The sequence below is a fragment of the Cellulomonas sp. P1_G12_2 genome, assembly GCF_056405535.1.
This window is the reverse complement of record NZ_JBFUBX010000003.1, coordinates 1-112474: the sequence shown is the minus strand read 5'-3', so window position 1 is coordinate 112474 and position 112474 is coordinate 1. Positions and strand designations below refer to the sequence as shown.

Annotated in this window: 107 protein-coding genes, 3 tRNA genes, 1 other RNA gene and 1 riboswitch (1 of these 112 cut by a window edge); of the genes, 55 read left to right on the top strand and 56 right to left on the bottom strand. The window is 72.4% G+C overall.

Translation table 11 applies throughout. The features are described from left to right. Positions 1 to 536: the 5' portion of a membrane protein YczE gene (gene yczE / locus AC1DXT_RS13000; RefSeq protein ID WP_477061735.1), read on the bottom strand. 136 nt of this gene lie to the left of the window's left edge; only the first 536 of its 672 coding nucleotides appear in the window; the start codon lies at positions 534 to 536; its stop codon lies beyond the left edge, outside the window. After that, positions 533 to 667, bottom strand: a complete 135-nt coding sequence (locus AC1DXT_RS12995; RefSeq protein ID WP_477061734.1) for a hypothetical protein — start codon at positions 665 to 667, stop codon at positions 533 to 535. Before AC1DXT_RS12995 ends, yczE begins: the two co-directional genes overlap by 4 nt. 63 nt (positions 668 to 730) lie before the next feature. Between AC1DXT_RS12995 and yczR the strand changes: the two genes are divergently transcribed. Beyond that, entirely contained in the window at positions 731 to 2191 is a 1461-nt protein-coding gene (gene yczR, locus AC1DXT_RS12990; RefSeq protein ID WP_477061733.1) for a MocR-like transcription factor YczR, read from the top strand. Between the two features lie 6 nt (positions 2192 to 2197). On the opposite strand, the gene AC1DXT_RS12985 is transcribed toward yczR, so the two are convergent. The 4 genes from AC1DXT_RS12985 to AC1DXT_RS12970 are packed head-to-tail and all read right to left on the bottom strand — an operon-like array spanning position 2198 to position 4270. Next, entirely contained in the window at positions 2198 to 2410 is a 213-nt protein-coding gene (locus AC1DXT_RS12985; RefSeq protein WP_477061732.1) for a hypothetical protein, read from the bottom strand. Further along, a complete protein-coding gene (locus AC1DXT_RS12980; RefSeq protein ID WP_477061731.1) occupies positions 2410 to 3474 on the bottom strand; it encodes a quinone-dependent dihydroorotate dehydrogenase in 1065 nt (354 codons plus the stop codon). The genes AC1DXT_RS12985 and AC1DXT_RS12980 overlap by 1 nt, the downstream gene beginning before the upstream one ends. A gap of 5 nt (positions 3475 to 3479) precedes the next feature. Next, a complete protein-coding gene (locus AC1DXT_RS12975) occupies positions 3480 to 3914 on the bottom strand; it encodes a hypothetical protein (RefSeq protein WP_056090553.1) in 435 nt (144 codons plus the stop codon). After that, positions 3911 to 4270 carry a hypothetical protein gene (locus AC1DXT_RS12970; RefSeq protein WP_477061730.1) on the bottom strand — a complete coding sequence of 120 codons (360 nt, stop codon included), beginning with the start codon at positions 4268 to 4270 and terminating at the stop codon, positions 3911 to 3913. Before AC1DXT_RS12970 ends, AC1DXT_RS12975 begins: the two co-directional genes overlap by 4 nt. 58 nt (positions 4271 to 4328) lie before the next feature. On the opposite strand from AC1DXT_RS12970, the gene AC1DXT_RS12965 reads away from it, so the two are divergent. After that, positions 4329 to 5813 (top strand): leucyl aminopeptidase, encoded by a 1485-nt coding sequence (locus tag AC1DXT_RS12965; protein ID WP_477061729.1) that lies wholly within the window; start codon positions 4329 to 4331, stop codon positions 5811 to 5813. Here AC1DXT_RS12965 and AC1DXT_RS12960 read toward each other — a convergent pair. Continuing rightward, positions 5810 to 6148, bottom strand: a complete 339-nt coding sequence (locus tag AC1DXT_RS12960; protein WP_477061728.1) for an oxidoreductase — start codon at positions 6146 to 6148, stop codon at positions 5810 to 5812. The two genes, AC1DXT_RS12965 and AC1DXT_RS12960, sit on opposite strands and share 4 nt — an antisense overlap. Positions 6149 to 6337: 189 nt before the next feature. On the opposite strand from AC1DXT_RS12960, the gene lpdA reads away from it, so the two are divergent. From lpdA to AC1DXT_RS12945, 3 genes are all read left to right on the top strand, one after another. Continuing rightward, on the top strand, positions 6338 to 7723 hold the full coding sequence (lpdA, locus tag AC1DXT_RS12955; protein ID WP_477061727.1) for a dihydrolipoyl dehydrogenase: 1386 nt from the start codon (positions 6338 to 6340) through the stop codon (positions 7721 to 7723). Positions 7724 to 7752: 29 nt separating this feature from the next. Beyond that, complete coding sequence (gene sucB / locus AC1DXT_RS12950; RefSeq protein WP_477061726.1) at positions 7753 to 9549, top strand: 2-oxoglutarate dehydrogenase, E2 component, dihydrolipoamide succinyltransferase; 1797 nt, start codon at positions 7753 to 7755, stop codon at positions 9547 to 9549. Between the two features lie 111 nt (positions 9550 to 9660). Further along, the gene (locus AC1DXT_RS12945) at positions 9661 to 10554 is read left to right on the top strand and encodes a TIGR01777 family oxidoreductase (protein ID WP_477061725.1); all 894 of its coding nucleotides are present in this window, start codon (positions 9661 to 9663) and stop codon (positions 10552 to 10554) included. A 13-nt stretch (positions 10555 to 10567) separates the two neighbouring features. Here AC1DXT_RS12945 and arr read toward each other — a convergent pair whose 3' ends face one another. From arr to AC1DXT_RS12925, 4 genes are read right to left on the bottom strand one after another with little or no spacing between them, the layout of a single operon-like run. Then, positions 10568 to 10990, bottom strand: a complete 423-nt coding sequence (gene arr / locus AC1DXT_RS12940; RefSeq protein ID WP_477061724.1) for an NAD(+)--rifampin ADP-ribosyltransferase — start codon at positions 10988 to 10990, stop codon at positions 10568 to 10570. A gap of 36 nt (positions 10991 to 11026) precedes the next feature. Continuing rightward, positions 11027 to 12316: a protein kinase family protein gene (locus AC1DXT_RS12935; RefSeq protein ID WP_477061723.1), complete on the bottom strand. Its 1290-nt coding sequence runs from the start codon at positions 12314 to 12316 to the stop codon at positions 11027 to 11029. A gap of 51 nt (positions 12317 to 12367) precedes the next feature. Next, complete coding sequence (locus tag AC1DXT_RS12930; protein ID WP_477061722.1) at positions 12368 to 13393, bottom strand: Gfo/Idh/MocA family protein; 1026 nt, start codon at positions 13391 to 13393, stop codon at positions 12368 to 12370. 5 nt (positions 13394 to 13398) lie between these two features. Beyond that, positions 13399 to 15657, bottom strand: a complete 2259-nt coding sequence (locus tag AC1DXT_RS12925; protein ID WP_477061721.1) for an MMPL family transporter — start codon at positions 15655 to 15657, stop codon at positions 13399 to 13401. Positions 15658 to 15707: 50 nt separating this feature from the next. On the opposite strand from AC1DXT_RS12925, the gene AC1DXT_RS12920 reads away from it, so the two are divergent. The 4 genes from AC1DXT_RS12920 to AC1DXT_RS12905 are packed head-to-tail and all read left to right on the top strand — an operon-like array spanning position 15708 to position 18672. Continuing rightward, positions 15708 to 16184, top strand: a complete 477-nt coding sequence (locus tag AC1DXT_RS12920) for a MarR family winged helix-turn-helix transcriptional regulator (protein WP_477061720.1) — start codon at positions 15708 to 15710, stop codon at positions 16182 to 16184. Positions 16185 to 16193: 9 nt separating this feature from the next. Further along, positions 16194 to 16859: a lipoyl(octanoyl) transferase LipB gene (gene lipB, locus AC1DXT_RS12915; protein WP_477061719.1), complete on the top strand. Its 666-nt coding sequence runs from the start codon at positions 16194 to 16196 to the stop codon at positions 16857 to 16859. Between the two features lie 51 nt (positions 16860 to 16910). After that, on the top strand, positions 16911 to 17912 hold the full coding sequence (lipA, locus tag AC1DXT_RS12910; RefSeq protein ID WP_056090519.1) for a lipoyl synthase: 1002 nt from the start codon (positions 16911 to 16913) through the stop codon (positions 17910 to 17912). Between the two features lie 43 nt (positions 17913 to 17955). Next, positions 17956 to 18672: a DUF4191 domain-containing protein gene (locus tag AC1DXT_RS12905; protein WP_477061718.1), complete on the top strand. Its 717-nt coding sequence runs from the start codon at positions 17956 to 17958 to the stop codon at positions 18670 to 18672. Between the two features lie 12 nt (positions 18673 to 18684). Here the strand turns inward: AC1DXT_RS12905 and AC1DXT_RS12900 are convergent, their stop codons facing one another. Next, a complete protein-coding gene (locus tag AC1DXT_RS12900) occupies positions 18685 to 19203 on the bottom strand; it encodes an RDD family protein (RefSeq protein WP_477061717.1) in 519 nt (172 codons plus the stop codon). A gap of 257 nt (positions 19204 to 19460) precedes the next feature. Here AC1DXT_RS12900 and glnA (AC1DXT_RS12895) point away from each other — a divergent pair, with 257 nt between their 5' ends. After that, positions 19461 to 20885 (top strand): type I glutamate--ammonia ligase, encoded by a 1425-nt coding sequence (glnA, locus tag AC1DXT_RS12895; protein ID WP_477061716.1) that lies wholly within the window; start codon positions 19461 to 19463, stop codon positions 20883 to 20885. A gap of 168 nt (positions 20886 to 21053) precedes the next feature. On the opposite strand, the gene AC1DXT_RS12890 is transcribed toward glnA (AC1DXT_RS12895), so the two are convergent. Further along, positions 21054 to 21959, bottom strand: coding sequence for a hypothetical protein (locus tag AC1DXT_RS12890; protein ID WP_477061715.1), 906 nt, complete (start codon positions 21957 to 21959; stop codon positions 21054 to 21056). Between the two features lie 232 nt (positions 21960 to 22191). Then, positions 22192 to 22521 (bottom strand): hypothetical protein, encoded by a 330-nt coding sequence (locus AC1DXT_RS12885; RefSeq protein ID WP_477061714.1) that lies wholly within the window; start codon positions 22519 to 22521, stop codon positions 22192 to 22194. A 595-nt stretch (positions 22522 to 23116) separates the two neighbouring features. Here AC1DXT_RS12885 and AC1DXT_RS12880 point away from each other — a divergent pair. From AC1DXT_RS12880 to AC1DXT_RS12865, 4 genes are all read left to right on the top strand, one after another. After that, positions 23117 to 23845, top strand: coding sequence for an alpha/beta fold hydrolase (locus AC1DXT_RS12880; RefSeq protein ID WP_477061713.1), 729 nt, complete (start codon positions 23117 to 23119; stop codon positions 23843 to 23845). 386 nt (positions 23846 to 24231) lie between these two features. After that, positions 24232 to 28428: an nSTAND1 domain-containing NTPase gene (locus AC1DXT_RS12875; RefSeq protein WP_477061712.1), complete on the top strand. Its 4197-nt coding sequence runs from the start codon at positions 24232 to 24234 to the stop codon at positions 28426 to 28428. Positions 28429 to 28531: 103 nt separating this feature from the next. Beyond that, a complete protein-coding gene (locus tag AC1DXT_RS12870) occupies positions 28532 to 30388 on the top strand; it encodes a carboxypeptidase-like regulatory domain-containing protein (protein WP_477061711.1) in 1857 nt (618 codons plus the stop codon). 147 nt (positions 30389 to 30535) lie between these two features. After that, positions 30536 to 30757 carry a chemotaxis protein CheW gene (locus AC1DXT_RS12865; RefSeq protein ID WP_477061710.1) on the top strand — a complete coding sequence of 74 codons (222 nt, stop codon included), beginning with the start codon at positions 30536 to 30538 and terminating at the stop codon, positions 30755 to 30757. 12 nt (positions 30758 to 30769) lie between these two features. On the opposite strand, the gene AC1DXT_RS12860 is transcribed toward AC1DXT_RS12865, so the two are convergent. Then, positions 30770 to 31312: an NUDIX domain-containing protein gene (locus AC1DXT_RS12860; protein WP_477061709.1), complete on the bottom strand. Its 543-nt coding sequence runs from the start codon at positions 31310 to 31312 to the stop codon at positions 30770 to 30772. Positions 31313 to 31417: 105 nt separating this feature from the next. Between AC1DXT_RS12860 and AC1DXT_RS12855 the strand changes: the two genes are divergently transcribed. Both AC1DXT_RS12855 and AC1DXT_RS12850 read left to right on the top strand, forming a co-directional pair. Beyond that, the gene (locus AC1DXT_RS12855) at positions 31418 to 33400 is read left to right on the top strand and encodes a pectate lyase family protein (RefSeq protein WP_477061708.1); all 1983 of its coding nucleotides are present in this window, start codon (positions 31418 to 31420) and stop codon (positions 33398 to 33400) included. 112 nt (positions 33401 to 33512) lie between these two features. Further along, complete coding sequence (locus tag AC1DXT_RS12850; protein ID WP_477061707.1) at positions 33513 to 35033, top strand: DUF4153 domain-containing protein; 1521 nt, start codon at positions 33513 to 33515, stop codon at positions 35031 to 35033. A gap of 6 nt (positions 35034 to 35039) precedes the next feature. Here the strand turns inward: AC1DXT_RS12850 and AC1DXT_RS12845 are convergent, their stop codons facing one another. Next, positions 35040 to 36608 carry a hypothetical protein gene (locus tag AC1DXT_RS12845; protein WP_477061706.1) on the bottom strand — a complete coding sequence of 523 codons (1569 nt, stop codon included), beginning with the start codon at positions 36606 to 36608 and terminating at the stop codon, positions 35040 to 35042. A gap of 196 nt (positions 36609 to 36804) precedes the next feature. Between AC1DXT_RS12845 and AC1DXT_RS12840 the strand changes: the two genes are divergently transcribed. Beyond that, the gene (locus tag AC1DXT_RS12840; RefSeq protein ID WP_477061705.1) at positions 36805 to 37989 is read left to right on the top strand and encodes an AI-2E family transporter; all 1185 of its coding nucleotides are present in this window, start codon (positions 36805 to 36807) and stop codon (positions 37987 to 37989) included. On the opposite strand, the gene AC1DXT_RS12835 is transcribed toward AC1DXT_RS12840, so the two are convergent. Together AC1DXT_RS12835 and glnA (AC1DXT_RS12830) are read right to left on the bottom strand one after the other, a co-directional pair. Then, positions 37980 to 41018, bottom strand: coding sequence for a bifunctional [glutamine synthetase] adenylyltransferase/[glutamine synthetase]-adenylyl-L-tyrosine phosphorylase (locus tag AC1DXT_RS12835; RefSeq protein ID WP_477061704.1), 3039 nt, complete (start codon positions 41016 to 41018; stop codon positions 37980 to 37982). The genes AC1DXT_RS12840 and AC1DXT_RS12835 overlap by 10 nt on opposite strands. Next, positions 41015 to 42352, bottom strand: a complete 1338-nt coding sequence (glnA, locus tag AC1DXT_RS12830) for a type I glutamate--ammonia ligase (protein ID WP_477061703.1) — start codon at positions 42350 to 42352, stop codon at positions 41015 to 41017. Before glnA (AC1DXT_RS12830) ends, AC1DXT_RS12835 begins: the two co-directional genes overlap by 4 nt. Positions 42353 to 42433: 81 nt before the next feature. On the opposite strand from glnA (AC1DXT_RS12830), the gene AC1DXT_RS12825 reads away from it, so the two are divergent. Genes AC1DXT_RS12825 through AC1DXT_RS12815 form a run of 3 tightly spaced genes read left to right on the top strand, consistent with a single transcriptional unit; the run spans position 42434 to position 45920 of the window. Beyond that, positions 42434 to 44119, top strand: a complete 1686-nt coding sequence (locus tag AC1DXT_RS12825) for an NAD+ synthase (RefSeq protein WP_477061702.1) — start codon at positions 42434 to 42436, stop codon at positions 44117 to 44119. Between the two features lie 23 nt (positions 44120 to 44142). Further along, on the top strand, positions 44143 to 44952 hold the full coding sequence (gene panB, locus AC1DXT_RS12820) for a 3-methyl-2-oxobutanoate hydroxymethyltransferase (protein ID WP_477061701.1): 810 nt from the start codon (positions 44143 to 44145) through the stop codon (positions 44950 to 44952). After that, the gene (locus tag AC1DXT_RS12815) at positions 44949 to 45920 is read left to right on the top strand and encodes an endonuclease/exonuclease/phosphatase family protein (RefSeq protein ID WP_477061700.1); all 972 of its coding nucleotides are present in this window, start codon (positions 44949 to 44951) and stop codon (positions 45918 to 45920) included. Before panB ends, AC1DXT_RS12815 begins: the two co-directional genes overlap by 4 nt. A gap of 3 nt (positions 45921 to 45923) precedes the next feature. On the opposite strand, the gene AC1DXT_RS12810 is transcribed toward AC1DXT_RS12815, so the two are convergent. Continuing rightward, entirely contained in the window at positions 45924 to 46100 is a 177-nt protein-coding gene (locus tag AC1DXT_RS12810; protein WP_477061699.1) for an SPOR domain-containing protein, read from the bottom strand. A 75-nt stretch (positions 46101 to 46175) separates the two neighbouring features. On the opposite strand from AC1DXT_RS12810, the gene map reads away from it, so the two are divergent. From map to AC1DXT_RS12780, 6 genes are all read left to right on the top strand, one after another. Then, a complete protein-coding gene (map, locus tag AC1DXT_RS12805) occupies positions 46176 to 47048 on the top strand; it encodes a type I methionyl aminopeptidase (RefSeq protein WP_477061698.1) in 873 nt (290 codons plus the stop codon). Then, entirely contained in the window at positions 47045 to 47821 is a 777-nt protein-coding gene (gene ppgK / locus AC1DXT_RS12800) for a polyphosphate--glucose phosphotransferase (protein ID WP_477061697.1), read from the top strand. Before map ends, ppgK begins: the two co-directional genes overlap by 4 nt. Before the next feature lie 4 nt (positions 47822 to 47825). Then, on the top strand, positions 47826 to 48599 hold the full coding sequence (locus AC1DXT_RS12795; protein ID WP_477061696.1) for an MBL fold metallo-hydrolase: 774 nt from the start codon (positions 47826 to 47828) through the stop codon (positions 48597 to 48599). Between the two features lie 4 nt (positions 48600 to 48603). Next, the gene (locus tag AC1DXT_RS12790; protein WP_477061695.1) at positions 48604 to 48903 is read left to right on the top strand and encodes a DUF6191 domain-containing protein; all 300 of its coding nucleotides are present in this window, start codon (positions 48604 to 48606) and stop codon (positions 48901 to 48903) included. A gap of 39 nt (positions 48904 to 48942) precedes the next feature. Next, positions 48943 to 49353 (top strand): VOC family protein, encoded by a 411-nt coding sequence (locus tag AC1DXT_RS12785; protein ID WP_477061694.1) that lies wholly within the window; start codon positions 48943 to 48945, stop codon positions 49351 to 49353. A 71-nt stretch (positions 49354 to 49424) separates the two neighbouring features. After that, entirely contained in the window at positions 49425 to 50309 is an 885-nt protein-coding gene (locus AC1DXT_RS12780) for a hypothetical protein (RefSeq protein WP_477061693.1), read from the top strand. Here the strand turns inward: AC1DXT_RS12780 and AC1DXT_RS12775 are convergent. Continuing rightward, complete coding sequence (locus AC1DXT_RS12775) at positions 50302 to 50751, bottom strand: GatB/YqeY domain-containing protein (RefSeq protein WP_477061692.1); 450 nt, start codon at positions 50749 to 50751, stop codon at positions 50302 to 50304. The two genes, AC1DXT_RS12780 and AC1DXT_RS12775, sit on opposite strands and share 8 nt — an antisense overlap. 72 nt (positions 50752 to 50823) lie before the next feature. Here AC1DXT_RS12775 and AC1DXT_RS12770 point away from each other — a divergent pair, with 72 nt between their 5' ends. After that, the gene (locus AC1DXT_RS12770) at positions 50824 to 51051 is read left to right on the top strand and encodes a hypothetical protein (RefSeq protein ID WP_477061691.1); all 228 of its coding nucleotides are present in this window, start codon (positions 50824 to 50826) and stop codon (positions 51049 to 51051) included. Positions 51052 to 51092: 41 nt separating this feature from the next. On the opposite strand, the gene AC1DXT_RS12765 is transcribed toward AC1DXT_RS12770, so the two are convergent. Beyond that, positions 51093 to 51260 carry a hypothetical protein gene (locus AC1DXT_RS12765; RefSeq protein WP_477061690.1) on the bottom strand — a complete coding sequence of 56 codons (168 nt, stop codon included), beginning with the start codon at positions 51258 to 51260 and terminating at the stop codon, positions 51093 to 51095. Between the two features lie 246 nt (positions 51261 to 51506). Continuing rightward, positions 51507 to 51888, bottom strand: an RNA gene (gene rnpB, locus AC1DXT_RS12760) — RNase P RNA component class A. A 68-nt stretch (positions 51889 to 51956) separates the two neighbouring features. Between rnpB and AC1DXT_RS12755 the strand changes: the two genes are divergently transcribed. Continuing rightward, the gene (locus AC1DXT_RS12755; protein WP_477061689.1) at positions 51957 to 52229 is read left to right on the top strand and encodes a LuxR C-terminal-related transcriptional regulator; all 273 of its coding nucleotides are present in this window, start codon (positions 51957 to 51959) and stop codon (positions 52227 to 52229) included. On the opposite strand, the gene AC1DXT_RS12750 is transcribed toward AC1DXT_RS12755, so the two are convergent. Continuing rightward, a complete protein-coding gene (locus tag AC1DXT_RS12750) occupies positions 52211 to 52594 on the bottom strand; it encodes a tautomerase family protein (protein ID WP_477061688.1) in 384 nt (127 codons plus the stop codon). The genes AC1DXT_RS12755 and AC1DXT_RS12750 overlap by 19 nt on opposite strands. A 49-nt stretch (positions 52595 to 52643) precedes the next feature. Here AC1DXT_RS12750 and AC1DXT_RS12745 point away from each other — a divergent pair, with 49 nt between their 5' ends. Then, a complete protein-coding gene (locus tag AC1DXT_RS12745) occupies positions 52644 to 53423 on the top strand; it encodes a YaaA family protein (RefSeq protein ID WP_477061687.1) in 780 nt (259 codons plus the stop codon). Next, the gene (locus AC1DXT_RS12740; RefSeq protein WP_477061686.1) at positions 53424 to 54593 is read left to right on the top strand and encodes an SLC13 family permease; all 1170 of its coding nucleotides are present in this window, start codon (positions 53424 to 53426) and stop codon (positions 54591 to 54593) included. It begins immediately after the preceding gene. 4 nt (positions 54594 to 54597) lie between these two features. Here AC1DXT_RS12740 and AC1DXT_RS12735 read toward each other — a convergent pair whose 3' ends face one another. The 4 genes from AC1DXT_RS12735 to AC1DXT_RS12720 are packed head-to-tail and all read right to left on the bottom strand — an operon-like array spanning position 54598 to position 58219. Next, positions 54598 to 55329: a histidine phosphatase family protein gene (locus tag AC1DXT_RS12735; protein WP_477061685.1), complete on the bottom strand. Its 732-nt coding sequence runs from the start codon at positions 55327 to 55329 to the stop codon at positions 54598 to 54600. Between the two features lie 43 nt (positions 55330 to 55372). After that, the gene (locus tag AC1DXT_RS12730) at positions 55373 to 56119 is read right to left on the bottom strand and encodes a zinc ribbon domain-containing protein (RefSeq protein ID WP_056090418.1); all 747 of its coding nucleotides are present in this window, start codon (positions 56117 to 56119) and stop codon (positions 55373 to 55375) included. Next, positions 56116 to 57336 (bottom strand): Nif3-like dinuclear metal center hexameric protein, encoded by a 1221-nt coding sequence (locus AC1DXT_RS12725; RefSeq protein WP_477061684.1) that lies wholly within the window; start codon positions 57334 to 57336, stop codon positions 56116 to 56118. Before AC1DXT_RS12725 ends, AC1DXT_RS12730 begins: the two co-directional genes overlap by 4 nt. A gap of 10 nt (positions 57337 to 57346) precedes the next feature. Further along, positions 57347 to 58219: an MOSC domain-containing protein gene (locus tag AC1DXT_RS12720; RefSeq protein WP_477061683.1), complete on the bottom strand. Its 873-nt coding sequence runs from the start codon at positions 58217 to 58219 to the stop codon at positions 57347 to 57349. Between the two features lie 78 nt (positions 58220 to 58297). Between AC1DXT_RS12720 and AC1DXT_RS12715 the strand changes: the two genes are divergently transcribed. The 6 genes from AC1DXT_RS12715 (at position 58298) to narI (ending at position 67369) form a co-directional block, all read left to right on the top strand. Next, positions 58298 to 59029, top strand: a complete 732-nt coding sequence (locus tag AC1DXT_RS12715) for a helix-turn-helix transcriptional regulator (RefSeq protein WP_477061682.1) — start codon at positions 58298 to 58300, stop codon at positions 59027 to 59029. Between the two features lie 110 nt (positions 59030 to 59139). Beyond that, complete coding sequence (locus tag AC1DXT_RS12710) at positions 59140 to 60447, top strand: MFS transporter (RefSeq protein WP_477061681.1); 1308 nt, start codon at positions 59140 to 59142, stop codon at positions 60445 to 60447. 11 nt (positions 60448 to 60458) lie between these two features. After that, the gene (locus tag AC1DXT_RS12705; protein WP_477061680.1) at positions 60459 to 64229 is read left to right on the top strand and encodes a nitrate reductase subunit alpha; all 3771 of its coding nucleotides are present in this window, start codon (positions 60459 to 60461) and stop codon (positions 64227 to 64229) included. A gap of 13 nt (positions 64230 to 64242) precedes the next feature. Continuing rightward, positions 64243 to 65934 carry a nitrate reductase subunit beta gene (gene narH / locus AC1DXT_RS12700; protein ID WP_477061679.1) on the top strand — a complete coding sequence of 564 codons (1692 nt, stop codon included), beginning with the start codon at positions 64243 to 64245 and terminating at the stop codon, positions 65932 to 65934. Next, positions 65931 to 66623 carry a nitrate reductase molybdenum cofactor assembly chaperone gene (gene narJ / locus AC1DXT_RS12695; protein ID WP_477061678.1) on the top strand — a complete coding sequence of 231 codons (693 nt, stop codon included), beginning with the start codon at positions 65931 to 65933 and terminating at the stop codon, positions 66621 to 66623. The genes narH and narJ overlap by 4 nt, the downstream gene beginning before the upstream one ends. After that, entirely contained in the window at positions 66620 to 67369 is a 750-nt protein-coding gene (gene narI / locus AC1DXT_RS12690) for a respiratory nitrate reductase subunit gamma (protein ID WP_477061677.1), read from the top strand. The genes narJ and narI overlap by 4 nt, the downstream gene beginning before the upstream one ends. Positions 67370 to 67397: 28 nt before the next feature. Here the strand turns inward: narI and AC1DXT_RS12685 are convergent. The 3 genes from AC1DXT_RS12685 to AC1DXT_RS12675 all read right to left on the bottom strand — a co-directional run bounded on the left by AC1DXT_RS12685 (position 67398) and on the right by AC1DXT_RS12675 (position 68479). Then, a tRNA-Val gene (locus AC1DXT_RS12685) sits at positions 67398 to 67471 on the bottom strand. A gap of 50 nt (positions 67472 to 67521) precedes the next feature. Continuing rightward, positions 67522 to 68001, bottom strand: a complete 480-nt coding sequence (locus tag AC1DXT_RS12680; protein ID WP_477061676.1) for a peroxiredoxin — start codon at positions 67999 to 68001, stop codon at positions 67522 to 67524. A gap of 55 nt (positions 68002 to 68056) precedes the next feature. Further along, a complete protein-coding gene (locus AC1DXT_RS12675; protein ID WP_056092048.1) occupies positions 68057 to 68479 on the bottom strand; it encodes a DUF3052 domain-containing protein in 423 nt (140 codons plus the stop codon). Between the two features lie 344 nt (positions 68480 to 68823). Between AC1DXT_RS12675 and aceE the strand changes: the two genes are divergently transcribed. Next, positions 68824 to 71568: a pyruvate dehydrogenase (acetyl-transferring), homodimeric type gene (aceE, locus tag AC1DXT_RS12670; RefSeq protein ID WP_477061675.1), complete on the top strand. Its 2745-nt coding sequence runs from the start codon at positions 68824 to 68826 to the stop codon at positions 71566 to 71568. A 58-nt stretch (positions 71569 to 71626) separates the two neighbouring features. Here the strand turns inward: aceE and AC1DXT_RS12665 are convergent, their stop codons facing one another. After that, complete coding sequence (locus AC1DXT_RS12665; protein ID WP_056090409.1) at positions 71627 to 72313, bottom strand: hypothetical protein; 687 nt, start codon at positions 72311 to 72313, stop codon at positions 71627 to 71629. 123 nt (positions 72314 to 72436) lie between these two features. Between AC1DXT_RS12665 and AC1DXT_RS12660 the strand changes: the two genes are divergently transcribed. The 5 genes from AC1DXT_RS12660 to AC1DXT_RS12640 all read left to right on the top strand — a co-directional run bounded on the left by AC1DXT_RS12660 (position 72437) and on the right by AC1DXT_RS12640 (position 77466). Further along, on the top strand, positions 72437 to 73741 hold the full coding sequence (locus tag AC1DXT_RS12660) for a PucR family transcriptional regulator (RefSeq protein ID WP_477061674.1): 1305 nt from the start codon (positions 72437 to 72439) through the stop codon (positions 73739 to 73741). An 89-nt stretch (positions 73742 to 73830) separates the two neighbouring features. Next, entirely contained in the window at positions 73831 to 74805 is a 975-nt protein-coding gene (locus tag AC1DXT_RS12655; RefSeq protein WP_477061673.1) for an ACP S-malonyltransferase, read from the top strand. Then, positions 74802 to 75806: a beta-ketoacyl-ACP synthase III gene (locus tag AC1DXT_RS12650; protein WP_477061672.1), complete on the top strand. Its 1005-nt coding sequence runs from the start codon at positions 74802 to 74804 to the stop codon at positions 75804 to 75806. The genes AC1DXT_RS12655 and AC1DXT_RS12650 overlap by 4 nt, the downstream gene beginning before the upstream one ends. 90 nt (positions 75807 to 75896) lie before the next feature. Next, entirely contained in the window at positions 75897 to 76145 is a 249-nt protein-coding gene (locus AC1DXT_RS12645) for an acyl carrier protein (protein ID WP_055913595.1), read from the top strand. Positions 76146 to 76221: 76 nt separating this feature from the next. Further along, positions 76222 to 77466 carry a beta-ketoacyl-[acyl-carrier-protein] synthase family protein gene (locus tag AC1DXT_RS12640; protein ID WP_477061671.1) on the top strand — a complete coding sequence of 415 codons (1245 nt, stop codon included), beginning with the start codon at positions 76222 to 76224 and terminating at the stop codon, positions 77464 to 77466. Between the two features lie 126 nt (positions 77467 to 77592). On the opposite strand, the gene AC1DXT_RS12635 is transcribed toward AC1DXT_RS12640, so the two are convergent. Both AC1DXT_RS12635 and def read right to left on the bottom strand, forming a co-directional pair. Further along, positions 77593 to 78093, bottom strand: coding sequence for a DUF3145 domain-containing protein (locus AC1DXT_RS12635; protein WP_175346079.1), 501 nt, complete (start codon positions 78091 to 78093; stop codon positions 77593 to 77595). A 136-nt stretch (positions 78094 to 78229) separates the two neighbouring features. Beyond that, the gene (gene def / locus AC1DXT_RS12630) at positions 78230 to 78718 is read right to left on the bottom strand and encodes a peptide deformylase (RefSeq protein ID WP_477061670.1); all 489 of its coding nucleotides are present in this window, start codon (positions 78716 to 78718) and stop codon (positions 78230 to 78232) included. Positions 78719 to 78879: 161 nt separating this feature from the next. Here def and AC1DXT_RS12625 point away from each other — a divergent pair, with 161 nt between their 5' ends. From AC1DXT_RS12625 to AC1DXT_RS12610, 4 genes are read left to right on the top strand one after another with little or no spacing between them, the layout of a single operon-like run. Next, positions 78880 to 79584: an ATP-binding cassette domain-containing protein gene (locus AC1DXT_RS12625; protein ID WP_477061669.1), complete on the top strand. Its 705-nt coding sequence runs from the start codon at positions 78880 to 78882 to the stop codon at positions 79582 to 79584. A gap of 9 nt (positions 79585 to 79593) precedes the next feature. Then, positions 79594 to 81594 (top strand): YhgE/Pip family protein, encoded by a 2001-nt coding sequence (locus AC1DXT_RS12620; RefSeq protein WP_477061668.1) that lies wholly within the window; start codon positions 79594 to 79596, stop codon positions 81592 to 81594. Between the two features lie 13 nt (positions 81595 to 81607). After that, the gene (locus AC1DXT_RS12615) at positions 81608 to 82150 is read left to right on the top strand and encodes a TetR/AcrR family transcriptional regulator (RefSeq protein WP_477061667.1); all 543 of its coding nucleotides are present in this window, start codon (positions 81608 to 81610) and stop codon (positions 82148 to 82150) included. Between the two features lie 37 nt (positions 82151 to 82187). Further along, positions 82188 to 83438 (top strand): arginine deiminase, encoded by a 1251-nt coding sequence (locus tag AC1DXT_RS12610; RefSeq protein ID WP_477061666.1) that lies wholly within the window; start codon positions 82188 to 82190, stop codon positions 83436 to 83438. Between the two features lie 54 nt (positions 83439 to 83492). On the opposite strand, the gene AC1DXT_RS12605 is transcribed toward AC1DXT_RS12610, so the two are convergent. The 5 genes from AC1DXT_RS12605 to AC1DXT_RS12585 all read right to left on the bottom strand — a co-directional run bounded on the left by AC1DXT_RS12605 (position 83493) and on the right by AC1DXT_RS12585 (position 86794). Then, a complete protein-coding gene (locus tag AC1DXT_RS12605; protein WP_056090365.1) occupies positions 83493 to 83708 on the bottom strand; it encodes a BldC family transcriptional regulator in 216 nt (71 codons plus the stop codon). 16 nt (positions 83709 to 83724) lie between these two features. Continuing rightward, a riboswitch (cyclic di-GMP riboswitch) is annotated at positions 83725 to 83799 on the bottom strand. Between the two features lie 75 nt (positions 83800 to 83874). Beyond that, positions 83875 to 84678: a DUF1206 domain-containing protein gene (locus AC1DXT_RS12600; RefSeq protein WP_477061665.1), complete on the bottom strand. Its 804-nt coding sequence runs from the start codon at positions 84676 to 84678 to the stop codon at positions 83875 to 83877. 86 nt (positions 84679 to 84764) lie between these two features. Then, positions 84765 to 84838, bottom strand: a tRNA-Ile gene (locus tag AC1DXT_RS12595). 26 nt (positions 84839 to 84864) lie between these two features. Further along, positions 84865 to 86349 carry a multicopper oxidase family protein gene (locus AC1DXT_RS12590; protein WP_477061664.1) on the bottom strand — a complete coding sequence of 495 codons (1485 nt, stop codon included), beginning with the start codon at positions 86347 to 86349 and terminating at the stop codon, positions 84865 to 84867. Between the two features lie 4 nt (positions 86350 to 86353). Beyond that, positions 86354 to 86794 (bottom strand): hypothetical protein, encoded by a 441-nt coding sequence (locus tag AC1DXT_RS12585; protein WP_477061663.1) that lies wholly within the window; start codon positions 86792 to 86794, stop codon positions 86354 to 86356. A gap of 154 nt (positions 86795 to 86948) precedes the next feature. On the opposite strand from AC1DXT_RS12585, the gene AC1DXT_RS12580 reads away from it, so the two are divergent. The 4 genes from AC1DXT_RS12580 to AC1DXT_RS12565 all read left to right on the top strand — a co-directional run bounded on the left by AC1DXT_RS12580 (position 86949) and on the right by AC1DXT_RS12565 (position 91497). Beyond that, on the top strand, positions 86949 to 87461 hold the full coding sequence (locus tag AC1DXT_RS12580) for a hypothetical protein (RefSeq protein ID WP_477061662.1): 513 nt from the start codon (positions 86949 to 86951) through the stop codon (positions 87459 to 87461). A gap of 48 nt (positions 87462 to 87509) precedes the next feature. Then, positions 87510 to 87585, top strand: a tRNA-Asn gene (locus AC1DXT_RS12575). A gap of 336 nt (positions 87586 to 87921) precedes the next feature. Next, positions 87922 to 88755 carry a CPBP family intramembrane glutamic endopeptidase gene (locus tag AC1DXT_RS12570; protein WP_477061661.1) on the top strand — a complete coding sequence of 278 codons (834 nt, stop codon included), beginning with the start codon at positions 87922 to 87924 and terminating at the stop codon, positions 88753 to 88755. Positions 88756 to 88890: 135 nt separating this feature from the next. Continuing rightward, positions 88891 to 91497: a helix-turn-helix transcriptional regulator gene (locus AC1DXT_RS12565; protein WP_477061660.1), complete on the top strand. Its 2607-nt coding sequence runs from the start codon at positions 88891 to 88893 to the stop codon at positions 91495 to 91497. A 21-nt stretch (positions 91498 to 91518) separates the two neighbouring features. On the opposite strand, the gene AC1DXT_RS12560 is transcribed toward AC1DXT_RS12565, so the two are convergent. From AC1DXT_RS12560 to AC1DXT_RS12510, 11 genes are read right to left on the bottom strand one after another with little or no spacing between them, the layout of a single operon-like run. After that, entirely contained in the window at positions 91519 to 91791 is a 273-nt protein-coding gene (locus AC1DXT_RS12560) for a ferredoxin family protein (RefSeq protein WP_200938523.1), read from the bottom strand. An 11-nt stretch (positions 91792 to 91802) separates the two neighbouring features. Then, on the bottom strand, positions 91803 to 93101 hold the full coding sequence (locus AC1DXT_RS12555; protein WP_477061659.1) for an FAD-dependent oxidoreductase: 1299 nt from the start codon (positions 93099 to 93101) through the stop codon (positions 91803 to 91805). Continuing rightward, entirely contained in the window at positions 93098 to 94000 is a 903-nt protein-coding gene (locus tag AC1DXT_RS12550; protein WP_477061658.1) for an electron transfer flavoprotein subunit alpha/FixB family protein, read from the bottom strand. The genes AC1DXT_RS12555 and AC1DXT_RS12550 overlap by 4 nt, the downstream gene beginning before the upstream one ends. Before the next feature lie 38 nt (positions 94001 to 94038). After that, on the bottom strand, positions 94039 to 94803 hold the full coding sequence (locus tag AC1DXT_RS12545) for an electron transfer flavoprotein subunit beta/FixA family protein (RefSeq protein ID WP_477061657.1): 765 nt from the start codon (positions 94801 to 94803) through the stop codon (positions 94039 to 94041). After that, positions 94800 to 96212 carry an MFS transporter gene (locus AC1DXT_RS12540; RefSeq protein WP_477061656.1) on the bottom strand — a complete coding sequence of 471 codons (1413 nt, stop codon included), beginning with the start codon at positions 96210 to 96212 and terminating at the stop codon, positions 94800 to 94802. The genes AC1DXT_RS12545 and AC1DXT_RS12540 overlap by 4 nt, the downstream gene beginning before the upstream one ends. Next, complete coding sequence (locus AC1DXT_RS12535; protein ID WP_477061655.1) at positions 96209 to 97063, bottom strand: MaoC/PaaZ C-terminal domain-containing protein; 855 nt, start codon at positions 97061 to 97063, stop codon at positions 96209 to 96211. The genes AC1DXT_RS12540 and AC1DXT_RS12535 overlap by 4 nt, the downstream gene beginning before the upstream one ends. A 44-nt stretch (positions 97064 to 97107) precedes the next feature. Then, on the bottom strand, positions 97108 to 98628 hold the full coding sequence (locus AC1DXT_RS12530) for an AMP-binding protein (protein ID WP_477061654.1): 1521 nt from the start codon (positions 98626 to 98628) through the stop codon (positions 97108 to 97110). Beyond that, positions 98625 to 99833, bottom strand: coding sequence for an L-carnitine CoA-transferase (gene caiB / locus AC1DXT_RS12525; RefSeq protein WP_477061653.1), 1209 nt, complete (start codon positions 99831 to 99833; stop codon positions 98625 to 98627). The genes AC1DXT_RS12530 and caiB overlap by 4 nt, the downstream gene beginning before the upstream one ends. After that, on the bottom strand, positions 99833 to 100966 hold the full coding sequence (caiA, locus tag AC1DXT_RS12520) for a crotonobetainyl-CoA dehydrogenase (protein WP_477061652.1): 1134 nt from the start codon (positions 100964 to 100966) through the stop codon (positions 99833 to 99835). Before caiA ends, caiB begins: the two co-directional genes overlap by 1 nt. A 30-nt stretch (positions 100967 to 100996) precedes the next feature. Next, a complete protein-coding gene (locus AC1DXT_RS12515; RefSeq protein ID WP_477061651.1) occupies positions 100997 to 101971 on the bottom strand; it encodes an alpha/beta hydrolase fold domain-containing protein in 975 nt (324 codons plus the stop codon). Beyond that, positions 101968 to 103356, bottom strand: coding sequence for an MFS transporter (locus tag AC1DXT_RS12510; RefSeq protein ID WP_477061650.1), 1389 nt, complete (start codon positions 103354 to 103356; stop codon positions 101968 to 101970). The genes AC1DXT_RS12515 and AC1DXT_RS12510 overlap by 4 nt, the downstream gene beginning before the upstream one ends. Before the next feature lie 486 nt (positions 103357 to 103842). On the opposite strand from AC1DXT_RS12510, the gene AC1DXT_RS12505 reads away from it, so the two are divergent. Further along, the gene (locus AC1DXT_RS12505) at positions 103843 to 104049 is read left to right on the top strand and encodes a hypothetical protein (RefSeq protein ID WP_477061649.1); all 207 of its coding nucleotides are present in this window, start codon (positions 103843 to 103845) and stop codon (positions 104047 to 104049) included. A gap of 13 nt (positions 104050 to 104062) precedes the next feature. On the opposite strand, the gene AC1DXT_RS12500 is transcribed toward AC1DXT_RS12505, so the two are convergent. Then, positions 104063 to 104260, bottom strand: a complete 198-nt coding sequence (locus AC1DXT_RS12500; RefSeq protein WP_477061648.1) for a hypothetical protein — start codon at positions 104258 to 104260, stop codon at positions 104063 to 104065. 242 nt (positions 104261 to 104502) lie between these two features. Here AC1DXT_RS12500 and AC1DXT_RS12495 point away from each other — a divergent pair, with 242 nt between their 5' ends. Continuing rightward, positions 104503 to 105024 (top strand): pyridoxamine 5'-phosphate oxidase family protein, encoded by a 522-nt coding sequence (locus AC1DXT_RS12495; RefSeq protein ID WP_477061647.1) that lies wholly within the window; start codon positions 104503 to 104505, stop codon positions 105022 to 105024. A 6-nt stretch (positions 105025 to 105030) separates the two neighbouring features. Here the strand turns inward: AC1DXT_RS12495 and AC1DXT_RS12490 are convergent, their stop codons facing one another. Continuing rightward, positions 105031 to 105474, bottom strand: a complete 444-nt coding sequence (locus AC1DXT_RS12490) for a hypothetical protein (protein ID WP_477061646.1) — start codon at positions 105472 to 105474, stop codon at positions 105031 to 105033. A gap of 99 nt (positions 105475 to 105573) precedes the next feature. Here AC1DXT_RS12490 and AC1DXT_RS12485 point away from each other — a divergent pair, with 99 nt between their 5' ends. Beyond that, positions 105574 to 105756: a DUF1918 domain-containing protein gene (locus AC1DXT_RS12485; RefSeq protein ID WP_477061645.1), complete on the top strand. Its 183-nt coding sequence runs from the start codon at positions 105574 to 105576 to the stop codon at positions 105754 to 105756. Between the two features lie 9 nt (positions 105757 to 105765). Here the strand turns inward: AC1DXT_RS12485 and AC1DXT_RS12480 are convergent, their stop codons facing one another. Beyond that, positions 105766 to 106527, bottom strand: a complete 762-nt coding sequence (locus tag AC1DXT_RS12480; RefSeq protein WP_200938601.1) for a deoxyribonuclease IV — start codon at positions 106525 to 106527, stop codon at positions 105766 to 105768. Positions 106528 to 106573: 46 nt separating this feature from the next. Beyond that, positions 106574 to 106990, bottom strand: a complete 417-nt coding sequence (locus AC1DXT_RS12475) for a transferase (RefSeq protein WP_477061644.1) — start codon at positions 106988 to 106990, stop codon at positions 106574 to 106576. Between the two features lie 251 nt (positions 106991 to 107241). On the opposite strand from AC1DXT_RS12475, the gene AC1DXT_RS12470 reads away from it, so the two are divergent. Further along, the gene (locus AC1DXT_RS12470; RefSeq protein WP_477061643.1) at positions 107242 to 108039 is read left to right on the top strand and encodes a transglutaminase-like domain-containing protein; all 798 of its coding nucleotides are present in this window, start codon (positions 107242 to 107244) and stop codon (positions 108037 to 108039) included. A 4-nt stretch (positions 108040 to 108043) separates the two neighbouring features. On the opposite strand, the gene AC1DXT_RS12465 is transcribed toward AC1DXT_RS12470, so the two are convergent. From AC1DXT_RS12465 to AC1DXT_RS12455, 3 genes are all read right to left on the bottom strand, one after another. Beyond that, a complete protein-coding gene (locus AC1DXT_RS12465; protein WP_477061642.1) occupies positions 108044 to 108616 on the bottom strand; it encodes a VIT1/CCC1 transporter family protein in 573 nt (190 codons plus the stop codon). An 86-nt stretch (positions 108617 to 108702) separates the two neighbouring features. After that, positions 108703 to 110634 carry a DNA primase gene (dnaG, locus tag AC1DXT_RS12460; protein ID WP_477061641.1) on the bottom strand — a complete coding sequence of 644 codons (1932 nt, stop codon included), beginning with the start codon at positions 110632 to 110634 and terminating at the stop codon, positions 108703 to 108705. Between the two features lie 41 nt (positions 110635 to 110675). After that, positions 110676 to 111974, bottom strand: coding sequence for a deoxyguanosinetriphosphate triphosphohydrolase (locus AC1DXT_RS12455; protein ID WP_477061904.1), 1299 nt, complete (start codon positions 111972 to 111974; stop codon positions 110676 to 110678). A gap of 161 nt (positions 111975 to 112135) precedes the next feature. Here AC1DXT_RS12455 and AC1DXT_RS12450 point away from each other — a divergent pair. Beyond that, positions 112136 to 112474, top strand: a 339-nt coding sequence (locus AC1DXT_RS12450) for a LacI family DNA-binding transcriptional regulator (RefSeq protein WP_477061640.1), incomplete at its 3' end; no start/stop codon positions are given.

Below are 112474 nucleotides of genomic sequence, written 5' to 3'. Positions count from 1 at the left end.
GCGACGACGGCGACCTCGATGCTCGTCCGGACCAGCCGCACGGACCGCCCGGTCCGGCGCACGAGCCCGGTCATCAGGCCGTCGCGCGGTCCGGGACCGAGGCGGGCACCGACGTACAGGCCGGTCGCCAGCCCGTTGAGCACGATGCCGCCGACCGCGAGCGCGATGCGGACGCCCATCGCGTCGTGCAGGCCCCCGAGCAGGGTCAGGAACGGGTCCACGAGCACGCTGATGACCACCACGTTCGCGACCGTGCCGATCCCGGGGCGCTGCCGCAGCGGGATCCAGCACGCGAGGACGACCAGGCCGACCAGCAGCGTCACCGTGCCGAACGACAGGTCGGTGTGGCGGACGATCCCCTGGGTGAGGACGTCCCACGGCATGCTGCCCAGGCCGGCGTCGACGAGCATCGCGATCGACAGGGCATAGAGGACGAGACCGGCGAGCAGCTGCACGCCTCGACGCACGGGACGCGCGTCGGGAGCGGTCCACGTCGGCACCGCGCGAGCATACGTGCGCTCGTCGCGGGCGCTCACGGGCGCTGCTCGAACCAGTGGGCGTGCGACGCCGGCGGTGGCCGGTGCCCCAAGCCGTCCTGTCGGACGACGTGGGCGAGTGCGACGACGAGGCTCGCGAGGATCAGCAGGACGGGTATCCACATGCTCATGGTCGGCAATGCTGGGCCACTCTTGGCTATTCTTTCCATAGCCACTTCTGCCATAGTGGCCTCGTGACAATCTCCGACTTGCCCGCCGACCGGCGGATCAGTGGCCACCGCCTCGGCGCCGTGCTCGGTGCGTGGCAGCGTCCCGGGCCGGCGTACCTGGCGCTGGCGGACGCCGTGCGCGCCGCGATCCTGTCCGGCACGGTGCCGCTGAGCACCCGGCTACCCAGCGAACGCGAGCTCGCCGACGCCGCGGGTGTGTCCCGCACGACGACCACCGCCACCTACGGCCTGCTCCGCGACGAGGGCTACCTGGTGAGCCGCCGAGGCTCGGGCACGGTCACCACCCTGCCGTCCGGCCCGGGCGCTCGCGTCTCCATGGCGGAGTCCGTCAGGGACGAGCCGGGGATCGTCGACCTCGCGATGGCGGCACCGTCGGCCCCGTCGTCGCTGCACGGCGCGTACCTGGCCGCTCTCGACGCGCTCCCCCGCCACATGGCCGGCACCGGCTACTCGCCCCAGGGGCTGCTTGTCCTGCGGGAGGCGATCGCGCGCTGGTACACGCAGCGCGGCACGCCGACGACGCCCGACCAGCTGCTGGTGACCACCGGCGCCCAGCAGGCCATCCATCTCCTGGTCAACGCGCACGCCGGTCCCGGGGACCGGGTGGTCGTCGAGCACCCCACCTACCCCCACGCGATCGACGTGGTGCGGGCCGCGGGCGCCCGACCGGTGCCGGTGCCCTCCGGCGAGACCGGCCTCGACATCGACCTGCTCGAGTCGACCCTGCGTCAGGTGGCGCCGCGGCTGGTCTACCTGATCCCCACCCACCGCAACCCCACAGGCACGAGCCTGAGCGACGAGGACCGTGCCCGGGTGCGCGCGCTCGCGCGCCGGTACCGCACGGCGATCATCGGCGACGAGGTGCTGGCGGAGCTGACGATGGACGGCCCGACGCCCGGGTCGTTCGCGGGCGACGGGACCGCCGCCGCCTACGTGGTCTCGGTCGGCTCGGCCTCGAAGAGCTTCTGGGGCGGCCTCCGCGTCGGCTGGGTCCGGGCGCACCCCGACCTGGTCGCCCGCCTCGCGGCGTCCCGGGCGCACGTCGACATCGGGACACCTGCGCTCGAGCAGCTGGTGGTCACCGAGCTCCTCGCGCACTCGGACGACCTGCTCGCCCGACGACGGGACGCCCTGCGGGAGCGCCGAGACCTGCTCGTCGGCCTGCTGCTGGACCAGCTGCCGTCGTGGCAGTTCGAGATCCCCGCGGGTGGCCTGTCGCTCTGGGCCGACCTCGGTGCACCGGTGTCGAGCGCGCTCGCCGCGATCTCCACCCGGCACGGGGTGCGGGTGGTGCCCGGAACCGCGTTCGGGGTGGACGGCAGCTTCGAGCGGAACCTGCGGCTGCCGTTCAGCGCGTCGGCCGACGACCTGCGGCGCGCGGTGGCCGGGCTCGCCGACGCGTGGGCGGGGCTGGGCGTGACCGAGCCGGTCGCGGGACCCGCTCGGGTCCACGCGATGGTGTGAACGAGGTCAGATCAGCGGGAGCGTGATCGTCGGGGTCGCCTGGCTGCCCTCGTGCAGCAGGTGCACGGCCTGGACACCCTGGGCGGCCAGCGTGCGCCAGTGCTCGCCGATCCACTGCTCGGCGTCGTACTGGGTGGTGAACACCGGGCTCACGGGCCGGTCGAGCACCGAGCCGTCAGCGCCGTCGAAGCGCCACTCCCACTGCGGCCGCAGGACCATCAGGCGACCGCCTTCCGACGCGCAGGAACGCGGAGCGCCTCGTCCGCCGCGAGCGCGCGGGCGATCCGGGTCGCGTACGCCGGCCCCTCGTAGATGAGGCCCGTGTAGCCCTGCACGAGGGTCGCGCCGACCGCCAGGTACTCGCGCGCGTCGGCGGGGGTCGTGATGCCGCCGACGCCGATGATCACGGCGTCGGGACCGAGGCGGCTGCGCAGGCGGGCGACCACGTCGAGCCCACGGGCCAGCACCGGAGGACCGGACAGGCCACCGGGTCCGAGCTCGTGACCGATGGTCGTGTTGACCGCGACGATCCCGTCCAGGCCCAGCTCGGCGGCGAGCTCGGCCACCGCGTCGACGTCGTCGTCGGACAGGTCGGGGGCGATCTTCACCAGCAGCGGCACGGGCGCGAGCCCCCCGGCGGCCGTCGCCTCGTCGGCGGCCACGCGGGTGGCCTCGAGGATGGGGCGCAGCGCCTCCACCGACTGCAGGTCCCGCAGTCCTGGGGTGTTCGGCGAGGACACGTTGACCACCAGGTAGTCCGCGTACAGGGCGAGCCGTCCGGCGCTGGTCGCGTAGTCCGCGGCCGCGTGCTCGGCGGGCGTGGTCTTGGTCTTGCCGATGTTCACGCCGACCACCAGCCGCCGGCCCGCCGGGGTCGCCCGCAGGCGACGGAGCCGGGCCGCCACGGCCGCGGACCCCTCGTTGTTGAAACCCATCCGGTTGCGCAGAGCCCGCTGGTCGAGCACGCGCCAGAGCCGCGGCGGCTCGTTGCCGGGCTGCGCCTGCGCGGTGACGGTGCCCACCTCGACGAACCCGAAGCCGAGCATGACCAGCCCGGCCACGCCGACCGCGTTCTTGTCGAAGCCGGCGGCCAGCCCGAACCGGGAGGGGAACCGGCGGCCCCACACCTCCACGGACCCGCGGTCGGAGGCCCGGAACGCGCGACGCACGACGTCACGCAGCAGCGGGACCTGTGCCACCACGCGGATCAGCCGGAACGCGACCTCGTGGGCGCGCTCGGGGTCCATGCGCCGGAAGACGAGGTCGAACAGCAGGCGGTACACGTTTCTCACCCTAGGTCGTCAGACGCAGCCGGCACGTCGGCCGTCCGCCCGGTGCGCCACAGCCAGAGGAGCCCGAGGAACGGCAGGAGCAGGGGAACGTAGCCGTAGCCCTGACCGAACGCCGACCAGACGGTCTCGTCGGGGAAGTCGCCGACGTCCACGAGCGAGAGCACGCCGACCGTCAGGACGCCGACCATCTCGATCGAGACCGCCCACCACGCGAGCGTGCGCCGGTCGGTGGCCAGCGCGATCGTCGCGACGACGTACACCAGCCCGGCGCCGAGCGACAGGAGGTACGCGACCGGCGCCTCGTCGAGCTTGGTGGCCACCTGGTAGATGCCGCGGGCCGTCGCGGCGAGCGCGAGGATCCCGTACACCGCGACGAGCAGCCGGCCGGGGCCGCTGCCCGTCCGGCGCGAGCGAGCCGTTCGGTCGGTCACACGGTCCCCCAGATCTGGAGCAGTCGGTACTCGAGGAAGGCCACGGTCAGCGCCGCGACGAGAAGGACGACCGAGCTCCACCGCGTGCGCTCGGCGAACGCCCAGGCGGCCGCGATCGGCAGGACGAGCAGCTGGGTGAGCACGTAGCCCCACAGCAGGACACCGTCCACGTCCGGCGACCCGGTGGCGGCGAGGACGCCCGCGATCGCGGCCTGGAGCACGAGCACGCCCTCGACGACAGCGGCGCCCCACAGCTGACGCAGGACGACTGCCCGGTCCCGGACGACGAACCAGAGGGCCCAACCGCCGAGCGCCAGGCACAGGGCGACGACGAGCAGTGCGAGGGGGACGATCACGGTGCCCCACCGTACCGGCGCCGCACGAGAGGTCCGTGCACCGACCTATCATCGAGCCGTGACCGTCTCGCTGACCTCCCAGGACCCTGCCCGCCTCGCCGTCGACGCCCTGGTCGTCGCGGTCGCCCAGCAGGACGGCGCTGCCGCCGTCCTGGGCGCCGAGCGCCTCCCCAAGGAGCTGCGCGCCCAGCTGGCCGACGCCGCCGCCCTCGGGATCACCGGTGTGGCCGACGAGGTCCGCCGCCTGCCCGGCACCGGCCTGGCCGCCACGGTCCTCGTCCTCACCGGTGTCGGCCCCGCCGACAAGGTCACCCCCGAGGTGCTCCGCCGCGCGGCCGGTGCCGCGACGCGCGAGCTCGCCGGCACCGCCCGCGTGGCGCTCGCCCTCCCCGCCGACGACGTCGCGTCCGTCGCGGCCGTCGCCGAGGGCGCCCTGCTGGGCGCCTACTCCTTCACCCGCTACCGCGCGTCGGAGGCGGCCAAGCAGGCGCCCGTCGCCGCGATCCAGATCGTCACCGCGCACCCCCGTGACCGCGCGGCCGTCGCCGCCGTCGCCCGCGCCGAGGTGATCGCGGCCGCCGTCCACGGCACCCGCGACCTGGTGAACGCCGCCCCGAACGACCTGTACCCGGCCGCGTTCGCCGAGGCTGCGAAGACGTCTGCCAAGGACTCGGGCGCCAAGGGCCTGAAGATCACCGTGCTCGACGACAAGGCGCTCGCCGCCGGGGGCTACGGCGGCCTCATCGGGGTCGGTCAGGGCTCGGTCCGCGGTCCCCGCCTGGTCAAGGTGGCCTACTCGCCGTCGCGTCCGAAGGTGAAGGTCGCTCTCGTCGGCAAGGGCATCACGTTCGACTCCGGCGGCATCTCGATCAAGCCCGCCGCCGGCATGGAGGCCATGAAGTCCGACATGGCCGGCGCGGCCGCGGTGCTGCACACGGTCATCGCAGCCGCCCGCCTCGAGCTGCCCGTCGCGGTCACGGGCTGGCTGTGCCTCGCGGAGAACATGCCGTCCGGCACCGCCCAGCGCCCGTCCGACGTGCTGACCATCCGCGGAGGCAAGACCGTCGAGGTGCTCAACACCGACGCCGAGGGACGCCTCGTGATGGCCGACGGTCTCGTGGCCGCCGTCGAGGAGAAGCCCGACGTCGTCATCGACATCGCGACCCTGACCGGTGCGCAGCTGATCGCCCTCGGCCACCGCGTGTCCGCCGTGATGGGCACCGACGACGTCCGCGGCGAGGTCGTCGCGGCGGCGCAGGCCAGCGGCGAGCAGTTCTGGCCGATGCCGCTGCCCGCCGACCTGCGCGCCGGCCTGAAGTCGAAGGTCGCGGACATCGCGAACATCAGCGACCGCTTCGGCGGCATGCTCACGGCCGGGATCTTCCTGCAGGAGTTCGTCGGGACGACGCCGTGGGCGCACCTCGACATCGCGGGACCGGCGTACAACGAGCGGTCGGCGCACGGGTACACCCCCGTGGGCGGCACCGGCGTCGGCGTCCGGACGCTGCTGGCCCTGCTGGAGGGACGCGCCCCGGCGGTCTAGGCGTGCTTGCGCTTGTGCGCGAGCCGCTGCCGCGAATTCCAGTCCCGGAACCGCTGCGGGTAGCCGGTCCGCTGGACGTCGTAGACGGGGATGCCCAGGTCGCGCGCCAGCTGCCACGCCGTCTTCGGGTCCGGCACCCGGCGCCGCGTCCACTCGCCGTCGGTCGCGACGAGCATCATCGTCGTCGGGGTGTCGTGGGTCTGCGGCTCCACGTAGGCCTCGACGCCGACGCGCGTGGCGACGAAGTCGCGCAGGTGCGCCACGGTCGCGGCGCGCGCGTCCCGATCCGTCGGCGCGTCGGTGGCGGCCGGCTTGCGGCGCGAGAACAGGCCCATGGCGCACGAGGGTAGCCTGCGAGCCTGTCGAACCGGGGGGTGTTCGCGCCGGACGGAACATCAGTCATGGGACGACTGTTCGGAGTGTCACATGGTCGTGCGCGTCGTCCAGGTCGTTCCCTGCGTGCAGGGATGACAGGATGGTCGGCAAGCTCGAGACCACCAAGTCTGCGTATGAGGAGTCTGCACGTGGCCGACACGAACGGCACCGCTTTCGACATCGTCGTCCTGGGCGGAGGCAGTGGCGGCTACGCCGCTGCGCTGCGCGCCGCACAGCTGGGGAAGTCTGTCGCCCTGGTCGAGGCCGACAAGGTGGGCGGCACCTGCCTCCACTACGGCTGCATCCCGACCAAGGCGCTGCTGCACGCAGCCGAGCTGGCGGACAACGCCCGCGACGGTGCGCACTTCGGGGTGCACACCACGCTCGACCGGATCGACATGGCCGGGGTGAACGAGTACAAGTCCACCGTCATCGGCCGGCTCTACAAGGGCCTGCAGGGGCTCATCAAGTCCCGCAAGATCACCGTGTTCGAGGGCTTCGGCAAGCTGGTCGGCCCCGACACGGTCGAGGTCAACGGCGAGCGCATCACCGGCGGGCACGTCATCATCGCCACCGGCTCCTACGCCCGCTCGCTGCCCGGTCTGGAGATCGGCGGCCGCGTCATCACCTCCGACCAGGCCCTGCAGCTGGACTGGGTGCCGAAGTCGGCGATCATCCTCGGCGGCGGCGTCATCGGCTCGGAGTTCGCCAGCGTCTGGAAGTCCTTCGGCGCGGACGTCACGATCATCGAGGCGCTCCCCCACCTGGTCCCCAACGAGGACGAGGCGCTGTCCAAGGCGTTCGAGCGCGCGTTCCGCAAGCGCGGGATCAACTTCAACGTGGGCGTCCGGTTCTCCGGCGTGACGCAGGACGACAACGGCGTGCACGTCTCGCTCGAGGACGGCAAGACGTTCGACGCCGACCTCCTGCTGGTCGCCGTCGGCCGCGGACCGCGCACCTCCGGCGTCGGCTTCGAGGAGCAGGGCATCACCCTCGACCGCGGCTTCGTCATCACCGACGAGCGCCTGCACACCGGCGTCGGAAACGTCTACGCGGTCGGCGACATCGTCCCCGGCCTGCAGCTCGCGCACCGCGGGTTCGCGCAGGGCATCTTCGTCGCCGAGGAGATCGCGGGCCTCAAGCCCGCCGCCATCGTCGAGTCGGGCATCCCGCGCGTGACGTACTCCGATCCCGAGGTCGCCTCGGTGGGCCTCACGGAGGCGCGCGCCAAGGAGGTCCACGGTGCGGACGCGGTGGAGACGCTCGAGTACAACCTGGGCGGCAACGGCAAGAGCCAGATCCTCGGCACGCAGGGCTTCATCAAGCTCGTCCGCCAGAAGGACGGTCCCGTCGTCGGCGTGCACATGATCGGCGCTCGCGTCGGCGAGCTCATCGGCGAGGGCCAGCTCATCGTGAACTGGGAGGCCTATCCCGAGGACGTCGCCTCCCTCGTGCACGCCCACCCCACGCAGAACGAGGCCCTCGGGGAGGCGCACCTCGCGCTCGCCGGCAAGCCGCTGCACGCCCACAACTGACCTACGGATCGAAGGAGACACGAGCGGTCATGTCCGACAACGTGCAGCTGCCCGCACTCGGTGAGTCCGTCACCGAGGGGACCGTCACCCGCTGGCTGAAGAACGTGGGCGACACGGTGGAGGTCGACGAGCCGCTGCTCGAGATCTCCACCGACAAGGTCGACACCGAGATCCCGTCGCCGTTCGCCGGCGTGCTGGAGCAGATCCTGGTCCAGGAGGACGAGACCGTCGAGGTCGGCGCCACGCTGGCCGTCATCGGCTCCGGCGAGGGTGCCTCGACGCAGGAGTCCGCCCCGGCCGAGCAGCCCGCCGCCGAGGAGCCCGCCGCCGAGCAGGCACCGGCGGAGGAGCCCGCCGCCGAGGCCGCTCCTGCGGAGCAGCCGGTGGAGGAGCACGAGGAGCCGGCCGCCGCGCCTGCAGCCGCCTCCGCCGAGGGCGCTGCCGGCGAGAACGTCACCCTGCCCGCACTGGGCGAGTCCGTCACCGAGGGCACCGTCACACGCTGGCTCAAGGCCGTCGGCGACGAGGTCGCGGTCGACGAGCCGCTGCTCGAGATCTCCACCGACAAGGTCGACACCGAGATCCCGTCGCCCTTCGCCGGCACGCTCCAGCAGATCCTGGTCCAGGAGGACGAGACCGTCGAGGTCGGCGCCGTGCTCGCCGTCATCGGCTCCGGCGCTGCTGCCTCGACGCCCGCGCCCGCCGAGAAGGCACCCGAGCCCGAGAAGGCTCCAGAGCCGCAGGCCGCTCCGGAGCCCGCAGCCGAGCAGGAGGCCGCCCCCGCGGCGGCCCCCGCCCCGGTCCCGGCGACCCCCACCCCAGCCCCGGTCCCCGCCACCCCTGCCGCTGCGCCCGCGGCCGCGGCGGTGTCCGGCACCTACCTGACCCCGCTCGTCCGCAAGCTCGCGGCCGACAAGGGCGTGGACGTCGCGTCTCTCGTCGGCACCGGCGTCGGCGGTCGCATCCGCAAGGAGGACGTGCTCGACGCCGCCGCCAAGGCAGAGGCCGAGAAGGCCGCCGCCGAGGCCGCGAAGGCTCAGCCCGCTGCCGCCGCACCGGCGGCCGCGGCTCCGGCCCCGAAGGCCGCGTCGGTCCCGGCCGTGTCCCCGCTGCGGGGCACCACCGAGAAGGCCAGCCGGCTGCGCCAGATCATCGCCGAGCGGATGGTCGACGCCCTGCACTCGCAGGCGCAGCTGACCACCGTGGTCGAGGTGGACGTGACCCGGGTCGCCAGGCTGCGCGCCAAGGCGAAGGAGGACTTCAAGGCACGCGAGGGCGTCAACCTCACGTTCCTGCCGTTCTTCGTCCTGGCCGCGATCGAGGGCCTCAAGGCCTTCCCGAAGATCAACGGCGTGCTCGAGGGCAACCAGATCACTTACCACGCCCAGGAGAACGTCGGCATCGCGGTCGACACCGAGAAGGGCTTGCTCGTCCCGGTGATCCGCGACGCGGGAGACCTCAACCTCGCGGGGATCTCGCGCAAGATCGTGGACCTGGCCGGACGCACGCGCCAGAACAAGGTCACGCCCGACGAGCTCAGCGGCGCCACGTTCACCGTGACGAACACGGGCTCCGGCGGCGCGATCATCGACACGCCGATCGTTCCCGGCGGCACGTCGGCGATCCTCGGTACGGGCGCGATCGTCAAGCGCCCCGTGGTGATCCAGGACGCGGACGGCGCCGAGGTCATCGCGATCCGGTCGATGTGCTACCTGTCGCTGTCGTACGACCACCGCCTGGTCGACGGCGCCGACGCGTCGCGCTACCTCACCGCGGTGAAGAACCGCATCGAGGAGGGCGCATTCGAGTCCGAGGTCGGACTCTGACGCGCTAGCACCTGACGCACCACGACGGCCCGGGCCCCGCACAGGGGACCGGGCCGTCGTGCGTGCGCTCCCGCCGGGCCGGGAAGACCGGGCGACCTTAGGGTGAGCGCCATGCAGGTCGTCATCGCCGGGTCGCACGGCTTCATCGGAAGCGCCCTCGTCCCCCACCTCCGCAGCGGTGGCCACACCGTCCGCACGCTCGTGCGAGGCGCGGCCGCGCGCCCGTCGGAGATCGCGTGGGACCCCGACGCCGGTCGACTCGACCCCACGTCGCTCGCGGACGCCGACGCGGTCATCAACCTCGCCGGCGTCAACCCGGGCAGGTGGCCGCTGACCACGTCGCGCAAGAGGGCCGTGCTGTCCTCACGGCTGCGGACCACGGGGCTCCTCGCCCGGACGCTCGCCGGGCTCGACGGCGGCGGCCCGCAGGTCATGCTCCAGGCCTCGGGGATCGGCGCGTACGGCTCGCGCGGCGAGGACCTGCTCGACGAGGACGAGCCGCTCGGAAGCACGTTCTTCGCGAACGTGGTGCGGCAGTGGGAGTCCGCGACCGCACCGGCCCAGGACGCCGACGTCCGGGTGGCGCACCTGCGGACCGGCATCGTGCTCGGGCAGGGCGGCGGCGCCCTCGGACCGCTGCTGCCGCTGATCAAGGCGGGGCTCGGGGGCCGACTCGGCTCGGGGAAGCAGTTCTGGCCCTGGATCACGCTGCTCGACCAGGTCCGCGCCATCGAGCACCTGCTGACCGCCCCCGTGCACGGCCCCGTCAACCTGGTGACCAAGCCTGCGCGCAACGCCGACGTCGTCTCCGCGCTGGCCTCGGCGATGCACCGGCCGGCCATCATCCCCGTGCCGGCGTTCGCCCTGCGCCTGCTGCTCGGCGACTTCTCGTCCGAGGTGCTGGGCTCCATCCGCGCGATCCCGGCCGTCCTCGACGCCACCGGCTTCCAGCCCACGCACTCCGACCTCCGGGCTGCCGCCGACTGGGTTGCGCAGCGCGACTGACGCCGTCACCGCCTCAGTCGTTGATGGCCTCGATGCCCTGCTGCTCGAGCCGGGCGAGGTGGTCCCGCATCTCCTGGAGGACCTCAGGTCGGTGCCCCTCCCAGTCCGCGATCTCCCCGACGACCCGCAGCGGGTGCCGCGTGCGGTACGACCTCGTCGGGTTGCCCGGAAATCGCTTGTCCGTGAGGTTCGGGTCGTTCTCGAGAGCACCGGTCGGCTCCACCACGTAGATCCGGCCCCAGCCCTCGCCCACCGCCAGCTCCGCGCCCCAGGTCGCCGCGTCCAGCGTGGCGGTCAGGTAGACGAAGCTCGCCGTGACCCGCGCGCCGTAGTTGGAGCCGCGACCGGCTTCGAGCAGGTCCCCCACCTGCAGGTCCGCCTTCGTCCCGTGGTAGAACGGCCCGGCGTCCTGGACCTCCGACGTCTCGTCCTCCATGCGGACCCCCTCACGCGTCGTCCCAGTGAACACCGCTCACGGTTGCCGGACGTCCCAGACGCGCCAGCCGTGCGGGGTCCACCGCAGTCCCAGGACGACGGTCCGGGCCGTCGACGCGGCCACCTGCGTGGCGGCGCCACCGTCGGCCGGGACCCGGTCGTACGCGGACGTCGAGGCAGTCACGGCCACGTCCGTCGTCCCCCGGCTGCCGTCGTCCGCGACCAGCCACGCGTCCTGCACGTCGACCGTGAGACCGTCCAGCCGCGCGCCGTGAAGACCCGGAAGCAGCAGCGAGTCGGCTCGGAACGCGGGACCGTCGACCACCTCGACGGCATCCAGCTCCGCAGGGTCCCCGGCCGCGACGATCTCCGCCCGCAGCCGACTGAGCGCGACGGCGGCCCCCACCGGATCGTTCGTCTCGTGAGGCGCCGCAGCCGCCGCAGGGGCGTCCGCGGCGACCACGCGCCAGCCGACGACTCCCGCGCCCACCACGATCGCGGCGGCCACGGTCACCGCGGCCAGGCGCAGCGCCCGCGGCCGGCGTCGCGTCCGTCCGTCGCGACGCGTGCCGGCGTGGCGTCGGGCATGGTCACCCTCGCGCGCGCCGGCCGACAGTGCCGACGACGCGAGCTGCCCGGCGTCGGGGAGCCGGACCGGTGTCGGCTCGGTGGCGCGGTAGCACCCGACCACCACCTGGTCGGCGGAGAGACCCGGGAGGGTCAGCACGTCGGTGAACACGTCCCGCATCGTCAGCTCGCCTGCGACGCCGGTGACCAGATCCACGTCCGCGCCGGGCATCTGCGCGAGCACCGTGGTCACCAGTCCGCGCAGGTCCGCCTCGGTGTCGTCGGCTCCGGCGAGAGCACCCCGGAGGTCCGTGAGCACCGGTCGGCCGTCGGGTCGCACCACCACCGTCGACTCGCTCACCGACCCGTGCGCGAGCCCGGCGACCCGCAGCGCCTCGATGGCACCGGCCAGCGGGATCGTGACCGTCGCGGCCTCGCCGTCGGTCAGCGGCGCGCGTGCGGCGCGTATCTGCGCGAGCGAGAGTCCCGGGACGTGCTCGACCACCAGCCCCAGCCGCCCCGGGGACAGGTCGAGCACCTCCAGCACCTGCGGGAGGTGCTCGTGCCGTACCTCGCGCAGGCGCGCCGCGCGCTCCGCGAGAGGCGCGTCCACGAACCCGGGAACGACGTGGAGCTCGATCAGTCGGTCCGCGTCGTCCAGCGCCGCGGCCACGCACCCCTCTCCGGTGACCTCGACGGCCCGGAAGCCGGCGTGAGCGAGGGCGCTCTCCACGTCGCTCGGCACGAGCAGGCTGTCCATGCGCGCCATCCAAGACCTGTCGGCACCGGTGCGTCGTCGGTCATCCACAGCTCAGGGCAGTCGGACGACCCTGTGCTCGGCGGCCGAGACCATCGCGGCGTCCAGCACGCGCGCCGTCCGTGCCGCGTCGGCCGGATCGACGGGAGGCGGCCCACCGCCGACCACCCACCGCACGACCTCGCGGTAGAGGTCGACGTGGCCACCGGCCGCGCGCGGCACGGGCCGCCGCTCGGCGCCGCGCACGAACCAGCCCTCGTGCACCGGCTCGCCGGGCCGGCGGGTCTCCTCGTACGCGTCGTCGAGCGCCCCGAACGGCGTCGGCTCGCCCTCGAAGCTGGTCACCAGGTACGCCCCGGCGTCGCCCAGCACCCGCGTACGGGGACCGGGTGCGCCCACCACGGCACCAGCCTGCAGGTGGCTCACGACGCCGTTCTGCGCGTGCACGAGAGCGAGGAACACGTCGTCCACCGCCGGGGTCGTACGCGCGTGCAGCTCGGCGTAGACCTGCTCGACCGGCCCGAACAGCTGCACCGCGGAGTCGACCAGGTGCGCACCGAGGTCGAGCAGCAGACCGCCCGACTCGGGGTCGTTCTCCTTCCAGCGGTCCTGCGGCACGGGCCGGAACCTCTCCCAGCGCCGCTCGAACCGGTGCACGGTGCCCAGCTCCCCGCGCTCGAGCAGGCCGAGCAGGGTGAGCTGCTCGGTGTCCCACCGGCGGTTCTGGAAGACGGTGAGCCGGCCGTCGGCGAGCCCGGCCAGCAGCTCGGCGTCGGCCGCCGACGTGGCCAGCGGCTTGTCGACGAGCACGTGCAGCCCCGCGTCGAGCGCGGCCCGGACGTGCGCGACGTGCTCGCCCGTGGGGCTCGCGATCACCACGAGATCGAGGTCGTCGGCGTGCGCCAGCAGGGCGTCGACGTCGGGGACCACGGTCGCACCGGGCCAGTCCTGCGCCACCTGCTCCGCTCGGCTGCGCGTGACGACGACCGTCACGCGCTGGCCCGCCTCCCGCAGCAGCCGGGCGTGGATCCCCCGGCCCGCTCCCCCGTACCCGACCAGCCCGACCCGCAGCGCCCGCATGCGACTCACTCTAGGTCGGTGCCGCCCTGCGCCGGGCGCCGCGACAGCGCACTGGGCCACCACGTCCGGCGGTCGAGGTCGTGCACGAGCGCGGGCACCAGCAGGCTGCGCACGACGAGCGTGTCCAGCAGGACGCCGAACGCGACGATGAACGCGATCTGCGCCAGGAACAGCAGCGGGATGACGCCGAGCGCGGCGAACGTGGTGGCCAGCACCACACCGGCCGACGTGATCACGCCACCGGTCACGGCCAGGCCGCGGACCACGCCCGCCCGCGTTCCCACCTTCACGGACTCCTCGCGCACCCGGGTCATGAGGAAGATCGAGTAGTCGACCCCCAGCGCCACCAGGAACACGAACGCGAACAGCGGGACCACCGGGTCGGCGCCGGCGAAGCCGAACACGTGGTTGAAGACGATCGCCGACACCCCGAGCGCCGCGGCGAACGAGAGCACGTTGGCCACCAGGAGCAGAGCGGCCGCGACCACCGACCGCAGCAGGAACATGAGGATCAGCCCGATCACGAGCAGGACGACCGGGACGATCACCCGCAGGTCGCGCTCGCTGGCCAGCTGGGTGTCGAGCGCCTCGGCGGCGGCGCCACCGACCAGGACGTCGGGGCTGGCCTCGTGCACGGCGGTCCGCAGCTCCTCGACCGTCGCCACCGCCGCTTGCGTGTCGGCGGACGCCGTCGTAGTGACGTCCAGGCGGACGCGCCCGTCGACGACGATCGGCGGCGCACCCGTGGTCGGGGCACCCGCTCCGGCCGGGGCTCCCGTGTACGGCACCACGGACTCGACGCCGTCGACGCCCTCCGCCGCGGTCGTGACCGCCTCGACGTCGCCCTCGTCGACGAGGACGATCGCGGGCTGGACCGCGCCGGCCGGGAAGTGCTCCCCCAGCACGGCCTCGCCGGAGACCGCGTCGACGTCGGTGAGGAAGATGTCGACCTGGCTGGTCCCGGACGCCTTGAGGGTGGGCAGGAACGCCGCACCGACGCACAGGGCGAGAGCCGTGAGGACCCACACCGGACGCGCGTGCCGTCCGACGAAGCGTGCGAGGCGGGCCCAGAGGCCGGGGCCGGCGGACGGGTCGACGGTGGCCACAGCACTGCCGACGTCCCCGTCGGCGACGAGCGCGTCGGCGCGGGGCGCGCGCGGCCAGAACAGGATGCGCGAGCGCTTGCCGAACACGAGCAGCAGCGCGGGCAGCAGCGTCAGCGCGCCGAGCAGGGCGGACGCGATGCCGATCGCCGCGACCGGCCCCAGGCTCCGGTTGGAGCCCAGGTCCGACAGCAGGAGGCAGAGCACACCGGCGATGACCGTGCCGGCGCTCGCCGCGATGGGCTCGACGCACGCGCGCAGGGCACGGCGCATGGCCGCGGCCGGGTGCTCGACGTGGTGGAGCTCCTCCCGGTAGCGCGCGACCAGCAGCAACGCGTAGTCCACGGAGGCGCCGACCACGAGGATCGACAGGATGCCCTGGGACTGGCCGTTGAGGACCAGCGTGCCGTTCTTGGCCAGGGTGTAGACCACCAGCCCGGCGAGGCAGAGTGCGAACACGGCGGTGAAGATCACGACGAACGGGAGGAACGGCGAGCGGTAGACGACGGCGAGGATGAGGAGCACGGCACCCAGGGCGACGAGCAGCAGGACGCCGTCGATGCCTCCGAACGCGGTGACGAGGTCGGCGACGAAACCGGCCGGACCCGTGACCCAGGCCTGGAGGCCAGGTTCGCCCGCCGTGGTGGCGGTCGCCTCGAGCTCCTCGTCGAGGGACTCGCGCAGCGCCACGACGAACGAGCCGGCAACCCTCTCCTCGTCGGCGAGCAGCTGCTCCGCCTTCGCGCCGTCCAGCGAGATCGCGACCAGCAGCGCCTCGCCGTCCTCGGCCGGGACGACGACCGGCTCGCCCACCAGGTACTCCGACCAGGTGCCGTCGTTCCCCTCGGGCAGCGGCAGGTCGGGGATCCCCTCGGCCCACTCCTGCACGGCGGCGAGCTGGTCGGGGGTGACCTCGCTCCCGTCCTCAGGTCGGAGCACCACCAGCGCAGGTAGTGTCTCCGTGTCGACGAAGCCCTTGCTCTCCTCGGCGGCCCTGGTCGACTCGGCCGACGACGGCAGGAACGCGGAGGCGTCGTTCGTCTGGACCTGCGACAGCTTGCCCTGCGCCATCCCGCCGACCGACCCGATACCGAGCCAGACCACGAGGGCGACGCCGACGAGCACAGCGCGGACGAGGGTGGACCGGCGATTACTCAGCATGCTGAGTATCATCGGTGGTGTTGTCCGGATGAGCAAACGGAGGCCGCACGGTGGACCAGGAGAGCAGGTCGGCGCACATCATCGACCCGGCCTCGCCCGACCCCGCGCACTGGCCCGTCGGCCGCCTCCTGTCGTCGGCCGCCCGGCGCGTCGAGCGCGACTGGAACGCTCACCTGTCCACGTGGGACCTCAGCCACGCGAGCCTCGCGGTCCTGGCCCACCTCCTGCGCTCGCCGATGTCGCAGCGCGAGCTGGCCACCGCCAGCGGGGTCACCGAGCAGACGATGAGCCGCGTCCTGGCCCGCATGGAACGCACCGGCTACGTCACGCGCAGCCCGCACGACGACGACAAGCGCCGGCACGTCATCACCATCACGGACGCCGGCAGGTCCGCGTTCGGGGTCGCGTCGGACCGGGAGCTCGCCGAGGCGCTCGTCACCCGCGGGCTCACGGCGGAGCAGGCCGAGCAGCTGCGCCGCCTGCTCGTCGTCGTCGCGAGCCCCGGGCCGGGCGAGCCGTCGGGTTAGCCTGTCGGGATGCGGTTCGACGAGCTCGACCTCGGCACACGCCTGCTCCCCTACGAGCCGACATGGCAGCTCCAGCGGGAGGTGCTCGCCGGCGTCGCCGACGGCACGCGGGAGGACACCGTGCTCCTGTGCGAGCACGAGGACGTCTACACGGCAGGAAAGCGCACCGCCTCCTGGGACCGCCCCGTCGACGGCACCCCGGTGGTCGATGTCGACCGTGGCGGACGGATCACCTGGCACGGTCCCGGGCAGCTGGTCGGCTATCCCATCGTGAAGCTCGCGACGCCCATCGACGTGGTCCGCTACGTCCGTGCGCTCGAGGAGGCGCTGATCCGCACGTGCGCGGACCTGGGCCTCGAGGCGATCCGGGTCGACGGACGCAGCGGCGTCTGGTTCGCCGCCGACGAGACCCGCCGGGAGCGCAAGGTCGCGGCGATCGGCGTCCGGGTGTCCCGCGGCGTGACGATGCACGGCTTCGCCCTCAACTGCGAGCCGGACCTGGCGGCGTTCGACCGCATCGTGCCGTGCGGGATCGACGACGCGGACGTCACCTCGCTGTCCCTCGAGACCGGTCGGCAGGTGACCATCGCCGAGGTCCTCCCCCGGGTCCGCGGCCACCTGGTCGACGTGCTGACGCCGATCCTCGAGGCGAGCCCGGCCACCGCCGCGGTGTGACGCGCGACTCCCCCGCAGCCGTCGTCCGCACCGCGGGTTAGTCTGACCGGCGTGACGATCGCAGCCGATGGCCGACGCATGCTCCGTATCGAGGCGCGCAACGCCGAGACCCCCATCGAGCGCAAGCCGGAGTGGATCCGCACGCGCGCGACGATGGGCCCCGAGTACACCGAGCTCAAGGGCCTGGTGAAGCGCGAGGGCCTCAACACCGTGTGCGAGGAGGCCGGCTGCCCCAACATCTTCGAGTGCTGGGAAGACCGCGAGGCCACGTTCCTCATCGGGGGCGACCAGTGCACCCGGCGCTGCGACTTCTGCCAGATCGACACCGGCAAGCCCGCCGCGTTCGACGCCGACGAGCCCCGCCGTGTGGCTGCGTCCGTGCAGGCCATGGGCCTGAAGTACTCGACCGTGACCGGCGTGGCCCGCGACGACCTGCCGGACGGCGGCGCCTGGCTCTACGCGGAGACCGTCCGCCAGATCCACGCGGTCAACCCCGGCACCGGCGTCGAGCTGCTGATCCCCGACTTCAACGCGACCCCGGAGCTGCTCGACGAGGTGTTCTCGTCGCAGCCCGAGGTGCTCGCGCACAACCTGGAGACGGTCCCCCGCATCTTCAAGACGATCCGCCCCGGCTTCCGGTACGACCGGTCGCTCTCGGTGATCACCCGCGCGCACGAGCAGGGGCTCGTCACCAAGTCGAACCTCATCCTCGGCATGGGCGAGACCATCGAGGAGGTCGTCGAGGCCCTCGCCGAGCTGCACGAGGCCGGCTGCGACCTCATCACGATCACGCAGTACCTGCGCCCGTCGGTACGCCACCACCCCGTGTCCCGCTGGGTGCGCCCGGAGGAGTTCGTCGAGCTGTCGGCCGAGGCCGAGCGCCTCGGGTTCCTCGGCGTGATGTCCGGCCCGCTGGTGCGCTCGTCGTACCGCGCCGGCCGCCTCTGGGGTCAGGCGATGCGCCGCTACGGCCGGCCGATCCCGGAGGCTCTCGCGCACCTGTCGGAGCCGACGACGTCCCGCCAGGAGGCGGCCAGCCTGCTGGCCCGCTGAGACCCGTCAGGACGGTGCCGATCCGTCGGTAGACTCCGGGTTCATGGCCCGCAACAACGCATCCGACGCCGCACCGACGCCCAAGGTGAAGAAGACCCGCTGGTACCACCAGGTGTGGCAGGCGTACCAGATGACGCGGAAGAACGACCCCGCGATCACCTGGATCATCCTGGCGGTCTTCGTCGGGATCATCGCGCTCGGGCTCGTGATCGGCCTGCTGGTCAACGCATGGCTCTACGTGCTCCTGCTGAGCATCCCGTTCGCCCTGCTCGGTGCGATGTTCATCCTCGCCCGCCGCGCAGAGACGGCCGCGTACACGCAGATCGAGGGCCAGCCGGGCGCGGCCTACGCCGCCCTGGGGACCATCCGCCGCGGCTGGACCTTCACGCAGGAGCCCGTCGCGGTCGACCCCCGCACGCAGGACCTGGTGTTCCGCGGTGTCGGCCGGCCGGGCGTCGTGCTCGTCGGCGAGGGTCCTGCGCCGCGGATCGCCAAGCTGCTGGAGTCGGAGCGCAAGCGCACCGCCCGCGTCATCTCCGGTGCGCCGATCACGCTCATCCAGGTGGGCGACGGCGAGGGCCAGGTGACGCTGCGCAAGCTGCCTCGCGCGGTCCAGAAGCTCCGCCCGAAGCTGAGCAAGCAGGAGGTGGCCGAGGTGACCAAGCGCCTCACCGCCCTCGGCGGCGTCCGGCTCCCGGTGCCCAAGGGCGTCGACCCGATGCGTGCGCGCCCCGACCGCAAGGGCATGCGCGGCCGCTGACCGTCTCGTCCGTCAGCGGCGGACGATGGCGGTGCCGGCCACGCGGTCGTGCAGGCCACGCCCGTCGGAGTCCCACACCACGGCCGGGACCACCAGGCACAGGAGCGCGGTGCGCACGAGGGCGCTGAGGAAGCCCGGCGCCATCGTCGCCCACGCCGCTTCGTCCCGCGTCTGCCCGGGGAACACCCGGCGGACCCGCAGCCCGAGCAGCCGGTGGCCGAGGGTGTGCCCGATCGAGCCGACCAGCAGCACGTTCTCCAGGGCGAAGATGCCCAGGGTCGCCATAGGGCTTCCCCGGCTCAGCAGGAACGCGTCGGGGTCGCCGGCGAAGAACGCGCCGGAGATCAGCAGGCAGGCCGTCCAGTCGATGACCAGCGCACCGACCCGTCGCCCGAGCGGTGCGAGCGAGCCGGAGCCCGATGCCGGCAGGCCGAGCCGCCGACCCCGGTCGGTCGTCGCGCCGGCGCCGGCCGGGTCGGACTCGTCGAACCCGCCACCGAGCCACGAGCTGATGTCCCGACGATTCGCCACCCGAGCAGGTTAGGCGACCGGACGGAGCGAGACGGCAACGAGGCGGAAACACCCCCGGCACGACGCTCTCGTAGCGTGACGGCAGATGTGGTGAGAACCGTGACCCGCCCCCTCCCCCAGGGGACTATGGTCAACATTCGTTACACGAGGGGCGGGCCCGTAACGCCGTCGAAACACTTGGTACACGACGGAGAAATCACGCGCTCGTAGCCTCGCCTTGCCCGACCCCACGGGTACCACCGACCGAGGAGCAGCGGATGTTCAGCAAGCCAGAGGAAGTCCTGGCGTTCATCAAGAGCGAGGACGTGAAGTTCGTCGACGTCCGGTTCTGTGACCTGCCCGGCACGATGCAGCACTTCAACGTCCCCGCCTACTCCCTGGAGCTGGACTTCTTCACGGACGGCCAGATGTTCGACGGGTCCTCGATCCGTGGTTTCCAGGCCATCCACGAGTCGGACATGAAGCTGATCCCGGACATCAGCACCGCGTACATCGACCCCTTCCGGGTCGAGAAGACGCTCAACATCAACTTCCACATCGTGGACCCGTACACCGACGAGCCGTACAGCCGCGACCCGCGTCAGGTCGCCGCGAAGGCCGAGGCGTACCTGAAGTCGACCGGCATCGCGGACACGGCGTTCTTCGCCCCCGAGGCCGAGTTCTACATCTTCGACGACGTCCGCTTCCACACGAAGCAGAACGAGTCCTTCTACTCGATCGACTCCTTCGAGGCCGCGTGGAACACCGGCCGCGAGGAGGCCGGTGGCAACCTCGGCCACAAGATCCCCTACAAGGGCGGCTACTTCCCCGTCCCGCCGGTCGACGGCTTCTCGGACATCCGCGACCAGATCAGCCTGCAGCTGGACGCCCTCGGCCTCGGTGTCGAGCGCGCCCACCACGAGGTCGGCACCGCCGGCCAGCAGGAGATCAACTACCGCTTCGACAAGCTCGCCATCTCCGGCGACAAGGTCATGCTCTTCAAGTACGTCGTGAAGAACGTGGCGCACGAGAACGGCAAGACGGCGACCTTCATGCCGAAGCCGCTCTTCGGCGACAACGGCTCGGGCATGCACGTCCACCAGTCCCTCTGGAAGGACGGCGAGCCGCTGTTCTTCGACGAGAAGGGCTACGGCGGCCTGTCCGACCTGGCGCGCTGGTACATCGGTGGCCTGCTCAAGCACGCGCCCTCGCTGTTGGCCTTCACCAACCCGACGGTGAACTCCTACCACCGCCTGGTCCCCGGCTTCGAGGCCCCGGTCAACCTGGTCTACTCGGCCCGCAACCGCTCCGCGTGCATCCGCATCCCGGTCACCGGTTCGAACCCGAAGGCCAAGCGCATCGAGTTCCGCGTGCCGGACCCGTCGTCGAACCCGTACCTGGCGTTCGCGGCCATGCTCATGGCCGRCATCGACGGCATCCAGAACCGGATCGAGCCGCCGGACCCGATCGACAAGGACCTGTACGAGCTGCCGCCCGAGGAGCACGCGCAGATCCAGCAGGTCCCGGGCTCGCTCGGCGAGGTCCTCGACCGCCTCGAGGCCGACCACGACTTCCTCACGGCGGGCAACGTCTTCACGCCCGACCTGATCTCGACGTGGATCGACTACAAGCGCAACGCCGAGGTGGACCCGATCCGTCTGCGGCCGCACCCGCACGAGTTCGAGCTCTACTACGACGTGTGATCGTCCCGCCTCGCGGCTGCTCCCGTGAGGCGGTGACCTGCAGTGACGGCACCCCCGTCGCCCTCGTGGCGGCGGGGGTGCCGCACGTGTGCCACAACCGCGTGCGGCGGTGCCACGCCCGGGTCCCCGGACTGTCTCCGCCGGAGCGACCGCGCGAGCGACCGCGGGTCAGCCCCAGTCGCGCCGGAAGCGGGCCTCGACGTGCCGCTCGAGCTCGAGCTCCTGCGCCTCGACGCTCGTGCCGCGGTGGGCGGCGATCGCCTCGAGCAGGTAGATGCACATCGCCTGCGGCAGCTCGATCGTGGAGCCCGAACGGCGCCCGTTCGCCCCGTGCCAGCGGATCTGGGCGGCGTGGCGGGCGTACTCGTCGACCGCGGCGCCCACCGTGCGCAGCACCTGTCCGTCCGGGGTGACGACCGGCTGGCCCTGGACGTTCGTGAAGCCCATCGCCGGGCCCGCCGCGGTGGCCACAGGCGCGACGCCGGTGGCCTGCCGCTGCACCCGCTCGGCGTGCGAGAGGATCCGGGTCTGGCGGGCGCGCAGGTGGTACGGGACGTCGGGGTAGCACGTCGGGCAGGCGCGGGCGCCCGCGGCCTCGACGATCTCGGCGACGGCGTGCCCCGACCAGTCCGGGACGCGGACGTGCTCACGGCCGGCGGCGGCCGGGCAGGCGAGGGCCGCGTGCGCGAGCGGAGGATCGTCGGCGATCGTGAGGAAGACGCGGGTCCACCCGCCGCGGCGGTCGTGCTCGGCGTCGAGCAGGGCGACGCACCCGCGCAGCTCCTCGATCTTGCGCCCCTGGTCGCGCGGGCTGCCCTGCAGCAGCTGCATCTGGAAGTCGGAGGCGGCCCAGGCCGCGGCGACGCCGGTGGTCTGCCCGAACAGCTGCTCGGTGCGGCCGTGCTCCGAGCTGAGCTCGGCGGCCTCGGCCTCGAGGCGGGTCGCGGTCTCGTCGATCTCCTGCGGCGTCATGCGGGCGATCTGTCGTGCGCCCGGAAGTCGGGCCATGTGGTCCTCCACGTCATCGTCGGCGGTGCCGATGGTCGGGTCATCGGCACCCGCACGAGCGGACATGATCGGACGTTCGGATGAATCTGCTTGTGTCCGTTCATGCCCGTTTGGGCCCGCCGCGACGTCAGGATAGGGCTCCGGAGGCTCGGGTCCTGACCGTCGGGTCGACCTTCGCCGGCACCCCCGACGCGCCGACCTGGAGCGGGCCGACGCGGCGCCGCGGCACGTGACGGACCGCATGCCGACGTGCGACGCCCCCGCAAAGCCACCCCAGTGACGCGGTGGTCCTGCCCGCTCACGCAGCGCCGACGCTCACACGGGTCTGCGTCGTCGGGCAGGTCTCGGGGCTCTCGGAACGTCGCGCTCGGGTGACCACCGCGATCGTGAGCACGATGACCGGGACGTTGACCGCAGACGGGGCACCGACCCAGAACGAGTCGATGAGAACGGCGTAGGCGGCCCACAGCAGCGCGCCGAGCAGCGCGACCACCTGGGTGCCCAGGACCACTCCCTGAAGGGCGGCGGGGTGGTGGCGGCCCTTCCAGACGCGGACGCCCTGCGGCAACCACACGACGAAGGATGTCAACGAGGCCAGCAGTCCGACGGCCTCTGTCGCGGTGTACATGGTCAGCTCCAAGCAGGTCCCGGGCGTGGGTGTGCCCAGGGGTTGTCGTCAGTGCCCGACCGCAGGTGACCGGAGCGGGCTCGCAGCCGGAGGCACGGGTCTCGTGCGGCTGCGGAAGGCACCGTCCGGCAAGCTCTGCATCGCGCCGCACGGGCAGCGCGTCTCGTTCGGCTCGCTCGGCAACGCCACGAACCACCTCATCGTCGCGATCGGCACCGATCTTCGGGTTCGTGCGCGTGAAACGGGACACACCGCGTCAACGCGCCTGCCCGGTCGTGGCACGGCAACGGCGACCGCGCGTGCCTGTGAACCTCACGATCCAGCTGCCGCCCCGGGATCCCGAAGCCATCCCGCAGCCGGTCGCGACGCCGGCGCGACGCTTCCGGTGGCGTCGACCCGGTCGGTAGCCCTCTCCCACTCCGCGACCGCGACCAGCCTGAGCCCGTACGCCCCGGCACCGACGCGGTCGCCGGCTGCGGTGAGCGACAGTGTCCACGAGGGCTTGACTGTTCGATCGCGCGCAATATATTGCATACCACCATTGTTGCAGGAAGCGACCACAGCACCACAAGCCGACACGAAAGGGACCACACCCATGACCACCCTCCCCGTGAAGCAGACCATCGTCCTGGTCCACGGCGCGTACGCGGACTCCTCGAGCTGGAACGGCTCGATCCCCGCACTCCGAGAGGCCGGCCACCGCGTCATCGCGGCCGCGAACCCGCTCCGCGGGATCGAGAGCGACGCGGAGTACCTCAGGAGCGTCCTCGAGAGCATCGACGGCCCGATCGTCATCGCCGGGCACTCGTACGGCGGTGTGGTCATGAGCCACGCGGCCGACGGCAACCCGAACGTCACCGCGCTGGTGTACGTCGCGAGCTTCCTCCCCGAGCCGGGCGAGAGCCTGGTCGACCTCGTCGAGAAGTTCCCGGGCGCCCAGCTGGGCGGCGCCGCGCGGCCGGTGCCGTACTCCACCCCCGACGGCGGGACCGCTCCCGAGCTCTACATCGACCAGGAGCAGTTCCCGGCCCTGTTCGCCGGCGACGTGGACCTGCCGGTGGCGCAGCTGATGGCGGTCACCCAGCGGCCGCTCGCTCTCGCGGCCTTCGAGGCGCCGGCCACGCGCGCGGCGTGGAAGACGATCGAGTCGTGGGTGCTGCTCGCGGCGCAGGACCTCGCGGTGCCCGCCGAGCTGGTGCGGTTCATGTCGGACCGGGCGGACGCCCACCTCGTCGAGGTCGACGCGTCGCACGCCGTCACGGTCTCGCAGCCCGGTGTCGTCGCCGACCTCATCCTCGAGGCGGCCGGGAAGACCGCACTCTGATCGGTGTGCCGACGTGCACGAGGGCAACCCGGTCGCCCCCTGCGGCGACCGGGTTGTTGGTGCAGCACGGCTGCGCGGGCGGCTCAGTACCAGCACCAGTTCGGGCCTCGGCACCAGAGCCCCGCCGAGGCGGCTTGCGCCTCGGCGGCCGATGGCGTCACAGCTCGCGATGCCTGACTGCCGGCCGTAAGGCCGACGGTGAGAGCCATGGCAACAAGGACGCCGAACCACTTCTTGACCATGAGAACCTCCGGTGATCGGCGCGCCGCCGAGTTGCAGCGCTGGTCTCTGGTGTGGCACCAGGCGGTATCGGGTCACCGCGGGCCCGGTATCACCGCGGTATCGGAGGCGTTGACCAGGCCGCTGACCCGGCGGAGAGTCGGGCCGTGGGCATCCAGGTGCTCGGTCCTCTTGCCGTCGGCGGTTCCGACGGCTACGGCCTGCGTGACCGGGTGGTGCTGGAGGTGCTGGTCGTCCGAGCGAACGAGGCGGTGGACACCGAGGTTCTTGCAGACGCCCTGTGGGCCGAGGACCCCCCGACCAGCTGGCCGAAGGTGGTGCAGGGGTGCATCAGCCGGCTGCGCAAGAAGCTCGGGCCGGACGCGATCCGGACCACCTCGCACGGCGGCTACGTCCTGCGCGTGACCGAGGACCAGGTCGACAGCCACAGGTTCGAGCGGATGCTGGCACGAGCGCGGGACCACCTGGCCGACCACGACCCCGATCGAGCCTCCTACGTCCTGACCGAGGCACTCTCGCTGTGGCGGGGAAGGGCGCTGTCTGACCTAGACGAATGGGAGCCTGGCCGCACCGAGGCCGAACGGCTCGACGGCCTCCGCATGGACGCCCAGGAGCTCCGCGTCGAGGCCGAGATCTCGGCCGGTCGCGCGCGCGCGAGTCTCGAAGATGCTCGGGCCCTGGTCCGGGAGGCTCCCTTCCGCGAGCGGCGCTGGGCGCTGTTCGCCCGTGCGCTCTACCAGTCGGGCCGGCAGTCCGAGGCACTCGACGCGCTCGGCCGGGCACGTCGGATGCTCCGGGCCGAGCTGGGGCTGGACCCGGGACCAGAGCTGCAGGCGCTGGAGGAGGCGATCCTCCGCCAGGACCCTGGTCTCGAGGGGACGGAGTCGCTCATCACCAGCCTGGTCTGCCCGTACCGCGGGCTCCTGCCCTACGGCAGTGAGGATGCGGAGACGTTCTTCGGACGGGAGGCCGACGTCGAGGCGTGCATGTCCCGACTGCGCGCGCGTGGCGTCCTCGTCGTCATCGGCCCGTCGGGCATCGGCAAGTCGTCGCTCGTCCGAGCAGGGGTCGTCGCCACCCTGCAGGACGACGGTGCGCGAGCCCTGGTGACCTCGCCGGGGAGCCGACCTCTCGAATCGCTCACGGCCCTGCCGTCCCGTGCGCCGTTCCCGGTGCTCGTGGTCGACCAGGCCGAGGAGGCAGTCACCCTGTGCACCGAGGCGGGCGAACGGACTGAGTACCTCGATCGCCTCTCCGCGTACGAGGGTCCGGTGGTGCTCGCGCTGCGCGCCGACCGGCTGGGAGAGCTGTCCATGCACCGCGGTTTCGCCAGGCTCGTCGAGGATGGCCTGTACCTGGTGTCCCCGATGAGCGACGAGAACCTTCGAGCCGCGATCGAGGGACCCGCTCGACAAGCAGGGCTCCGGCTCGAGCCCGGCCTCGTGGACCTGCTCGTGCGTGACGTGGAGGGCGAACCTGGCTCGTTGCCCATGCTGTCGCACGTTCTCCGACAGACCTGGGAGCGACGAGAGGGGCCCACGCTCACCGTCGAGGGCTACCGGGCCACGGGCGGGATCCGCGACGCGGTCGCGCAGTCGGCAGAGGCCCTCTTCACGCAGTTCGACGAACGACAGCAGACGTTGGTGCGTGCCATGTTCCTCCGCCTGGTCGCACCCAGCGATGACGGTGTGCCGATCCGTTCACGTGTCCCACGACAGAGACTGGCGCTCGACGAGTCGCACGACCGACTCCTCGACCTCCTGACCGGTGCCCGGCTGGTCAGCAGCGACGAGGGCGACGTGCAGATCGCGCACGAGGCCCTCACCCGCGAGTGGCCCCGACTGCGCGGCTGGCTGGAGGACGACGTCGAGGGCCAGCGCGTCTTCCGCCACCTCACGACCGCCGCCGAGGGCTGGGACAGCATGGGGCGTCCGGACAGCGAGCTCTACCGGGGGATGCGACTCGCCAGTGCGTCGGAGTGGGCAGAACAGCACCAGCCGGAGCTGACCGCGACCGAGCAGGCGTTCCTCGACGCCTCCCGTGCCACCGCCGAGCGCGAGTTGCGGTCGAGAGCTCGCACCAACCGTCGGCTGCGACTCGCGCTGGCCGGCGTCGGTGCACTGCTCGTCGCGGCACTCGGTGCGGGTGTCGTCGCGGCGGAGGCCGCTCGGACGGCCGAGGAGCAGGCGCGCCTCGCCGACTCGCGCCGCCTGTCCGCCGAGGCCCTCACGACCGTCGAACCCGACCTGGCAGTGCTGCTGGGGTTGCAGGCGGTGCGGCTCGACGACTCGCACGCGGCTCGCTCGGCGCTCTTCGAGGTGCTCGGAAAGGAGGGAGACCTGGTCGCTGTCTCCCGCGGGTCGGGGTTCGACTACGTCGACGTCAGTCCCGACGGTCGGACCGTCGCGGCGACCAGCGCGTTCGGTGCCGACGCCCAGGGCCAGACCTCACTGGACGCACAGACCCTGGCCTTGACGGTCGCCCGGCCGGACCTCCTGACCGTGGGGCTCGAGTACAGCCCCGACGGGCAGGAGCTTGCAGTCGGGGTGTCAGGATTCGACCCGGCGGGGTCCTCCGAGGTCGTCCCCGTGCCGCACCCCGTACGCGTTCTCGACGCCCGGTCGTTGCAGGACGTGGCGACGTACGACGGGTTCGCCGAGGGCGCGCAGGTCGAGCAGGACGGGATGGACTTCAGCGAGGACGGATCCAGGTTCGCCGCGGTCGCCTGGCTCGACGGCGCGCCCTGGGAGGCGATGGTGTGGGACACCGCCGATCCGACCGAGCCGGTCCTTCGCGTTCCACTCACCGCGAACCTCTACGGCCTGGTGGAACTGAGCCCGGACGGCAGGACCGTCACCGTCGCACAGCGAACGGGTTCGGAGAGCCTGCGCGCCATCGATGTCGACACGGGAGCCGTGCTGCGGTCCAGCGCACCCAACTGGGGCGGCGAACGCGGCGGGATCATCGCGCTGAGTCCTGACGGCTCGACTCTCGCCCACTCCGACGTCGATGGGGTGGCAGTCCTCGACGCCGGGACGTTCGAGCGGCGGTTCACCCTCGCGGGCGAGTCCAGCGGGGCGAGTGCTCTGGCCTTCAGTGCCGACGGGAGTCTGCTGGCCGCCGGCTATGCCGACGGGACGATCGTGATCTGGGACCTGGACGACCGCGTGGCCGTGCACACCTTCCGGGGACATGCCAAGGAGGTCGGCTCGGTGGCGTTCAGCCCGGACGGCACCACTGTCTACTCGGTCGCCCCGGACCGGCTGCTCCTGGCATGGGACCTCACCGGCACGCGCGGGTTCCCGGGATGGCGATCCTTCCCCGAGCGCCCGGCCGGCCGGCAGGTGCACGCGAGCGAGCCGTCGCCCGACGGGACCCACGTGCTGTACGAGGCCTACACGGGCGAGCTCCGACACCAGACGATGCAGTTCCGCGACCTCGCGACCGGTTCGCTGACTCCCCTGCAGGATCTCGTCCGCGTGAACCAGTACCTCTGGAGCCCGGACTCGAGTGTCGTCCTCACGGCGGGCAGCAACGACGGCGACGCGACGTCTTGGCTGGAGACGTGGGATCCGGCGACCGGGTCGTCGGTGCGGCGGAACGACCTCGTCGCCGCGAAGTGGCTCGCGTTCACGAGCGACGGGAGACTCGTGGCGGTCGGGCCGGACGACGCCGTGAGGCGGATCGACCCGGTGACGCTCGAGGTCGACGGGCCGCCGATCGAGCTCCCGAGACTCAGCGGGGACGACTGGGACCTGCCCGTGCTGAGTCCCGACGACCGCACCGCCGTGCTTCGTCGCTGGATCGGTGACACTGTCGCGGTCGTGGACCTGCCGACGGGGAACGTCCGCGACGTCAACCTCGACGGCTTCCCGTCCGCCTTGGCCTTCTCGCCCGACAGTCGTTCTCTCGCGGTCTACTTCGACGCCGGCCTCTGGGGCGTCATCGACGTCGCGGCCCTGCGCGAGGGGAGGCTCGAGTACCTGCTGCCCCTTCGCTCGTTCCCGAGCAACTTTGTCCAGGACCTGACCTACAGCGCCGACGGCAGTCAGATCATCGCGAGCGGCAGCGGCCTCGTCGAGCTCTGGGACGCACGGACGCTGCTTCGGCTGGCCAGCTTCGGCTTCGACGGCCAGGACGACAACTCGAACGCACGCCCATTGCCGGACGGGCACACGCTCCTCGTCGCACACCCCCGTGGTCGGGTACTCGCCTGGGACACCCGCCCGCAGCACCTCATCGACGTCGCGTGCCGTCTCGCCGGTCGCAACCTCACCCGGGCGGAGTGGGTCCAGTACGTGCCGAACCGCGCGTACGCGCCCACGTGCCCCGGACCCGGTTGATCGCACGAGCGGGCATCCCGCCGGTATCTCCCTCGGCCGGCCACCCTCCTGACCGGTAGGCGGGCACATCGACGTGCCCGCCATCGAGCAGGGGGTGGGCACGATGGCATACGAGATTCGCGGGTCCTTGTGGGGAACGCTGTGTCACGACGTGCGGGAGCCGCTCGCCGGCCTCGAGCTGCGCGCGTACCGGTCGACCGGGGACCGCACCACGGAGCAGGCGGTTGCGGCCGACAAGGAGACGTTCCACGAGGTGGCCGAGGGCGAGCGCACGGGGTCACCCGTCGCCGTGGCACGCGTCGAGGAGTCGGGGAAGTACGTCCTGACGATCGACGACAAGGAGTACGACGGCGGTCCGCTGGACCTCGACCTGTACGTCACGAGGCCGCCGCGGCCCCGGCACGAGCCGGACTCGAAGCCGCGGCAGTTCGCCGTGACGACCCTCCAGCCGCGCTGGCGGCAGACGGAGGACGGCATCCTCGCGGTCTGGGAGTACGCGATCCCGAACCGCTTCTGGTGCCACATCCTCGCGCTGTTCGGCATCTGGACCATCAGCGGCCGGATCACGACGTGCGACGACCACAGCCCGATCCCTGGCGCGGTGGTCACGGCGTTCGACGCCGACTGGCTCCAGGACGACCCGCTCGGCACGGCCACCACCGACGGGACCGGCCACTACGTCCTCACGTACCTGGCCTCCGACTTCCGCCGCACACCGTTCTCGCCGTTCATCAACGTCGAGCTGACCGAGGGACCGGACGTCTACGTCAAGGTCGAGCTCGGCGGTCAGCCGATCATCACCGAGACCCAGTCGGACGGTCGCAAGCCCGGCCGGCAGAACGTCGGGCACTGCTTCTGCCTGGACCTGTGCACCGACAAGGTCGTCGGCGATCCCGACACCGTGCCGCACTGGCAGCAGGTCGAGGTGTTCGACATCCACCCCGGCAACGGCCAGCCCGGCTCGACGTTCGACTCGCTCGGGTACGCGGACCCGTCGGGCGGCGCGTACGTGTTCGGTGGCACCGTCACGCTGCGCGGCAACTGCCCGCTCACCGACATCGGCACCGGGCACGCGCTGAAGTACCGGTTCCTCGTGGGCGAGTACACCTGGACGGGCGGCACGGAGGACCCGGCCAACCCGCCGACGGTCGCCCCGGCCACGCTCACGCCGGTGACGACCCAGATCACGGGTACGCACGTCGGCTACGTCTTCTACACCGACGGCAACGGCAACGCCCAGTCCGCGTCCGTCGTCGTCACTGCGGCGGACCTCGACGCCGACGGCTTCGTGCAGGTCGACGGTCTGCCGGTGACCGTGCAGATGTACAACCCGCCGGGTTCGACCGCGGTGGTGAACGTGAGCGGGTCGAACTTCCTGCGCACGTTCGAGCTCCTGGAGCTCAACTCCGCGGCCATCACGGCGCTGCACCCGCCGAAGAAGCCCGGCGGGCTCCCGAAGGCTCAGGCGGGCGAGACGCTGCCGCTGAACGAGCAGGAGCCGGTGCGCCGGTACCGGGTCGGCTTCGAGGTGCGTGACGCCGTCACCGACACCGTCACGCACACCGACCAGCTGGACTCGATCATCTTCGACAACTCGGCGGTGATCGCCACCCTGGACCTCGAGGAGCTCCGTCTCAACGGCTGCAACCCGCTGTCCGGCGCGACCACGATCCACCTGCTCTACACGGTGGACCACCCGCACCTGCGGAACTTCTCCGTCACGATCAACAACAACGGCGGCAGTGTGCACGTGCCGCCGCAGACACCGTCGGGAGCCTTCACCACCGGCAACTACTCGTTCCGGGGCGGCGCGTCCGGCCCGCACAACAGCACGAGCACGGGCGGGATCCCGATCGACGTGTCGGGCGACCCGGCGTGCGCGTACTCCGTGAACCTCGGGTGGATCACCCGCCGGTACGGCGACCTGGGTCAGTCGCTGCAACGGCTGTACTGCCACTGAGGACAGCCTCGGGGGGCGTCCGGGACTGCCGGGCGCCCTCCGGGTGCGGAGGGGACCAAGGACCCCTCCGCCGAGCCCGCACACGTTGGACGATGGTCGTGCCGGTCACCCCGGCACTCGTCCGCGTGCACCCACAAGGAGCGCTCCATGGCCGCCATCCGTCCCGCAGTCCACCCCTCCGCCACGATCGACCAGCGTCTGCGGCAGCTGGGCAGGACGATCCGATGGGCGCCCGCGCCCCTGTGGGGCAGCTCGACGCGCGAGCACGCCCGGTACGCGGCCTACCTGGCCGGCAGCATCCTCGGCTGGACCTTCGCGGGTCTGGCGATGGCCGCCATCGTCGGGCGCGCGCTCGGCCTCCTCGGCTGACACCAGGTCCGCTCAGCGGACCCGGCCCAGGGCGATCGCGGCGTACATCAGCGCCGCGACGGTCTCGCCGTCCGAGATCGTCCCGTCGGCGACCAGCTCCAGCACGCGGGTCCACGCAACGGTGCGCACGGCCGAGATCCCCTCGACCGCCTGCTCCGTCGGCTCGTCCGACGGGCGCAGGCCGCGGGCGAGGAACACGTGCTCCGGCGCGTGGCAGATGCCGTTGAGCGCGAACATCGAGCCGACGAGCTCCCACGTGTCCGCGACGAGACCGGTCTCCTCACGCAGCTCCCTGCGGGCGGCCAGCTCCAGGTCCTCACCGTCGGAGCCGCCGGCGGGGACCTCGAGCGAGACGCCGGTGGTGTACCGCGCGACCTCCACGAGGACGACCTCATCGTCAGCGGTGAGCGGGACGACGAACACCGCGGGGTGGCGCACCTCGACCACGCCGTAGATCCCGGGCGTGCCGTCGGGGCGGTCGACGGCGTCCTCCCGGACGCGGATCCAGGGATTCTCGTAGATGGTCGTCGAGCCGCGGGTGTGCCAGGTGGTCATGGCGGCAGCCTGACAGACGACGGCAAGGGATTGCGCTTACCGGACATTCTGTGACACGGTACGGAAACCGGTTTCTCACCCACCTGTCGGAGACAAGGACGTCTCATGAGAGCTCGTCGCACCCTCGTCGTCACCCTTGCTGCAGGAGCCCTCCTCCTCCCGCCGACGACCGCTCACGCCACTCCCCCGCCGCCCGACGTCGACCTCGGCCGCGAGGTCCTCCCGCCCGGAGACGGCTGGGCCTCCTACGAGGGTCCGACCGTGCCCGACGGCAGGCCCATGGTGGCCACCGGGACCACAGGCGGGGCCGACGCCTCCCCGTCGGAGGTCTACGTCGTCGACACGTGGCAGGAGCTGCGCGACGCCCTCGCCGGCAAGCCCGGCGGCAGCCAGACCGACGCCCGCCGCAACGTGGTCCCCCGCATCGTGTACGTCACCGGGACCATCACCGCGTTCGACCCCGCCGCGTGCGACGCCTTCGCCGCGCAGGTGACCGTGTCGGACACCGGGGAACCGTTCCGGATGGCCGACTACGTCGCGCACTTCGACCCGACCGGCCCGTGGGGACGTGTGAAGCCGAGCGGCCCGCTCGAGGACGCGCGCGTCGCCGCGGCCGCGGTGCAGGCGGCAGCGACACTCCAGCACGTCGGATCGAACGTCACCCTGGTCGGCGTCGGCACGGACGCGAGGATCGTCGGGGCGAGCATGCGGATCCGCGACGCGCACAACGTCATCGTGCGGAACCTCGACCTCGCCGACGCGTACGACTGCTTCCCGGTCTGGGACCCGACCGACACGGCGGCCGGCAACTGGAACTCCGCGTACGACAACGTCTCGGTGTGGACGTCCACCAGCGTCTGGGTGGACCACAACACGTTCGACGACGGCGACCACCCGCACAGCGCGCTGCCGACCGTCTACGGGCGGCCGTTCGAGGTGCACGACGGGCTGCTGGACATCACGCACGGGTCCGACCTGGTGACCGTGTCCTGGAACCGGCTCGACGACCACGACAAGACCGAGCTCATCGGCTCGTCGGACTCCCGGCTCCAGGACCGTGGCCAGCACCGGGTCACGCTGCACCACAACCACTGGACCGACATCGGCCAGCGCGCCCCGCGCGTGCGGTTCGGCGACGTGCACCTCTACGACAACCTCTACACGCAGACCACCGAGGGGCTGTTCCAGTACTACTGGGGCGCCGGTATCGAGTCGAGCATCGTCGCGGAGAACAACGCGTTCGAGCTGGCGCCCGGCGTGGACCCGGGACGGATCATCACCCGGTGGGGCGGGACTCAGCTGCTCGAGGCCGGCTCGACCGTGAACGGGCAGGTCACCGACCTCGTCGCGGCGTTCAACGCCACGGCACCCGTCCCGCTCGCGCCCACGGCCCGGTGGAACCCGGCGGACGTGTACGACTACACGCTCGACCCGGTGCAGGACGTGCCGGCGATCGTGCGTGCCGGGGCCGGCGCCGGGGTGCTCCTCTCCGGCACCCCCGTCGCCACCGCGAAGCCGGGCGTCGCCGTGCTCTCCGACGACAACGGCTGGGACACCGGCCTGCACGACGGCTCCTACACCGTGACGGCCACCCTGTGGTGGGGCCAGAACGCCACCGTCGCCCGGCTGTACGAGAACGGGGTGCTCGTGGGCGCCCAGTGGCTCACCGGGACGACCCCGCACCGGCAGACCGTCGCCTTCCCGGTCACCGGCAAGGTCGACGGGAGCTACACCTACGTGGTGGAGCTGCTCAACCCCTACGGGACGAGCACGTCGCGCCCGCGCACGGTCGCGGTCACGGACGCGGCTCCAGGTCGCTCGGTCCTGACCGACGACAACCGCGACGGCGACGGATCGTTCACCATCACTGGCACCCTGTGGTGGGGCACCAACGCGACGCACTACGCGCTCTACCGCGACGGGGTCGTGGTCGACGAGCAGGAGCTGACGGCCGCCTCGCCGCAGGGGCAGACCGTGGGGACCGACGTGACCGGGCTCGCCCCTGGTTCCTACGCGTTCGTGGCCGTGCTCAGCAACGAGGCAGGCAGCACGTCGACGGCCGAACGGGTGGTCACCGTGCGCCGCTGAGCCGTTCCTGTGCGTCAGTTGTGCAGGGACGCCGATCCACTGCACACAACGTGCACGGGACCCCCGCGCAAGTCTGTGACGTGCGCAGACGCCGCTGTCTAGCGTGTCGCTCATGACCGACTCCGGAGCCTCGACGCCCCCGCCCGCACTGCCCGGCCCGCCTCCCTCCTGGGTGGCGGGCCGTGCTGTTCCCGTCCCGCGCGTGCCCGGACGGGTCGCGCAGGTGCTGGTGCCGTTCTGGGCGGAGCGTCGACGACCGGTCGACACGCGCACCCTCGTCCTGTGCGGCGCGGTCGGCGTCGTCGGAGCGGTGCTGCTCGTGGGTCACCGCCCCGGGCTCGGTGCTGCGCTGGTCGGGCTGCTCGTCTGGGCCGCGGCCGCGCCCGCCATGGTCCGGCGCCGCAACGTGAACGACCTCGTCACCGCGGTGCTGTCGGTCGCGCTGGTCGCGGTCGTGGCGGTGCGCGACGCGGGCTGGGTGGTCGTGCTCTGCGCGCTCGTGGCGGCCTGGGCGGGCGTCGTCGCGGTGACGTCGTCCCGGTCGGCGCCGGCCGCCGTGCTCGCCCCGCTCACCTGGGCGGCGGGCTCGGTCCGGGCGCTGCCGTGGGTGGCCAAGGGCTTCGAGACGCTGGCAGGTGCGCGCCGAGGTCAGCTGACTGTCGCGCTGCGCAGCGGGGCGATCACCGTCGGGCTGCTTCTCGTGTTCGGTCTGCTGTTCGCGAGCGCCGACCGCGTCTTCGCCAGCCTGATGCCCCGCATCGAGGCGGACCTGCTGCCGGGTCAGGTCGTCGTCGGCATCCTCGTGGCCCTCGTCGCCGCCGCCTTGGCGCACCTCGCCCTGGCACCACCGAGCTGGTCCGACGCCCGCCTTGCGCCACGCGCGTCGGCGAAGCGCGGTGAGTGGCTCGTGCCGGTGCTCGCGCTGGACGCGATGGTGCTGCTGTTCGTGATGGTGCAGGTCGGCGCGCTGCTCGGGGGGCACCGGCACGTGCTGGAGACCGCCGGCCTGTCCTACGCGCAGTACGCGAGGGAGGGGTTCGCGCAGCTGGTGGTCGTCACCGCCCTCACGCTCGTCGTTGTGGCCGTCGCCGCGCGCCGGGCACCGCGGGAGACGCCGCAGGACCGGTTGCTGTCCCGGATCGCGCTCGGTGTGCTGTGCCTCGGCACGCTCGGGGTCGTCGCCTCCGCGCTGCGCCGGATGGACCTGTACGTCGAGGCGTTCGGGCTCACGCGGCTGCGCGTGTTCGTCACCGTGGTCGAGATCGCGCTCGCCGCCGTCTTCGTGCTCGTCCTGGTCGCGGGGATCCGGTGGCGTGGCCGGTGGCTGCCCCGGGCCGTGGTGCAGGTGGTCGCGGTCGCGATGCTCGGGCTCGCCCTGGTGAACCCCGACGCGCAGATCGTCCGGCACAACACGACGGCGGACCTCACGGGCACGCTCGACGCCGGCTACCTCGCGGGCCTGTCCGCGGACGCCGTCCCCGCGTTCGCCCAGATCGACGACCGGGACCTTCGCTCCTGCCTGCTCGCCTCCGCGGCCGTGCCTCCGACGGAGGGCGTCGCCGAGTGGAACCTGGGCCGCGAACGTGCCCAGGGCGTGCTCTCGGGCGCGTCCACCGACGCGAGCTGTGACTGACGCTCGTCAGACGAGGAGTGCGCCCTCCTCGACCGGTTCTGGCTCCTGGCTGCGTGGCCGCGCCGCGAGGGTTGCCAGCCCTAGCACCACGAGCGCGATGACGAACACCGTGATCACGTACGCGGGGGTGAGCCGGTCGGCCAGGACGAGCGCCAGGGCTGCGAGCGAGATCACGACGACCCGCACGAGGGTCCGCTGCTCGTCCAGCCAGACGCCCACGGGACCGGTGCTGACCCCACGGCGGTCCCCCGCGTCCCGGAGCCAGGCCGCGGCGGACGACGACGAGGCGCGGAGCCGGCGGGCGRCTGTGGTGCCACCCGCGACGAACGCGATGATCGCCAGCAGCAGCCCGAGCACCAGCCCGACGCGCAGCCCGATGCGCAGCAGCGACACGAACTGGTCGTAGATCGACACCGCGGTGTCGACCCGTTGCACGGTGGGTGGCAGCGAGCTCGCGTAGAGCGACCTGCCTATCAGGAGCGCGAACCCCAGCAGCAGCATCGCGCCGGCGAGCGAGAGACCGGCGACGACGAGGGCGCGTGACCGGTGCTGCGCGGCGAGCACACCGGCGGCGAGCAGGCCCAGCGACAGGTAGGGCAGCAGGCCGCCGACGATGTCGATCAGCCGGTACGCGCTCTGCAGCCGCACCAGGTCGGCGCTGGAGGCGATCGGGAAGGACACGTTGATCGTCGGGATACGGCTCACGATCGTGAACCCGGCCTGCTCGAGCGACGTCTTGACCTGCTCGATGATCGGCGTGATGTCCAGCGTGAGGGCGCCGCTGTCGCTGATCTGCGCGAGGGCGTCCGGATCACCACGCAGGGTGGCGACGATCTGCTCGTGCGCGGCCCGGTTCGCCTCCTCCCAGACGTTCTCGAACGCGTCGGAGCTGACGATCTTGGTCACGTTCTTGCGGATGAACCCGGTGATCGCCTCCTGCAGCGGGGCCTGGAGCGACTGCACCGCACCGGACACGACCGGCGGGAGGTCCAGGTTGGCCACCGCGTCCGTGGCCTGCGTGGTCAGCTCCTCCACGTTCAGCGCGTCGACGACGGCCACGGTGATCCGGTTCGACACGGCCGACTGGACCAGGGGGTCCTGCGCGATGGGTGCCACGGTGTCGACGTAGCGCTCCGTGTCCACCACCAGCCCGCGTGCCCAGCTGCCGACGACCGCGACGGGGGCCAGCAGAGCGCCGATGAGGATGAGGATCACGGCTGCCGTCGAGCGACCGACCTTGCGCCGCGGGCGTGGCACTGCCTCGCTGGGCGCACCGGCACGCAGGCGCGCGTTCTCGGTCTCCAGCAGCTGCAACCGTGCGAGCAGCACCGCACGGTCCTCGGTCCCGACCGCAGGCGGGACCTCCACGTCGATGGCGGTGGGGATCTCGAGCGTGTCGTTCTGCGCGTCCGCGGGTCCGGTGTCGGGCGGAGCCCCGTCGTCCGGGGTGATCTCCTCCGGCGTGACGTCGGGCGAGGCGGTGTCCGGCGTCTCGGACGGCGGGTCACCCGCGGGCGGCGCGGGCGAGGCACTCCTCGCTCGGGGCTTACGGGGTGACGGCTTGTCCTCGGCCACGGTGCCCTCCCGAGATGTCCGACATGCGGCGATGGGTCGAGCATGGCAGTTGCGCAGGTCAGCGCGCGAGCATCGGGGGCTGCGAGATTGCCGGACGCGGGCGCGGGACCGTCGAGCCGCGTCCCGTCACCGGTACCGTGCGAGTCGAGACGAACGCCGCCCGCGAGCCCCCTCGCCCTCCGTCCTGGGAAGCCCGATGCCGACACGCCGCACCACCGGACCCGTCGTCCTGGCACCCTCGGACCCGCGCAAACCGCCGCTCTGGCTGCCGCGCGCCCTCGTCATGACGACCGTGGCCGTCTTCCTCGGTCTGTTCGCGTGGAAGGCGCTGGCCCAGCTCGGCAACGTCATCTTCATCATCGTGATCTCGTGGTTCCTCGCGCTGGCCATGGAGCCGCTGATCCGCTGGCTGGTGGCGCACGGCGTCCGCCGCACGCGTGCGACCGGCATCGTCATGCTCGTCTCGCTGGTGGTGATCGCGGGCGTGATCGCGCTCTTCGGCGGCCTGTTCGTCACCCAGATGATCGAGCTGGTCCAGTCGCTCCCGGACTACTACGTGCAGGTCGCGGAGTGGCTGGACGAGCGCCTGGGCGTCGAGGTGCCGGCCGCCGACGAGCTCCTGGTCAACCTCGGCGCCCACTGGCAGGACCTGGCGCCGGGACTGCTGGGGATCGGCTCCTCGATCATCGGCGGCCTGTTCACGTTCACGTCCGTGCTCCTGGTCATGTACTACATGGCCAGCTCCGGGCCCAAGTTCCGTGCGGCGATCTGCCGGCTGCTGGCACCCGCTCGGCAGCGGGAGGTGCTGCACCTGTGGGAGGTGTCGCAGGAGAAGGTCGCGGACTTCATCAACTCCCGCATCGTCCTCGCGGCGCTCTCGACCGCGATCACGTTCGTCTTCCTCACCGTCCTGGGCATCCCCTACGCCCTTCCCCTGGCCGCCTTCACCGGTGTCGTCTCGCAGTTCGTCCCCACCATCGGCACCTACATCGGCGGCGCGCTGCCGATCGCGGTGGCGCTGGCCGTCGACCCGATCAAGGGCCTCCTGACGCTGGCGTTCATCGTCGGGTACCAGCAGGTGGAGAACCTGCTGTTCGCCCCGAAGATCTCGGCGCGCTCCATGGAGATCAATCCCGCCGTCTCGTTCCTCGCGGTGATCGGGTTCGGGGCCGTCTTCGGCCCGATCGGTGCGTTCCTCGCTCTTCCGGTGGTCGCGACCATCCAGGCCGTGTCCTCGACCTACGTGCGCCGCCACGACCTCGTGGACGACGAGCTGCTGCAGGAGGACGAGAAGCTCGCGAACGAGAACCGCGACTGGGTGGACGTCCCGGACGACGACACCCCCGAGACGGACGACGACCGACCGGCGGATCAGCCGTAGAACACCCGCTCGACGACGACGCGGGCCCGCCGCGCCGTGCGGAGGTAGTCCTGCTCCAGCTCGCCGCCTGAGCCCGCCGGGTAGCCGACCACCCGGGCCAGCCCCGCGAGCGCCTGCCGGTCGTGCGGCAGCACGTCCGCGTGCGCTCCCCCGCGGCCGCTCCAGAGCACGTTGGCGTCCCGGAGCCGGGAGGCCAGCAGCCACGCCTCGGCCAGCACGCGCCCGTCATCGGCGTCGAGCAGGCCCGCCGCGGTCGCCGCCTCGAGCGCCTCGAGGGTGGCCGTGGTGCGCAGGGACGGCACCTCGTGCGCGTGCTGGAGCTGGAGAAGCTGAGCGGTCCACTCGACGTCCGCGATGCCCCCGCGCCCCAGCTTCAGGTGGCGGGCGGGCTCCACCCCGCGCGGGAGCCGCTCGGCCTCGACGCGCGCCTTGATGCGGCGCACCTCGCGCTCAGCCGCGGGGTCGATCCCGCCTGCCGGGTAGCGCATCGGGTCGATCAGCCGCACGAAGCGGTCGCCCAGCTCGTCGTCGCCGGCCACCGGGCGCGCCCGGAGCAGCGCCTGGCTCTCCCAGGTGGCGGACCAGCGGCCGTAGTACTCGGCGTACGCGTCGAACGACCGGACCAAGGGACCGTTGCGGCCCTCCGGACGCAGGTCGGCGTCGACCTCGAGCGTCGGCTCCGGCCCGACCGAGCCGAGCAGGGTGCGCAGCCGCGTCGCCACCTGGAGCGCGAACTCCTGCGCCCGGACCGGGTCCGCACCCTCGAGCGGGTCGTGCACGAAGAGGACGTCGGCATCCGACGAGTAGCCCATCTCCCCGCCGCCCCACCGGCCCATGGCGACCACCAGCAGCCGGGTCGGGCTCGCGTCGAGACCGCGGTCGGCGCGCACCACGGACTCGGCCACCCGCAGCGCCCCGACGAGCACGACGTCGGCCGCGACGCTCAGGCTCTGCGACGCGCGCTGTCCGGTGACGACGCCCAGCACGTCGGCGGCCGCGGTGCGGGCCAGCTCGCGCCGACGCAGCCCGCGCAGGGCGGTCACCGCAGCCACCGCGTCGTCGGAGCGCGTGAGGATCGCGTCGGCCTCGGAGGTCAGCCGTGCGAGCGTCCGCGGCACCAGGTCGGCGTCGTCGGCGAGCCAGGTGACCGACTCGGGGCTCCTGGTCAGCGCATCGGCCACGTACCGGGACGTGGAGAGCACGGTCGCGAGCCGGCGGGCGGCTGTGCCCGAGTCCCGCAACAGCTTGAGGTACCAGTGGGTGGTGCCCAGCTCGTCGGAAAGCCTCCGGAACGCCAGCAGTCCGCCGTCCGGGTCGGCGCCGTCCGCGAACCAGCCGAGCATCACCGGGAGCAGCTGACGCTGGATCGACGCGCGCCGCGAGACGCCCTCGGTGAGCGCAGCGATGTGCCGCATCGCGCCGGCCGGGTCGGTGTAGCCGATGGCGGCCAGCCGGGCCTTGGCCGCCTCGGGCGCGAGGCTGGCCTCCGCCGTCGACAGCTGGGCGGTGGCAGGCAGCAGGGGCCGGTAGAACAGCTCCTCGTGCAGCCCACGGACCTCGCGACGCGTCGAGCGCCACCGCTCGAGCAGGCCGTCGGCGCCCTCCGCCCGCATCCCGACCGAACGCGCCAGCCGCCGCAGGTCCGGCTCCGAGGTCGGCATGAGGTGCGTCCGACGCAGCCGGTAGAGCTGGATCCGGTGCTCCAGGACGCGCAGCAGGCGGTAGCAGACGGCCAGCTGCGCGGCGTGCGACCGGCCGACGTACCCGCCCGCGGCCAGGGCGGCGAGCGCCGTCAGGGTGCTCGGGCTGCGGATCGAGTCGTCCGCCCGGCCGTGCACGAGCTGGAGGAGCTGGACGGTGAACTCGACGTCGCGCAGTCCGCCGACCCCGAGCTTGAGCTGGCGGTCGGCCTCCGCAGCCGGCACGTGGCTCTCCACGCGCCGCCGCATCGCCTGCGAGTCCTCGACGAAGTGCTCGCGCGTCACCGCGCCCCACACGAACGGCTGCGTCATCTCCACGTACTCGCGCCCGAGTGCCTCGTCCCCGGCCAGTGGCCGCGCCTTGAGCAGCGCCTGGAACTCCCACGTCTTGGCCCAGCGCTCGTAGTACGCCTTGTGGCTCGCGATCGTGCGGACCAGCGGCCCGTCCTTGCCCTCGGGGCGCAGCGCGGCGTCGACCGGCCAGAGCGCCGGCTCGGCCGACGGCGTCGAGCACGCCCGCGCGAGACCCGCAGCCAGCCGGGAGCCGGCGGCGAGCGCCTCGGCCTCGTCGACCCCGTCGACCGGCTCCGCCACGTAGATGACGTCGACGTCGCTCACGTAGTTGAGCTCGCGCCCGCCGCCCTTGCCCATGCCGATGACCGCGAGGCGGACACCGCGCCCGTGGTCGTCCAGGTCCGCCCGGGCCAGGGCGAGCGCAGCCTCCAGCGCAGCCCCGGCCAGGTCGGCCAGCGCCGCGGCGACGCCGGGCAGCCGGCTCAGGGGGTCCGGGCTGGTGAGGTCGGTCGCCGCGATCCGCAGCAGCCGCGTGCGGTAGGCGAGCCGCATCGCGTCGGTCCCCGCCGCCCCCGCCACGGTGGCCACGGGGACGTCCGCGTCGGCATCGGCCTCCACGGCCGCGAGCAGCTCGGCGCGGACGGCCTCGACGGGCACGCCCGTGCCCGGCGACTCGTCGAGGAGCACGCGCAGGTTCTCCGGGTGCGCCACCAGCGAGTCGCCGAGCGCGACCGACGCGCCGGCGACCGCGAGCAGCCGCGCGCGGGCCGGGCCGTCGTCCTCGAGGAGGGAGCGCAGCACCGCCAGCAGGTCCGGGTCGCCCACGACCGCGCCGGCCAGCTTGGCGAGCGTCAGCAGTGCCTGGTCGGGGTCGGCGACGTCCGCCAGCGGGGCGATGAGCACGTCCGCGGGCGCGTCGAGGACGCGCAGCAGCGCCGCATCGCCCAGCAGCCGCTCGGCCCGCTTGGCGTCCGACACCCCCGCCCGCGTGAGGCGGCCGGCGAGCGTCGACCCGCGTCCGTCCGGCGAGCTCACAGGACCGGCAGGAACCGCCGCAGCTCGTACGGCGTCACCTGGGAGCGGTACTCCTCCCACTCCTGGCGCTTGTTGCGCAGGAAGTAGTCGAAGACGTGCTCGCCCAGCGTCTCCGCGACGAGCTCGGACTTCTCCATGATCGAGATCGCCGCGTCGAGCGAGGTCGGCAGCGGCTCGATTCCCAGCGCGCGGCGCTCGGCGTCGGTGAGCTCCCAGACGTCGTCCTCGGCGCCCTCGGGCAGCTCGTAGCCCTCCTCGACACCCTTGAGGCCGGCGGTGAGGAGCAGCGCGTACGCGAGGTACGGGTTGGTGGCGGAGTCGACCGCGCGGTACTCGATGCGGCTCGAGTTGCCCTTGCCGGGCTTGTACATGGGCACCCGGACCAGCGCCGACCGGTTGTTGTGGCCCCAGCAGATGTAGCTCGGCGCCTCGGCACCGCCCCAGAGGCGCTTGTAGGAGTTCACGAACTGGTTGGTCACCGCGGTGATCTCGGCCGCGTGCGTGAGCAGGCCGGCGATGAACGAGCGTGCGGTCTTGGACAGCTCCAGGTGGCCGCCGGCCTCGTGGAACGCGTTGCGGTCGCCCTGGAACAGGGAGAGGTGCGTGTGCATGCCGGAGCCGGGCTGGTCGGCCAGCGGCTTGGGCATGAAGCTGGCGAAGACGCCCTGCTCGAGCGCCACCTCCTTGACCACCGTGCGGAACGTCATGATGTTGTCCGCAGTGGTCAGCGCGTCGGCATAGCGCAGGTCGATCTCGTTCTGGCCCGGCCCGGCCTCGTGGTGGGAGAACTCGACCGAGATGCCCATCGACTCGAGCATCGTGATCGCGGCGCGCCGGAAGTCGTGCGCGGTGCCGCGCGGCACGTGGTCGAAGTAGCCGCCCTGGTCCACCGGGACCAGCGGCAGGGCCGGGTCCGCGGGGGCGTCGAACAGGTAGAACTCGACCTCGGGGTGCGTGTAGAACGTGAACCCCTGGTCGGCCGCCTTGGACAACGCGCGCTTGAGGACCGTGCGGGAGTCCGCCAGCGACGGCTCACCATCGGGCGTCAGCAGGTCGCAGAACATCCGGGCGGTGCCGTGCCGCTCCCCCCGCCAGGGCAGGATCTGGAACGTGGACGGGTCCGGCTTGGCGATCATGTCCGCCTCGTAGACCCGAGTCAGGCCCTCGATGGCGCTGCCGTCGAAGCCGATCCCCTCCGAGAAGGCAGCCTCGAGCTCGGCGGGGGCTACCGCCACCGACTTCAGGATCCCGAGCACGTCGGTGAACCAGAGACGGATGAAGCGGATGTCCCGCTCCTCGACCGTGCGGAGCACGAACTCCTGCTGCCTGTCCATGCGGTACATCCTGCCTGATGAACGGCCCTGCGCAGCGCTGGTGTCCGGAGCGCGTCGCACGAGATGGTTAGGCTCGGTCATATGCCCTTCCCCCGCATCGCCCTCGCGCAGATCGACACGCGTGTCGGCGACGTCGACGTCAACGCCCAGAGCGTCCTCGACTGGTCCCGGACGGCCGCGCAGGCCGGCGCTCACCTGGTCGTCTTCCCCGAGATGACGCTCACCGGGTACCCCATCGAGGACCTGGCGCTGCGCGCGTCGTTCCGCCGTGGGGCCGAGGCGGCGCTGCAGCGCACCGCGGCCGCGCTGGCGGACGAGGGGCTGGGTGACCTGGCGGTCCTCGTCGGCACCGTCGGGGAGAAGCTGGTGACGCCGGTGCACGAGCCGGGCGCGCCCGAGGGCCCCCGGCGCCCCACCAACCAGGCCGTCCTGCTGCAGCACGGCAAGGTGCAGGTCCGGTACGACAAGCACCACCTGCCCAACTACGGCGTGTTCGACGAGTACCGGATCTTCGCGTCCGGCGACGACGTCTGCGTCATCGACGTGCTCGGCCGCCGGGTGGGCGTCGTCATCTGCGAGGACATCTGGCAGGACGGCGGCCCCGTCTCGCAGATGGACGAGAACGAGGTCTCCCTCCTGGTGGTGCTCAACGCGTCCCCGTACGAGGAGGGCAAGGGGTACCAGCGCGTCGAGCTGGCCGCGCGACGGGCCCACGAGGTCGAGGCGCCGGTCGCGTACGTGAACCTCGTCGGCGCCCAGGACGACCTCGTGTTCGACGGCGGCTCGTTCGTCATCGCCACCGACGGCACCGTGCTGGCGCGCGCCCCGCAGTTCGTGGAGAACCTGCTGGTGTGGGACCTGCTCGGGGACGACGACGCTCCCTCGCGAGGCACGGTCGCACCGCCGCTCTCGCCCGACGAGGAGGTCTACCGCGCACTGGTCACCGGCCTGCGCGGCTACGTGACCAAGAACGGGTTCCGCTCGGTCGTCTTCGGGATGTCCGGAGGCATCGACTCCGCGCTGGTCGCGGCGATCTCCGCCGACGCGATCGGGGGCGAGAACGTGGTCGGCGTCTCCATGCCGTCGGTGTACTCCTCCGAGCACAGCAAGGACGACGCGGCGGACCTGGCCAAGCGGATCGGCGCCGACTACCGCGTGCAGCCGATCTCCCCGATGGGCGACGCGTTCGAGAACGAGCTGTCCCTGGACGGCCTCGCGGCCGAGAACCTGCAGGCCCGCGTGCGTGGGGTGATCCTCATGGCGCTCTCGAACTCCGAGGGCCACCTGGTGCTCGCGCCCGGCAACAAGACGGAGCTCGCGGTGGGGTACTCGACCATCTACGGCGACGCCGTCGGCGGGTTCGCCCCCATCAAGGACATCGACAAGTCGCGCGTCTGGGCGCTCGCGCGCTGGCGCAACAACGCCGCCCGCGACGGCGTGTTCGGCCCCGACGAGCTGCCGCCGATCCCCGAGTCGTCGATCACGAAGCCGCCGTCGGCGGAGCTGCGTCCGGGGCAGGTCGACCAGGACTCGCTGCCGCCCTACGAGATCCTCGACGAGGTGCTCGACGCGTACGTGGAGAACGCCGAGGGCCGCGCGGAGCTCCTCGCCCGCGGCTTCGACCCCGCGGTCGTCGACAAGGTCCTCGCCCTCGTCGACCGCGCGGAGTGGAAGCGTCGGCAGTACCCGCCGGGCACCAAGGTGACCGCGCTGGCGTTCGGCCGCGACCGGCGACTCCCGATCACCACCCGCTGGCGCGAGCCGTGACCACCCCGACAGGAGCACCACGAATGACCCAGACGAAGCGCGTCCGCGTGCACCACCTGCGCGAGGCCAAGGAGCGCGGCGAGCGGCTGACGATGCTCACGGCCTACGACGCCGTGACCGCGCACATCTTCGACGAGGCCGGCATCGACATGCTGCTGGTCGGCGACTCGATCGGGAACACCATGCACGGTCACACGACGACCCTGCCGGTGACCGTCGACGACCTGATCCCCCCGGCACGGGCCGTCGCGCGGGCCGCCAAGCGGGCCTTCGTCGTCGCCGACCTGCCGTTCGGCTCGTACGAGGCGGGACCAGCACAGGCGCTGGAGACCGCGGTGCGGATGATGAAGGAGACGGGCGTCGCCGCCGTGAAGTTCGAGGGTGGCAAGCGGGTCGTCCCGCAGGTCAAGGCCCTCACGGACGCCGGCATCCCGGTGGTCGGGCACCTCGGCTACACGCCGCAGTCGGAGAACCTGCTGGGCGGACCGCGCGTGCAGGGTCGGGGCGACATCGCTGCGGAGCTGCTGTGCGAGGACGCGGTGGCGATCGCCGAGGCCGGCGCCGTGGCCGTCGTCCTCGAGATGGTGCCGGCACCGGTGGCCGCCCGGGTCACCGAGATCCTGCAGATCCCGACCATCGGCATCGGCGCCGGCACGGCCTGCGACGGGCAGGTGCTCGTCTGGGTCGACATGGCCGGCATGACGGACTGGTCGCCGCGGTTCGCCAAGCGGTTCGGTGAGGTCGGGGCCGCCCTCAAGGCGGCGGCGGTCGCGTACGCCGACGAGGTGCGCGGCGGAACCTTCCCGGACGCGGACCACCAGTTCGACGCGTGACGACGGCGGCCCGGGCCCTGGTCTGGGCCGCCGCAGCCGCTGCGCTCGGCGTGCTCGTGGCGCTCGCGGTGCCCGTGGCGTCCGGGGCGTACGTCATCGCGCAGCTGGTCTCGTTCCGGGCGCTGCTCTGCCTCGGGGCTGCCGGGGTCGCCGTCGCCCTGCTGGCCGTCCCGTGGACCCGGCGCCGGCTCCTCCCGCTGACCCTCGCGCTCCTGGTCGGGGCGGCCGCCCAGAGGGCGGTGCTCGTGGCGCGATCGGTGCCGCACCCGGCTGCCGCGTCGGGCTCGGCAGAGCAGGTGGTCGTCCTCGCGTTCAACACCCTCGACACGGTGGAGCCGGCCCGGCTCGCCGACCTCGCGCTCGCGCACGGCGCGGACGTGCTCGTGCTGCCCGAGACGTCCCTCGACACCGCCCGGGCGACCGCCGCGCGGCTGGCCGCCTCCGACGAGCCGATGCAGGTGCTCGCCGCCGCCGGGCACCACACGGCGATCGCCGGCACCGCGCTGCTGGTCTCGGACCGCGTGGGCACCTATCCGACGTCCGAGCCGCTCCCGACCGTGCTGGGCTCCCTGCGCGCCGACCCCGACGACCCCCGCGCCTCCCCCGTGATCGTGGCCGCCCACCCGGTGGCGCCGATCGGCCGCGGTGCGATGCCGACGTGGCGCACGGAGACCCGCCTGATCGCGGACACCTGCGCCGACACACCAGGAGCCATCGTGGCGGGCGACCTCAACTCGACGCTGGACCATCCGGGTCTGCAGGACCTCGGCCCGTGCGTCGATGCGGCACGCGCGTCCGGTGCCGCAGCCCTCGGCACGTGGCCGGCCGCCGCCCCGGCACTCCTCGCCGCCCCGATCGACCACGTGCTCGTCGACGGCCGCGCCTGGCGGGTTGTCGGCTTCCAGGTCCTCCCGCGGGTCGGCGGGAGCGACCACCGGCCGGTCCTGGCGACGCTCGAGCCCCGGTAGGGCTCAGGGCTGCTGCTCCTCGTCCTCGTGGTCCCAGTCCTCGGTGCGCGCACGCGCCTTCTCCAGTGCGTGCGTGGCCTCGTCGCGCGTGGCGTACGGACCCATCAGCTTGGTCCAGTCGCTCTGCCGGCCCTCCTCGACCTCGTGGGTCTCGATGTTGAACCAGAAGTTGCCCGCCATGCCGTTCTCCCTTCGCCGGGGGCGGGACCGGCCGCTGACCGGCCCCGATGCCCTCCTGTCCGTAGACTGCCAGGTATGTCGCCCGTGCACGCGCCAAGATCCGCCCTGGTCCCGGGCACGGTGAGCTCTCGTCGAGCCGTCCCGTCGTCGATCGCCCGACCGGAGTACGTCGGCAAGCCGGGACCAGCGCACTGGACGGGCGGCGACGTCCTCGAGCCCGAGATGATCGAGCGTGTCCGGGTCGCCGCACGGCTCGCGGCGCAGGCCCTGGAGCTCGTCGGCCGCCACGTCGCGCCGGGGGTCACCACCGACGAGCTGGACGCGATCGGCCACGAGTTCCTGGTCGACCACGGCGCCTACCCGTCGACGCTGGGCTACCGCGGCTTCCCCAAGTCGCTGTGCACCTCGGTGAACGAGGTCATCTGCCACGGCATCCCGGACTCGACGGTGGTCGAGGACGGCGACATCGTGAACATCGACGTCACCGCGTACATCGGCGGCGTGCACGGTGACAACAACGCGACCTTCCTGGCCGGCGACGTCGACGAGGAGTCGCGCCTGCTGGTCGAGCGCACGCGGGAGGCGCTGGCGCGCGCGATCAAGGCCGTCGTGCCGGGCCGCGAGATCAACGTGGTCGGGCGCGTCATCGAGAAGTACGCGGCGCGCTTCGGGTACGGCGTCGTCCGGGACTACACCGGGCACGGTGTCGGCCCCGCGTTCCACACCGGCCTGGTGGTCCCGCACTATGACGCCGCCCCGGCGTACGACACGCTCATCGAGCCGGGCATGGTGTTCACCATCGAGCCGATGCTCAACCTCGGCACCCCCGACTGGGTCATGTGGGACGACGACTGGACCGTCCTCACGGCCGACGGACGGCGCAGCGCGCAGTTCGAGCACACCCTGCTGGTCACCGACACCGGAGCGGAGATCCTGACCCTGCCATGACCGACCACAAGCACAAGAAGTCCCCTGAGACGGCGTTCGGTGTCGACATCGGCGGGAGCGGGATCAAGGGCGCCCCCGTCTCGCTGTCGGACGGCGAGTTCGCTGCTGACCGCAAGCGCATCCCGACGCCCCAACCGTCGACCCCCGACGCGGTCGCCGCGACGGTGGCCAAGGTCGTCGACTCGTTCGACCTGGCCAAGGACGTGCCGATCGGCGTGACGTTCCCGGCGGTGATCCTGCACGGTGTCGCGCAGTCCGCGGCGAACGTCGACAAGTCGTGGATCGGCACCAACGTGGAGAAGGCGGTGCAGCACGCCACCGGGCGCAAGGTGCTGGCCGTCAACGACGCCGACGCCGCCGGCTATGCGGAGGTCCTCTACGGCGCGGCAAAGGACGTCGACGGGGTCGTCCTGGTCGTCACCCTCGGCACCGGCATCGGGTCCGCACTGATCGTCGACGGGCACCTCGTCCCGAACACCGAGCTCGGGCACCTGGAGATCGACGGGTTCGACGCCGAGTCGCGGGCGGCCGAGAGCGTGCGCGACCGCGAGGACCTCGACTGGGAGCAGTGGGCGGAGCGCCTGCAGCGGTACTTCACCGTGGTCGAGAACCTGTTCTGGCCCGACCTCATCGTGGTCGGCGGTGGAGTGAGCAAGCACCACTCCACGTTCCTGCCGCTGCTCGACCTGCGCACCAAGATCGTGCCCGCCCAGCTGCGCAACGCGGCAGGGATCGTCGGCGCGGCGGCGCTCGCGGCCGAGTCGCGCGGCTGACCCCGTGCGCGACCTCGTCGAGGTCGCTCCGGGCGTCCACGTGGCGACGAGCGCCGTCTACACGACGACCTCGACGCTCGTCGTCGGCGACGACGGCACGTGCCTCGTGGTCGATCCCGCGGTCACCTCGCGGGAGGTCGACGAGCTCTCGTCCGCAATGCGCGACCGCGGCTGGACACCGGTCGCGGTGTGGTCGACGCACGCGCACTGGGACCACGTCCTGGACGGTCCGGGCCTCGCGCACCTGCCCCGGTGGGCGGACGGTGCGCCCGCCACGGACCGCGAGACCCTCGCCGCGGAACGCGACGCCGACGACGAGCTCGCCAGGGTCGGCGAGGCACCGGCACCGATCGCCGCACCCGCCACCGCCTACCCGCGACGGTCACCGGGAGTGCTCGACTGGTCGGGCCGGACCGTCCACGTCCTCACGCACGGCGCGCACGCCCGCGGCCACACCGCACTGGTCGTCCCCGACGTCGGTGTCCTCGTGGCCGGTGACCTGCTCTCGGACGTCGAGATCCCGCTGCTCGACCTGTCCGCAGAAGACCCGGTCGGCGACTACCGCGCCGCCCTCGACCTGCTGGAGTCCGCCCGGGCGCAGGTGGTCGTCCCGGGGCACGGTCGGGTCGGGGGTCCCGACGAGCTCCGGCGTCGGCTCGCGGCCGACCGCGCCTACCTGTCGGCCCTCGTGAACGGCGTCGACACCGACGACGACCGGCGCGCGCTCCCCTGGGCGGCCGCGGCCCACGCCGCGCAGCAGGTCGCGATGGGACGATGAGCGCATGGAGTGGCTGATCGCCGGCGGCATCGTCGCCCTCGTCCTCGTGCTCGTCGCGGTGGACCGGATGGTGGCCCGCGGCTGGTTCGACCGGCGCCGACCGCGCGAGCGCCGGACCACCGGCGCGGTGGCGGGCAGCGGCGCGTTCGGGGCGCTGGTCGACGTGTTCCAGCCGAACCGCGAGTACCTCACGGCCGAGCAGGACCGTCAGCAGCTCGACATCAAGCAGACCGGCGACGCCGCCGGCCAGCTCGACCTCGACTCGGGCGTCGTCCGCCTCGACGAGGACACGCCACGCACATAGCCGTCGCGGTTTGTCGGCGGCCGCCCTAACCTTCCGGGCATGGCACCTGTGGTCACTCAGCTGACGATCGACTCCGCCGACCCGCACGCCCTCGCCCGCTGGTGGCGCGAGGTGCTCGGCTGGTCCTACGCCTGGGAGCCGGTCGACGACGAGGGCGAGGTCGAGATCGAGCCGCCCGACGGCGGCGCGACCAACTGGCTGTTCCTCAAGGTCTCCGAGGTGAAGTCGGCCAAGAACCGACTGCACGTGGACCTGCGCCCGCCCAACGGCTCGGACCAGGCCTCCGAGCTCGAGCGCCTGCTCAGCCTCGGCGCCACGCGCGTCGACATCGGCCAGGGTGACGTGCCATGGCACGTGCTCGCCGACCCGGAGGGCAACGAGTTCTGCCTCCTGCGCGGCACCCCGGACCAGGCGGCCGCCGCGCTCGCCGCGGAGACGTCCGGAACCTGATCGCTCCCCCGCACGGGTGACAGTTGCGTGTCAGGGTCGAAATCGGACGAATCGGTCGGTACCTTCCGGGGATGATCAGTGCCGTACTTCCGGTCCTGGGCGACGTCGCGTGGCAGGACTGGGAGCAGTGGGCCCCGCTCGCAGTCTCCGCCCTGACCCTCGTCGCCGCCCTCGGCGCCTGGATCGTCGCAGGCAGAGCCTCCCGCAGGGCCAAGCGACTGGCCGAGGCGACGCACAAGCAGACCCGGGTGTTCGACGAGCAGGTCTCGATCGCCCGAGAGGCGCTCGAGCTCGCCCGGCAGGAGGCGCAGAACGCGCGCGCCGACGCCGACCGACAGCGCCTGGACGCCGACCGCATGCGCCGGATGCTCGAGGAGTCGCGGCTCGACGACCTCGCCCCGACGATCGTCGCTCGGGCCTTCCCGGAGGGCCCCGGCACCCCCGGCCGGCCCGCCCTGGAGTTCTGCCAGCTCACCGCGGGCGGCCAGGACCGGTGGCGGCTGCTCACCGAGCAGCTCCAGGTGGGGCGCGACGAGACGTACGCGTTCCGCACCGCGCTGACCATCTGGTTCGAGAACATGTCCGACGGCGTCGCCCAGGTGAACATCGTCGAACCCGCAGGCGGCGAGCTGGATCTCCTGCCCGGGCACCCCCTCGTCGTCCCCGCGCGGGAGTCGCGCAGCGTCACCTGGATGCGGCTGTGGACGTCGCGCGACCTCGACAGCGACGCGCGGATCCAGGACCCCGCCGCGTGGCTGTTCAACCTGACCTTCACCGTCACCGACCTCGGCGTCCACGTGCGTGACACCTACGCGTTCGACGGCGACCTGCGGTTCTTCGACCGGGACGGCTCGTGGCTGGTCGTCATGCCCGAGCCGCCCCTGCCGTGGACCTCCGACGTGGCGTCGATGCTGTCCGGCCGCGCGTACGAGTCCCTGCCCGCGTCCGTCAGCTGAGCGCGGCGCGGACCAGCGTCGACAGCTTCTTGCCGTCGGCGGACGCACCAGCACGCGCCGACGCCTCCTTCATGACCGCGCCCATGTCGCGGACCGACGTCGCGCCGACGTCCGCGATCACCGCGCCGACCAGGGCCTGGAGCTCGTCGTCGGACAGCTGCGCCGGCAGGTACGTCTCGATGAGGTCCGCCTCGGCGGTCTCCGTGGCGGCACGCTCGGGGGCGTTGGCGTCCGTGTAGATCTGCGCGGAGTCGCGGCGCTTCTTCACCTCGCGGGCGAGGATCTTGAGCACCTCGTCGTCCGACAGCTCCTTCTCGACGGCACCGGCCTTGGCCTCGAACCGCACGGCACCGATGATCTGGCGCAGGACGCCGGTGCGCTCCGTGTCGCGGGCCTTCATGGCGGTGGTCAGGTCGGACGTCAGCTGGTCGAGGGTGCTCATGGGAGCCATCGTGCCTCGTCGCGGCCGAACGGCGCAGTCGGAATGTGCGAGCTTCTGGCCTACGCTCCGACCATGCCGCAGCACGTGCGAACCGAGCGCACCCTCGGGGCGGTTGGCGCGCTCTCGCTCTGGGCGTCGGGCGGCTGGGCTGTGCTCGGTTACTGGGACCTGACCTTCGTCATCGTCGCCGTGGTCGTTGCTGGGATCGGTGCTGCGCTGCTGTGGGGTGAGCGCGCTGTGGCGCGACGCAACATGCGCGAGCGGCTGGCACATCACCGCCGGGACCCCGACGCGATCTGATGGCGGCGACCTCGGCCCGAGCCGGCGGCGGGGCCCGGGGTCTACCGGCCGAGCAGCCTGCGCCAGCGCACCCATCGCGCTAGGCGCCGCTCGTCGTCCTCCATGCGCCAGCACGTCCAGTACCGCTCCTCCTCGTCGTCGAGCGCCTCCCGGTACGTCGCGGGCGTGGCCCCCCGGGACTTCGACGTCGCCCCCTGCGTGGTCTCCATGCATCTGAGCGTGGCCCCGACGCTCGCGCGCCGAAAGGGACCTCAGTCACCGCTCGGGAACGATCGCCACGGGCTCGCGTGGGTGCCGGCCGACGGGGCGCGGCCGGGGTGGTGGTGGGGGCTACACGGGGGCTACGCACATCCACACAGCGCAACACGCTGCACATTCACCACCACGGACAAGCCCCGCGCGGCCCCACATCGCCCGCGGGACGCGCGTCTGTGCAGTTCAGCAGCGATATAGGGCGGATGAGTCAGTCGATACGCCGGGTTCTGTGCTCGCGCGCGGTTGCCCGCACTGCGCGAGTGGCGGCCATCCCTCTACGACGTACGTTGCCGCACGCCTCCAGCGGCCTACCCGGGAGCTCGGGCGAGCAGCCCTCGAACGCTCCCTGTCTGACCTTGCTCCGGGTGGGGTTTACCTAGCCGCACCGGTCGCCCGGCACGCTGGTGGTCTCTTACACCACCGTTTCACCCTTGCCCGACCGGCGGACCGGTCGGGCGGTCTGTTCTCTGTGGCACTGTCCCGCGGGTCACCCCGGGTGGGTGTTACCCACCACCCTGCTCTGCGGAGCCCGGACGTTCCTCGGCGAGCCCGAGGGCTCGACGCGGCCGCCTGACTGACTCATCCGCGCCCACAGCCTAGCCGCCCAGATCCTCACCCATCCGCAGCGCGTCCGGCACCGAACCCGGAGCATGGAGACCATCACCGGACTGACCCGCCGCGAGCGCGTGATCCTCGCCCACCTGGCCCTGCCGCTGACGCTCAGCGAGATCGCGGCCGCACTCTTCGTCACCCGGAACACCGTGAAGTCGCAGGTGCGCTCGATCTACCTGAAGCTCGGTGTCGCCGACCGCGAGTCGGCCCTGTCGGCCGGTCGGGCACGCGGACTCGTCCCGGAGGACCTGGGCGGGCTCGAGCCGCGCCGGCAGCTGCTCGGCGTCCCGGCTCAGACGTCGACGCGGTAGGTCAGGGACAGCTCGTCACCCGAGCCGCCCCGGATCCCCCAGTTCTCCGGCGGGCTCTCGATGATGATGACCTCGAGGTCGTCGGCGGAGATCCCGAGGGTGGGTGCGACGTCGTCGTAGAACGCGGCGATCAGTGCGCGCCGTGCAGCTCGGGACCGGCCGGTGAAGCAGAGGATCTCGACGACCAGGTACTCCTTGCTGCGGGGGGCCACCAGGTCGTCGGCGTCCAGCAGGAGGAAGCGGTGGAACCTCTTGTCCTCGGGCAGCCCCCAGGTCCCGACGACGGCGCGGTGCACCGCGTCGGACACCGAGCCGCGGCGGTCCTGCCACACGTCGCGTCGACCGTAGATCTTGACGTGCGCCATCGGTCCTCCTCCGCAGGTCGTCCGTAGCGCGGGAGCCTACAGTTCACGGGTGCTCGTGCTCCTGCCGCCCTCCGAGGGCAAGACGCCGCCGCGCGCCCGCGGCCCCCTGCTCGACCTCGACGCCCTCAGCGCGCCCGGGCTCACCCCCGTGCGCGAAAAGGTGCTGGACGCGTTGATCGAGGTCAGCGCGTCGCCCGACGGGATGCGGGTGCTCGGTGTCGGCGCGAGCCTGGCCGACGAGGTGGCGCGCAACGTGCGGCTGCGCACGGCGGCGACGGCACCGGCCAAGAACGTCTACTCCGGCGTCCTGTACGCCGCGGCAGGGCTGGGTCGGCTCACGCCGACCGGCCGGGCACGAGCAGCGCAGAGCGTGCGGATCGTGTCCGGCCTGTGGGGGCTGGTCGCGCCCGACGACCCCATCCCCGCGTACCGCCTCTCCATGGCCACGCACCTGCCGGGCATCGGGCACCTGCCCGGTGCATGGCGCGAGGTGATCGGGGTCGAGCTCCAGGCGCGCGCCGAAGGCGAGCTGGTGGTGGACTGCCGGTCCGCGACGTACCTCGCCGCCTGGCACCCGCCACGGTCGGCCGACTGGGTGTCGGTGCGGGTCCTGCGCGAGCTGGACGGGAGGCGGTCCGTGGTGTCGCACAACGCCAAGCACACCCGCGGGGTGCTCACCCGGCACCTGCTCACGCGTCGCGGGCGTGCCCCGCACGACGCCGAGTCGCTGGCCCGCGTGGCCGGCGAGCTCGTCGGCTCCGCGCTCCTCGCGGTCGAGCTCGGCCCTCCGGCTCGAGGCGGCCGCACGCTCGAGCTCGTCGTCGCCTGAATGGCACGCGGACGGCACGTTCCGTGGTGGCTCCTCGCGGTCGTGGTGACCGCGGTCGTGGTGCTGACGGGACTGCTTCCCGCGCAGGACGCCCGCGACCTGGCCGAGCGGACCCTCCCGATCCTGGTCTTCGTCGCCGCCCTGACGGTCGTCGCCGAGATGTGCGCCGGGGCGGGCCTGTTCGACACCGCGGCCGGACTGGCGTCGCGCGTGGCCGGCGGCCGACGCTGGGCTCTGTGGGCGCTCGTGGTCGTGCTGGCGACCGTGAGCACCGCGGTGCTGTCGCTGGACACCACCGCGGTGCTGCTCACACCGGTGGTCATCGCGCTCGCCCGCCACACGAAGACGCCCCCGCTGCCGTTCGCCCTGACCGTGCTCGCCCTGGCCAACACCGCGTCGCTGGTCCTGCCGGTCTCCAACCTCACCAACCTCCTCGCGGACCACACGCTGCGCGCAGCGGGCGTCGACTACCTCCGCCTGATGTGGGCGCCCGCGCTGGCGGCCGTGGTGGTGACGGTCGCCGTCTTGGCCGTCCGCGACCGGCGGGCCCTGCTGGGCGCGTACGAGCCGCCTCCGCCGACCGGGGTCCGGGACCGGCCGCTGCTCGTTGTGTGCGCCGCCGCGGTCGCCGCGCTCGGCGTCGCGTTCGTCGTCGGGGCACCAACGGCTCCCACCGCTGTGGTCGTCGCGCTCGCGCTCCTCGTCGCGACGCTGCTGCGGCACCAGAAGCTCCCCGTGCCCGTCGGCGACCTGGTGCCCTGGCGGACCCTCCTGGTGGTGCTCGGGCTGTTCGTCGTCGTCGCGACCGCGCACGCGCACGGACTCGGCGAGGCGCTCGCGCGCGCTGCCGGGACGGGCGACGGACCCGCCGAGCTGCTGCGACTCGCCGCGGCGGGGGCGCTCGCGTCGAACGCGATGAACAACCTCCCCGCGTACCTGGCGCTCGAGCCCGCCGCCGGCCCGGACCCGCTGCGGGTAGCCGCCCTGCTCATCGGCACCGGGGTCGGGCCGCTGCTCACCCCCTGGGGATCGCTCGCGACCGTCCTGTGGTGGCAGAGGTGCCGCACGGTGATGCTCGCGGTCCCCGCCGGCACCATCGTCCGTCAGGGCGTGCTGCTCGCCCCGCTCGCCGTCGTGGCAGCCACCCTGGCGCTCGTGGCGGCGAGCTGACGGCTCAGGACGACCAGCCCTCGCTCGGCACCCCGACCACGGCGATCTCGTCGCGCTTGTCCGCGAAGAGCCGCACGATGCTCACCGACGCGGGAGCGACGCGCAGCTGGCTCCACGACGACGGCTGCGCGCCCATCGTGACGCCCAGCGCCGCGCGGATCGACACCGCGTGGCTCACGACGACGACCGTGCGGTCGACCCCCTCGGCGAGCAGCCCGTCCAGCCCGCGCTGCAGCCGCCGACCGACGTCCTCGATGGACTCCCCGCCGGGCGGCCGCAGGTCGGCTTTCGTGTGCCACGGCTCCAGCTGGCCGGGCCACCGCTCCTCGATCTCCTCGGCGGTCAGCCCCTGCCACTCGCCGAAGTTCGCCTCCTGAAAGGTCGCGTCCGTGCGGACCGGCAGCCCGAGCTTCTCGGCGATGATCGCGCTGGTCTGCTGCGTCCGGACCATCGGGGACGCGACGACCTGGCTCGGGTACGGGATGTCACCCCAGAGGTCCCGCCCGACGCGGTCCACCAGGTCGGCCGCGTCGCGGGCCTGCCGCAGACCGGTCTCGTCGAGCGGTGGGCCAGGTTCGCCCGACCCCGAGTAGCCGCGCGAGACGGTCATCGTCGTCTGGCCGTGCCGGACGAGGACCACCGTGACGGGCTGCTCCTGGTCGAACCGGACCCCGGCACCCGACGGCCGGGGCGCCCGAGCGGTCGATGACTCCAACGGCTGCGCTACGTCGCTCACGCTCGCAGTCTGGTGGTCCCGCGCCGGACGCGCGACCCGCGGCTCAGCCCTTGGCGGGCTCCGGCAGCCGGACGAGGATGCGTCCGCACTCCTCGCAGCGTGTCACCTGGTCCTCGGGAGCCTTGACGATCGCCTCGACGTCGAGCGGGTTGAGCTCGAGCCGGCAGCTCTCGCACCGTCGGCCGCGCAGCGCTCCAGCGCCCTTGCCGCCCAGCTGGCCGCGCAGGCGCTCGTAGAGCGTCACGAGCCCGGCGTCGAGGCCCTCGACCGCCTTGGCGCGCTCGGCGCGCACCGACTCGGCGTCCACGTCCAGCGCGGCGAACGCGGCGTCGCGCTCGGCCTCGACCGCCGCGCGCTTCTCCGCGAGCGACTCGTGGGCGGTGGTGACCTCGGCGAGCGCAGTCTCGTGCGCCTCGAGACGCTCCATCACGTCGAGCTCGACCTCCTCGAGCTCGGCCTGCCGACGCCCCAGCGTGCCCAGCTCGCTCTGCAGCGCCTGCAGGTCCTTCGGGCTGCCCTGCCCGGAGTCCAGCCGCGACTGGTCCCGCGCCGCGCGCACGCGCACCTGCTCGACGTCGGCCTCGGCCTTGCGCAGCTCGCGCCGCAGGTCGCTCACCGCGGTCTGGGACGTGACCAGCGCAGTGTGCAGGTCCGTGACCTGCGAGTCGAGCTCGACCAGCCGCGCCAGCTCCGGCAGCGTCCGCTTCTTGTGGGCGATCTGGTCCAGGCGGGTGTCGAGAGCCTGGACGTCGAGCAGTCGGCGCTGGTCCGCTGCGGGGGCAGTCGTCACGGGTGTCCTTCCGGCGGTTCACGAAATGCAAGGGCTTCAGGCGCTTCCGGGCTCGCGACGCGACCCGTCCACGGGTCGGTGCTCACCGTGCTGACGCGGGTCTCCACCGTAGTGCCCGCGGCGGCGGCATCGATCTCCAGCGAGCGCGCCGCGTGCGCGAGCCAGGGCCACTCCGACGCGAAGTGGGCGACGTCGACGAGGTAGGGCCTGGACGATCCGGTGGACGAGCGCTCGCGCTCGGCCCGCTCGCGCAGCTCGGACGTCGGGTGGTGCCGCAAGTCGGCGGTGACGTAGGCGTCCGCACCGGACGCTCGGACGGCGTCGAAGAACGAGTCGCCCGACCCGCCGACGACGGCGACCCGCTCGACCCGTCCGTCGGGGTCGCCCGCGAACCGCACGCCCTGGACGGTCGCCGGCAGCGCGGCCGCGACCGTGGCCGCGAACGCGCGCAGCGTCGTCGGCTCCGCCAGCATCCCGAGGCGGCCGGTGCCGGTCGAGCCGGGCCACGAGGCCAGCTCGAGCACGTCGAACGCGGGCTCCTCGTAGGGGTGCACGTCCCGCATCGCCGCGACGACGGCCGAGCGCAGCCGACGAGGGGCGACCATCTCGACGCGGGCTTCGACCACCTGCGACGCCTGCCCGGCCGACCCGATCGCCGGCGACGCCACGTCGGAGGGGGTGAACGTCCCCTGTCCCGTTGAGGTCCACGCGCACCGCGTGTACTCGCCGATCGCTCCCGCGCCGGCCGCGGCGAGCGCGTCGACCAGGCGCTCCGCATCCGCGACCGGGACGAACACCACGTGCTTGTCGAGCGGCTCGGCAGGTGCGGGATCCAGCGGCACGGTGTCGACGAGCCCCAGGGTGCTCGCGAGCGCGTCGTTGACCCCACCCGCCGCCGCGTCGGCGTTCGTGTGTGCCGTGTACAGGGCGGTCTGCGACCGGACGAGCCGGTGCAGCAGCGCTCCCTTGAAGGTGGTGGCTGCGATCGAGTGCACCGGACGCAGGAGCAACGGGTGGTGCGTCACCACGAGGTCAGCACCCCACGCGACCGCCTCGTCGACGACGACGGCGACGGGGTCGACCGCGAACAGCACACGATGGACGGGCTGAGACGGGTCGCCAGTGACCAGGCCGACCGCGTCCCAGGACTCCGCCGTGGACGGCGGGTAGCGGCGCTCGAGCAGGCGGACGACGTCGCCCAGGGCCGGTGCACTCACGTGCCGCACGCTACCGGTCCGACGTCTCGACACGGTCCCCGACCGTGACGCGGCCGCCCCGCACGGGGACCATCTGGATGCCGAACCACACCTCGCCGTCGCGCCGACGGTGCCGCGCCAACGACGCGAGGGGTTCCTTGCCCTTGACCTGCGTGTCCGGATCGATCGTCGTCAGGACGCACCGGCCACAGTGGTCGGCGAACCTCAGCTCGACCTCGCCGACCGCCAGCGTGGCCCAGCCGTCCTCCGCGAAGGACTCGAGGTCACCGTCCACTACCAGGTTGGGGCGGAATCTCCGCATGTCGAGAGCGGTGCGAGGTGCAGGGGCCGGGTCGCCCTTCTCGAGGGCACGAGCAACCCGTTCGTCGTGCAGCTCGGCGGCCCACGCGTCGAGGCGGCGGAGCGAGGCCGTCGAGGTCACGTGCACCGGTCCGGTGTCGGTGAGGGCCAGCGGGTCCGCGAGCGCCCCGCCGTGCGCCTCCGCCATCCCCCGGCGGGCCGGGTCGTCGAGCCAGACCAGGCTCGCTCGCTGCCCGAGCAGCTCCGAGACCCACGCGTCGGCCTCGTCGCCCGCGCGGGTCGCGGTGTCGAGGCGCTTGAGCTGCACGGGAACGTCGGGCGGTCCGGACGGCTCGATCACGTCGAGCGCCGGCAGGCCGGCGGCAAGGAGGCGGACCCCGCCGTCGTACGACGTCGCCCGGGCGGCGAGCATGCGCGGGTGGCTGCGAGCGGTGAGCGTCGAGCCCTGCTCGTCGACGACCATCCACCGCCGGTCGCCTCGCGGACCCGCGACCTCGAGCTCCATCGACGTCATCGGTGTGCCGGCGAACGACTTCACCGGGAAGACGGTGAGCGCCGAGACGACGAGGGCTGGCTCCGACATGCTCGGACCCTAACAACCACGAGGTCGACGGGACCTCCGCCCCATGGCCACAGCACCGTCCCCCGGAATACTTCTCGCATGTCCGTCCGCCGCACTCCGGCCGCTCGCACGCTGGCGTCCGGCAGCCGTGTGGACCTGCTGCACCTGCTGCAGGACGGTCGCGAGCACACGATCGGCGAGCTCGCCGAGGCGACGGGGCTGCACGAGAACACCACGCGCGAGCACCTGCAACGGCTCGTCTCCGACGGGTTCGCGCAACGCACCCCCGAGCGGCGCACCGTGCGCGGGCGACCGCGGATGGTCTACCGCGCGGTGTCCGCCGCCGACCTGCGCACCGACCCGCGCGCGCAGGACCGGATCGAGGAGTCGATCGCGCGGGTGGCCCTGACCCGCGTCCTGCTCGAGGGGTATGGGCGCGAGGTCGGATCACCGACGTCCGCGGCGCAGGCCGCCGGACGCGCGCTGGCCGACGACCCGGCGCTGCGGTCCGTGCCGCCGCAGTCGGCGCCCGGGGCATCCGAGGCCGACCGTCAGCTCGACGCCCTCGAGGGTCACCTGGAGCGGCTCGGCTTCGACCCGGAGCTCGACCGGTCGCAGCTGGCGTTCCACCTGTACCGCTGCCCGTTCGCCGACCTCGCCCGGTCTCGGCCGGAGATCGTGTGCAACGTGCACCTCGGCCTCGCTCAGGGCGTCCTCGAGGCCGTCCCGGGCCCGGTGGCGGCGCGCCGGCTCCTGCCGTTCGTCGGGCCGGAGCACTGCGTCCTCCTGCTCGACTCGGCCGAGCAGGGAACCCCACCCGGCGCTGCCTGAGCCGACCGGATTTTCCACGGTCTTTTCCCGCGCACGCCGGTCCGCCCGCGGACATGCTCGCCGTGAGCCCGATGGCGGGCCGACGGTACGGATGACTGCGGGAGGTCCCGATGTCCACCTTCACCCTGCGCGGGCCCGATCTGTCCCACTGGGACCCGGAGAACGAGTCCACCTGGGACAGCCGGCTGGCGTGGCGGACGCTGTGGATCACGACGTACAACCTGACGCTCGCGTTCTGCGTCTGGTACCTCGTCAGTGCGATCGCGCCGCGGCTGAACGACATCGGGTACGACCTGTCGACGGGTCAGCTGTACTGGCTCGCGGCGATCCCGGGGCTCTCCGCAGGGTTCGCCCGGCTGGTCTACATGTTCCTGCCCCCGGTGGTCGGGACCCGCACGCTCGTCGGCGGCTCCGCCACCCTGCTCCTGCTGCCGATGGTGGGCTGGGTGCTCGCCGTGCGCGACCCGGGGACGTCCTACGCGGTGCTGCTGCTCCTGGCCGCTGCGTCGGGGGTCGGCGGGGGTGCGTTCGCTGGGTTCATGCCCTCGACCAGCTACTTCTTCCCGCGCCGCATGGCGGGCACCGCGCTGGGCCTGCAGGCCGGCATCGGCAACTTCGGCGTCAGCCTGATCCAGCTGCTCGTGCCGTGGGTCGTGGGTTTCGGTCTGCTCGGGACCGCGGCGCTCACCCCGCAGCAGCGCGCCGACGGCTCCTCGATCTGGCTGCACAACGCCGGCCTGGTGCTCATCCCGTGGGTGCTGCTCGGCATGGTCCTCGCCGCCGTCTGGCTGCGCCGCGTCCCGGTCACGGCGAACTTCCGGCAGCAGCTCGACATCTTCGGTGAGAAGCACACCTGGTACATGACGGCCGTCTACCTCATGACGTTCGGCGCGTTCTCCGGCTTCGCCGCGCAGATGGGCCTGCTCATCAAGAACATGTACGAGGGCATGGAGGGCGCTCCCGACCCGCTGAAGTACGTGTTCCTCGGCCCGCTGCTGGGCTCGATCACGCGCGCGGCCTGGGGACCTCTGTGCGACCGGTTCGGCGGCGCGGTGTGGTCCCTCGTCGCCGGCGTCGGCATGACGGCCGCGACGGTGTTCACCGCCTTCTTCCTGGCACCTACCGACACCAGCACGTTCGGGCTGTTCCTCGGCGGCATGCTCGCGATCTTCACGTTCGCCGGCATCGGGAACGCCGGCACGTTCAAGCAGATGCCGATGATCTTCGAGCGCCGCCGCGCGGGCGGCGTCATCGGGTTCACGTCCGCCATCGCCGCCTTCGGTCCGTTCCTCGTCGGCGTCGGGCTCTCGCTCGTCGCACCCCGGGCGTTCTTCATCGGGGCCGCCGTGTACTTCGCGCTCTGCACCGTCCTGGTGTGGCGCCAGTACGCCCGCCCCGGCGCACCCCGCCCCAGCTGAAGGAGGCCGTCGTGACCGCACGCACCGACAAGCCCGGCACCGACAACGCGGCCGTCGACGCGCTCCTCGCCCTCGGGTCCCGCCTGCGGCCGGGCACGATGTCGCCGGACAAGCGTGCGCTGTTCCTGGAGGGCGGTCGCGAGGGCGACGCGTTCTACCGGGACCGCTGGAGCCACGACAAGGTGGTCCGTTCGACGCACGGCGTGAACTGCACGGGGTCGTGCTCGTGGAAGGTGTACGTCAAGGACGGGATCATCACCTGGGAGACCCAGCAGACCGACTACCCCTCCGTCGGTCCCGACTCCCCCGAGTACGAGCCCCGCGGTTGCCCCCGCGGAGCCGCCTTCTCCTGGTACACCTACTCGCCCACCCGCGTGCGGTACCCGTACGTGCGCGGCGCGCTCCTGCGGGCCTACCGGGCCGCCAAGCAGCGCACGGGCGACCCGGTGCTCGCCTGGGCCGAGGTCACCGGCGACCCCGAGACGGCGCGATCGTACAAGTCGGCGCGCGGGAAGGGCGGGCTGATCCGGGCCACCTGGGACGAGGCCTCGGAGATCGTCGCCGCGGCGCACGTGCACACCATCAAGACGTACGGCCCCGACCGCGTCGCGGGGTTCTCCCCGATCCCCGCGATGTCGATGGTGTCGCACGGCTCCGGCGCGCGGTTCGTCTCGATGCTCGGCGGCACGATGCTGTCGTTCTACGACTGGTACGCGGACCTGCCCGTCGCGTCGCCGCAGGTGTTCGGCGACCAGACGGACGTGCCGGAGTCCGCCGACTGGTGGAACGCGAGCTACCTGATGATGTGGGGCTCGAACGTGCCGGTGACGCGCACGCCCGACGCGCACTTCATGACCGAGGCGCGCTACCGCGGCCAGAAGGTCGTCACGGTCTCCCCCGACTACGCCGACAACACGAAGTTCGCCGACGAGTGGCTCGCGCCGCACCCGGGCACCGACGGCGCGCTGGCCACCGCGATGGGGCACGTGATCCTGCGGGAGTTCCTCGTCGAGCGACGCACCGCACGCTTCGCCGAGTACATGTCGACGTACACCGATGCGACGCACCTGATCACGCTGCGGCAGCGCGGCGACGCGTGGGTGCCCGACAAGTTCCTCACGGCCGACGCGCTCGACGGGCCGGTCGCCGGACCCGACGGTGTCCCGCGCGACACCCACGGCCGGGACGCCGCGTTCATGACGGTCGTGCTCGACGCCGACGGCTCCCCGCGGGTGCCGAACGGGACCCTCGGGCACCGGTTCGACCCGGCGCAGGCCGGCTCCTGGAACCTGGACCTCGGCACGATCCGGCCGGTCATGTCCGTCGCGGACCTCGACACCCACGACGGCACGGCCGTGGCAGTGGACCTGCCGCGGTTCGACGTGGCGCCCGAAGGACCGGACGGTGAGCACACCGGTGGTGCCGGCGTCGTGCGCCGCGGCGTGCCCGTCAGGCGCATCGGCGACGCGCTGGTGACGACGGTGTTCGACCTCCTGCTCGCCCAGTACGGCGTCGGCCGCGACGGTCTGCCCGGCACCTGGCCGACCGGCTACGACGACCCGAGCACCCCCGGGACGCCCGCGTGGCAGGAGGAGATCACCGGGGTGCCCGCCGCGGCGGCCGAGCGCATCGGCCGGGAGTTCGCCGAGAACGCCGAGGCGTCGGGCGGCCGCTCGATGATCCTCATGGGCGCCGGCACCAACCACTGGTTCCACTCCGACACGATCTACCGCACATTCCTCGCGCTCGTCACGATGACCGGCTGCCAGGGCGTCAACGGCGGCGGCTGGGCACACTACGTGGGCCAGGAGAAGTGCCGGCCCGTCACCGGCTGGGCGCAGTACGCGTTCGGCCTCGACTGGGTCCGACCGCCGCGGCAGATGATCGGCACCGCGTTCTGGTACCTGGCCACGGACCAGTGGCGCTACGACGGCCTGCCGGCGGACGCGCTCGCGTCGCCGCTGGCGGAGGGCCTGTTCGCGGGCCGGACCACCGCCGACTGCCTCGTCGAGTCCGCGAAGCGCGGGTGGATGCCCAGCTATCCGACGTTCAACCGCAACCCGCTCGAGCTGGTCGAGGAGGCTCGCGCCGCGGGCAAGGACCCGGCGGCGCACGTCGTCGACGAGCTCCGCGAGGGCCGGCTGAAGTTCGCCGTCGAGGACCCGGACGACCCGGTCAACTTCCCTCGGGTGCTGACGGTCTGGCGGGCCAACATCCTCGGGTCGTCGGGCAAGGGGAACGAGTACTTCCTGCGCCACCTGCTCGGCACCGACTCGGCCGTCATGGCCGAGGAGTCGGGCCCGGACCGTCGCCCGAACACGATGACCTGGCACGACGAGGCCCCACGCGGCAAGCTCGACCTGCTCGTCACGAGCGACTTCCGCATGACGTCGACGACCCTGTTCTCCGATGTTGTGCTCCCCGCGGCCACCTGGTACGAGAAGCACGACCTGTCCACGACGGACATGCACCCGTTCGTGCACTCGTTCAACCCGGCCATCGCCCCGCCGTGGCAGACCCGCACGGACTTCGACATCTTCGTCACGCTCGCGAAGGCCGTCTCGACGCTCTCCGTCGGGCACCTCGGCAAGCGCGAGGACCTCGTCGCCGTGCCGCTCATGCACGACACCCCGGACGAGATGAACACGCCGCACGGCACCGTCAGGGACGTCGAGGACCTGGTACCCGGCGTGACGATGCCCAAGCTCGTGGTCGTCGAGCGGGACTACCCCGCACTGGCCGACCGGCTCACGTCGCTGGGCCCGCTGACGGCGACCGCCGGCATGGTGACCAAGGGCGTGAAGTTCCAGCCCGACCAGGAGGTCGCCGAGCTCGGGCGGCTCAACGGGGTCGTCACCGACGGGCCTGCCGCCGGCCGGCCCCGGCTCGCGACCGCCCAGCACGTCTGCGAGACGATCCTCGCGCTCTCGGGCACGACCAACGGCCGCCTCGCGGTGCAGGGGTTCGAGGACGTCGAGAAGCAGTCGGGCACCGAGCTCGCGTGGCTCGCCCGTGAGCACGAGGGCAAGCGGATCACGTTCCCCGACGTGCAGGCCCGGCCCGTGCCGGTCATCACGTCACCCGAGTGGTCGGGCTCCGAGCACGGTGGCCGCCGCTACACCGCGTTCGCGATCAACGTCGAGCAGCTCAAGCCGTGGCACACCCTCACGGGCCGCCAGCACTTCTTCCTCGACCACGACTGGATGAGCGAGCTCGGCGAGAACCTGCCCGTGTACCGGCCGCCGCTGGACCTCGGCCGGCTGTTCGGGGACCGGCGCCTGGGGTCGACGGACCCGTCGGGCGCACCCGGGTCCGAGGGCCACGCCGAGGTGACCGTGCGCTACCTGACCCCGCACTCCAAGTGGTCGATCCACTCCGAGTACCAGGACAACCTCTTCATGCTCTCGCTGTCCCGCGGCGGCCCGACGATCTGGATGTCCCCGCAGGACGCCACCACGATCGGCGTCCGCGACAACGAGTGGATCGAGGCCTACAACCGCAACGGGGTCGTCGTCGCGCGCGCGATCGTCAGCCACCGGATGCCCGCCGGCACGGTCTTCATGTACCACGCCAAGGACCGCACCGTGGATGTCCCCCGGTCCGAGACCTCGGGCCTGCGCGGCGGAATCCACAACTCGCTGACCCGCGTCCTGCTCAAGCCGTCGCACCTGATCGGCGGGTACGCGCAGCTGTCGTTCGCCTTCAACTACCTCGGCCCCACGGGCAACCAGCGCGACGAGGTGACGACGATCCGACGTCGCTCGCAGGACGTGACGTACTGATGGGGAGCATCGCATGAAGGTCATGGCGCAGATGGCGATGGTGATGAACCTCGACAAGTGCATCGGGTGCCACACGTGCTCGGTCACGTGCAAGCAGGCGTGGACCAACCGCACGGGCGTCGAGTACGTCTGGTTCAACAACGTCGAGACCCGCCCGGGCGTCGGCTACCCGCGCGGGTACGAGGACCAGGAGAAGTGGGGCGGCGGCTGGGTCCGCACCAAGCGCGGGCGGCTCAAGCTGCGCTCGGGCGGCCGGTTCACCAAGCTCGCGCAGATCTTCTCGAACCCGAGGCTGCCGGAGATCCACGACTACTACGAGCCGTGGACCTACGAGTACGACACCCTGCTCTCGGCTCCCCAGGGCGAGCACACCCCCGTCGCGCGGCCCATGTCGCTGCTCACGGGCAAGGCCATGCAGATCCACTGGTCGGCGAACTGGGACGACAACCTCGGCGGGTCGATGGAGACCATGCAGGACGACCCGGTCCTCAAGCAGATGAGCGAGAGCGTCACCGCCGAGCTCGAGCAGGCGTTCATGTTCTACCTGCCGCGCATCTGCGAGCACTGCCTGAACCCGTCGTGCGTCGCGTCGTGCCCGTCGGGCGCGATGTACAAGCGGGCCGAGGACGGCATCGTGCTCGTCGACCAGGACCAGTGCCGCGGCTGGCGCATGTGCGTGTCCGGCTGCCCGTACAAGAAGGTCTACTTCAACCACAAGACCGGCAAGGCCGAGAAGTGCACGATGTGCTACCCGCGCCTCGAGGTGGGGCTGCCGACGGTCTGCTCGGAGACGTGCGTCGGCCGCCTGCGCTACCTCGGGCTCGTCCTCTACGACGCCGACCGCGTGCTCGCGGCCGCCTCGGTGGAGGACCCCACCGAGCTGCTGGCCGCCCAGCGGTCCGTGCTGCTGGACCCGCACGACCCCGAGGTGATCGCCGGCGCCGAGCGCGAGGGCATCCCCCGCGACTGGATCGACGCGGCCCAGCGCTCGCCGATCTGGTCCCTGATCAGCACCTACGAGGTGGCGCTGCCGCTGCACCCGGAGTACAGGACGATGCCGATGGTCTGGTACATCCCGCCGCTGTCGCCGGTGGTCGACGTCGTCACGGGGTCGGGCAACGACGGCGAGGACGCCCGGACGCTCTTCGCGGCCATCGACCGGCTCCGCATCCCCGTGGAGTACCTGGCCGGCCTGTTCACCGCGGGCGAGACAGCGCCGGTCACCGCCGTGCTGCAGCGCCTCGCCGCGATGCGGGCGCACATGCGCAACGTGAACCTGGGCACCGACCAGGACCCGCGCATCGCGGCGTCGGTCGGCATGACCGCCGCCCAGATCGAGGGCATGTACCGCCTGCTGGCCATCGCCAAGTACGAGGACCGGTACGTCATCCCCGCCGCGCACGCCGAGAGCGCCGCCGCCCTCGAGGAGACGGCGACCGCGACGGGCTGCTCGCTCGACGTCGACGGCGGCCCCGGCATGGGCGGCGGCGGACGGTTCGGCTCGTCGTCCGGACGTCCGATGCGTGCCGCGGTCGAGACGTTCCACGCCCTGCGCAACCGCCAGACCGCGGACAAGGCGGCCGGGCCGTCGCAGCCCACGCGCGTCAACCTGCTGAACTGGGACGGCAACGGGGCGCCACCGGGGCTGTTCCCGCCAGGCCCCGGCCAGGACGGCTACGGCGACGGGCCGGAGGCGGGCGCATGAGCCGCCGCCCGGGTGCCGGCCGCGCGCCGTCGCTGCCGTTCCTCGACCCCGTCGCCGCTCTCCCGCGGGAGCGCGTCATCGCGCACCTGGCGGCGTCGCTGCTGCTCGAGTACCCCACGCAGGAGCTGCGCGAGCGGCACGGCATGCTCCGCGACACGACCGGGATCCTGTCCGACGACGTGGCGGCCGCGTTCGCGCAGTACCTCGACGCGGTCGAGCCGCTCGATCTCGACGCCCAGCAGGCGCACTACGTCGAGACGTTCGACCTGCGCCGTCGGTGCGCGCTCTACCTCACGTACTACGCGGCGGGTGACACGCGCCGCCGCGGGATGGCGCTGGTGACGTTCGTCGAGGCGTACCGCGCGTGCGGCTGGGAGCCACCGGACGACGAGCTGCCCGACCACCTGCCGACGGTCCTCGAGCTGTCCGGACGCGAGCCCGGGCCGATCGCCGACACCTTGCTGGGCAGCCACCGCGCCGGGATCGAGCTCCTGCGCTCCGCCCTGCACCACGCGGGCAGCCCGTACGCGCACCTCCTCGACGCGGTGTGTCTCACGCTGCCCGCCATCGACGAGGCCACCGCGGCGCGGTTCGCCGACCTGGTGGCGAGCGGCCCGCCGTCGGAGACGGTCGGCCTGTCCGCGCCTCTGCTCCCGTTCCCCACCGTCCGTTCGGAGGTACCGGCATGACGACGCTCGACATCCTGCTGTGGGTGGTGTGTCCGTACATCGCCGGGGCCGTGTTCGTCGTCGGCCACCTGTGGAGGTACCGGTACGACCGCTTCGGCTGGACCACCCGCTCGTCGCAGGTCTACGAGTCACGCCTGCTGCGGGCCGGGTCGCCGATGTTCCACGTCGGGATCCTCATGGTGATCGGCGGGCACGTCGTCGGCCTGCTGATCCCCCGGACCTGGCTCGAGGCCGTCGGCGTCACGGACCACGCGTACCACCTGGTCGCCACCTGGGCCGGCACGATCGCCGCGGTGCTCACGCTCGCCGGGCTCGCGATCCTCGTCCACCGCCGCCGGACGGTCGGCCCGGTCTTCCTCGCCACCACGCGCATGGACAAGCTGATGTACGTGGTGCTCGGCGCGACCCTGACGTTCGGCACCGCGGCCACGGTGATGTTCCAGGTGCTCGGCGACGCCTACGACTACCGCGGCTCGGTGTCGCCGTGGGTGCGCGGGCTGCTGACGTTCCAGCCCGACCCCGCCCTGATGGCCGACGTGCCGCTCGCCTTCCAGCTGCACATCCTGTGCGCCCTGGCGCTGTTCGGCCTGTGGCCGTTCACACGGCTGGTCCACGTCTTCTCGGCGCCTCTGGGCTACGTCACGCGGCCCTACATCGTGTACCGGACGCGCGACGCCGCCCACCTGGGCTCCCGGACTCCGCGCCGCGGCTGGGAGCGCGTCGAGCGTCCCGGCGCACCCCGCTGACCTGCACCGGTCGTGACGCGGACGAGGGTGGGCCCGGCCGGTTTCGAACCGGCGACCTCCGCGGTGTAAGCGCGGCGCTCTGACCAGCTGAGCTACAGGCCCCGAGAGCCCCCGCTTGCGGGCGGCTCGTCGGGCGCACAGCCTACCGGCGGTCAGGCGGCGAGGTCCGCCAGCGCCTGCCGGTAGGACGAGAAGTCACGGGCCCGTCCGGGCGGGTTGACGACGGACCACCGCAGCACGCCCTCGGCGTCGACCAGGAAGCTGCCGCGCACCGCGATGCCCTTGGCCTCGTCGAAGACGCCGTACGCCTTCGCCACCTCGCCGTGCGGCCAGAAGTCGGAGAGCAGGTCGAACCCGAAGCCCTCGCTCGCCGCCCACGCACGCAGCGAGTGCCCGGGATCGCACGAGACGACCAGGACGTGCACGCCGGCCTCCTCGAACTCGGCGATGTTGTCCCGCAGCTCGCACAGCTCACCGGTGCACGTGCCGGAGAAGGCGAAGGGGACGAACACGATGACCACCGGACCACCGCTCAGGCCGCTCAAGGTCACCGGCGTGCCGTGGGTGTCAGGGAGCGAGAAGTCGGGGGCGGGCTCACCGAGCGCGGGCGTCGACCGGGCGATGTCTTCCATGGCGCGGACTGTAACAACGCGCGCGCGGTCGCGCTGTCTGGCCGGTGACAGGTGGTCAGCGGCCTCGGCCGCGGGTCCCCAGGCGGGTGGCGGACCAGTCCGCCGCGATCGGGAACGTGCTCATCGCGTGCAAGCCCGACGTCGTCGCGGCCTCCTCGATGTCGCTGTGCGAGACGTGCCCGGCGCGACCCGCCTTGGGCGTCAGGAGCCAGATCGGTCCCCCGTCGTCCAGCACGGTCATCGCGTCCACGAGCAGGTCCGTGAGGTCACCGTCGCCGTCGCGGAACCAGATGACCGCACCGTCGGTGACGTCGTCGTACTCCTCGTCGACCAGCTCCGTCGTGGTCACAGCCTCGATCCCGGCGCGCAGGTCGGCGTCGACGTCGTCGTCGTAGCCGAACTCCTGGATCACCTGTCCCGAGCTCAAGCCCAAGCGGGCGGCCGCCTGCGACGCGCCTTCGTCCGCGGTGGATGACACGTCCGGACCGCTCCCTTCCGTCTCGGCGGTCCCGTCGGGGGCCACCTTCTCATTGCCGCACACGCTAGCCCACCGCACCCGGACGGGCGCACGCAAGACCTGCACAGACGCACGTGTCGATCGGGCCAGGACACAGCCGACGTGCACGTCGCGGCGCACTGTCACGGACGTCACGTCGGGGTTCTTGGTACTCGGTGTGACTTTCGGGGCTCCGGGGTCCGAGAATGGGGCGAACACCCGCACCCGTCGAGCCGCCTACCAGGGCGTGCCCAGCACGGGCCGGGCCAGATGCGCCGCCGATGCCGACCGGGCTCGTGCGCGCGGACGAGACGCAAGGAGCGCTGGTGGCTTCGATCGACGAGACGGGACCGCTCATCGGCGGCCTGCTCAGCCAGGTGCCGGACATCGACCCGGACGAGACCGGCGAGTGGGTGGAGTCCCTCGACGGACTCATCGACGAGAAGGGCGGCCCTCGCGCGCGCTATGTGCTGCTGAGCATGCTGCGGCACGCGCGCCAGCGGAACGTGGCCATCCCGGCCTCGCTCAACACGCCCTACGTGAACACCATCGCGGTGCACGACGAGCCGTACTTCCCCGGCGACGAGGTGCTGGAGCGCCGCTACCGCTCGTGGATCCGCTGGAACGCCGCCGTCATGGTGACGCGCGCCCAGCGCCCCGGGATCGGCGTCGGCGGGCACATCTCCTCGTACGCATCCGTCGCGACGCTGACCGAGGTGGGCCTCAACCACTTCTTCCGCGGCAAGGACCACCCGGGCGGCGGTGACCAGGTCTACTTCCAGGGTCACGCCTCCCCCGGTGTGTACGCCCGTGCCTACCTCGAGGGCCGCCTGTCCGCCCACCAGCTGGACGGCTTCCGCCAGGAGCTCTCGCACCCCGGCGGCGGTCTGCCGTCGTACCCGCACCCGCGCCTGGCGCCGGACCTGTGGGAGTTCCCCACGGTCTCCATGGGCCTCGGCCCGGCGAGCGCCATCTACCAGGCCTGGACCAACCGCTACCTGCACCTGCGGGGCATCAAGGACACCAGCCAGCAGGACGTCTGGGCGTTCCTCGGCGACGGCGAGATGGACGAGCCCGAGTCCCGCGGCATGCTCCAGCTGGCCGGCCAGCAGGGCCTGGACAACCTCACGTTCGTCGTCAACTGCAACCTGCAGCGGCTCGACGGCCCCGTCCGTGGCAACGGCAAGATCATCCAGGAGCTCGAGGCGCAGTTCCGTGGCGCCGGCTGGAACGTCATCAAGGTGATCTGGGGCCGCGAGTGGGACACCCTGCTCAACGCCGACAAGGACCGCGCGCTCGTCAACCTGATGAACACGACGCCCGACGGTGACTTCCAGACGTACCGTGCCGAGAACGGCGCCTTCATCCGCGAGAACTTCTTCGGCCGCGACCCGCGGACCAAGCAGCTCGTGGAGAAGATGACCGACGACGAGATCTGGGCGCTCAAGCGCGGCGGGCACGACTACCGCAAGATCTACGCCGCCTACAAGGCCGCGCGGGAGCACACCGGCACTCCGACGGTCATCCTGGCGCACACCATCAAGGGCTACGGCCTGGGCTCCGGCTTCGCCGGGCGCAACGCCACGCACCAGATGAAGAAGCTCAAGTCCGACGACCTCAAGACGCTGCGCGACTCGCTGCACATCCCGATCACGGACGAGCAGATCGACGAGAACCCCTACGTCCCGCCGTACTTCCACCCCGGCGCCGAGGACGAGGGCATCCAGTACATGCTGGAGCGTCGCCGTCAGCTGGGCGGCTTCGTGCCCGAGCGCCGCACGACGCACAAGCCGCTGGTCCTGCCGGACCCGAAGGTGTACGACGGCCTGGCGAAGGGCTCGGGGCAGCAGGAGGTCGCCACGACGATGGCGCTCGTGCGCCTGTTCAAGGACCTCGTGCGGGACAAGGAGTTCGGCCACCGCCTGGTGCCGATCATCCCCGACGAGGCGCGCACGTTCGGTCTGGACTCGATCTTCCCGAGCGCCAAGATCTTCAACACGAACGGCCAGAACTACATGGCCGTGGACCGCGAGCTCATGCTCTCCTACAAGGAGTCCGAGTCCGGCCAGATCATGCACACGGGGATCAACGAGGCCGGTTCGGCGTCGGCGTTCCAGGCCGTCGGCACGTCGTACGCGACGCACGGCGAGCCCCTGATCCCGTTCTACTTCTACTACTCGATGTTTGGGTTCCAGCGCACCGGCGACCAGTTCTGGGCCGCCGGCGACCAGATGACGCGCGGGTTCCTCATCGGCGCCACGGCTGGCCGCACCACCCTGACCGGCGAGGGCCTGCAGCACGCGGACGGCCACTCGCCGCTGCTGGCCGGCACCATGTCGCACGTCGTGCACTACGACCCGGCGTACGGGTACGAGATCCGGCACATCGTCCGGGACGGCATCGAGCGGATGTACGGCGAGGGCCACGACCGTGACCGCGACGTCATCTACTACCTCACCGTCTACAACGAGCCCATGCAGCAGCCGGCGGAGCCCGAGGGCGTCGACGTCGAGGGCATCCTGCGCGGCATCCACCTGATCGCACCGGCCGAGGGTGACGGGCCGCGCGCCCAGATCCTGGCGTCGGGCGTGGCGGTGCCGTGGGCGCTCGAGGCCAAGAAGCTGCTGGCCGAGGACTGGGGTGTCCAGGCCGCGGTGTGGTCGGTGACCAGCTGGAACGAGCTGCGCCGCGACGGTCTCGCCGCGGACCAGCAGGCCTACCTCCACCCCGGTGAGGAGGAGCGGGTCCCGTACCTCACGCAGAAGCTGCAGGGCGCCGAGGGGCCGTTCGTCGCGACGACGGACTTCGACCACCTCGTCGCCGACCAGGTGCGCGCGTGGATCCCCGGGACCTACGCCACGCTGGGCGCCGACGGCTTCGGCTTCTCGGACACCCGGGCGGCGGCTCGTCGGCACTTCAAGATCGACGGTCCGTCGACGGTCGTGCGGGTGCTGCAGCAGCTCGCCCGCACGGGTGCGGTGAGCCACGAGGCGCCCGCGCAGGCCATCGAGCGCTACCGCCTGTACGACGTGACCGCCGGTACCTCCGGCAACACGGGCGGCGACAGCTGAGCTGAGCACGCACGACGAAGGCCCGGGCTCGTGGAGCCCGGGCCTTCGTCGTTCCCTGTCAGGTGCCGGGGATCGTCTGCTGCGCGTGGGCGACGTCCCTGGCCAGCTCGCGCTTGAGATCGGCGACCGCGTTCTGGTCGGGGTAGAGGTCCAGCGCCGCGATGTGCTGCTTGGCCTCGAGGGGCCGGCCGGCCTCGATCGAGGCGAGCACCAGCTGGCGTGCAGCCTCGGGGTCGTGCTCCCGCGGCCGCCAGTGGCCGACACCCAGTCCGAGCGCGTCGACCGGCAGCCCGGCCTCGCGCAGCAGCCCGAGAGCCTCGACCAGCGCCCGGCCGGACGGGTCCCGCTCGACGGCGGTGGTCAGGCGACGGACCGTGCCCTCGTGGTCGTCGTGCACGGACAGGCGGGCGACCTCGATCAGCGGGTACCACGCGCGGGGGTTGCCGGCGAGCTCCTCACCGAGCGCCCACACCGCCAGGTCCGCGGCGCGCTGCAGCTCCGTCTCGTCGGCCGGGGCGGCGAGCGGGTCGGGGTCCGTGCTCGCCTCGGCGGCCCGACGACGGACGATCTCCGCGAGGGCGACGAACGCCCGCTCGTTGTTGGGGTCGTCGCTGAGCATCGAGCGCAGCGCGTCCTCGTGGAGCGTGTCGCCGCGTCGGGACGCCTTGGTCGGTCGGCGCGCGCCGACCCGCGAGGCCGAGGTCGGCCGTCGCATGAGCTGTCGCAAACGGGGCAGAAGTGCCATGACGCGACCTTATCGGCTGGGGGCGAGCCGCACCCGGTCGACGACGTACCTCACACTCGGGGGACCGTCGGGACCGGGTGTCGTTTGTCGACTTCCCACAAGGGCGGACCCTATGCTCGCCCCATGTCCAGCCCTCTGCGCGGGACGGGCTCCACCCCCGTCGCCCCACCCGACACGCCGCCGGACGCACCCGCAGCCGGCGTCCGTGCCCGCCGCCCGGTGACGGGCCGCGCGCGGACGCCCGTGCTCGAGGCCCGCGGCGGTCCCGAGACGCAGCGCCGGGTGCGCGACAGCGCCGGCCTGCTGGCGGGCGCCGCGATGCGACGCCTCGACGAGGACCTCGAGTGGTACCGCGCGCTGCCGGCCGAGGACCGGTCGTGGGTGGGGCTGGTCGCCCAGGCGGGCATCACCGCCTTCGTCACCTGGTTCGCCGAGCCCACCCGGCCCCCGCACGGCGTCGGCGACATCTTCGCCGCGGCGCCGCCCGAGCTCACGCGGTCCATCTCGCTGCAGCACACCCTCCAGCTCGTACGCGTGGTGGTCGACGTGGTGGAGACCCACAGCGACCGGCTGGCCGCCCCGGGCGACGAGCGCGAGGTGCGCGAGGCCGTGCTCCGGTACTCCCGGGAGGTCGCGTTCTCCGCGGCCGAGGTCTACGCGCGTGCCGCCGAGGTCCGCGGCGCTTGGGACGCCCGTCTCGAGGCCCTCGTCGTCGACGCCCTCGTGCGCGGGGACGTGGACGACGCGCTGCGGTCACGGATCGCCGCTCTCGGCTGGAGCGGGCGAGGATCCACGCTGGTCATGGTCGGCACGACGACGTCCGCGCTGGACGACGTGCGTGCCGCCGAGCTGCGCCGGGCCACCCGCCGCGCCGCCGACGACGCCCTCGTGGGCATCCAGGGCGACCGCCTCGTCGTCTTCCTCGGCGGCGAGGGCGACCTGCGTGCCGCGGCGAGCACGCTCCTGCCACGGTTCGGACCGGGGCCGGTGGTGATCGGGCCGGTGGTCGGCGAGCTCACTGACTCCGCACGTTCCGCACGGGCCGCGCTCTCGGGTCTTCTCGCCGCCCCGGCGTGGGAGCAGGCGCCCCGGCCCGTGCTGGCCGACGAGCTCCTGCCCGAGCGCGTGCTGATCGGCGACGTCGTCGCACGCCGCACGCTCGTCGCGCAGGCATACGCACCGCTCGCGGCCAGCCCGGGCTCGCTGCTCGAGACCCTGTCCGCCTACCTGGGCACCGGCCGCTCGCTCGAGGCGGCCGCGCGCACCCTGTTCGTGCACCCCAACACCGTCCGGTACCGCCTGCGCCGGGTCTCCGACGTCACCGGGTGGGACCCGCTCGACGCACGGGAGTCCTACGTCCTGCAGACCGCCCTCGCGCTCGGTCGTCTGGACGCCGCCGACAGCGCACCGGCCGGCGGCGCCCGCTGACGTCGTTGTAGGAGTCGCACAAGGGCGTCCGACAAGGTTGGTGCACGCCGTGAGCCGGGTGGGCGCCGACGGGAAGGCAGAGTGGTCGCGTGCTCGCTGTCGTCTGCCCCGGTCAGGGCGCCCAGTCCCCCGGCATGCTCGCCCCGTGGCTCGAGCTGCCGTCCGTCGCCGACTCGATCGCGCGGGCCTCCCGCACGACCGGGCTGGACCTGGTCGCCCACGGCACCACGTCGGACGCCGACACCATCCGGGACACCGCGGTCGCGCAGCCGCTCCTCGTGGCCTCCGCCCTGGCGAGCCTGCGCGCGGTGCTCGAGCTCGGTGCCGACGACGCCCTCGACATCGCCGCCCACCGGGTCGCCGGCGTGACCGCGGGACACTCGGTCGGGGAGCTGGCAGCCGCCGCGATCGCCGGGGTGCTGACCGACGACGAGGCGCTGCGCCTGGTGACCGTGCGCGGCTCCGCCATGGCCCGGGCCGCGGCGGCGACCCCCACCGGCATGAGCGCCGTGCTGGGCGGCGACCCGGACGAGGTGCTCGCCGCGCTCGCCGCGCACGGTCTGGTTCCCGCGAACGTCAACGGCGGCGGCCAGGTCGTCGCCGCCGGCACGCTCGCGGCCCTCGCGGCGTTCGCGGCCGCCGCGCCGGCCAAGGCGCGCGTGATCGCCCTGCAGGTGGCCGGCGCGTTCCACACCGAGCACATGGCGCCGGCGGTCGCCGAGCTCCGCGCCGCGGCCGACGACGTCACGCCCGGCGAGCCGATGATCTCGCTGCTGACCAACTCCGACGGCACCGTCGCAGCCTCCGGCGCGCGCGCGCTCGAGCTGATCGTCGCGCAGGTGGCCAACCCCGTGCGCTGGGACCTGTGCCAGGCCGCGCTCCTCGAGCTCGGCGTGACCGGGCTGCTCGAGGTGGCCCCCGGAGGCGTGCTCACCGGGCTGGCCCGGCGTACGCTGCCCGGGGTCGAGACGGTCGCCGTCAAGACCCCTGCCGACCTCGACGCCGCGCGCGACCTCGTCCGTCGGCACGCCGGAAACCCCCAGAGCACCCAGGAGTCGTCGTGACCCGTCCCACTCTCACGCAGGCCACCGGACCGGCGCACTCGCGCATCCTGGGCCTCGGCGGCGTCCGTGGAGAGCGCACGGTCCCCAACGACGAGCTGGTCGGCCCGATCGACTCCTCGGACGAGTGGATCCGCCAGCGCACCGGCATCATCACGCGTCGCCGTGCCGAGCCGGGCACCGACGTGCTCGACCTCGCCGAGGCGGCCGCGCTGCAGGCCATCGCCAACGCGGGCCTGACCGGCGCGGACATCGACGTGGTGATCCTCTCGACGGTCACCTACTTCCACCAGACCCCGGCAGGCGCCGCGATCTTGGCGGACCGCATCGGCGCCACCCCGGCGGCAGCCTTCGACATCTCGGCCGCCTGCGCCGGCTACTGCTACGGGATCGGCCAGGCCGACGCCCTCGTGCGCGCCGGCAGCGCCCGGCACGTGCTGGTGATCGGCGCCGAGAAGATGAGCGAGTTCGTCGACCCGACCGACCGCTCGATCTCGTTCCTGCTGGGCGACGGTGCCGGCGCGGTCGTCATCGGCCCCTCGGACACGCCCGGCATCGGCCCGACCATCTGGGGCTCCGACGGCAGCCAGGCGCAGGCGATCCGCCAGACGCACTCGTGGCTGGCCACGCGCGACGAGGGCGCCGGCTGGCCGACCCTCCGTCAGGAGGGCCCCAGCGTCTACAAGTGGGCCGTCTGGCAGATGGCCCCCGTCGCCCAGAAGGCCATGGACGCCGCCGGGGTCACGGCCGACGAGATCGACGCCTTCATCCCGCACCAGGCGAACATGCGGATCATCGACCAGATGATCAAGACCCTGAAGCTCCCCGACACGGTGGTCGTCGCCCGCGACATCGCGGACACCGGCAACACGTCCGCCGCCTCGATCCCGCTGGCGACCGAGCGGCTGCTGCGCGAGGGTCAGGTGTCCAGCGGTGCGCTCGCCCTGCAGATCGGCTTCGGTGCCGGTCTGGTCTACGCGGCGCAGGTCGTCGTCCTGCCGTAGCAGAGATCCTCGGTACGACCCCGGTTGTACCGTTCGTCCGACCCCAGTGCTTCGACCACGAAGCAGCAGCACCCGACAGAGGAGACACCGATGGCGTACAGCGAGCAGGAGATCCTGGCCGGCCTGGCCGAGATCGTCAGCGAGGAGACCGGTCTGCCCACGGACTCCGTCCTGCCCGAGAAGTCCTTCACCGACGACCTCGACATCGACTCCCTGTCGATGATGACGATCGTCACGCTCGCCGAGGAGAAGTTCGACGTGCGCATCCCCGACGACGAGGTCAAGAACCTCGCGACCGTCGGCGACGCCGTCACCTTCATCACGGGCGCGCAGGCCTGAGCCTGCGCCGCCGGGGTCGGTCCCGGGTGCACCACCCGGGACCGACCACCCTCACGACAGCCCACCAGGAGCACCGATGAGCCACGTACCCGACGTCGTCGTCACCGGACTGGGAGCCACCACGCCTCTCGGCGGGGACATCCCCAGCACCTGGGCCGCCGCGCTCGCCGGTGAGTCCGGGGCCCGGCCCTTCGACAACGACTGGGTGGAGACCTACGGCCTCCCCGTCACCTTCGCGGCGACCATCAAGGTCAAGCCCGAGGACGTGCTCCCCCGGCCGGAGCTCAAGAAGATGGACCCGTCCGCGCAGTACGCGATCATCGCGGCGCGCGAGGCGTGGGCCGACGCGGGCTCCCCGGAGGTCGACGGCGACCGGCTCGGCGCGGTGGTCTCGTCCGGCATCGGCGGCATCTGGACCACCCTGGACGCCTGGGACACGCTCAAGGAGAAGGGTGCCCGCCGCATCCTGCCCATGACCGTGCCCATGCTCATGCCGAACTCCCCCACCGCCTACGTCTCGCTGGAGCTGGGCGCCCGCGCCGGTGCGCACGCGCTCGTCTCCGCCTGCGCCTCGGGTGCCGAGGCCATCGGCTACGGCGTCGAGATGATCCGCACCGGACGAGCCGACATCGTCGTCGCAGGCGGCACCGAGGCCACCATCCACCCGATGCCCATCGCGGCGTTCGCCGCCTCCCGCACGCTCTCGCTGCGCAACGACGACCCCGAGGGTGCGTCGCGCCCCTACGACGTCGACCGGGACGGCTTCGTCATCGGCGAGGGTGCCGGTGTCGTCGTCCTGGAGAGCGCGGAGCACGCTGCCGCCCGCGGCGCGCGCGTCTATGCCCGGATCGCCGGCGTCGGGCTGTCCGCCGACGGCTACCACATCACCTCCCCCGAGCCGTCGGGCGACGGTCAGATCCGTGCCATGCGGGCTGCCCTGGACGAGTCGGAGATCGCGCGGATCGACGTCGTGCACGTCAACGCGCACGCCACGTCGACCGTCGTCGGTGACCTCATCGAGGCGCGGTCCATCCGTGGCCTGCTGGGCGACGAGGCCGACCACGTCGCGCTCTCGGCGACCAAGTCGATGACCGGGCACCTGCTCGGTGGCGCCGGCGCCCTGGAGACGATCTTCACCGTGCTGGCCCTGCACGACCGGCTGGCCCCGCCGACGATCAACGTGGAGAACCCCGACCCCGAGCTGGTGCTCGACCTGGTCCGGGACAAGCCGCGTGCGCTGCGCGACGGCGACATCGCGGCGGTCAACAACTCGTTCGGCTTCGGCGGCCACAACGTCGCCCTGGTCGTCGCGTCGGTCTGACGACGCCGGACAAGCCCTGAGTGGTGGTGCACCCCGTGCGCCGCGACTCAGGGCTTGTTCGCTCTCTGCGCGGATCCGTAGCCGTCGAACTCGCCGGTGGGCGGTCGAGGCGACTCGGGTGAGAGCTCAGCCGACCCGGTGCAGCCAGCGGACCGGAGCACCCGCACCGGCGTAGCGGAACGGCTCGAGCTCGTCGTCCCAGGCCTGCCCGAGGGCCAGGTCCAGCTCCGTGCGCAGGCGCACGGGGTCGGCGCTGTGCTCCAGGGCGGCCCGGATGCGGTCCTCCGGCACGACGATGTTGCCGTGCACGTCGGTCGCGGCGTGGAAGATGCCGAGCTCGGGCGTGTGGCTCCACCGGGAGCCGTCGACGCCGTGGCTGGCCTCTTCGGTGATCTCGTAGCGCAGGTGCGCCCAGCCGCGCAGAGCGGACGCCAGACGCGCGCCGGTGCCCTGCGGCCCCTGCCACGAGTGCTCCGCACGGTAGAAGCCCGGTCCGGCCGGCTGCGCGGTCCAGTCGAACGTGGTGCGCGAGCCCAGGAGGTTGCCTGCGGCCCACTCCACGTGGGGGCACAGCGCACGCGGCGCAGAGTGCACGAAAAGTACACCGCGGGTGATCGCACCTGCCATGTCGTCCTCCTGAACGGGCTCGAGGTTCGCCTTCCCCAACGACCTCAGTCACGTTCACAGGACACGCATGACATACAAGAAGCACTCGCGGCGTGCTGGGGACAGCATGCCGGAGGAACGGGGCGAGCGCCAGCGACTAGAGCGTGTCGCGGATGGCGCGCATGGCCTTCTTGCGGACGGATCGCTCCAGACGGTCCAGGTAGAGCATCCCGTCGAGGTGGTCCACCTCGTGCTGCAGGCAGCGGGCCATGAGCTCGACGCCCTCGACGACGACCTCCTTGCCGTCCAGGTCGGTGCCCACCACCCGCGCGTACCAGGACCGGTGCGTCGGGTACCAGAGGCCGGGGACCGACAGGCAGCCCTCGTCGCCGTCCTGGTACTCGTCCTCGGACAGCTCGACGATGACCGGGTTGAGCACGTAGCCCACCTCGTCGTCGATGTTCCAGGAGAACGCCCGCAGGCTGACGCCGATCTGGTTCGCGGCCAGCCCGGCGCGACCCTCGGTGTCCACGGTCTCGATCAGGTCCTCGACGAGGCCGCGCACGCGGTCGTCGATGGTCGTGATCGGGTCGCAGGGGGTGCGCAGGACGGGGTCTCCGACAGTCCGGATCTCTCGCATCGCCATGGGCCGATCCTCGCACGACCAGCGGACGCACGAGGCGGACCAACGCCCTGGTGGTCGCGCCGGACGCCGCATGTGAGCAGGACGACACCCCTGCCGCCTCGCTGCTTCTCCCCACCGGATCTATTCTTTGTACTGACCGGTCAGTCAAAAGGAGTTCTCCCGTGCCCAGTGCGCCCCCGATCGCCCCCCTCGCCCAGCCGTCTGCGGTGACGGCGCGCTCGCTGCAGCTCCGCGGCGATCGCGGCACGGTCTACGGCCCGGTCGACCTCGACGTCGTTCCGGGGGCTCTCACGCTGGTCCAGGGGCCCCAGGGCGCCGGCCGCACGAGCCTCCTTCTCACGCTCGCCGGCCGCATGGTGCCCGATGCGTCGTCCGAGGTCGTCGTGCTGGGCCACCGCATCCCCGCCCAGCGGTCCCTCGTGCAGCGGGAGGTCGCGCTCGCGGGGTTCGCCGGCATCGACGAGCTCGACGACTCCGTGACGGTCGGCTCGCACGTGCGGGAGCGCCTGGCGTGGCTGGCGCCCTGGTACCGCCGCTCGCGCCGCGCCGACCAGCAGGTCGTCGACCGTGCGCTCGCCCCGGTCTTCGGTGACCTGCAGGTCCCGGACGCGCAGACGGTCGTCTGGCACCTCGACGAGGTGGAGTCGCTGCTGCTGCGCATCGGCCTGGCGATGGCGCAGCGCCCCGGGATGCTCGTCGTCGACGACGTGGACCAGGTGCACGACCCTGCACGTCGGCGCCTCGTCTGGTCCCGCCTCGAGGCCTTGGCCGCGTCGGGCACCACCGTCATCGCGTCCTGCGCCGACCCCGACGAGGCCACCGGCACCGCCTGGACCGTCCTGCCCGTCCACACCCCCACCGACTGAAGGTTCGCCATGCTCTCCCTCACCTCCGGCACCGAGCTGCAGCGCTTCCGCCGCGGACGCCTCCCCCGCCTGGCGGTCGCCGCCATGCTGCTGGTCCCGCTGCTCTACGGCGCGCTGTACCTGTGGGCGTTCTGGAACCCGAGCGGGCACCTGGACGCGATGCCGGTCGCCCTGGTGAACGCCGATGCGGGAGCCGACCGGGACGGCACCCGCCTCACCGCCGGCCAGGACCTGACCGACACCCTGACCGACGGGGCCGCGCTCGACTGGGTCGTCACGGACGCCGCCGATGCCGCCGCCGGTGTGCGCGACGGGGACTACTACTTCGCCGTCACCATCCCCGCGGACTTCTCGGCGGACCTGGCCTCCGCCGGCGAGGACGAGCCGACGGCGGCACAGATCGACGTCACCTACAACGACGCCAACTCGTTCATCGGGACCACCCTCGGGCGCACCGCGATGGACCACGTCCGCGACGCGGTCGCCGCCACCGCGGGCGAGGAGGCGGTGGACCAGGTGCTGGTCGGCCTCGGCTCCGCGCGTGACGGGATGCTGCAGGCCGCGCACGGCGCGGTCTCCCTGAGCGACGCGTCCGAGCAGGTGGGCGCCGGTGCCCAGCAGGTGGCCGACGGGGCGACCGACGCCCACGACGGCGCGGTGCAGCTCGCGTCCGGCGCCGCCGCGCTGGACACCGGGACGGCGCAGGTGTCCGCCGGGGCCTCGCAGCTCGCTGCCGGAGCCTCGCGGCTCGCCGACGGCGCCGGCTCGGCCGCCGCCTCGAGCACGTCGCTCGCGGTCGGCACGCGGCAGCTCGCCGACGGCGTGCACACCGCCGTGCAGCAGGTCGACGCCCTCGCCGGGCAGCTGCCCGCCCTGACCGGCGGCCTCGCCCAGGTCACCGCCTACCTGTCGGCCCGGGCGTCCGCCGGCGACACCGACGCGGCCGCCCTCCTGACCGGGCTGGCCGGCAGCGACCTCCCCTCCGCGAGCGACGTCGCGACGATGACGGACCAGCTCGACGCGCTCGACGACGGCGCTGAGCGGGCGGCCACCGGAGCCCAGGCGCTCAGCACCGGGCTGGGCACGCTCGCGGACTCCTCGAGCACCCTGGCCGGCGGCGCCTCGACGCTCGCGCACGGCGCGCAGCAGACGGCCGACGGAGCGGACGCCCTCGTCGCGGGCACCGGCAGCCTCGCCGCCGGGACCGCCACGCTCGCCGACGGCGCCGCCCAGGTGGCCGACGGCACCGGGCAGCTGGGCGGGGGCGCCCAGGAGCTGGCGGACGGGCTGACCGACGGCGCGACGCAGATCCCCGACGACAGCGACGCGCAGCGCACCGCCCGCGCGGACGCCCTGGCCACACCGGTCGCGATCGAGGACGAGGACGTCGCGCCCGCCGCGAGCCTCGGCGAGGGGTTCGCTCCCCTGTTCATCCCGCTGGCTCTCTTCGTCGGCGGCCTGATCACCTGGCTGCTCCTGCGGCCGCTGCCCACGCGGGCTCTCGCGACGCCCGCGTCCGGGTGGCGCGTCGCGCTCGCCGGCTACCTGCCCTCGCTCGTCATCGGCGCGGGCCAGGTGCTCCTGCTGCTGGGCGTCGTCGGGCTCGGGCTCGGGCTGAGCGTGGGGCACCCGGTGGGCACCATCGCGTTCCTCCTGCTCGTCGCCGCGACGTTCCTGGCCGTCCAGCAGATGCTGCTCGCCGTGCTCGGCTCGGCCGCAGGCAAGGTGGCCACGATCGCGCTGCTCATGCTGCAGATCACGTCGGCGAGCGGCACGTACCCCGTGGAGACGACCCCTGCGTTCTTCCAGGCGATCCACCCGCTCCTGCCCATGACGTACGCGGTCGAGGGCCTTCGGGACCTGATCACCGGCACGCCCGACGCCCGGCTCTGGCGAGCCGTGGCCTACCTGGTGGGCCTGACGGTCGCGTCGCTGGCGGTGACGGCGTGGAAGGCCGGACGCCTGCGGACCTGGACCGTCGCTCGCCTCCACCCCACCCTGAGCATCTGAGAGGCTGACGGCCATGCGCACGACGACCACCCGCGAGCACATCGTCGAGGCGGCGCTCGCACTCGTCGCCGACCGCGGGTTCACCGCCACGTCGGTCGACGACATCGCGTCCGCGGCCGGCGTCGCCAAGGGGAGCGTGTTCTACAACTTCGGCTCGAAGTCGGCCCTGTTCGAGGCGATCATCACGGAGGGCGTGGGCCGGCTGACCGTCGCCCTGCGGGGCGCGACCGTCGATCTGCACGGGCGGGACGCGCTCGCCGCCCTGGTCACCGAGCTGCTGGGCCAGATCCGCAGCCACCCGGACTTCGCCAAGCTCATGGTGGCCGAGACGTTCCGCACCGGACGCAGCTGGCAGGACTCGATCCGGCTGGTGCGCGAGGAGGCGATGGGGGCGTTCGCCACGGTCGTCGCGGACACCTGGCCGGACCGGGACGCCTCCCTGACCGCAGCGGCCCTGTTCGGCGCGACGCTGCTGGCGGGGCTCGAGTGGCTCGTGTTCCAGCCGGAGCGCACGCTGGACGACGTCCGGGCCGCGGTCCTCGCTACGGTGCACTGAGCGTTCCCCGCCCGACACCCGACGTGGAGGCCCTGCGATGCCGACCGAGGCAGCACCGAACGGCGTCCACTCCGAGGTCGGGCGCCTGCGCAAGGTCCTGGTCTGCGAGCCCGGCCTCGCCCACCGGCGCCTGACCCCCACCAACGCGGCCGACCTGCTCTTCGACGACGTGCTCTGGGTCGAGAACGCGATCACCGACCACCGCGCGTTCGTCGCGCAGCTGCGGGCGCGCGACGTCGAGGTGCTCGAGCTGCACCAGGTTCTCGCCCAGACGATGGCCGTCCCCGGCGCCCGCGACTGGCTGCTCGACCGCAAGATCGTGCCGGACGACGTCGGGCTCGAGCTGGTGGACGACGCCCGTGAGTTCCTCGAGCGCCTCGAGCCTGCACGCCTCGCCGAGTTCCTCATCGGCGGCCTCGCCACCGTCGACATCACCGGCGGGTTCGACGACGACCACTTCGCGCTCGCGGAGTCCTCCCCGGACGCGCGCGAGTACGTCATGCCGCCGCTGCCGAACACCCTCTACACGCGCGACACCACGTGCTGGCTGTACGGCGGCGTCACGCTCAACCCGCTCTACTTCCCCGCGCGGCACGACGAGACGCTGCTCATGAAGGCGGTCTACCTGTTCCACCCGGACTTCGCGGGCTCCACGGTCTGGTGGGGCGACCCCGAACGCCACTGGGGACGCTCCACGATCGAGGGCGGGGACGTCATGCCGGTCGGCAACGGCACCGTGCTGGTCGGCATGAGCGAACGGACGTCGCGCCAGGGCATCACGCAGCTCGCCAGCGCGCTGTTCGCCCAGGGTGCTGCCGAGCGCGTCGTCGTCGCCGGGATGCCCAAGCTGCGCTCGGCGATGCACCTGGACACGGTCTTCACGTTCGCCGACCGGGACGTCGTGACGCTCTACCCGAGGATCGTCGACGCGATCCACCCGTTCACCCTGCGCCCGGGCGACGGCGGCGGTGTGCACATCGCGGACGAGGGCAGCGCACCGTTCGTCGACGTCGTCGCCGGGGCACTGGGGCTGCCGGGCTTGCGGGTGATCGAGACCGGCGGCGACGCCTACGCGTCCGAGCGCCAGCAGTGGGACAGCGGCAACAACGCGGTCGCCGTAGAGCCGGGGGTCGTGTTCACCTACGACCGCAACACGACGACCAACGCCCTGCTGCGGGCGGCGGGCGTCGAGGTGATCGAGATCCGCGGCGCCGAGCTGGGCCGCGGTCGCGGCGGTGGGCACTGCATGACCTGCCCGATCGTCCGGGACCCGCTCCCCGAGACATGAGAAGAGCCCCTCCCGTCGTCGGGAGGGGCTCTCTCGTCTAGCTGAAGCTCGGGATCACTCCGCCGCGCGCTGCGTGGGGACGCCCGTGAGGAGCGAACGCACCTCGGACTCGTGGAAGCGGCGGTGGCCGCCCAGGGTACGGACGGCCGAGAGCTTGCCGGCCTGGGCCCAGCGCGTGACCGTCTTCGGGTCGACGCGGAAGAGCACGGCGACCTCGCCCGGCGTGAGCAGAGCGCCCTGCGAGAGGGGGGCGTCGGTGGTGACAGCCATGATGGTTCTCCTGTCGTTCGGTAGCTCGGCTGGCCCAGTGGGCCCCGTGGCTTTGCGTCCCCGCCTTGCAGCGGGTTTGCCGTTGTCGCTGACAAAGGGAACTATGCCCGAAACTGGACGCCTGTGCAACAACCTCGACCGCACGTTTCGCGCGCAAACGGGTGATTTAGATCCGGCCATACCGGGCGCGTACGAACGAGTACGCGCCGAAGGCGATGAACCCGAGCGCGACGATGACCAGCATCACGACGCCGGCGGGCTGGTCACGCAATGTGTGGAGCGCCCCGTCGAGGCCCGTGGCCTTGGACGGGTCGGCCTGCGCGGCCGCGGTGATGAAGAGCACACCGACGATCGCGAGCGCGACACCCTTGGCCACGTAGCCGATCACACCGAGACGACGGACGACCGGGCCGGCCGTCCCGGACGGCAGTCGCTGCAGGTCCTCGAGGAACTTCTTCTTCCACCCCTTGTAGACGTGGTACGCGCCCACGGCGACGATCGCGATCCCGAGCGCTGCGACCAGCAGACGGCCGCCGGGCGCCTCCATGAGCCTCGCGGTCATGTCCGCGGTCTGCGCGGAGCTGGACGACCCGCCCCCGCGAGCGAAGCTGAGCGCGGTGAGGGCCAGCCCGGCGTAGACGACCGCGCGCCCTGCCGCCTTGGCGCGCTCCCCCGCGCCGCCGCCCGCACCGGCACCGGACGGTGAGGAGCCGAGGATCGCCTTGGCCGCCTGCCACGCACCGAGCGCGACGAAGGCCACCACGGAGAACCACAGGACCGTGGCGCCGAACGGTGTGCTCGCGATCGTGCTGAGCGCCCCCGACTGGTCCGCCTGCTGAGCGGGGCTGCCGAACGCCACCCGCAGCGCCAGCACCCCGATCAGGATGTGCAGGACCCCACTGACCGCGTAGCCCGCGCGCGCCGCGAGCTCCCATCCGCGCTGCGCGTTCGCCGTACTGCTCGTCGCCACCACTGCATCTCCCTCGGCCGGGCCCCTGTCGGGCCGATCGTGGCAGGAGGTGCGCACTCCGGCGACCGGAGAGCTCGGGCGAAGGGTGGGGCAGGTGGGGCTTGAACCCACGACCCACGGATTATGAGTCCGCTGCTCTGACCGGCTGAGCTACTGCCCCGAGGCACCGCACACCCTACCGAGGGTTCACTCCGGGGCGTTGTCCGCCTCCCCGCCCAGCAGGTACGGCGTGTCGACGCCCTCGTACGCCAGGTGCGCGACGAGACCTTGCTGGGCGTGCGGCAGGTTGTGGCAGTGGTCCATCCAGATGCCGGGGTTGTCCGCGACGAACGCCACCTCGTAGGACTCCCCCGCGGCCAGCTCGAGCGAGTCGGTCCACCACGGGCTGCCCGTCGACGGCGCTCCGTCGCGCGACAGGACGAGCAGGTGGTGGCCGTGCAGGTGCATCGGGTGTGCCTGACCGCTGGAGTTGCGCAGCGACATCTGCACCACGTCGCCCTCGCTGACGACGAACATCGGCACGTCCGGGTAGGTGTGCCCGTTGATCGTCCACTGCAGCCCCGGCCGGCCGGCCACGAACCCGGGCCGACGACCGATCGCGTAGTCGAACCGGCGGTCGGCGGCGCGCGGGTCGAAGTCGACGTCGGTCGGTGTGCCGTAGGTCAGCAGGTCGAGCGTGGTGCGCGGGTCGTCGCCGTCGGGCGCGTCGTCGCCAGGTCCGACGAGCACCGACTGCGAACCCAGCCGGACCCGGACGGCAGCACCGTCGTCCGGGACGGTCACCTCGAGGTCGGCGCGTCCTCCGCCACCGACCACGACGACCTGGTCGGTGACGGCCCCGGGGCCGTGCAGGTCACGCCCGTCCAGCGCGAGCAACCGGTACGCCGCCCCCGGCACCCAGGCGCGGAGCACCCCCGACCCCGTGTTCACGACGCGGACCCGCACACGCTCACCGGGGTCGGCCGGGACGCGCAGGTTCTCCGCCGAGCCGTTGATCGTCGGGACCGCTCCGTAGGTGTGGACGGCCGCGACGGCGTCGAGAGTGCCGTCCGACGCCGCAGCGTGGACGACGAGAGCGCCGAACAGACCACCGCGCACCTGCGCGTGGGAGACCTGGTGGGAGTGGTACCAGTACGTGCCGGCGTCCTCGACGACGAACCGGTAGACGTGCGAGCCGCCCTCGGGCACGGCGTCCTGCGTGACCCCTGCGACACCGTCCTCGGCGTTGGGCATGTCGACGCCGTGCCAGTGCAGCGTGGTGCCGTCCGGCACCGAGCGGTTGACCAGGGTCACCTCGACCAGGTCGCCCACCTCGGCCTCGATCGTGGGGCCGGGCGACGTCCCGTTGAGCGTGAAGCCGCGCAGGGTCCGGCCACCGACCTCGATCGGGCCGGCGTCGGCCGTGAGGGTGAGCGCGACGTCGGGGACGCCGCCGGACGGACCGGTGAGCGTCTCGACGCTGACGCCCGGGCCGGCCGGCGGGGTGTGGGCATGCCCGGGGGTGGCCCCAGGGGCACCCCCCGTGTCCGGGTAGCCCATGTCCATCACCGACGCGTTCGCCGGCACCAGGCTGGTCCACCAGAACCAGGCGAGCGGCCCGAGGACGAGCACGGAGGCGACGACCGCGGCGACGACCCGCCGTCGTCGGCCCAGCGCCTCCCGCTCGGTCACCGGGTCAGGCGACGGCCGTGGCCGGCGCCGACGAGCCCGTCGTGGACGTGTCCCGCGGCACTCGCTGGGCGGCCGTGATGCTCACGCCGAGCAGCGCGAGCGCGTTCGCCCCGTGCAGGGCGCCGACCACGGGCGAACCGAAGGCCACGAACGCGAGGACGATCTGCAGCACGAGCAGGCCCAGGATGATCAGGGCGTACCGCACGGCGCCGGGGAACTTGGCGAAGAACGACACGATGAGCAGCGCGATCACGAGCAGCGGGATCACCATGGTGCCTACCATCCCGTGCAGCGCGTGCCCGACGTTGCCCTCCCACTCCGAGTCGATGACGGCTCCGCCGTCGAGGTCGTTGAGGGTGGCGAACCAGGCGTAGGCGATGGCGCCTGCCTGCACGAACACCCCCGTGGCCACCAGGTAGGCGAGCACCCGATACGCAGTCTTCATGTCATCCCCTCGATCCCGTCGCGCTCCCAGGACGCGGTCGGGAACGGCCGCGCCACCTTCCAAGATCCTCGTGGGCACAATCTGATACTTCGTCCCGATTTCTCATCGTTCTCGCCGACGCGGTCAGGAGCAACCACGCGGGTACCGTGAGGTCGTGGCCCTGTTCTCCCGACGCCGGATCCCCGCTGCCGACCGCAGCCGCCTCGACCTGCACGCGGGCGACGCCGTGCTGGTGAGCACCGAGCTGGCCGACGGCCGGTGGGCGGTGGCCACCCGCCGCGCCCTGCACCTCCTGGCACCCGACGGCCCGGTCGTCCGGCGCCCCTGGTCGGACGTCGACCACGGCTCCCTGGACGCCGCGACCCGCACCATGACGCTGCGCTGGGTGTCGGGCGAGTCGGAGCAGCTGACCTTCGCCGAGGTGCCCGGGTCGTACGCGTTCTCCCAGACGTTCCGCGAGCGGGTGCAGCAGTCCGTGGTGCATGCGGCGTCCGTCACACTGCCCGGCGACCACCGCGTCCGCGTCGTCCTGCGCCGCGACGAGGACGGCGGACTGTTCACGCAGGTCCTCGGCGATGCGGCCGTCGACCTGTCGGATCCCGCGGTGGCGGCGATCCTCGACGCCGCGGAGGACGAGGTCCGCGACGCCGTCGGGCTCCCCCGCTGACGCGTCCGGGGCACCCCGCAGCGGCTGCTAGAGTTTCTTCCCGCACGATCCCTCGTAGCTCAATTGGCAGAGCATCCGACTGTTAATCGGACGGTTACTGGTTCGAGTCCAGTCGAGGGAGCCAGCAGACAGGCCTCCGATCAACGGAAACGTTGGCGGGGGCCTTTCTCGTACCTGCGCCGCGCGGTCCGCGTGCACGAGCAGGCGAGCGCCGGCCCGACAGCGCCGCGGCACGACGGGACTTCGGGCCCTACGGCGAGACCACGGTGACGTCTGAGGGTGGTGGATGAGCCGTCCGGAGAGGCGCGGACGGCGCAGCTGCTCCTCATCCGAGCGCGACGACGCCGACCGACCAGGGTCGCCGGCAGAGGGGGCGACGGTGTCCACCACCCCGGCCACATCTCCTGATGTTGCGGAGACCGGCCGAAGCGCCGGTCTGACGATCGTCGCGTGGGCAGTCGTGGCCGCCTTCGGGCTGCCCGAGATCGCCTGGGCCGTGCTGACCGGGACAGTCCCCCCGTGGTGGTCCGCCTGGAAGCTCGTCGGGCTCGTGGCCCTGACGGTCGTCGCCGCCACCGTCGCCCGGCTGCGTCCGCTGCGCGACTTCGTCGCCGTGCTCGCCGCCTTCGTCGCGCTCCAGTCGCTGCTCCCCCGGATCGAACGCACGGTGGCCGGGCTCGACGGTCTGCTGGGTGGTTCCGTGCTCGACGAGCGCATGCGGTCGGAGCAGCTCAGCAAGCTGGTGGTCACCGCCGCGATGGTCGGGGTGCTCCTCGCTCTGGGCTACCGACGCCGGGAGTTCTTCCTCGCCCGCGGCGACCTGCGCGCGCCGCTGCGGCCCGTCCCTGCGTTCGGCTTCCCCCGCCCGGTCTCCTGGTCGCGGTTCGCGCTGCAGTGGAGCGTGTACATCGCCGTGGTCGTCGCCCTCGCGCAGTGGTTCGTGCTCCGACCCGACGGCGACACGATGCTCGCCGTCCTGCCGATGGCACCGTCGATCCTTGCCTACGCAGCGTTGAACGCCTTCAACGAGGAGATGACCTACCGGGCACCCGTGCTGGCGACCCTCGCACCCGCGGTCGGCGGCGGCGGCGCGCTCTGGCAGTCAGCCGTGCTGTTCGGGATGGCGCACTACTTCGGCACCCCCGGCGGACTCCTGGGCGCCACGCTCACCGTCTTCCTCGGATGGATCCTGGCCAAGGCGATGCTCGAGACGCGCGGACTGTTCTGGGCGTGGTGGATCCACTTCCTCTCGGACGTCGCGATCTTCACGTTCCTGACCGCGGCGCTCGTCTGACCGCGAGGAGCTCGGCCCGTAGCCGGCTGACGACCTGCCCGATCACGACATCGGCGCTCCTCGTCACGCGTCCGGGGTCGCGATCCGGGTCGGAGGACCCAGGGCGGCACGAGACCGAGGGGCGAGGATGCCCCCATGGCCCAGTCGACGGTGTCAGTGCCGAATCGCACGTCCGTGCTGCACGTCTCCGGCACGCCACGCGAGGTGCACCTGCCCCCGGAACGGGTCGAGCGGACGCTGACGCTCCTGCGCGAGGGCACCAACGTCAACCTCGTGGGCATGCGCTCCTCGGGCCGGTCGGCCCTGGTCCGCGAGGTCGCCGAGCGGTTGACGCTCGAAGGCACGATGGTCACCGAGGTGCGAGGGCTGCGGTCGTTGCGGGATCGTCCGCTCAGCGCCCTCGCCGCGGCAGGGATCCACATCTCCCCGGTCGCCGGACAGCTGCCTGCGCTGTCATCGGCCATCGCGTCGATGGAGGACCTGCTCGACGCGCCCCGGTCCGTCCTGGTCATCGACGACGCCGACGACCTCGACCCCGCGAGCGCCGGGGCGATCGTGGCCCTGCTGTCGCACCGCCCCACACCCGTGCTGATGACGAGCCGACCCGGCGGTCGCCGGCAGACCGACACCAGCGCGCTGACGGCGGGGCTGCGTCCGGGGGTGCGCGTCACGCTCGACCCGCTGACCTTCGAGCAGGTGCACACGCTCGTGCACCAGCTGCTGCCCGGCGGGGTCGAGCCGACGACGGTCGCGCGGATCGCCGCGGTGTCGGGCGGGCTGCCGGGTCTGGTGGAGGCGGTCGTGGAGAACGGCCGCCGGGACAACCGCCTGGTGTTCCGCGACGGGCTCTGGATCGCTCGCGGCGACCTGTGGACGACGCCGCTGTCCCAGGCGGTCGAACCGTTGCTGACCGACGTGGACGACGCGTGCGTCGACGCGCTCACCCTGCTCGCGTTCGCCGGCACCGTGCCGCTGCGGGCCGCGCGCCAGCTGGTCGAGCCCGAGACGATCGCGGCGCTCGACGACCGGGGACTGCTCCAGGTGCTGCCCAACCGCGGTGCACCGATCGTGGGCGTCTTCCCACCGCTCCTCGGGGACTACCTCACGCACGAGGGCTCGACCCTGCGCAACGTCGTGACCCGGGAGCGGCTGGCCGAGGCGGACCTCGAGGCTGCGACGTCGATCGGCGAGCACGCCGGGGACGGCGGAGCTGCGGTCCTGGTGCAGATGCTCGCGCAGCACTCGTCGGCGGACGTCGCCGCCCGGCGACGGGAGTGGCGCTCGGACCCCGACGCCACCCACGGCGCGGCGCTGGTCGCTGCGATGCTCGTGGCCGGTGCCCGCCCGCACGAGGTGGCCGCCGTGCTGCGCGAGACGCGGGTCGACGGAGCGGATCACCGAGGGCGCGCCGAGCTGGCCGCCTGGGCCGCCTTCTACTGCGCGTCGACCGGCGGCACGCGCGACGCGGCTCTCGGCGAGCTCGAGGCGGCCCGCTCCGCAGGGTGCACCGCCGACGGCATCCTGCGGGCCGCAGCGTCTCGGGTGGAGCTCCTGGTCGGGGACGTGCCGTCCGCGCGTGCGGCCCTGCTGCCGCTCGCCGACGACGACGTGGACATCCGCGAACGGCTGCTCCTCGCCGCGGCCGAGGTCGAGATCGCGGCCGGTCTGCCGGCGGCGGCGCTCGAGCTGCTCGACGGGATCGAGGAAGCGGCTGGCCGTCGCGCGGAGAGTGTCGCGGTCATCGCCGGGATGGTCCGGCTCCTGTCCTGCGACGTCGACGCCGCCGTGCGCGACGCCCTCGCCGGGGTGGAACGGGGCCGAGCCGACCTGGCACCGACCGTCGTGCTCCCGCACGCCTACGTCGCCGCGTACGGGCTGGCGCTGCAGGGCCGCGCGGTGGAGCTCAGCGCGCTCGTGTCGTCGGTGCTGGCGCTCGGCTCGGTCCCGGCGCACCTGACGCACATCCAGGCCGCCCTGCTCACGTTCGCGGCGTCAGGCGCCCACTGGCAGAGCCGGGGCGCGTACGCCCGCTCGATCGTCACGCAGGCGACGGCCCTGCGGGGGGTGCGCGGGCCGCACCCGTGGATGGTTTCCGACGTGGTCGGCGCGGTGGTCGCGGAGGGACCCGACGCCGACGCCGCGGACGTGCTCTGGGACCTGGTGCAGGAGCGACTCCTCCACGGGTTCATCCCGGCCGCCGTGGCTGCCGGGGTCGCGTCGCTCGAGCACGACCCCTGTCCCGAGCGTGCGGCGGTGCTCGTCCAGGCGGCAGCCGCGACCGATTCCTCGCTGCTGTCCCGGCTCGCGCAGTACGGCGCCGCGCTGGCGACGAGGGACATCGACGAGCTGGGCCGGCAGCAGGTCGTCCTGCACGACGCAGGGTTGCGTCAGCCCGCGGTCCGCACCGCCGTCGCACGGTCGATCGAGCTCATCGCCCGCGGCGACACCGCGCTCGCGATCGTGCACGCCGACGCCGCGTGGAGCCAGGCGGGCCTCCGCGGACGCGACCTGTGCGGTCTGTTCGCCCCGCTGGACCAGGCGGTGAACCTCACCACGCGCGAGCGTGAGGTCGCGGTGGCGGTCGCCCGCGGCTACACCACGCCGGAGATCGCAGCCCGGATGGTGCTGAGCGTGCGGACGGTCGAGAACCACATCTTCTCCGCCTGCCACAAGGTCCACGTCGACAACCGGGAGGACCTGGCCCGCGCCGCACGCACGTGGCTCACCTGCGTGCGGCGCTGACCGGCCGGGCCGCCCGGCCGGTCAGCCCTCGCGGAACTGCACGCCCATGCCGCCGCGGGGGTAGTGCCAGGTGAGCGCGCCGGGGGGCGCCACCGCCGCGCACGCCCCGCACTCGCAGCACGCCGCGTACTCGACGGACACGGTGCCGTCGGCCTCCCGCGCGTAGACCCGCGCAGGGCAGACGGCGACGAGGCGGTCCGCGCACCCGGTGCGGCGCACCTGCTCTTGGTCCACCTGGATGTGGCTCTCCTGCTCGTCGGTCTCGAACCGGTTCCCGGCCAGTCGGTCGGACACGTTGCCCACGTTCACAGTGCTCGTACCCCCGCAAGTGCGTCGGAGACCAGGTCCCGCACGCGCAGCGGAGAGCGCCGGAGCGTTCTCCACGCCACGTCACGCAGGTGGCGCCGCGGGGTCAGGTCGTGGTGGAAGGCGCCGAACATCACGTCCGCGAGCAGCGCCCCGTACTGCTGGTACATGCGCTCGCGCTCGAGGAAGGCCGGTGCCTTGGCGTACGTGCGCATGTCCTGCCCCGCGAACGAGTCGAACAGCGCCGTGCGGTAGGCCGTGAGGCCCGCCTTGCTCGTGTCGCCGGCGGTGATCGCGGCGTCGATCGCGCCGGCCGCGGCGATCCCCGACGCGGCGGCGAGGTCCATCCCCCGCACGGTCAGCCCCGTGTTGAGGGTCAGCCCGGCGGCGTCGCCGACCACCACCATCCCGTCGGTGTGGATCTCGCCGACCATCTCCAGACCACCCTCGGCCACCAGGTGGCTGCCGTACTCGGCGACCTGCCCGCCCCGCAGCAGCGGCTCGACGAAGGGGTGCTGCAGGAAGTGCTCGAAGATGTCCGCCGACGACAACCCCTTGGCGACGAGATCGTCGAGCCGGAGCACGACCCCGACCGACACGGACTCGCGGTTGGTGTAGAGGAACCCGCCACCCCCGACGCCCTGCGTGCAGTCGCCGACGACGGCGTACGCCGCGCCCTCGTCGCCGCTCAGGTGGAACCGTTCCTCGATGGTCGCGGCCGGCAGGGACACCACGGCCTTGACCCCGAGCGCGAGGTGGTTCGTCGGCGGCTTGCTGCGCAGACCGGCGCCCCGTGCGAGGAACGAGTTGACCCCGTCCGCGGCGATCACCACGTGGGCGCGCAGCTCGTCCTCGCCCGCGCGGATGCCGACGACGCGACCGGCCTCGAGCATGACCTCGTCGACCCGGACGCCGGGCATGAGGAACACCCCGGCCTCCTCGCACTGCTCGGCGAGCCAGGCGTCGAGCTTCGCCCGCAGCACTGTCACCGCGTTGGTCGGCTCGGCGAGCCGCGCATCCTGGTAGTCGATGCCGACGGACGACGAGCCGTTGAGGAACTGCACGTAGTTGCGGGTGACCCGGCGCTCGACCGGCGCCCGGTCCAGGAAGTCCGGGAACACCTCCTCGAGGATGCGGGAGTACAGCACCCCGCCGGACATGTTCTTGGAGCCGGGGACCTCGCCACGCTCGACCAGCACCACGGACCGTCCGGCCTGGGCCAGCCGGTAGGCAGCGACGCAGCCCGCGATGCCCGCTCCGACGACGATGACGTCGAAGTCCAGCTCGGTCGCCGTCATGACAGCGCCTCCGTCAGTGCCGGCAGGACGCCGTACAGGTCACCGACGACGCAGTAGTCGGCCTCCGCGAAGTACGGGCAGTCCTTGTCCGAGTTGATGACGACGACCGTGCCCGCGCCGCGGGCACCGACGGCGTGCTGCAGCTGGCCGGAGACACCCACGGCCACGTAGAGGTCCGGAGTGACGTGCTGGCCGGTGACGCCGACGTACCGGTCGTGCGCGTACCAGCCCAGGCCCTCCGCCAGCGGTCGCGAGCAGGCCGACTCGGCATCCAGGGCACCGGCGAGCGCGTCGACGAGCCCGAGGTCGCCCTGGGCCCGGACGCCACGGCCCGCCGTGACGATCCGGGTGGCACGCGACAGGTCGACGCCGGCGCGTTCGCCGGGTCGCGTCTCGACCACGGTGACGGTGGTGGTCGGCTCCACGGCGACCTCGGTCACGGGAGCGGACCCCCCGACGGACGCGGGTCCGCCGTCCACGACGACGACCGCGGGACCGGTCACCCGGTCGGTGCGCTGGGCGATCCCGCCGAACACGGCGCGGGTCAGCTCGACCGCCCCGTCGGCCACGGCAACCGCGGTGACCAGCGTGAACGCCGGTGCCCCGAGCGCGGCCGCGGCCGCGCCCGCCAGCACCCGGTCGCCGGGGCGGGTCGAGGCGAGGACGAGGTCGGGACGCGCCTGCGCGACGAGTGCCGCGACGGCCGGGGCGTAGGCCTCGGCGGGCAGGCCGGGGGCGGGCTCGCCCAGCCACACCACCGTGTCGACACCACTGGCCGCGACGGCGTCCGCCACCGCCCGCGGACCCACGACGACCGCCGTGCTGGTGGTGCCTGCCGCCAGCGACACGAGGTCACCGATCCGCTGGTCACCGGAGACGAGGATGTACGTGCTGCTCATGGTGATCTTCCTTGTTCGTGTCTGCTCGGTCTGCGGGCTCAGAGGACGTTGTCGGCCCGCAGCGCGGCCACGAGCACCGCGGCGGCGGCGGCGGGGTCGGCGCCGTCGATGACCTGGCGCTTGCGTGCCTTGAGGACGGGCGGGCCCGACGAGACCACGGTGATCGGCTCGGGTGCGGGCGGCGGGACGTCGACGACGTCGGTCGGCCGCTTGCCCGCGGCGAGGATGTCCTTCATGCCCGGCACGCGAGGCACTGCCGCGTCGCCCGCGACCGCGAGCACCACGGGTCCGGTGACGTGCAGCGTCTGGGTGCCGCCCTCCTGCACCCGCTCCACCGTGAGGTCGCCAGCCGTCCCGACGACCGAGGTGACGTTGGTGAGGACGGGCCAGCCGAGCGTGCCGGCCAGGACGGCCGGCACGAGCTGGGCGCCGAGGTCCTGCGACGAGTCTCCGGTCAGCACCAGGTCCACGTCGCCGACCAGGTCGACCACCTGCGCGAGCACCGTCGCCGTGCGGGTGGCACCGGCGCCGGCGAGCTGGTCGTCGCCCACCAGGACCAGCCGGTCCAGACCGCGCGACAGCGCCGCCTTGCGGGCCATCGTGCTGCCGGCCTCGGCCGTGCCGACGGTGATGCCGACCAGCTCGGCACCGGTCGCGTCCGCGAGCCGGCGTCCGACCTCGACCGCGACCTGGTCGTACTCGGAGACGGATGCCTTGGCCCTGCTCCAGTCGACGGTGCCGTCGCCGGCGACCGTCGCGTCCTGCGGGTTGGGTGCCCACTTGTAGGCGACTGCGATCTTCATCGTCCTGCTTCCTGCGAGGCCCCGCGCGGCGCACCGGCAGCGAGGAGGGGGTCGGGGGCCGGCGACGCGGGGCGACCCCACGAGGCGAGGCCGAGCGTGCTGGTCTGGTTGAGCGTCAGCCCGCGGGTCTCGGGCGCCACGAGGACCGAGACGAGCAGCCCGATGCCCGAGATGGCTGCGCCCGCGAGCATCGTCGCCCGGGTGCCGTGGGCGATCAGGAACGAGGGCAGGACGTACGTCGACACGACGGTCCCGATCCGGCTGAACGCCATCGCGGCTCCCACCGCGGACGCCCGGTTGTCGGTGGGGAAGAGCTCGTTGGGGTAGAGCCACTGCAGGTTCCCCGGGCCTCCGGAGAAGAACGCGTACGCGGCGAGGCAGACGATCACGACGACCACCCCGCTGTTCGGCAGGATGCCGAGCACGGCGAGCGCCGCCGTCATGATCGCGAAGCTGCCGATCAGCAGCTTGCGGCGGCCCAGCGAGTTCGCCCAGAACATGGCCGGGATGCACCCGACCAGGAAGAACGTTCCGATCACCATCTCCCCGAGCGTCGCCGTCTGGCCCTCACCCAGCCCGAGCTCGCCCATGATCTGCGGGCCGAAGGTGTAGATCGCGAACATCGGGACCGCCTGGCACATCCAGATCGTCCCGACGAACACGACCTTGCCGAGCTGGCCGCGGCGGAACAGCGTGCGGTATCCCGCCCTCGCCGTCGCCTCGGGCTCGAGCTCGACGTCGGCGCCGAAGATGCGCCGGACGATCGCCTCCGCCTCGTCGACCCGGCCGTGACGGGCCAGCCACCGCGGAGACTCGGGGATGTCCCAGCGCCCGATGAGGATGACCAGGCACGGCACGACGGCGCTGGCGAGCATCCAGCGCCAGCCGCCGTCGACCCGAAGCAGGAAGTAGCCGACGAGGTACGCCGCGTTGGCGCCGAGGTACCAGGCGGCCGCCACGAAGCCCATCGAGATCGCCCGGTACCGCCGCGGGGTGAACTCGGCGATGAGCGAGGTCGCGATCGGGTAGTCGGCGCCGACGACGACCCCGATGAGGAACCGCATCAGGACGAGCACCGCCACGGACGGGACGAACGCCGTCGCCAGCGAGATCAGCCCGATCCCGACGATGTCGAGGACGAACATCCGCTTGCGCCCGATCCGGTCGGTCAGGTAGCCCCCGACCGTCGTGCCCAGGAACAGCCCGACCAGCGCAGCGACCCCGATCGCCCCGACGGCGCCGGCGCTCAGGTCCAGCTCGGGCCCGAGCTGGATGAGCGCGACCCCGATGATCGAGAGCACGTAGCCGTCCAGGAACGGGCCGCCGCTGGAGAACAGGGTGACCCTCTTGAGGAACGGGGTCATGGCGACGTCGTCGAGGGCGACCCGGCCCCCGCCGGGAGATGTCACCGCCACTCGATGACCCCGAAGTTCAGGAACGGCTTGGCGTCCGGGTCGTCGGCGTTCACGAGGCGGAAGTGCACGCGGTTCTCGTCCATCCGCCACATCTGGGTGGCCACGGTGGTGCCCGGCAGCAGCGACGCCGTGATCCGGGTCTTGAACCGGGTGAGCCGCTCGGGCTCGCCCGGGACGAACGCGCGGACGAAGTGCCGGCAGGCGATCCCGGCGAAGCTCACGGCGTGCAGGATCGGCCGCGGCTGGCCGTTCTCGGCGGCGTACTCCCAGTCGACGTGCTGCGGGTGGTAGTCGCCGGAGAGGCGGTAGAGCAGCGCCTGGTTCTCCGGGACCACCTCGCGCAGCTCCACGTCCGGCTCGCGGTCCGGGATCTCGACGATGTCCTTCGGTGCCGGCTCGCCGCCCCAGCCACCGTCGAAGATCAGGCAGTCCCAGCTCTCGTTGGTGAACAGCAGGGTGCCGTCCTCGTCGTACGTGTCCCCGACGTGCTGCGCGAGCAACCCCTTGCCGGGTCCCCGGTCGAAGAGGCCCTTGAGCACCACGGTCGTGCTGAGCTTGCCGGCGAGCCTGGTGATCGGCTGGTGGAACTGCAGGTCGAAGCTCCAGTGCAGCGACCCGGCGTAGTTGTAGCCGTAGTCGATGGTGCGGGTGACCTCGGAGTCGACGATCGGCATCGCGCCGAAGGTCGGCAGCACCTTCATGTCCTTCTCGTAGACGTACTCCAGGTCGGTGCGGCCGTCGATCGCGCAGCCCGACCCGAGCGCGAAGAGGCTCAGGTCCCGGAACGTGTAGTCGCGCACGAACGGACCGAACTGCTGGCCGACCATGTCGGTGTTGATGGGCATCTCGTCTCCTGCTCTCCGCCCCGGTTCCCCGGAGCGCTCGGACGTCACGACAGGGCGCTCTTGGCGACCTTGAACGTGCTGGTGTGCGGCAGACCCGGGACGATCTCGACCTGGGTGGGGACCTTGAACCTCGCGAGGTGGCGGGCGCAGTGCCGGCGGACCTCCTGTTCGGTCAGGTGCGCGCCGGCCACGGGGACTACGAACGCCTTGACGGCCTCGTCGTGGACCTCGTCCGGCACGCCGATCACGGCCGCCTCGGCGACGAGCGGGTGCCCGGCCAGGACCGCCTCGACCTCGCTCGGTGAGACGTTCTCCCCACCGCGCTTGATGAACTGGGTGCGCCGGTCGACGAAGAAGTACCAGCCGTCCTCGTCGACCCAGCCGACGTCACCTGTCCGGAACCAGCCGTCCGCCGTGTAGGCCTCCGCGGTCAGGTCCGGCGCCTCGAAGTAGCCGAGCATCAGCGAGAGCCCGGGGACCCCCCGCACCTGGATCTCGCCCTGCTCGCCCGCGCCGACCGCGTGGTCGTCCGGTCCGGCGATGCGCGCCTCGTAGCCGGGGCCGACCTGTCCGACGGACGGCCAGCGTCGCTCGCCCACGGGCGGATCGGTGAGGACCCCGACGAGCGTCTCGCTCGCGCCGTACGAGTTGAGGAACCGGGTGCCGAACCGCTGCTCGAAGCGCTCCTTCTCCTCGTCGCTGACGGGCAGGTAGTAGAGGATCTCGCGGACGCGGTGGTCGCGTTCCTGCGGGTCGACGGGCTGCAGGAGCATGGTGCGCACGATCGTCGACACGCTCTGCACCACGGTCGCGTCGTGGCGTCGGACCTGCTGCCAGAACCGGTGGGCGCTGTACCGCTCGACGGCGACCAGCGTCGCGCCCGCCGTGAGCACCGGCATCAGCGCGTTGAGCTGGAAGTTCACGTGGCACGCGGGCATCGTCGTCAGGAGCCGGTCCTCGGACGTCAGCGACGCCTGCCACTCGACGAACAGCCCCGAGAACAGCAGGTTCGCGTGGGTGAGGACCACGCCCTTGGGCTGCGCCGTGGAGCCGGACGTGAACACGATCCCGACCGGGTCGTCGCAGGACAGCGGCACCCGCTCGACCAGCTCGTCGGGCTGCCGGTCGCGCGCCGTCTCGTAGGAGTCGTGGTGCGACGCCGCGCGGGCCACCAGCTCGCGGATGCCGAAGGGGTAGCCCGCGTCCGGTCGCACACCGGGCTCGGTCACCACGAACCGGGCCCCGACCCGGCGGAGGATGTCCGCGCACTCGGTGGCGGTGTTGCGGGGATGCAGCGGCACGGTGACCGCGCCCACGAGCGCCAGGCCGAACAGGCACTCGAGCTGCTGCGGACAGTTGTTCAGGTGCACCCCGACGCGCTCGCCGCGCTGCACGCCGAGGGCGTGCGCGAGGTTCGCGGCGCGCACCACGCGCGCCGCGAACTGCCCGTAGGTGAAGGACTCGACGCGACCGTCGGGGTCCTCGTGCACGAGGAACACGTGGTCGTGCCGTGTGCGTGCGAGCTCCTCCCACAGGTCCCGCAGAGTCTGGTCGGGCTGCATCATCCGCGCCGGATCGTCCCGCTGTCGGCCAGGGCCGCGATGGCCTCGGGCGTCCAGCCGGCCTCGGCGAGGACCGCGTCGGTGTCCATGCCGAGCGACGGCATGGGCCGCCAGATCCGGCCCGGGTGCTGCGTGAACTTGGGGAAGATCCCCACGCCCGTGACGGGGGTGCCGTCCAGCCGCTCCCACTGCACGATGGCCTCACGCTGGGCGAGGTGCTCCTCGGCCAGCAGCTGGTCGAACTCGAGCACCGCGTTGGCGGCGATCCCGACGTCGGAGAACTCGTTCTCCAGCTCGAGCGACTTCTGGGTCAGGCAGAACTCGTTCAGCTTCTCCTCGATCAGCGCGGCCTTCGGCCCGTCCGCCCACAGTGCGCTGGTGTCCGCGGGGTACTCGTCGGTGCCCCACAGCTCGCCCAGCCCGATGCGCTCGAGCAGGTACTTGTTCTGCTTGACCCCGTAGACGCACAGCCCGATGAAGCCGTCCGCGGTCCGGTACTCGCCGATCGCGCACAGGTTCGGGTGCCGGGCACCGGGCCGCGGGTACGTCGTGCCGTCGTTCAGGTAGTCCATGAGGTAGTACGAGCCGATGCGGAGCAGCACCTCGTACATCGCTACGTCGATGCTCTCCCCCTCGCCCGTCGCACGTGCCTTGTGCAGGGCCGCGAGCGCGGAGGACGTCACCATGAGCGACGTGAAGTAGTCGCCGACGTATGGCGACGCGGCCATCGGCTGGTCGGGGGTGCCGTTCTGCGCGAGGTAGCCGCTGTACGCCTGGACCGTCAGGTCGTAGGCCGCCCGGTTGATCCGCTCGGGCACGCCGTACTGGCCGAAGCCGGAGACGTGCACGATGACGAGGTCCGGGTTGCGCTCCCAGAGCAGCTCGTCGGTGATTCCCCGGCGGGCGTACGTCGGGCCCTTGGAGGACTCGATGAAGACGTCCGCGTCGGCGATCAGCGAGAGCAGCACCTCGCGGCCCTCGTCGGTGAACGGGTTGAGCGCGACGGAGCGCTGGTTGCGGCGCTCCAGCTCCTTGACGTTCACCGTGTCGCGCATCGAGTCGCCGGTGCGGGTGTTCTCGAGCCAGACGACGTCGGCGCCCCACTCGGCCATCATGGCCGCGGCCGAGGGAGCGGCGATCTCGACGGCCGAGTAGACGACCTTGACGCCCTCGAGGACGCCGAACGCGGGGACGTGCACGCTGGCCATCAGCGGTAGTCCTTGAGTGCGGCGCGGCCGGTCGCCAGGACCATCATCTCGTCGGTGCCGCCGGAGATCCGCTCCACGCGCAGGTCGCGGTAGAAGCGAGCCACCCGGTGGTTGCCGGTGACGGCGATGCCGCCGAGCACCTGGATCGCGTCGTCGACGACCTCGGCCGCCGCCCGCGTGCAGTAGAGCTTGGCCATCGACGCGTCGCCCTTGCCGAGCAGCCCGTTGTCGGCCTTCCACGCCACCTCGTAGACCATGTTGCGCATGTTCGTGAGGCTGATCTTCATGTTCGCGAACTTCTCCTGGATGAGCTGGTAGCGACCGATCGCCTCTCCGCCCTGCACCCGCTGGTTCGCGTACCGCGCGGCGTCCTCGTAGGCGCACAGCGCCCATCCGTAGTCGCACGCGGCGACGAGGAACCTCTCCAGGTCGAAGTCGGCGACCGTGCGGGCGAAGCCGTCGCCCTCGCCGCCGAACATGTCCTGCTCGCTCAGCTCGACGTCGTCGAAGTAGATCTCGCAGCACGAGTCCATCCGCAGCCCGAGCTTCTCGAGCGGCTCGATGGTGATCCCGGGCAGGGACATGTCGACGAAGAACTCGGTGTACAGGTCCATCTGGTCGGCGTTGCGGGCCATCACCACCAGGTACGGCACGTGCTTGCTGGACGTGATGAAGGTCTTGTGGCCGCTGAGGTAGACCTTGCCGTCCCGGCGCGTGTAGGTCGTGGACATCGCCGCGAAGCTCGACCCCGCGCCGGGCTCGGTCATCGCGAAGTTCCAGATCTGCTTGCCGGTCCCCAGGAACGACAGGATCTTCTCGCTCTGCTCCGGCGTCCCGACCCGCACGACCGTCTCGAGCGTGGGCAGCTGGTAGAGCACGTATGTCGGCACACCGAGCCGGCCGAGCTCCTCCCAGACCGCCGCGACGGTCGTCCATCCGGCCGCGAGGCCGCCGTTCTCCTCGGGCAGCAGGATCGTGTCGATGCCCAGCTGGGCGAGCTCGGCCACGAATCGCTCGGGGTACTCGTGCCGGTCGTCGCAGTCGGCGAAGTACACCTCCCAGTTCTCGCGTGCCATCAGCTCGCGGACGGCCGCGACCATCAGCTGCTGGTCGTCGGTGAGGGAGAAGTCCATGGGGGTGCCCTTCGCGTGTCTGTGCGGGTGTCAGTGGTCGACGAGCCGTGCGGCGTCGACGATGGATCGGTGGAACGCGGCCCCCTCGGCGAGGGCGTCACGCGCCTCGGGAAGCAGGCGTGAGTAGTGCAGGAAGCCGTGCAGGACGCCGTCGACCTGTCGCACCCGGTGCGGGACGCCGTGCTCGGTGAGCGCGTCGGCCAGGGCGAGCGTGTCGTCGAGCAGGGGGTCGAGCGTGGCGCCGAGCAGGTACGTCGGTGGCAGTCCGGTCGACAGGTCCGCGCCCAGGCAGTCCAGGTACGGGTCGGTGAGGTCCGCGGGGGCGGACGTGTACGCGTCCAGGTACGACTCGAGGTCAGCCGGCGTCAGGCCGTCCCACTCGTTCCCGTACCGACGCCGCGACCGCGAGTCCCGCAGCCCGAACAGGCCGTAGTACAGGAGGAGGGACTCGACCACCGGCCCGCTGTGGTCCCGCAGCCACAGCGTCGCCGCGAGGGCGAGGTTGGCACCCCCGGAGTCGCCGGCGAACGAGACCCGTCCGCCGGCGACTCCGTGCTGCTCGGCACGATCGGCGATGTGGCGCGCCGCCGCGGCGCACTCGTGCACCGCTCGAGGGAACTTCGCCTCGGGCGACAACGAGTAGTCCACGCCGACGACCACGGATCCGGCGGCCGCAGCGAGCGTCCGCATGATCCGGTCGTGCGTGTCGAGCCCCCCGACGACGAACCCACCCCCGTGCAGGTAGGCCACACAGGAGCGGGCGTCGCCGCCGGGGTGGTACCAGCGGACCCTGAGCTGTCCGTAGGGCCCGTCGATCATCTCTTCCGACGTCCCGACCATCGCGGGGCCGCCCTCGTTCCAGTACGCCCGCTCGGTGGCGTACTGGATGCGCTGCTCCGCGGGGTCCGCGGTGCCGGACGGCTCCGCCCCCGATCGGACGGACTGCAACCGCAGGACCTCGCGCATGCGCTCGGTCAGCAAGGGCGTGACGTCGGTGGTGCTCATCGCGCGGCGACGGCCTCGTGCTCGTCCCTCGCTGCAGCAGCGGCGGCCGCGAGCTCCTCGGCCTTCGCGTACGCCTCGTCGAGGCGCACCTTGTTGCGCTTCACGTACATCGCCAGACCGGCGGCACACAGGGCGGCGATGACGGCGCTGGCCGCGAGGATCCAGAAGATCGTCGGGTAGGCCGTGCCCTCGTCGCCGGCCGCCGCAGCGTCGTCGATGATGGAGCCGAACCAGGTGCTCGAGAACGTGTCGGGCAGGAACCCGACGAGCGAGACGACTCCCGTCGCGGCACCGAACACCGCCAGGGAGACCTTGCCCTCGGTCAGCTGGCTCGACACGATGCCGAACACGCCGTTGGCGATGAAGCCCAGGGCCACGCCGATCGATGCGACGCCGACGATCATCCCGGTGCCGGCAGGCAGGGACGCCGGCACGGGGACGATCGCCAGGAAGGCGATGCCGAAGGCCGCGATCAGCGAGCCGATCCAGATCACCCGCGACGGTCGCTTGGCCTTGTGCGCCAGCGCTCCGAAGATCGGCCCGGCGAGGAGGGTCACTCCGTACTGCCGCAGCACGCTCGTGATGTTGTTGAACGTGCCGTCCGCGCCGAGGTAGCCGAGGTACGTGGTCGCGTAGTTGACGCCCGTGTAGAAGAAGTAGACGAAGAAGACCGTGATCGCGGTGATGAGGACGACCGGGTTGGACAGCGCCCCGAGGGCGTCAACGACGACCTCCTTGACGCTGCGGAACTCACCGACCTCGCCGACGAACTTGGGGATGAAGACGATCGAGAGCACGCCGAGCGCCAGCAGCAGGGCGGCGTAGAACAGCAGGAACGCGCGGAACGCCTCCGGAGACGTCGACCCCATCTGGGCGAGGATCAGCGTGCCGACCAGGCCTACCAGGAAGCCCGCGGCTCCGTAGATGCCGTAGCTGACGCCGATGTTGCGCGAGTACTCGTTCTCCTCGGAGATGAGTCGCACCAGCTTGTAGCGGACCCCCCACCACAGCAGGATCGTGCTCAGGCCCATGCCGACGAAGATCAGCAGCAGCGTGTTGAACGACGGCAGCGTCGCGTACCAGAACGTGAGGGCGGCGGTGAGCAGGAACCCGGTCGCCGAGAGCGTCCGCATCCGCAGCCGGTCGGCGACGAGGCCCGAGGGCAGGTAGCAGATGGTCGCGGTGATCGCGTAGGCCGACAGCAGCGCACCGATCTGGGTGTTCGTCAGTCCGAGCGCGACCTGCTGGGCGTCGTAGAACGCGTTCTTCAGGTACGCCGGTCCGTAGATCGTCGAGCTGCCGGCGCTCACCAGGATGAGGACCAACCATCGCCGGGTCGTCGTCAGGTTCGACGCCCTCATCTCTCCTGCGGCGTTGACCGCCATGTGCCCTCCTCGGCTGGTGCGCCTCTTGTCGGCGCGAACCGGACCAGGCTCGCCGCGGGTAGCGCATGGAGGGCAGGACCTTCGGCACCTTGTGCACGGCGTGCGTAGCCGATCGGACCAAAGTGAGTACGCGCCGCCCCCGTTCGGGGGCCCATGGCAGCCGGGCGACGCGGATGCGCGACACGCCGGGTGACCGCGTGGCGTGTGCCGCCCTCCCGCCACCCGGTGATCGCTCCCGGAGCGGACGCCCGCGGCCRTCCCGTGGTCGTCCCGTGATGCGCCGGGCCGGGCGGAGGTCGCGACCGGGCCGCCACCACGCCACCGAGGAGCACGTCAAGGCGTCAGGGATGACCTGGACGTTCCTGCGCGACAGCTTCCCTGAGCGATCCGGCGGCGCACGCGAACCGGTCGTACGACCTGACCGGCCCGGAGGCGCCGACCCTGCGCGACGTCGCCGCCACGATCTCGGAGGCGCGCGGCACGGAGGTGAGCTGTCACGACGAGACGCTCGACGAGGCGTACGCGTCCCGGGCCGGCTTCGCTGCACCGGACTGGCAGGTCGACGCCTGGGTCAGCACCTACACCGCGATCGCCGGCGGTGCCATGGCGCACGTGACCCGTGCTGTGCTGGACCTCACCGGGTCCGCGCCGCTCAGCCTGGAGACCTACCTGCGCACCACCCCAGCGCGCTGACTCCCGCGTGCCGTCAGCTCACCCGGCGCGCGCGGAAGTCGTCGGCGATCTGCTGAGCCTGACCCACCACGAGCTGTCGGTAGGTCGCATACCGGCTGGCGATCTCGTCGTTGTCGGCGCCGTGCTCGCTGGCGTCCAGCCAGGCTCGCTTCGCCACGCGGATGTCGCCGTCGGTGACGTCGATGCGCCATGTCGCCTCGTCGTTTCCCATGGCCCCAGCATCGCCTCTGACGGGCGCGCATGGGACGAACGTCCCACTCCTTCACCCCTCCGTTCACACCCCCGAGGGACGCCGCCCCCCGTGTCTGCGGCGTGTCGTGACCGGAGTCGCCGGTTGCTGCGACTCGATGGACCCCGTTCTCGCCGCTCGCGAGGGACCTTGGGCCCTGCCGTGGCGGGCAGTCCGGCGACACGCTCGTCGGAGGCACCGGCGACGACGCCGGTCAGGAGGGGATGAGGACCGTGGAGCGCGAGAACGGGCCGGAGCGTAGGCCGACGAGCGAGGACGTGTGGCGCGCGATCGAGCGGGCGTCGTTCGCGGTGCTCAGCCACCTCACGCCGGCGGGCGAGCCGCGGTCCAGCGGCGTCGTCTACGTCGCGACCGGTGGCCGGATGTACGTCGCGGTGGCGCCCGACAGCTGGAAGGCGCGGCACCTCGAGGACGACGGTCGGCTCGCCGTCACCGTGTGCGTGCGGCGCGGAGGACTGCTGTCCCTCGTCTTCCCCATCCCGCCCGCCACGGTGAGCTTCCACGCGACGGCGGTCGTGCACCCGGCGGGAGTGTTGCCGGACACGCCGAAGCAGCTGGCGTCCCTGGTCCCGCCCGAGCGCCGTGCCGAGTGCCGCCTGATCGAGATCCAGCCGGTGGGGCAGTTCCTCACCTACGGCATCGGTGTGTCTCTGGGTGACCTGCGCAGCCCCGCGGCCGCTCGCGCCCGTGTGCCCGTCGTCGCGCCGCTGCACGGCGTCTCGTAGGCGCGCTCAGACCTCGCTGAGGCGGGTCTCCTCGGCGCGGAGCCGCATCGACGAGCGGAGGAAGGCCACTCCCAGGAGCCCCTCGGTCACCGCCCCGAGCACGAGTGCCCACCCGTCCGGCTTCTGGAGCGCCGTGAGAGTGGCCCACACCGCTTGCGCGACGAAGAGCGCCCCGACCACGAAGCCGGACACGGGCCGGGCTGTCATGCGCCACCACGCTCGCGGAGCCTCGAGCGACTCGATCTCCGCGTCACGGAAGTTCCGCACCGCGAACCCGGTGCCGATCAGCAGGAGCGGCACGGCGGACAGTGCACCCGCCCAGGAGCCCATGGTCGCCGACGCGGCCACGAATCCTGCCGGCACGAGGAGTGTCACCAGGAGGAAGAGGTAGACGAACTTCCCGTGCGGGGTCACGATCCGCCATCGAGCTGCGCCGGTCCTCGCCGTCACGCCATCACGTCCTCGTCGTCGTCGTCGGTGGACGAACTTTCCCATGGGACGCGACGTGCCCGTGCCCGTCGGCCTAGCCTGGGCAGTGAGGTGAGGACGATGCACGCAGAGGTCGGTGACAAGGTCGTCATCCATGGCCGGACCGTGGGGACGGCGGACCGCGGTGGGACCGTGATCGAGGCGCGTGGCGCGGACGGCCCGTACGTCGTGCGGTTCGACGACGGGCACGAGACGCTCGTGTTCCCCGGGCCGGACCTGACGGTGGTGCGGACGACGGCCTGAGCCGGCCGCTCAGCCGGCGAGCGCCGCCCGCAGGAACGCGATGTCCTCGGCCTGGGTCTCCGCCGGGGTCTCCACGAGCGCGTCGCACGCGGCCTCGCGCACCACGTGAGCGATGAGCTCCGGCGGGATCGTGCCCGAGGCGAAGCCCGCGTGCCGGTCCCGCGCGGACGCCGCCGGGTCCCGCGAGCTGTTGGCGTGCACGAGGTCGACCCGGCCGGTGATGGCGCGCACGCGCTCCACGACGGTCTCGAGGTCCTCGCCCGCGGCCCAGGCGTGGCAGGTGTCGAGGCAGAGGCCGACGTCGTACTGACCGATCGCGTCCCAGAGCATCGCGATCCGGTCGAGGGTGCGTGCGCACGCGTTCTCCCCGCCGGCCGTGTTCTCGACGAGCACGCGCACGGGGAAGGTGGCGCGCTCGAACGTCTTGCGCCAGTTGTCGATGCCGACCGCGATGTCGTCGCCGTCGCCGACGTGACCGCCGTGGACCACGAGCCCGCGGGCACCCAGGCTCGCCGCGGCGGCCGCGTGCTGGGCGATCATGTTGCGGCTCGGGATGCGGATCCGGTTGTTGGTCGACGCGACGTTGACCAGGTAGGGAGCGTGCGCGTACACGCCGAGGCCGGAGGCGACCAGCGCGTCGGCGTCGTCGCGCGGAACCGGCTTCTTCCAGCCCTGGGGGTCCGCCAGGAACAGCTGCACGCTGTCGGCGCCGGTCTCGGCGGCCGCTGCCACCGGGTCGTCGCCGCGCACGTGAGCGCCGATGAGCACCACGTCGATCTCCTTCCGGTCGGCCACGCGCCAGGCTAGACCAGCCGCGCTAGGCCGCCATCCCGTACCCGGAGCCGCGGCGGCGCACCCGTCCCCCGTCGTCGACCACCTGGTCGGCCTCGACGCGTGCGCGAGGCTCCACCAGGACATCGCGTCCGAGGCGCGCGCCCGCGCCGATCCGCGCGCCGTCACCGACGTGCGTGCCGGGCCCCACATGCACGTTCCGGTCGACGATCACGTCGGTGCCGATCACGGCACCCGCGTCGATCCAGCTGCCCGCTCCGACCCTCGAACCGTCGCCGACGACCGCACCGGCCTCGACGTAGGCGGTGTCCGCCAGCCACGCCCGCTCGTGGACCCGCGCCGTCGGGGCGACAGGGCCCCGGCCGTTCTCGTGGCGCACATACCGGACCATTTGGCCCTGCTCGTCCTCGAACTCCACACGGCCCGCTGTCCGTCGCGTCATGGTGCTCCTCACCACTAGTCGTCATCATTCTCGTGTGACATAACGAGCGACGTGGCCGAAGGATTCCAGCGGGTCCAGAGCCGTGCGTCGGGGCCGTCTCCGGGGCCCTCCGGACGTCGTCGCAGAACACTCTGACCAGGGCGTTCACCGGGACGTGTCCGCGGGCTGGACGGATGGCCCCGCGAGCCTCACACTTGCGCCTGCCCCCTTGGATGGTCCGGCCGCCGATGGCCGGGAAAGGACCCCCGGCCGTGCTGCGCACCGTCACCTCGCACCTGTCCCTGGACGTGCGCACCCCGCTCGAGATCCTGCTCTCCGTCGCCGTCGCGGACGGCGCCTACGACCGCTCCGAGATCCTCTCGGTACGGCACGAGGACGGCCCTCTGGACGTCTCCGAGATCAAGATGGCCCACGGCGGTCGCATGCACCGCGTGCTCTCTCCCGCGGGGCGTCTGGTGGTCGACTACCAGGCCACGATCACCGGTCAGGCCGACCTGCCCGCCATCGAGGACGTCGACCTCGTCGAGTACCGCCGGCCCAGCCGCTACGCGGACTCCGACCGGCTCCTGGCGTTCGCCCGGGACCAGTTCAAGGGCCTCGAGGGACCTGAGCTGCTCGACGCGGTCGTCGCCTGGGTCACCGGGCACGTCACGTACCTGTCGGGCTCGAGCCTGCCGACCGACGGCGCCACGGACACGCTGCTCAAGCGCCGGGGCGTGTGTCGCGACTTCGCGCACCTCGTGGTCGCGCTGCTGCGGGCCAAGGACGTCCCCGCCCGCCTCGCCTCCGTCTACGCGCCCGGGCTCAAGCCCATGGACTTCCACGCGGTCGCGGAGGCCTACGTGGACGGTGCCTGGCACGTCGTCGACGCCACGAGGCTGGCCCCGCGCGAGTCGCTGGTCCGGATCGCCACGGGCCGGGACGCCACGGACACCGCGTTCCTGTCCTACTACGGCGGCCAGCTCTCCATCCGGGCCATGACCGTCACCGCGGCGGTGCACGCACTCCTGCCGACGACCGACGCCACGGGGCTCGTCCCGCTGCGGTGAGCGGCTAGATCGACAGCCCGACCAGCGAGCCCACCGCATAGGTCACGGCCATCGCGATCGACCCACCGAGCACGTTGCGGACCACAGCCCGACGCGGCTCCGCGTCGCTGAACCGCGCCGCCACCAGGCCCGTGAGGACCAGCGCGACGACGACCGCGGCGAACGTGGCCGGCGCCCGGACGGCACCCCAGGGAGCCAGCACGACGAGGAGCGGGACGAGGCCGCCGACGAGGAAGGCACCGAGCGACGCCACGGCCGCGTGCCACGGGTTGGTGTACTCCTCGGGCCCCGTCACGACCAGCGTCGGCAGCACCCGGCCGCGCCGCACCGCGGACCGCTCCGCGTCGCGCTGGCTGCTCACCGACACGTACTCCCCCGCCGCCATGGACAGGGCGCCCGCGACCAGCGCGGCGATGCCCGCGAGGGCGATCGTGCCCACCGGCGTGGCCGCCCCGGCGACACCGAGCACGGTCGCGGCGACCGACACGATGCCGTCGTTGGCGCCGAGGACACCGGCACGCAGCCAGTTCAGGCTCTGCAGCGTGGGGGCCGGGCGGTGCGTCTGGAGGGCGGTCATACCTCCACGGTAGGCACCCCGGGACACCTTGTCACCGAAGCAAAGCCTCCCCTGACCTGCACAAACGCAGGTTTGCCTCACCTATGTCAGGCGCTCTCCCGCAGGTTCCGACGGCGGCCCTCGACCTCGACCAGCTCCGCGAACGCGGCCTGGTAGGCGGTCGGGTCGGCCTCGGCGTCCATCCGCTGCAGTCGTCCGCGCAGGTCGGCGATGTGCCGCGTGAACCCGATCTCCACCAGCCGGAGCACGACGCCCTTGACGTACCCCTCGAGCGACTCCGGACGGTCCTCGGGCAGCGGTGCGACGGCGAGCTCGGTGACCAGTGCGCGGACCGGCTCGGCGGCCTGCTCGATCACGGCACCCACCCATCCCGTCGACCCGCCGGAGCTCTGCAGCAGCGGGCGGGCGACGGTCAGTCCGCCTGCCGCACGGATCGCCTCGTGCACGGCGCGGTACGCCGGAGCGCCGAAGGCGTCGGAGGGGAGCTCGTCGAAGTCGGGGGCCACGAGGTCCGGGCGCTGCAGCACGACCTCCAGGGCGGTGCGCTCGATCTGCGCGACCGGGTCCCGCCGGTCCGGGACGGGCATGCGCGCGACGGGCACCTGCACCGGCTCGGACGACGGGCGCTCGGTGCGGGGGGCCGCGGGGCGGGTCGACGGGGACGCGCCCTGCACCGCCCGGCGCACCGAGTCCTGGTCGTCGATCCCCAGCCAGCCCGACAGCAGCCTCGTGTACTCGGGGCGCAGCCCGGTGTCGCGGATCCCCGCGACGATCGGGGCGGCAGCCCGCAGCGCGCCGATCCGCCCCTCGGCGGTCCGCAGGTCGTACGAGGCGAGGGTGGAGCGGATGACGAACTCGTAGAGCGGGGTCCGGCCCGCGACCAGGGCGCGGACGGCGTCCGGCCCCTTCGCCTGGCGGAGCTCGCACGGGTCCATGCCCGACTTCTCGACGGCGACGAACGTCTGCGCGGAGAACGACTGATCCTCGCCGAACGCCCGCAGCGCCGCCTTCTGGCCGGCCGCGTCGCCGTCGAACGTGAAGATGATCTCCCCGCCGACGGAGGCCCCCGAGGCCAGCTGCACTCCCCCGCTGGAACCCGAGTCGCCGATGAGCCGGCGCACGATCCGTGCGTGGTCGGAGCCGAACGCGGTGCCGCACGTGGCGACCGCGGTCCCGACACCCGACAGGTGCATGGCCATGACGTCGGTGTACCCCTCGACGACCACGACGCGCTTGTCGCGCTGCAGGTCCCGCTTGGCCAGGTCGATCCCGTAGAGCACGTGCGACTTCTTGTAGAGAGGTGTCTCGGGAGTGTTCAGGTACTTGGGACCCTGATCCTCCTCGAAGAGCCGCCGTGCCCCGAAGCCGACGGTCTCGCCCGTCACCTCGCGGATCGGCCAGACCAGCCTGCCGCGGAACCGGTCGTACACGCCACGCTGCCCCTGGCTGACCAGCCCGGAGAGCGTGAGCTCCGCCTCGGTGAACCCGCGACCGCGCAGGTGGCGCATGAGCGAGTCCCAGCCCTGCGGAGCGAACCCGACGCCGAAGTCGGCCGCGGCCGTCCGGTCGAACCCCCGCTCGGCGAGGAACTGCCGTCCCGCCGCGGCGGCCGGGGTGCTCAGCTGCTCGCGGTAGAACTCCTCGGCCACCTTGTGCGCCTCGATGAGCCGACGACGCTTGCCGGGCTCCTCACCGGGACGCGGTGCGCCACCCTCCTCGTACCGGAGCTGCAGCCCGACCTTGCCGGCCAGGTACTCGACGGCCTCGGAGAAGCCCAGGCCGTCGACCTTCTGCACGAAGTCGATGACGTCGCCGCCCTCGCCGCAGCCGAAGCAGTGGTACCGGCCGACCTGGGGGCGCACGTGGAAGGAGGGTGAGCGCTCGTCGTGGAACGGGCACAGGCCCTTCATCGAGCCCACGCCCGCGGACCTCAGCGTGACGTGCTGGCCGACGATCTCCTCGATGTGGGCGCGCTCGCGGACCGCTTCCACGTCCTCCCGCCGGATGCGTCCTGCCACGCGAGGAGTCTAGGCGTCGGCGCCCACCCGGAAGACCGGGTTCACACCAGCGCCGCGGGTCCTCCGTGCCGGGGCGGGTGGACCAGCCGCGCGTGCAGCTCGGCCGCCGAGACGTCGGTGAGCGAGGCCACCTGGTCGATCACCACGCGCAGACGTGCGGCGTCGTCGGCGGCCTCGACCCAGTCCGCCGCGAAGGGCGGCTCGAGGGCGATCGGGGCACGGTCGGACAGCACGTGCACCAGGTCCACCAGCACCTCGCGCTGGCGGTGGTAGAGCGGCTCGAGCTCGCGCGGGGCCATCACGTACGCGACCGCGAGGCCCTTGAGCACGAGGATCTCCGCCAAGGTCTCGTGCGGCACGATCAGGTCCGCGGCGTACCGGGTGAGCGGACCGGTGCCGTACTGCTGGCGGGTGGCCAGCTGGGACGCCTTGGCGAACCGGCCGATGAGCTGGCTCGTGGAGTCCTTGAGCGAGGCGAGCGCCGCGCGGGAGCCGTCGAAACCCGGGCGCCACAGCTGTGCACCCAGCAGCCGGTCCATCGCGTCCTGCAGGCCGTCCGCGCTCACCCCGTCGCCGTACCAGGTCTGCACGGCCTCGACCACGCGGCCGCGCTCGTCCGGCACGGCCAGCACCTCGAGGTCGAGGCGTCCGCCGACGACGGCGTCCTCGACGTCGTGCACGGAGTAGGAGATGTCGTCGGCCAGGTCCATGACCTGCGCCTCGAGGCACTTGCGGCCGTCCGGCGCCTGCTCGCGCAGCCACTCGAACACGGGCAGGTCGTCCTCGTAGACGCCGAACTTGTGCGTCGGCCGACCGCTGGCCGCGCTGACGGGACCCTGCAGGTGCCGCCACGGGTACTTCACCGAGGCGTCGAGGCTGGCGCGCGTGAGGTTGAGCCCGACGGCACGCCCGTCGGGTGCCACGACCTTGGGCTCCAGCCGGGTGAGCAGGCGCAGGGTCTGCGCGTTGCCCTCGAACCCCCCGATGCCCTTGGCCAGCTCCGCCAGCGCGCGCTCGCCGTTGTGCCCGAACGGAGGGTGCCCGAGGTCGTGGGCGAGGCAGGCGGTGTCGACGATGTCGGGATCGCAGCCCAGCGCCTTGCCGATCTCCCGGCCCACCTGCGCGACCTCGAGCGTGTGCGTGAGGCGCGTCCGCACGAAGTCGTCGGACGAGGGACCCAGCACCTGCGTCTTCGCCCCCAGCCGCCGCAGCGCCGAGGAGTGCACCAGGCGTGCGCGGTCACGCTCGAACGCCGTACGCTCACGGGACTTGACCGGCTCCTGGACCCAGCGCTCCCGGTCGGCGTCGACGTAGCCGTCCACGTCGAGGGACTGGTCCAGTGCGGTCACGGGGCCAGCGTAACGAGCAGGGCCGACGGGGTGGTCTCGGCAGACGCCCGGCGGACGGTCCCCCACCGGCGCGCGCGAGTGTGCAACGCTCTCGCAGCGACATCATCAACGGCGACGGACGAGGAGGTCAGGTGTCCCCTACGCTGCCGCCTGTGCGTACCCGTCTGACGGATCTGGCTGAGCAGGCCGGCGTCAGCACGGCCACGGTGTCCCGGGTCCTGAACGGCAAGCACGGCGTGTCCGCCCAAGCACGCCAAGCTGTGCTGGCCGCCCTGGACGTCCTGGGCTACGAACGACCCGAGAAGCTGCGCACCCGCTCCGCCGGCCTGGTCGGCCTCGTGGTCCCCGAGCTGTCCAACCCCGTCTTCCCCGCCTTCGCCCAGGTCATCGAGACCATGCTCACCGAACGCGGCTACACCCCCCTGCTGTGCACCCAGTCCCCCGGCGGCACCACCGAGGACCAGTACGTCGAGATGCTCCTGGAGCACAAC

Bases quoted from the DNA above. Each gene is read 5' to 3' on its own strand.
- AC1DXT_RS12535 (WP_477061655.1), bottom strand. From the start codon at position 97,063: ATGCCCATCAACACCGACATGGTCGGCCAGCAGTTCGGTCCGTTCGTG.
- panB (WP_477061701.1), top strand. From the start codon at position 44,143: ATGACCCAGACGAAGCGCGTCCGCGTGCACCACCTGCGCGAGGCCAAG.
- AC1DXT_RS12840 (WP_477061705.1), top strand. From the start codon at position 36,805: ATGCCGACACGCCGCACCACCGGACCCGTCGTCCTGGCACCCTCGGAC.
- AC1DXT_RS12935 (WP_477061723.1), bottom strand. From the start codon at position 12,316: ATGGACAGCCTGCTCGTGCCGAGCGACGTGGAGAGCGCCCTCGCTCAC.
- AC1DXT_RS12620 (WP_477061668.1), top strand. From the start codon at position 79,594: ATGCTCTCCCTCACCTCCGGCACCGAGCTGCAGCGCTTCCGCCGCGGA.
- AC1DXT_RS12890 (WP_477061715.1), bottom strand. From the start codon at position 21,959: ATGTCCGCTCGTGCGGGTGCCGATGACCCGACCATCGGCACCGCCGAC.
- AC1DXT_RS12865 (WP_477061710.1), top strand. From the start codon at position 30,536: ATGGCCGCCATCCGTCCCGCAGTCCACCCCTCCGCCACGATCGACCAG.
- AC1DXT_RS12930 (WP_477061722.1), bottom strand. From the start codon at position 13,393: ATGCGGGCGCTGCGGGTCGGGCTGGTCGGGTACGGGGGAGCGGGCCGG.
- AC1DXT_RS12740 (WP_477061686.1), top strand. From the start codon at position 53,424: ATGGCACGCGGACGGCACGTTCCGTGGTGGCTCCTCGCGGTCGTGGTG.
- AC1DXT_RS12750 (WP_477061688.1), bottom strand. From the start codon at position 52,594: ATGGCGCACGTCAAGATCTACGGTCGACGCGACGTGTGGCAGGACCGC.
- AC1DXT_RS12765 (WP_477061690.1), bottom strand. From the start codon at position 51,260: ATGGAGACCACGCAGGGGGCGACGTCGAAGTCCCGGGGGGCCACGCCC.
- AC1DXT_RS12775 (WP_477061692.1), bottom strand. From the start codon at position 50,751: ATGAGCACCCTCGACCAGCTGACGTCCGACCTGACCACCGCCATGAAG.
- AC1DXT_RS12960 (WP_477061728.1), bottom strand. From the start codon at position 6,148: ATGGGCCTGTTCTCGCGCCGCAAGCCGGCCGCCACCGACGCGCCGACG.
- AC1DXT_RS12680 (WP_477061676.1), bottom strand. From the start codon at position 68,001: ATGGAAGACATCGCCCGGTCGACGCCCGCGCTCGGTGAGCCCGCCCCC.
- AC1DXT_RS12565 (WP_477061660.1), top strand. From the start codon at position 88,891: ATGGCCCAGTCGACGGTGTCAGTGCCGAATCGCACGTCCGTGCTGCAC.
- AC1DXT_RS12710 (WP_477061681.1), top strand. From the start codon at position 59,140: ATGTCCACCTTCACCCTGCGCGGGCCCGATCTGTCCCACTGGGACCCG.
- AC1DXT_RS12475 (WP_477061644.1), bottom strand. From the start codon at position 106,990: ATGACGCGACGGACAGCGGGCCGTGTGGAGTTCGAGGACGAGCAGGGC.
- AC1DXT_RS12510 (WP_477061650.1), bottom strand. From the start codon at position 103,356: ATGGCGGTCAACGCCGCAGGAGAGATGAGGGCGTCGAACCTGACGACG.
- AC1DXT_RS12790 (WP_477061695.1), top strand. From the start codon at position 48,604: ATGGAGTGGCTGATCGCCGGCGGCATCGTCGCCCTCGTCCTCGTGCTC.
- caiB (WP_477061653.1), bottom strand. From the start codon at position 99,833: ATGGCCAGCGTGCACGTCCCCGCGTTCGGCGTCCTCGAGGGCGTCAAG.
- AC1DXT_RS12985 (WP_477061732.1), bottom strand. From the start codon at position 2,410: ATGGTCCTGCGGCCGCAGTGGGAGTGGCGCTTCGACGGCGCTGACGGC.
- narJ (WP_477061678.1), top strand. From the start codon at position 65,931: ATGAGCCGCCGCCCGGGTGCCGGCCGCGCGCCGTCGCTGCCGTTCCTC.
- AC1DXT_RS12855 (WP_477061708.1), top strand. From the start codon at position 31,418: ATGAGAGCTCGTCGCACCCTCGTCGTCACCCTTGCTGCAGGAGCCCTC.
- glnA (WP_477061703.1), bottom strand. From the start codon at position 42,352: ATGGACAGGCAGCAGGAGTTCGTGCTCCGCACGGTCGAGGAGCGGGAC.
- lipB (WP_477061719.1), top strand. From the start codon at position 16,194: ATGCGGTTCGACGAGCTCGACCTCGGCACACGCCTGCTCCCCTACGAG.
- AC1DXT_RS12720 (WP_477061683.1), bottom strand. From the start codon at position 58,219: ATGTCGGAGCCAGCCCTCGTCGTCTCGGCGCTCACCGTCTTCCCGGTG.
- AC1DXT_RS12645 (WP_055913595.1), top strand. From the start codon at position 75,897: ATGGCGTACAGCGAGCAGGAGATCCTGGCCGGCCTGGCCGAGATCGTC.
- AC1DXT_RS12880 (WP_477061713.1), top strand. From the start codon at position 23,117: ATGACCACCCTCCCCGTGAAGCAGACCATCGTCCTGGTCCACGGCGCG.
- narI (WP_477061677.1), top strand. From the start codon at position 66,620: ATGACGACGCTCGACATCCTGCTGTGGGTGGTGTGTCCGTACATCGCC.
- AC1DXT_RS12550 (WP_477061658.1), bottom strand. From the start codon at position 94,000: ATGAGCAGCACGTACATCCTCGTCTCCGGTGACCAGCGGATCGGTGAC.
- AC1DXT_RS12555 (WP_477061659.1), bottom strand. From the start codon at position 93,101: ATGACGGCGACCGAGCTGGACTTCGACGTCATCGTCGTCGGAGCGGGC.
- AC1DXT_RS12485 (WP_477061645.1), top strand. From the start codon at position 105,574: ATGCACGCAGAGGTCGGTGACAAGGTCGTCATCCATGGCCGGACCGTG.
- AC1DXT_RS12660 (WP_477061674.1), top strand. From the start codon at position 72,437: ATGTCCAGCCCTCTGCGCGGGACGGGCTCCACCCCCGTCGCCCCACCC.
- arr (WP_477061724.1), bottom strand. From the start codon at position 10,990: ATGGAGGACGAGACGTCGGAGGTCCAGGACGCCGGGCCGTTCTACCAC.
- AC1DXT_RS12585 (WP_477061663.1), bottom strand. From the start codon at position 86,794: ATGAAGACTGCGTATCGGGTGCTCGCCTACCTGGTGGCCACGGGGGTG.
- AC1DXT_RS12610 (WP_477061666.1), top strand. From the start codon at position 82,188: ATGCCGACCGAGGCAGCACCGAACGGCGTCCACTCCGAGGTCGGGCGC.
- AC1DXT_RS12495 (WP_477061647.1), top strand. From the start codon at position 104,503: ATGAGGACCGTGGAGCGCGAGAACGGGCCGGAGCGTAGGCCGACGAGC.
- AC1DXT_RS12715 (WP_477061682.1), top strand. From the start codon at position 58,298: ATGTCCGTCCGCCGCACTCCGGCCGCTCGCACGCTGGCGTCCGGCAGC.
- AC1DXT_RS12810 (WP_477061699.1), bottom strand. From the start codon at position 46,100: ATGGCGGGCAACTTCTGGTTCAACATCGAGACCCACGAGGTCGAGGAG.
- AC1DXT_RS12755 (WP_477061689.1), top strand. From the start codon at position 51,957: ATGGAGACCATCACCGGACTGACCCGCCGCGAGCGCGTGATCCTCGCC.
- sucB (WP_477061726.1), top strand. From the start codon at position 7,753: ATGTCCGACAACGTGCAGCTGCCCGCACTCGGTGAGTCCGTCACCGAG.
- AC1DXT_RS12530 (WP_477061654.1), bottom strand. From the start codon at position 98,628: ATGATGCAGCCCGACCAGACTCTGCGGGACCTGTGGGAGGAGCTCGCA.
- AC1DXT_RS12885 (WP_477061714.1), bottom strand. From the start codon at position 22,521: ATGTACACCGCGACAGAGGCCGTCGGACTGCTGGCCTCGTTGACATCC.
- AC1DXT_RS12640 (WP_477061671.1), top strand. From the start codon at position 76,222: ATGAGCCACGTACCCGACGTCGTCGTCACCGGACTGGGAGCCACCACG.
- map (WP_477061698.1), top strand. From the start codon at position 46,176: ATGTCGCCCGTGCACGCGCCAAGATCCGCCCTGGTCCCGGGCACGGTG.
- AC1DXT_RS12905 (WP_477061718.1), top strand. From the start codon at position 17,956: ATGGCCCGCAACAACGCATCCGACGCCGCACCGACGCCCAAGGTGAAG.
- ppgK (WP_477061697.1), top strand. From the start codon at position 47,045: ATGACCGACCACAAGCACAAGAAGTCCCCTGAGACGGCGTTCGGTGTC.
- AC1DXT_RS12465 (WP_477061642.1), bottom strand. From the start codon at position 108,616: ATGACCGCCCTCCAGACGCACCGCCCGGCCCCCACGCTGCAGAGCCTG.
- AC1DXT_RS12785 (WP_477061694.1), top strand. From the start codon at position 48,943: ATGGCACCTGTGGTCACTCAGCTGACGATCGACTCCGCCGACCCGCAC.
- AC1DXT_RS12870 (WP_477061711.1), top strand. From the start codon at position 28,532: ATGGCATACGAGATTCGCGGGTCCTTGTGGGGAACGCTGTGTCACGAC.
- AC1DXT_RS12825 (WP_477061702.1), top strand. From the start codon at position 42,434: ATGCCCTTCCCCCGCATCGCCCTCGCGCAGATCGACACGCGTGTCGGC.
- AC1DXT_RS12615 (WP_477061667.1), top strand. From the start codon at position 81,608: ATGCGCACGACGACCACCCGCGAGCACATCGTCGAGGCGGCGCTCGCA.
- AC1DXT_RS12925 (WP_477061721.1), bottom strand. From the start codon at position 15,657: ATGCTGAGTAATCGCCGGTCCACCCTCGTCCGCGCTGTGCTCGTCGGC.
- AC1DXT_RS12995 (WP_477061734.1), bottom strand. From the start codon at position 667: ATGAGCATGTGGATACCCGTCCTGCTGATCCTCGCGAGCCTCGTCGTC.
- caiA (WP_477061652.1), bottom strand. From the start codon at position 100,966: ATGGACTTCTCCCTCACCGACGACCAGCAGCTGATGGTCGCGGCCGTC.
- narH (WP_477061679.1), top strand. From the start codon at position 64,243: ATGAAGGTCATGGCGCAGATGGCGATGGTGATGAACCTCGACAAGTGC.
- AC1DXT_RS12665 (WP_056090409.1), bottom strand. From the start codon at position 72,313: ATGGCACTTCTGCCCCGTTTGCGACAGCTCATGCGACGGCCGACCTCG.
- AC1DXT_RS12500 (WP_477061648.1), bottom strand. From the start codon at position 104,260: ATGGGAAACGACGAGGCGACATGGCGCATCGACGTCACCGACGGCGAC.
- def (WP_477061670.1), bottom strand. From the start codon at position 78,718: ATGGCGATGCGAGAGATCCGGACTGTCGGAGACCCCGTCCTGCGCACC.
- AC1DXT_RS12545 (WP_477061657.1), bottom strand. From the start codon at position 94,803: ATGAAGATCGCAGTCGCCTACAAGTGGGCACCCAACCCGCAGGACGCG.
- AC1DXT_RS12770 (WP_477061691.1), top strand. From the start codon at position 50,824: ATGCCGCAGCACGTGCGAACCGAGCGCACCCTCGGGGCGGTTGGCGCG.
- AC1DXT_RS12605 (WP_056090365.1), bottom strand. From the start codon at position 83,708: ATGGCTGTCACCACCGACGCCCCCCTCTCGCAGGGCGCTCTGCTCACG.
- AC1DXT_RS12515 (WP_477061651.1), bottom strand. From the start codon at position 101,971: ATGAGCACCACCGACGTCACGCCCTTGCTGACCGAGCGCATGCGCGAG.
- AC1DXT_RS12860 (WP_477061709.1), bottom strand. From the start codon at position 31,312: ATGACCACCTGGCACACCCGCGGCTCGACGACCATCTACGAGAATCCC.
- AC1DXT_RS12850 (WP_477061707.1), top strand. From the start codon at position 33,513: ATGACCGACTCCGGAGCCTCGACGCCCCCGCCCGCACTGCCCGGCCCG.
- AC1DXT_RS12780 (WP_477061693.1), top strand. From the start codon at position 49,425: ATGATCAGTGCCGTACTTCCGGTCCTGGGCGACGTCGCGTGGCAGGAC.
- AC1DXT_RS12945 (WP_477061725.1), top strand. From the start codon at position 9,661: ATGCAGGTCGTCATCGCCGGGTCGCACGGCTTCATCGGAAGCGCCCTC.
- AC1DXT_RS12635 (WP_175346079.1), bottom strand. From the start codon at position 78,093: ATGGCAGGTGCGATCACCCGCGGTGTACTTTTCGTGCACTCTGCGCCG.